Source organism: Pseudomonas sp. LBUM1653 (assembly GCF_059716115.1).
Genome location: NZ_CP166803.1, coordinates 6,741,917 through 6,855,343 on the forward strand (window position 1 = coordinate 6,741,917; position 113,427 = coordinate 6,855,343).

Annotated in this window: 106 protein-coding genes, 1 other RNA gene and 1 pseudogene (2 of these 108 only partly in view); 33 read left to right on the forward strand and 75 right to left on the reverse strand. The window is 60.3% G+C overall.

Features of this window, described 5'->3' with window-relative positions; genetic code table 11:
• From ACA054_RS30550 to ACA054_RS30575, 6 genes are all read right to left on the reverse strand, one after another.
• Positions 1-793: the 5' portion of a TIGR03364 family FAD-dependent oxidoreductase gene (locus ACA054_RS30550; RefSeq protein WP_497687447.1), read on the reverse strand. It extends 341 nt beyond the left edge of the window; 793 of the gene's 1,134 nt are visible here — the first part of the coding sequence; it begins with the start codon at positions 791-793; its stop codon lies off the left edge, out of view.
• 123 nt (positions 794-916) lie between these two features.
• Positions 917-1,942 carry a putative 2-aminoethylphosphonate ABC transporter substrate-binding protein gene (locus ACA054_RS30555; RefSeq protein ID WP_497687448.1) on the reverse strand — a complete coding sequence of 342 codons (1,026 nt, stop codon included), beginning with the start codon at positions 1,940-1,942 and terminating at the stop codon, positions 917-919.
• A gap of 33 nt (positions 1,943-1,975) precedes the next feature.
• Positions 1,976-3,700, reverse strand: coding sequence for a putative 2-aminoethylphosphonate ABC transporter permease subunit (locus ACA054_RS30560; protein WP_497687449.1), 1,725 nt, complete (start codon positions 3,698-3,700; stop codon positions 1,976-1,978).
• Entirely contained in the window at positions 3,700-4,776 is a 1,077-nt protein-coding gene (locus ACA054_RS30565; protein ID WP_497687450.1) for a putative 2-aminoethylphosphonate ABC transporter ATP-binding protein, read from the reverse strand. The genes ACA054_RS30560 and ACA054_RS30565 overlap by 1 nt, the downstream gene beginning before the upstream one ends.
• A 219-nt stretch (positions 4,777-4,995) precedes the next feature.
• On the reverse strand, positions 4,996-5,859 hold the full coding sequence (locus tag ACA054_RS30570; RefSeq protein WP_497687451.1) for a LysR family transcriptional regulator: 864 nt from the start codon (positions 5,857-5,859) through the stop codon (positions 4,996-4,998).
• Positions 5,860-5,875: 16 nt separating this feature from the next.
• Positions 5,876-8,167, reverse strand: coding sequence for a heavy metal translocating P-type ATPase (locus ACA054_RS30575; RefSeq protein ID WP_497687452.1), 2,292 nt, complete (start codon positions 8,165-8,167; stop codon positions 5,876-5,878).
• Between the two features lie 85 nt (positions 8,168-8,252).
• On the opposite strand from ACA054_RS30575, the gene cadR reads away from it, so the two are divergent.
• Positions 8,253-8,702 (forward strand): Cd(II)/Pb(II)-responsive transcriptional regulator, encoded by a 450-nt coding sequence (cadR, locus tag ACA054_RS30580; protein ID WP_020797330.1) that lies wholly within the window; start codon positions 8,253-8,255, stop codon positions 8,700-8,702.
• Positions 8,703-8,826: 124 nt separating this feature from the next.
• Here the strand turns inward: cadR and ACA054_RS30585 are convergent, their stop codons facing one another.
• The 3 genes from ACA054_RS30585 to ACA054_RS30595 form a co-directional block, all read right to left on the reverse strand.
• On the reverse strand, positions 8,827-9,798 hold the full coding sequence (locus ACA054_RS30585) for a thymidylate synthase (protein WP_497687453.1): 972 nt from the start codon (positions 9,796-9,798) through the stop codon (positions 8,827-8,829).
• 48 nt (positions 9,799-9,846) lie between these two features.
• The gene (gene lgt / locus ACA054_RS30590) at positions 9,847-10,653 is read right to left on the reverse strand and encodes a prolipoprotein diacylglyceryl transferase (protein ID WP_154860941.1); all 807 of its coding nucleotides are present in this window, start codon (positions 10,651-10,653) and stop codon (positions 9,847-9,849) included.
• 90 nt (positions 10,654-10,743) lie between these two features.
• Entirely contained in the window at positions 10,744-11,526 is a 783-nt protein-coding gene (locus ACA054_RS30595; RefSeq protein ID WP_497687454.1) for a sulfite exporter TauE/SafE family protein, read from the reverse strand.
• 132 nt (positions 11,527-11,658) lie between these two features.
• Here ACA054_RS30595 and ACA054_RS30600 point away from each other — a divergent pair, with 132 nt between their 5' ends.
• Positions 11,659-12,405 (forward strand): NRDE family protein, encoded by a 747-nt coding sequence (locus tag ACA054_RS30600; protein WP_497687455.1) that lies wholly within the window; start codon positions 11,659-11,661, stop codon positions 12,403-12,405.
• A gap of 114 nt (positions 12,406-12,519) precedes the next feature.
• Here the strand turns inward: ACA054_RS30600 and ptsP are convergent, their stop codons facing one another.
• Together ptsP and ACA054_RS30610 are read right to left on the reverse strand one after the other, a co-directional pair.
• The gene (gene ptsP / locus ACA054_RS30605) at positions 12,520-14,799 is read right to left on the reverse strand and encodes a phosphoenolpyruvate--protein phosphotransferase (RefSeq protein ID WP_497687456.1); all 2,280 of its coding nucleotides are present in this window, start codon (positions 14,797-14,799) and stop codon (positions 12,520-12,522) included.
• Between the two features lie 22 nt (positions 14,800-14,821).
• On the reverse strand, positions 14,822-15,301 hold the full coding sequence (locus tag ACA054_RS30610) for an RNA pyrophosphohydrolase (protein WP_007897732.1): 480 nt from the start codon (positions 15,299-15,301) through the stop codon (positions 14,822-14,824).
• A gap of 143 nt (positions 15,302-15,444) precedes the next feature.
• On the opposite strand from ACA054_RS30610, the gene ACA054_RS30615 reads away from it, so the two are divergent.
• Positions 15,445-16,101, forward strand: coding sequence for a histidinol-phosphatase (locus ACA054_RS30615; RefSeq protein WP_497687457.1), 657 nt, complete (start codon positions 15,445-15,447; stop codon positions 16,099-16,101).
• A 105-nt stretch (positions 16,102-16,206) separates the two neighbouring features.
• Here the strand turns inward: ACA054_RS30615 and ACA054_RS30620 are convergent, their stop codons facing one another.
• Together ACA054_RS30620 and ilvA are read right to left on the reverse strand one after the other, a co-directional pair.
• Positions 16,207-16,632 carry a DUF2269 family protein gene (locus ACA054_RS30620; protein WP_497687458.1) on the reverse strand — a complete coding sequence of 142 codons (426 nt, stop codon included), beginning with the start codon at positions 16,630-16,632 and terminating at the stop codon, positions 16,207-16,209.
• Positions 16,633-16,671: 39 nt separating this feature from the next.
• The gene (gene ilvA / locus ACA054_RS30625) at positions 16,672-18,186 is read right to left on the reverse strand and encodes a threonine ammonia-lyase, biosynthetic (RefSeq protein ID WP_497687459.1); all 1,515 of its coding nucleotides are present in this window, start codon (positions 18,184-18,186) and stop codon (positions 16,672-16,674) included.
• A gap of 267 nt (positions 18,187-18,453) precedes the next feature.
• On the opposite strand from ilvA, the gene rpiA reads away from it, so the two are divergent.
• Positions 18,454-19,128, forward strand: coding sequence for a ribose-5-phosphate isomerase RpiA (gene rpiA, locus ACA054_RS30630; protein WP_180202254.1), 675 nt, complete (start codon positions 18,454-18,456; stop codon positions 19,126-19,128).
• A gap of 125 nt (positions 19,129-19,253) precedes the next feature.
• On the opposite strand, the gene ACA054_RS30635 is transcribed toward rpiA, so the two are convergent.
• From ACA054_RS30635 to ACA054_RS30650, 4 genes are all read right to left on the reverse strand, one after another.
• On the reverse strand, positions 19,254-20,171 hold the full coding sequence (locus tag ACA054_RS30635) for an SdiA-regulated domain-containing protein (RefSeq protein ID WP_497687460.1): 918 nt from the start codon (positions 20,169-20,171) through the stop codon (positions 19,254-19,256).
• Between the two features lie 166 nt (positions 20,172-20,337).
• Positions 20,338-21,261, reverse strand: a complete 924-nt coding sequence (locus ACA054_RS30640; RefSeq protein WP_497687461.1) for an SdiA-regulated domain-containing protein — start codon at positions 21,259-21,261, stop codon at positions 20,338-20,340.
• A 256-nt stretch (positions 21,262-21,517) separates the two neighbouring features.
• Complete coding sequence (locus ACA054_RS30645; protein WP_497687462.1) at positions 21,518-22,183, reverse strand: fumarylacetoacetate hydrolase family protein; 666 nt, start codon at positions 22,181-22,183, stop codon at positions 21,518-21,520.
• Between the two features lie 36 nt (positions 22,184-22,219).
• Positions 22,220-23,614 carry a D-2-hydroxyglutarate dehydrogenase gene (locus ACA054_RS30650; RefSeq protein WP_060543975.1) on the reverse strand — a complete coding sequence of 465 codons (1,395 nt, stop codon included), beginning with the start codon at positions 23,612-23,614 and terminating at the stop codon, positions 22,220-22,222.
• Positions 23,615-23,818: 204 nt separating this feature from the next.
• Between ACA054_RS30650 and serA the strand changes: the two genes are divergently transcribed.
• The gene (serA, locus tag ACA054_RS30655) at positions 23,819-25,048 is read left to right on the forward strand and encodes a phosphoglycerate dehydrogenase (protein ID WP_020797315.1); all 1,230 of its coding nucleotides are present in this window, start codon (positions 23,819-23,821) and stop codon (positions 25,046-25,048) included.
• A gap of 52 nt (positions 25,049-25,100) precedes the next feature.
• Here serA and ACA054_RS30660 read toward each other — a convergent pair whose 3' ends face one another.
• Positions 25,101-25,526, reverse strand: a complete 426-nt coding sequence (locus ACA054_RS30660) for a DUF4399 domain-containing protein (protein ID WP_497687463.1) — start codon at positions 25,524-25,526, stop codon at positions 25,101-25,103.
• A gap of 135 nt (positions 25,527-25,661) precedes the next feature.
• Between ACA054_RS30660 and ACA054_RS30665 the strand changes: the two genes are divergently transcribed.
• The gene (locus ACA054_RS30665; protein WP_497637048.1) at positions 25,662-26,246 is read left to right on the forward strand and encodes a transporter substrate-binding domain-containing protein; all 585 of its coding nucleotides are present in this window, start codon (positions 25,662-25,664) and stop codon (positions 26,244-26,246) included.
• A gap of 123 nt (positions 26,247-26,369) precedes the next feature.
• On the opposite strand, the gene ACA054_RS30670 is transcribed toward ACA054_RS30665, so the two are convergent.
• Together ACA054_RS30670 and ACA054_RS30675 are read right to left on the reverse strand one after the other, a co-directional pair.
• Positions 26,370-26,855: a 2-thiouracil desulfurase family protein gene (locus ACA054_RS30670; RefSeq protein WP_497687464.1), complete on the reverse strand. Its 486-nt coding sequence runs from the start codon at positions 26,853-26,855 to the stop codon at positions 26,370-26,372.
• A gap of 2 nt (positions 26,856-26,857) precedes the next feature.
• Positions 26,858-27,490, reverse strand: a complete 633-nt coding sequence (locus ACA054_RS30675; protein ID WP_497687465.1) for a 2OG-Fe(II) oxygenase — start codon at positions 27,488-27,490, stop codon at positions 26,858-26,860.
• A gap of 108 nt (positions 27,491-27,598) precedes the next feature.
• On the opposite strand from ACA054_RS30675, the gene ACA054_RS30680 reads away from it, so the two are divergent.
• Complete coding sequence (locus ACA054_RS30680) at positions 27,599-28,351, forward strand: DUF2059 domain-containing protein (protein WP_497687466.1); 753 nt, start codon at positions 27,599-27,601, stop codon at positions 28,349-28,351.
• A gap of 118 nt (positions 28,352-28,469) precedes the next feature.
• On the opposite strand, the gene bipL is transcribed toward ACA054_RS30680, so the two are convergent.
• Entirely contained in the window at positions 28,470-29,420 is a 951-nt protein-coding gene (bipL, locus tag ACA054_RS30685) for a phospholipase BipL (protein WP_497687467.1), read from the reverse strand.
• Positions 29,421-29,515: 95 nt separating this feature from the next.
• Between bipL and ACA054_RS30690 the strand changes: the two genes are divergently transcribed.
• Both ACA054_RS30690 and ACA054_RS30695 read left to right on the forward strand, forming a co-directional pair.
• Complete coding sequence (locus tag ACA054_RS30690; RefSeq protein WP_497687468.1) at positions 29,516-30,097, forward strand: DUF6436 domain-containing protein; 582 nt, start codon at positions 29,516-29,518, stop codon at positions 30,095-30,097.
• Between the two features lie 109 nt (positions 30,098-30,206).
• A complete protein-coding gene (locus tag ACA054_RS30695) occupies positions 30,207-32,618 on the forward strand; it encodes a penicillin acylase family protein (RefSeq protein ID WP_497687469.1) in 2,412 nt (803 codons plus the stop codon).
• A 135-nt stretch (positions 32,619-32,753) separates the two neighbouring features.
• Here the strand turns inward: ACA054_RS30695 and ACA054_RS30700 are convergent, their stop codons facing one another.
• Positions 32,754-33,719: a GlxA family transcriptional regulator gene (locus ACA054_RS30700; RefSeq protein ID WP_497687470.1), complete on the reverse strand. Its 966-nt coding sequence runs from the start codon at positions 33,717-33,719 to the stop codon at positions 32,754-32,756.
• Positions 33,720-34,034: 315 nt separating this feature from the next.
• On the opposite strand from ACA054_RS30700, the gene ACA054_RS30705 reads away from it, so the two are divergent.
• Positions 34,035-34,676, forward strand: coding sequence for an HD domain-containing protein (locus ACA054_RS30705; protein ID WP_497687471.1), 642 nt, complete (start codon positions 34,035-34,037; stop codon positions 34,674-34,676).
• A 123-nt stretch (positions 34,677-34,799) separates the two neighbouring features.
• Here the strand turns inward: ACA054_RS30705 and ACA054_RS30710 are convergent, their stop codons facing one another.
• From ACA054_RS30710 to ACA054_RS30745, 8 genes and pseudogenes are all read right to left on the reverse strand, one after another.
• On the reverse strand, positions 34,800-35,687 hold the full coding sequence (locus ACA054_RS30710) for an ABC transporter permease subunit (protein WP_497637055.1): 888 nt from the start codon (positions 35,685-35,687) through the stop codon (positions 34,800-34,802).
• Complete coding sequence (locus ACA054_RS30715) at positions 35,684-36,604, reverse strand: ABC transporter permease subunit (protein WP_497687472.1); 921 nt, start codon at positions 36,602-36,604, stop codon at positions 35,684-35,686. The genes ACA054_RS30710 and ACA054_RS30715 overlap by 4 nt, the downstream gene beginning before the upstream one ends.
• Positions 36,601-37,743: an ABC transporter ATP-binding protein gene (locus tag ACA054_RS30720; RefSeq protein WP_497687473.1), complete on the reverse strand. Its 1,143-nt coding sequence runs from the start codon at positions 37,741-37,743 to the stop codon at positions 36,601-36,603. The genes ACA054_RS30715 and ACA054_RS30720 overlap by 4 nt, the downstream gene beginning before the upstream one ends.
• 73 nt (positions 37,744-37,816) lie before the next feature.
• On the reverse strand, positions 37,817-38,914 hold the full coding sequence (locus ACA054_RS30725) for a polyamine ABC transporter substrate-binding protein (protein WP_497687474.1): 1,098 nt from the start codon (positions 38,912-38,914) through the stop codon (positions 37,817-37,819).
• Between the two features lie 187 nt (positions 38,915-39,101).
• Complete coding sequence (locus ACA054_RS30730) at positions 39,102-40,214, reverse strand: polyamine ABC transporter substrate-binding protein (RefSeq protein ID WP_214379622.1); 1,113 nt, start codon at positions 40,212-40,214, stop codon at positions 39,102-39,104.
• 171 nt (positions 40,215-40,385) lie between these two features.
• Positions 40,386-41,750 carry an aspartate aminotransferase family protein gene (locus tag ACA054_RS30735; RefSeq protein ID WP_497687475.1) on the reverse strand — a complete coding sequence of 455 codons (1,365 nt, stop codon included), beginning with the start codon at positions 41,748-41,750 and terminating at the stop codon, positions 40,386-40,388.
• A 59-nt stretch (positions 41,751-41,809) separates the two neighbouring features.
• A complete protein-coding gene (locus ACA054_RS30740; protein ID WP_497687476.1) occupies positions 41,810-43,168 on the reverse strand; it encodes a glutamine synthetase family protein in 1,359 nt (452 codons plus the stop codon).
• Positions 43,169-43,284: 116 nt separating this feature from the next.
• A pseudogene (locus tag ACA054_RS30745) lies at positions 43,285-43,566 on the reverse strand (gamma-glutamyl-gamma-aminobutyrate hydrolase family protein); the annotation flags it as partial.
• A 278-nt stretch (positions 43,567-43,844) separates the two neighbouring features.
• Between ACA054_RS30745 and ACA054_RS30750 the strand changes: the two are divergent.
• A complete protein-coding gene (locus ACA054_RS30750; protein WP_497687477.1) occupies positions 43,845-45,221 on the forward strand; it encodes a glutamine synthetase family protein in 1,377 nt (458 codons plus the stop codon).
• Positions 45,222-45,481: 260 nt separating this feature from the next.
• Positions 45,482-46,120: a TetR/AcrR family transcriptional regulator gene (locus ACA054_RS30755; protein ID WP_497687478.1), complete on the forward strand. Its 639-nt coding sequence runs from the start codon at positions 45,482-45,484 to the stop codon at positions 46,118-46,120.
• Between the two features lie 174 nt (positions 46,121-46,294).
• Here the strand turns inward: ACA054_RS30755 and ACA054_RS30760 are convergent, their stop codons facing one another.
• From ACA054_RS30760 to ACA054_RS30800, 9 genes are all read right to left on the reverse strand, one after another.
• A complete protein-coding gene (locus tag ACA054_RS30760) occupies positions 46,295-46,510 on the reverse strand; it encodes a TOBE domain-containing protein (RefSeq protein ID WP_007967989.1) in 216 nt (71 codons plus the stop codon).
• Between the two features lie 33 nt (positions 46,511-46,543).
• The gene (ssuB, locus tag ACA054_RS30765; protein WP_497687479.1) at positions 46,544-47,350 is read right to left on the reverse strand and encodes an aliphatic sulfonates ABC transporter ATP-binding protein; all 807 of its coding nucleotides are present in this window, start codon (positions 47,348-47,350) and stop codon (positions 46,544-46,546) included.
• On the reverse strand, positions 47,347-48,129 hold the full coding sequence (gene ssuC / locus ACA054_RS30770; protein ID WP_497687480.1) for an aliphatic sulfonate ABC transporter permease SsuC: 783 nt from the start codon (positions 48,127-48,129) through the stop codon (positions 47,347-47,349). The genes ssuB and ssuC overlap by 4 nt, the downstream gene beginning before the upstream one ends.
• An 8-nt stretch (positions 48,130-48,137) precedes the next feature.
• A complete protein-coding gene (ssuD, locus tag ACA054_RS30775; protein WP_497637065.1) occupies positions 48,138-49,286 on the reverse strand; it encodes an FMNH2-dependent alkanesulfonate monooxygenase in 1,149 nt (382 codons plus the stop codon).
• Positions 49,287-49,311: 25 nt separating this feature from the next.
• Positions 49,312-50,277, reverse strand: a complete 966-nt coding sequence (locus ACA054_RS30780; RefSeq protein WP_180202231.1) for a sulfonate ABC transporter substrate-binding protein — start codon at positions 50,275-50,277, stop codon at positions 49,312-49,314.
• Between the two features lie 90 nt (positions 50,278-50,367).
• Complete coding sequence (ssuE, locus tag ACA054_RS30785) at positions 50,368-50,961, reverse strand: NADPH-dependent FMN reductase (RefSeq protein ID WP_497687481.1); 594 nt, start codon at positions 50,959-50,961, stop codon at positions 50,368-50,370.
• 328 nt (positions 50,962-51,289) lie between these two features.
• Positions 51,290-51,928, reverse strand: a complete 639-nt coding sequence (locus ACA054_RS30790; protein ID WP_497687482.1) for a peroxiredoxin — start codon at positions 51,926-51,928, stop codon at positions 51,290-51,292.
• 390 nt (positions 51,929-52,318) lie between these two features.
• On the reverse strand, positions 52,319-53,653 hold the full coding sequence (locus ACA054_RS30795) for an OprD family porin (protein WP_497687483.1): 1,335 nt from the start codon (positions 53,651-53,653) through the stop codon (positions 52,319-52,321).
• 403 nt (positions 53,654-54,056) lie between these two features.
• On the reverse strand, positions 54,057-55,394 hold the full coding sequence (locus ACA054_RS30800) for an OprD family outer membrane porin (protein WP_497687484.1): 1,338 nt from the start codon (positions 55,392-55,394) through the stop codon (positions 54,057-54,059).
• Positions 55,395-55,756: 362 nt separating this feature from the next.
• On the opposite strand from ACA054_RS30800, the gene tauA reads away from it, so the two are divergent.
• On the forward strand, positions 55,757-56,746 hold the full coding sequence (tauA, locus tag ACA054_RS30805) for a taurine ABC transporter substrate-binding protein (protein WP_497687485.1): 990 nt from the start codon (positions 55,757-55,759) through the stop codon (positions 56,744-56,746).
• 150 nt (positions 56,747-56,896) lie between these two features.
• Here the strand turns inward: tauA and argA are convergent, their stop codons facing one another.
• Entirely contained in the window at positions 56,897-58,195 is a 1,299-nt protein-coding gene (argA, locus tag ACA054_RS30810) for an amino-acid N-acetyltransferase (protein ID WP_497687486.1), read from the reverse strand.
• A gap of 231 nt (positions 58,196-58,426) precedes the next feature.
• Complete coding sequence (gene argE / locus ACA054_RS30815; RefSeq protein ID WP_497687487.1) at positions 58,427-59,593, reverse strand: acetylornithine deacetylase; 1,167 nt, start codon at positions 59,591-59,593, stop codon at positions 58,427-58,429.
• Positions 59,594-59,749: 156 nt separating this feature from the next.
• On the opposite strand from argE, the gene ACA054_RS30820 reads away from it, so the two are divergent.
• The gene (locus tag ACA054_RS30820) at positions 59,750-61,117 is read left to right on the forward strand and encodes a CYTH domain-containing protein (RefSeq protein ID WP_497687488.1); all 1,368 of its coding nucleotides are present in this window, start codon (positions 59,750-59,752) and stop codon (positions 61,115-61,117) included.
• Between the two features lie 97 nt (positions 61,118-61,214).
• Here ACA054_RS30820 and ACA054_RS30825 read toward each other — a convergent pair whose 3' ends face one another.
• Positions 61,215-61,679: an Lrp/AsnC family transcriptional regulator gene (locus tag ACA054_RS30825; protein ID WP_497687489.1), complete on the reverse strand. Its 465-nt coding sequence runs from the start codon at positions 61,677-61,679 to the stop codon at positions 61,215-61,217.
• A gap of 126 nt (positions 61,680-61,805) precedes the next feature.
• On the opposite strand from ACA054_RS30825, the gene ACA054_RS30830 reads away from it, so the two are divergent.
• The 3 genes from ACA054_RS30830 to ACA054_RS30840 all read left to right on the forward strand — a co-directional run bounded on the left by ACA054_RS30830 (position 61,806) and on the right by ACA054_RS30840 (position 64,407).
• Positions 61,806-62,144, forward strand: coding sequence for an ACT-like domain-containing protein (locus ACA054_RS30830; RefSeq protein ID WP_497687490.1), 339 nt, complete (start codon positions 61,806-61,808; stop codon positions 62,142-62,144).
• 90 nt (positions 62,145-62,234) lie between these two features.
• Entirely contained in the window at positions 62,235-64,019 is a 1,785-nt protein-coding gene (tfpB, locus tag ACA054_RS30835; RefSeq protein ID WP_497687491.1) for a type IV pilus assembly ATPase TfpB, read from the forward strand.
• 70 nt (positions 64,020-64,089) lie between these two features.
• Complete coding sequence (locus tag ACA054_RS30840) at positions 64,090-64,407, forward strand: DUF2388 domain-containing protein (protein ID WP_497687492.1); 318 nt, start codon at positions 64,090-64,092, stop codon at positions 64,405-64,407.
• 146 nt (positions 64,408-64,553) lie between these two features.
• Here the strand turns inward: ACA054_RS30840 and gcvP are convergent, their stop codons facing one another.
• The 10 genes from gcvP to ACA054_RS30890 form a co-directional block, all read right to left on the reverse strand.
• Complete coding sequence (gene gcvP, locus ACA054_RS30845) at positions 64,554-67,427, reverse strand: aminomethyl-transferring glycine dehydrogenase (RefSeq protein WP_497687493.1); 2,874 nt, start codon at positions 67,425-67,427, stop codon at positions 64,554-64,556.
• A 214-nt stretch (positions 67,428-67,641) separates the two neighbouring features.
• On the reverse strand, positions 67,642-68,025 hold the full coding sequence (gene gcvH, locus ACA054_RS30850; protein WP_497687494.1) for a glycine cleavage system protein GcvH: 384 nt from the start codon (positions 68,023-68,025) through the stop codon (positions 67,642-67,644).
• A 50-nt stretch (positions 68,026-68,075) separates the two neighbouring features.
• On the reverse strand, positions 68,076-69,158 hold the full coding sequence (gcvT, locus tag ACA054_RS30855; RefSeq protein WP_497687495.1) for a glycine cleavage system aminomethyltransferase GcvT: 1,083 nt from the start codon (positions 69,156-69,158) through the stop codon (positions 68,076-68,078).
• Between the two features lie 155 nt (positions 69,159-69,313).
• On the reverse strand, positions 69,314-70,930 hold the full coding sequence (locus tag ACA054_RS30860; protein ID WP_497687496.1) for an ABC transporter permease: 1,617 nt from the start codon (positions 70,928-70,930) through the stop codon (positions 69,314-69,316).
• Positions 70,931-71,088: 158 nt separating this feature from the next.
• Positions 71,089-72,093, reverse strand: a complete 1,005-nt coding sequence (locus ACA054_RS30865) for an extracellular solute-binding protein (RefSeq protein WP_497687497.1) — start codon at positions 72,091-72,093, stop codon at positions 71,089-71,091.
• 220 nt (positions 72,094-72,313) lie between these two features.
• Positions 72,314-73,531 (reverse strand): 2-octaprenyl-3-methyl-6-methoxy-1,4-benzoquinol hydroxylase, encoded by a 1,218-nt coding sequence (locus ACA054_RS30870; RefSeq protein ID WP_497690397.1) that lies wholly within the window; start codon positions 73,529-73,531, stop codon positions 72,314-72,316.
• Between the two features lie 9 nt (positions 73,532-73,540).
• Positions 73,541-74,026, reverse strand: coding sequence for a DUF4442 domain-containing protein (locus ACA054_RS30875; protein ID WP_497687498.1), 486 nt, complete (start codon positions 74,024-74,026; stop codon positions 73,541-73,543).
• Positions 74,019-75,206: a 2-octaprenyl-6-methoxyphenyl hydroxylase gene (gene ubiH, locus ACA054_RS30880; RefSeq protein ID WP_497687499.1), complete on the reverse strand. Its 1,188-nt coding sequence runs from the start codon at positions 75,204-75,206 to the stop codon at positions 74,019-74,021. The genes ACA054_RS30875 and ubiH overlap by 8 nt, the downstream gene beginning before the upstream one ends.
• Positions 75,203-76,537: a Xaa-Pro aminopeptidase gene (gene pepP / locus ACA054_RS30885; RefSeq protein ID WP_497687500.1), complete on the reverse strand. Its 1,335-nt coding sequence runs from the start codon at positions 76,535-76,537 to the stop codon at positions 75,203-75,205. The genes ubiH and pepP overlap by 4 nt, the downstream gene beginning before the upstream one ends.
• A 28-nt stretch (positions 76,538-76,565) precedes the next feature.
• Positions 76,566-77,123, reverse strand: coding sequence for a YecA/YgfB family protein (locus tag ACA054_RS30890; RefSeq protein WP_497687501.1), 558 nt, complete (start codon positions 77,121-77,123; stop codon positions 76,566-76,568).
• A 192-nt stretch (positions 77,124-77,315) separates the two neighbouring features.
• Here ACA054_RS30890 and ACA054_RS30895 point away from each other — a divergent pair, with 192 nt between their 5' ends.
• The 4 genes from ACA054_RS30895 (at position 77,316) to ACA054_RS30910 (ending at position 78,739) form a co-directional block, all read left to right on the forward strand.
• The gene (locus ACA054_RS30895; RefSeq protein WP_007982902.1) at positions 77,316-77,525 is read left to right on the forward strand and encodes a TIGR02449 family protein; all 210 of its coding nucleotides are present in this window, start codon (positions 77,316-77,318) and stop codon (positions 77,523-77,525) included.
• Positions 77,522-77,839, forward strand: coding sequence for a cell division protein ZapA (locus ACA054_RS30900; RefSeq protein ID WP_008055229.1), 318 nt, complete (start codon positions 77,522-77,524; stop codon positions 77,837-77,839). Before ACA054_RS30895 ends, ACA054_RS30900 begins: the two co-directional genes overlap by 4 nt.
• 30 nt (positions 77,840-77,869) lie before the next feature.
• Positions 77,870-78,048, forward strand: a non-coding RNA gene (gene ssrS / locus ACA054_RS30905) — 6S RNA.
• Between the two features lie 85 nt (positions 78,049-78,133).
• Positions 78,134-78,739 (forward strand): 5-formyltetrahydrofolate cyclo-ligase, encoded by a 606-nt coding sequence (locus tag ACA054_RS30910; protein ID WP_497687502.1) that lies wholly within the window; start codon positions 78,134-78,136, stop codon positions 78,737-78,739.
• A 34-nt stretch (positions 78,740-78,773) separates the two neighbouring features.
• Here ACA054_RS30910 and ACA054_RS30915 read toward each other — a convergent pair whose 3' ends face one another.
• The gene (locus ACA054_RS30915; protein WP_497687503.1) at positions 78,774-78,929 is read right to left on the reverse strand and encodes a hypothetical protein; all 156 of its coding nucleotides are present in this window, start codon (positions 78,927-78,929) and stop codon (positions 78,774-78,776) included.
• 196 nt (positions 78,930-79,125) lie between these two features.
• Here ACA054_RS30915 and ACA054_RS30920 point away from each other — a divergent pair, with 196 nt between their 5' ends.
• Positions 79,126-79,578: an EVE domain-containing protein gene (locus ACA054_RS30920; RefSeq protein WP_497687504.1), complete on the forward strand. Its 453-nt coding sequence runs from the start codon at positions 79,126-79,128 to the stop codon at positions 79,576-79,578.
• 126 nt (positions 79,579-79,704) lie between these two features.
• On the opposite strand, the gene ACA054_RS30925 is transcribed toward ACA054_RS30920, so the two are convergent.
• Positions 79,705-80,112, reverse strand: a complete 408-nt coding sequence (locus ACA054_RS30925; protein ID WP_497687505.1) for a flagellar basal body-associated protein FliL — start codon at positions 80,110-80,112, stop codon at positions 79,705-79,707.
• Positions 80,113-80,262: 150 nt separating this feature from the next.
• On the opposite strand from ACA054_RS30925, the gene ACA054_RS30930 reads away from it, so the two are divergent.
• Positions 80,263-81,240, forward strand: coding sequence for an NADPH:quinone oxidoreductase family protein (locus tag ACA054_RS30930; RefSeq protein ID WP_497687506.1), 978 nt, complete (start codon positions 80,263-80,265; stop codon positions 81,238-81,240).
• Positions 81,241-81,292: 52 nt separating this feature from the next.
• On the opposite strand, the gene ACA054_RS30935 is transcribed toward ACA054_RS30930, so the two are convergent.
• Positions 81,293-81,910: an energy transducer TonB gene (locus ACA054_RS30935; protein ID WP_497687507.1), complete on the reverse strand. Its 618-nt coding sequence runs from the start codon at positions 81,908-81,910 to the stop codon at positions 81,293-81,295.
• A gap of 330 nt (positions 81,911-82,240) precedes the next feature.
• Between ACA054_RS30935 and glpT the strand changes: the two genes are divergently transcribed.
• The gene (gene glpT / locus ACA054_RS30940; RefSeq protein WP_497637089.1) at positions 82,241-83,590 is read left to right on the forward strand and encodes a glycerol-3-phosphate transporter; all 1,350 of its coding nucleotides are present in this window, start codon (positions 82,241-82,243) and stop codon (positions 83,588-83,590) included.
• Here glpT and ACA054_RS30945 read toward each other — a convergent pair.
• The 6 genes from ACA054_RS30945 to ACA054_RS30970 all read right to left on the reverse strand — a co-directional run bounded on the left by ACA054_RS30945 (position 83,566) and on the right by ACA054_RS30970 (position 89,719).
• Positions 83,566-84,234, reverse strand: a complete 669-nt coding sequence (locus tag ACA054_RS30945; protein WP_497687508.1) for a gamma-glutamylcyclotransferase — start codon at positions 84,232-84,234, stop codon at positions 83,566-83,568. The two genes, glpT and ACA054_RS30945, sit on opposite strands and share 25 nt — an antisense overlap.
• A 244-nt stretch (positions 84,235-84,478) precedes the next feature.
• Positions 84,479-85,447 (reverse strand): CDP-6-deoxy-delta-3,4-glucoseen reductase, encoded by a 969-nt coding sequence (locus ACA054_RS30950; RefSeq protein WP_497687509.1) that lies wholly within the window; start codon positions 85,445-85,447, stop codon positions 84,479-84,481.
• Complete coding sequence (gene ubiD, locus ACA054_RS30955) at positions 85,447-86,913, reverse strand: 4-hydroxy-3-polyprenylbenzoate decarboxylase (protein WP_497687510.1); 1,467 nt, start codon at positions 86,911-86,913, stop codon at positions 85,447-85,449. Before ubiD ends, ACA054_RS30950 begins: the two co-directional genes overlap by 1 nt.
• A gap of 141 nt (positions 86,914-87,054) precedes the next feature.
• Positions 87,055-88,314, reverse strand: coding sequence for a transcription termination factor Rho (gene rho / locus ACA054_RS30960; protein ID WP_057712815.1), 1,260 nt, complete (start codon positions 88,312-88,314; stop codon positions 87,055-87,057).
• 246 nt (positions 88,315-88,560) lie between these two features.
• Positions 88,561-88,890 carry a thioredoxin TrxA gene (gene trxA, locus ACA054_RS30965; RefSeq protein WP_003206727.1) on the reverse strand — a complete coding sequence of 110 codons (330 nt, stop codon included), beginning with the start codon at positions 88,888-88,890 and terminating at the stop codon, positions 88,561-88,563.
• A gap of 121 nt (positions 88,891-89,011) precedes the next feature.
• Positions 89,012-89,719: a FadR/GntR family transcriptional regulator gene (locus ACA054_RS30970; RefSeq protein ID WP_497687511.1), complete on the reverse strand. Its 708-nt coding sequence runs from the start codon at positions 89,717-89,719 to the stop codon at positions 89,012-89,014.
• 256 nt (positions 89,720-89,975) lie between these two features.
• Between ACA054_RS30970 and ACA054_RS30975 the strand changes: the two genes are divergently transcribed.
• The 5 genes from ACA054_RS30975 (at position 89,976) to ppx (ending at position 94,543) form a co-directional block, all read left to right on the forward strand.
• Positions 89,976-90,761 carry a transporter substrate-binding domain-containing protein gene (locus ACA054_RS30975; RefSeq protein ID WP_497687512.1) on the forward strand — a complete coding sequence of 262 codons (786 nt, stop codon included), beginning with the start codon at positions 89,976-89,978 and terminating at the stop codon, positions 90,759-90,761.
• Between the two features lie 22 nt (positions 90,762-90,783).
• On the forward strand, positions 90,784-91,452 hold the full coding sequence (locus tag ACA054_RS30980) for an amino acid ABC transporter permease (protein ID WP_497687513.1): 669 nt from the start codon (positions 90,784-90,786) through the stop codon (positions 91,450-91,452).
• Positions 91,449-92,099, forward strand: a complete 651-nt coding sequence (locus ACA054_RS30985; protein ID WP_497687514.1) for an amino acid ABC transporter permease — start codon at positions 91,449-91,451, stop codon at positions 92,097-92,099. The genes ACA054_RS30980 and ACA054_RS30985 overlap by 4 nt, the downstream gene beginning before the upstream one ends.
• The gene (locus tag ACA054_RS30990; protein ID WP_497687515.1) at positions 92,086-92,823 is read left to right on the forward strand and encodes an amino acid ABC transporter ATP-binding protein; all 738 of its coding nucleotides are present in this window, start codon (positions 92,086-92,088) and stop codon (positions 92,821-92,823) included. Before ACA054_RS30985 ends, ACA054_RS30990 begins: the two co-directional genes overlap by 14 nt.
• Positions 92,824-93,040: 217 nt before the next feature.
• Entirely contained in the window at positions 93,041-94,543 is a 1,503-nt protein-coding gene (gene ppx, locus ACA054_RS30995; protein WP_497687516.1) for an exopolyphosphatase, read from the forward strand.
• Positions 94,544-94,787: 244 nt separating this feature from the next.
• Here the strand turns inward: ppx and ppk1 are convergent, their stop codons facing one another.
• Together ppk1 and hemB are read right to left on the reverse strand one after the other, a co-directional pair.
• The gene (ppk1, locus tag ACA054_RS31000; protein WP_497687517.1) at positions 94,788-97,010 is read right to left on the reverse strand and encodes a polyphosphate kinase 1; all 2,223 of its coding nucleotides are present in this window, start codon (positions 97,008-97,010) and stop codon (positions 94,788-94,790) included.
• An 18-nt stretch (positions 97,011-97,028) separates the two neighbouring features.
• Complete coding sequence (gene hemB, locus ACA054_RS31005; RefSeq protein WP_008015467.1) at positions 97,029-98,042, reverse strand: porphobilinogen synthase; 1,014 nt, start codon at positions 98,040-98,042, stop codon at positions 97,029-97,031.
• Positions 98,043-98,249: 207 nt separating this feature from the next.
• On the opposite strand from hemB, the gene ACA054_RS31010 reads away from it, so the two are divergent.
• Entirely contained in the window at positions 98,250-98,882 is a 633-nt protein-coding gene (locus ACA054_RS31010) for a DedA family protein (protein WP_497687518.1), read from the forward strand.
• On the opposite strand, the gene ACA054_RS31015 is transcribed toward ACA054_RS31010, so the two are convergent.
• Positions 98,863-100,098, reverse strand: coding sequence for a sterol desaturase family protein (locus tag ACA054_RS31015; RefSeq protein ID WP_497687519.1), 1,236 nt, complete (start codon positions 100,096-100,098; stop codon positions 98,863-98,865). The genes ACA054_RS31010 and ACA054_RS31015 overlap by 20 nt on opposite strands.
• A gap of 115 nt (positions 100,099-100,213) precedes the next feature.
• Here ACA054_RS31015 and elbB point away from each other — a divergent pair, with 115 nt between their 5' ends.
• Positions 100,214-100,882, forward strand: a complete 669-nt coding sequence (elbB, locus tag ACA054_RS31020) for an isoprenoid biosynthesis glyoxalase ElbB (RefSeq protein ID WP_497687520.1) — start codon at positions 100,214-100,216, stop codon at positions 100,880-100,882.
• Between the two features lie 109 nt (positions 100,883-100,991).
• On the opposite strand, the gene ACA054_RS31025 is transcribed toward elbB, so the two are convergent.
• The 5 genes from ACA054_RS31025 to ACA054_RS31045 form a co-directional block, all read right to left on the reverse strand.
• Positions 100,992-101,447: a YaiI/YqxD family protein gene (locus ACA054_RS31025; RefSeq protein ID WP_497687521.1), complete on the reverse strand. Its 456-nt coding sequence runs from the start codon at positions 101,445-101,447 to the stop codon at positions 100,992-100,994.
• 90 nt (positions 101,448-101,537) lie between these two features.
• Entirely contained in the window at positions 101,538-103,433 is a 1,896-nt protein-coding gene (locus tag ACA054_RS31030; RefSeq protein WP_497687522.1) for an FTR1 family protein, read from the reverse strand.
• Positions 103,434-103,572: 139 nt separating this feature from the next.
• On the reverse strand, positions 103,573-104,205 hold the full coding sequence (locus ACA054_RS31035; protein ID WP_497687523.1) for a LysE family transporter: 633 nt from the start codon (positions 104,203-104,205) through the stop codon (positions 103,573-103,575).
• Positions 104,206-104,432: 227 nt separating this feature from the next.
• Positions 104,433-105,014: a mechanosensitive ion channel domain-containing protein gene (locus ACA054_RS31040; protein ID WP_497687524.1), complete on the reverse strand. Its 582-nt coding sequence runs from the start codon at positions 105,012-105,014 to the stop codon at positions 104,433-104,435.
• Positions 105,014-106,924 (reverse strand): ATP-binding cassette domain-containing protein, encoded by a 1,911-nt coding sequence (locus tag ACA054_RS31045; RefSeq protein ID WP_497687525.1) that lies wholly within the window; start codon positions 106,922-106,924, stop codon positions 105,014-105,016. The genes ACA054_RS31040 and ACA054_RS31045 overlap by 1 nt, the downstream gene beginning before the upstream one ends.
• A 50-nt stretch (positions 106,925-106,974) precedes the next feature.
• On the opposite strand from ACA054_RS31045, the gene ACA054_RS31050 reads away from it, so the two are divergent.
• Positions 106,975-107,439: a TIGR02444 family protein gene (locus ACA054_RS31050; protein WP_497687526.1), complete on the forward strand. Its 465-nt coding sequence runs from the start codon at positions 106,975-106,977 to the stop codon at positions 107,437-107,439.
• Here the strand turns inward: ACA054_RS31050 and ACA054_RS31055 are convergent.
• A complete protein-coding gene (locus ACA054_RS31055; protein WP_497687527.1) occupies positions 107,436-108,575 on the reverse strand; it encodes an AlgP family protein in 1,140 nt (379 codons plus the stop codon). The genes ACA054_RS31050 and ACA054_RS31055 overlap by 4 nt on opposite strands.
• 192 nt (positions 108,576-108,767) lie before the next feature.
• On the opposite strand from ACA054_RS31055, the gene ACA054_RS31060 reads away from it, so the two are divergent.
• Entirely contained in the window at positions 108,768-109,433 is a 666-nt protein-coding gene (locus ACA054_RS31060; RefSeq protein ID WP_497687528.1) for an FKBP-type peptidyl-prolyl cis-trans isomerase, read from the forward strand.
• 60 nt (positions 109,434-109,493) lie between these two features.
• Here the strand turns inward: ACA054_RS31060 and rsd are convergent, their stop codons facing one another.
• From rsd to ACA054_RS31085, 5 genes are all read right to left on the reverse strand, one after another.
• Positions 109,494-109,952 carry a sigma D regulator gene (gene rsd / locus ACA054_RS31065; protein ID WP_497690398.1) on the reverse strand — a complete coding sequence of 153 codons (459 nt, stop codon included), beginning with the start codon at positions 109,950-109,952 and terminating at the stop codon, positions 109,494-109,496.
• A gap of 177 nt (positions 109,953-110,129) precedes the next feature.
• On the reverse strand, positions 110,130-110,681 hold the full coding sequence (locus ACA054_RS31070) for a disulfide bond formation protein B (protein WP_497687529.1): 552 nt from the start codon (positions 110,679-110,681) through the stop codon (positions 110,130-110,132).
• A gap of 231 nt (positions 110,682-110,912) precedes the next feature.
• Positions 110,913-112,151, reverse strand: a complete 1,239-nt coding sequence (locus tag ACA054_RS31075; RefSeq protein ID WP_497687530.1) for a heme biosynthesis protein HemY — start codon at positions 112,149-112,151, stop codon at positions 110,913-110,915.
• Entirely contained in the window at positions 112,148-113,308 is a 1,161-nt protein-coding gene (locus ACA054_RS31080; protein WP_497687531.1) for a uroporphyrinogen-III C-methyltransferase, read from the reverse strand. Before ACA054_RS31080 ends, ACA054_RS31075 begins: the two co-directional genes overlap by 4 nt.
• Positions 113,309-113,325: 17 nt before the next feature.
• Positions 113,326-113,427 carry the end of a uroporphyrinogen-III synthase gene (locus ACA054_RS31085; RefSeq protein WP_497687532.1) on the reverse strand. Its footprint extends 666 nt past the window's final position, so the window shows 102 of its 768 coding nt (coding positions 667-768); its start codon lies off the right edge, out of view; it ends in the stop codon at positions 113,326-113,328.

A 113,427-nucleotide genomic window follows, 5' to 3' on the forward strand; every position in this document is an offset into this window, starting at 1 on the left:
CGTGTCGCAGAATCTCGGCCTGCACCGCTGCGGCTTCGGGCAAATCGGCGAAGGCGCCGTAATGCACGCAGCTCAAGCCGGTAAGCAATGCGTGTTGCAGGTTGAGGTCGATCTGCGGTCGGGCGCGAAGCATTTGCAGGCGACAGATCTGCGGGTCGAGTTCGGCGATCTGCTCGGCCAGCAACGTCTGATAATCGTGACCGGAGCAGAGGATAATCTGCTCGGCGCTGAAACAGCCGGCGGTGCTGTGCAGGCGGCCCGGTTCGATGTCGCGCACCAGGGTGGAGAAGTGAAACTCGACGCCCAGGTCGCGCCGCAGGAAGTCGATCAGCGCCGGAATCGCTTCGCGTGAATACAGTTGCTGATCGTCCATGCCGTGCAACGCCGCACGGTGATGGCGGAATTGGCCGCTGTACAAATCACTCAACTGGGCGCCACGCAGCAGGTCGACGCGGTAGCCGTGTTCCACGGCGCGACCGGCGCAGAAGGATTCCAGCAACTGTTCTTCTGCTTCGGTGCGGGCGAACAGGTACGAGCCATTGCGTTTGAGTTGCAAGCCAGCCAGTTGCGCCCAGTCGCCCCAGATTTCGCGACTGGCCCGGGCCAGTTCCAGCATCCGTCCCGGTGGTTGGCCGGTGACCAGCGCCTGGCCGAAGTTACGTACCGACGCGCCGAGGGGCGTTGCACTGCGTTCGAAAACCGTGACCTTGAGACCGCGTTTGGCGGCGGCATAAGCGTGGGACAAACCCAGGATGCCGGCGCCGACGATCAGCATGTCGTTGTGTTGTGTCATCTAGAGGTGCTCTGAATGCGAGACCGCCATCGCGAGCAAGCTCGCTCCCACAGGGTCCGTGGCGTTCACAAAACCTGTGGGAGCGAGCTTGCTCGCGATGAGGCCTTATCAGTCTACGAAGATTTACTTGGCCGCCACTTTCTCTGACTTGCCGTCATAGCGCTTGCGCCATTCGGTCAGGATCTCGTCGCGGTTTTTCGACGCCCAGGCGAAGTCGTTCTTAATCAACCGCTGCTCGTAGTCGGCTGGCAATTCAGTCTGCGGCTTGGCAATGCCCGGCTGCGCGAGGACGGCGAAGTTTTCTTTGTAGAGCTCCATCGCCTCGGGGCTGGCCGAGAAGTCCGCCAGTTTCTTCGCGGCTTCCTCGTGGGCAGTGCCCTTGATCACCGCCGTGGCTTCGATCTCCCAGCCCAGGCCTTCCTTCGGCAGGATGATGTCCAGCGGCGCACCCTGGCGCTTGAGCTGGACAGCCGGGTATTCAAAGGAAATGCCGATCGGGAACTCACCGGCCGCCGCCAGTTTGCATGGTTTGGAACCGGAGTGAACGTACTGGCCGATGTTCTGGTGCAGGCCGTCCATGTACGCCCAGCCCTGCTTCTCGCCGAAGGTTTGCAGCCAGGCGCTGACGTCGAGGAAACCGGTGCCGGACGACGCCGGGTTGGGCATGACGATCTTGCCTTTGTACTCGGGCTTGGTCAGGTCTTGCCAGCTCACGGGCTTGGTCAGGCCCTGCTTTTCGGCTTCGACGGTGTTGAAGCAAATGGTCGCAGCCCACACGTCCATGCCGACCCAGGCTGGCGGGTTGGCGGCGTCGCGGTAGTTGCCGCCGATCTTGCCGAGGTCTTTCGGCGCGTAGCTTTGCAACATGCCTTGCTGGTCGAGGATTGCCAGGCTTGAAGCGGCCAAGCCCCACACGGCGTCAGCCTGCGGGCGGTCTTTTTCGGCGAGCAATTTGGCGGTGATGATCCCGGTGGAGTCACGCACCCATTTGATCTCGACGTCCGGGTTGGCCTTTTCGAACGCTTGCTTGTAGGTCTTAAGCTGTTCGGCTTCGAGGGCGGTGTACACCGTCAACTCGGTTTTCGCCGCAAAGGCGTTCAGGCTGAAAGCGGTGAGGACAGCAGCGGCCAGGGCCATAGGCTTGAACATGATCTTTTCCTGTAGTTGAGTTGAGGGTGTGTATCAGTGACCAGGCGCGGTCTGCCGCCAGGCTTGCGAGCGGCGCAGCAAACCACGCGAGGCCCAGGCCAGCAGCAGGGACACGCCCGCCGAGGTGAAGAGAATCAGGGTCGACATCGCCGCCGCACCGCCGACGTTGCCGGCGTCGTCCATGTTCAGCACCGCCACCGCCGCGAGGATGGTGTCGGGGCTGTAGAGGAAGATCGCCGCCGAGACGGTGGTCATGGCCGAGACGAACAGGTAGCGCACGATGTCCAGCAACGCCGGCAGGCAAATCGGCACGGTGACCCGCAGGTAATGCCGATACAGCGGCGCCTTGAGTGACAGTGCGGCGGCTTCGAACTCGGCATCGAGTTGGCGCAGCGCGGTGGTGGCGGTCATTTGCGCGGTGGTCAAATAATGCGCAATGGTGCAGACCACCAGCAGGATCATGGTCCCGTAGAGCACGTGCAGCGGGTTGCCGGTGAGGTTGAAGAAGAAGACGTAACCCAGGCCCAGCACCAGACCCGGCACCGCCATCGGTACGAAACTGAGCATGCGCAGGGTCAGGTTCAGGCCGCGTTGCCCCTTGGTTTTTTCCATCAGGTAGGCGCCGGTGAAGATCAGCAGGCTGCCGATCAGCGCCGTGCACAACGCCATCTTCACGCTGTTGCCGTAGGCCAGCCAGCCGCCACCCGCGGTGTCGTTGAACTGGTAGTGGTTGAGCGACAGCGACAGGTTGTACGGCCAGAACTTCACCAGCGACGAGAACACCGCCATGCCGAACACCAGCAGCAATGCGGCGCAGATCAGCAGGACCACGGCCAGGTAGCAGCCGTCGCGCAGGGTCGACGGCGCAGGCTTGAATACTTGCGCACGACCGCTCATGGCGTCGCCGTGGCGCCGACGCAACCAGGCATCGACCCCGAAGCTGAACAGCGCCGGCAGCAACAGGACCATACCGATCAATGCGCCGCGACCGAACTGTTGCTGGCCGACCACCGCCTTATAGGCTTCCAGCGCCAGCACTTGATAGTCGCCACCGACCACTACGGGTACGCCGAAGTCAGTGATGGTCAGGGTGAACACCAGGCAGAACGCGGCGAACACCGCCTGACGGGTCGCCGGCCAGGTGATGCTGCGAAAGGCTTTTGCGGGACTGGCGCCCATGCTGGAGGCGGCATCGAACAGGCGCGCATCCGCCAAGGACAGCGCTGACAGCAAAATCATCAAGGCGTGTGGGAAGGTGTAGATGACCTCACCCAGAACGATGCCCCAGAAGCCGTAGATATTGTCCGAGAGCAAGCCGCGCAACAGGCCCTGGTTGCCGAACAGATAAACCAGGGCAATCCCCGGCAGCATCGAAGGCGCCATCAGCGGCAACAATGAAATCCCCCGCCAGATGCCCTTGCCGGGAATCAGGGTGCGTTGCAGGGCGTAGGCAAACAGGTAGGCCAGTGGCACGACAATAGCCGCCACGCTGAGGGACACTTTCAGACTGTTGCCCAGCAACCAGTGGAAATTGGCACTGCTGATCAATTCTTGAGCGGCCAGCCAGCCTCCGCCCTGCCCGGCCTCGGAACTGAAGCCTCGCCAGAAGATTGCCAGCAAGGGCATCAATACCGCTACGCCAAGCAGCACCAGCAGGAGGACTTTGCCGCCTACCACGAACAGCCGGTCACCGAGTTCGGCACGGGAAATCTGCCGCACCTGCTTGTGCGGCAGCGGCAGCGCGATGTTCGCACTCATCAGGCAAACACCTGCAGGCTGCGTGGCGGCAAGGCAACCATGATCTGCTGCGCGCCAAGACGCGGCAGGGCTTCGGGTGCCAGTTCGGCCAGCAGTGCGTGGCCAGGCAACTGGTCGAGCTCGAAGCTCATCCGGCAGCGGTTGCCGAGGAAGGTGATTTCGCGAACCTTGGCCGGGAACAGGTTTTCTTCATGTACCGGCGGATTGACGTTGATCGCTTCCGGGCGGCAGAACAAACGACCTGAGGCGGTTTTCGCGCTGCCATCGGCCAGACGCAGGTTCATCCCGCCGACCTGGGCATGGCTGTCGCTGTTGCGGCTGAACGGCAACCAGTTGCCCTGGCCGACGAACTCCGCCACGAACGGCGTGGCCGGACGATTGTAGATTTCCTGCGGCGTGGCGTACTGCTCGACCCTGCCGTTGTTCATCACGGCAATGCGGTCGGCCATCAGCATGGCCTCGTCCTGATTGTGGGTGACCATCAGGGTGGTGATGCCGAGGTTGCGTTGCAGCTGGCGCAGCTCGGTGCACAGATGCTCGCGCACCCGGGCATCGAGGGCCGACATCGGTTCGTCGAGCAGCAACAGCGAAGGTGCCGGAGCCAGAGCGCGAGCCAGGGCCACGCGTTGTTGCTGGCCGCCGGACAACTGGCCCGGGTACTTTTTCTCGCTGCCGGTCAGGCCGACCAGTTCCAGCATCTGACCGACACGCTTGCGCACTTCATCGCGACCACTGCCGGCCAGGCCGTAGGCAATGTTCGCTTCGACGGTGAGATTGGGAAACAGCGCGTAGGACTGAAACAGAATGCCGTAGTCTCGAGCCTGGGGCGCCAGGTGGGAAACGTCGCGGTCGCCCAGATACAGCTCGCCGCTGTCCTGGTTCTCCAGCCCGGCGATGCAACGCAGCAAGGTGGTTTTGCCGCAACCCGACGGGCCCAACAGGCACACCAGTTCCCCGGCCGCCACGTCGAGGGAAACGTTGTCCAGCGCGGTAAACGCGCCAAAGCGCTTCTGTACGCCGCGCACCTTCATCGGTGCGCCGGGGTTGGTCAGGGCAGTTGCGATCGAGTTGTTCATGGACGGCCTCATCTAGCAGATGGGGCCATCCTAGAGTTGTAATGCGTCCGTCATGTGGCAGTAAGGCAAAAACCGCCGATAGTGGTATTCAAGGATTTGGGTTCACCGCCGATCGTTCCCACGCGCAGCAAAGGAATGCCTCAACGGACGCTCCGCGTTCGGCTCTTGGGACGCAGAGCGTCCCGGGCTGCATTCCCACGCAGAGCGTGGGAACGATCATTACGCGGGGGACATTTCCTGCGCCAAGCCCAGAAACGCCGCCGGCAATCGTGCGTTTTTTCGCTCTTTGAGGCAGTACAGGTACTCAGGAATCTGCGGCGCATTCTCGATGGTCAGCACCCGCAATTGCGGATCATGCGGCACTTCCTGTCGGGCAATGATGCTGATGCCGATGTTGCGCAGTACCGCCTCACGGATCGACTCACGGCTGCCAATTTCCAACAAAGGCCCGAAACTCACACCGGCGCTAGCCAGCAATTCTTCAGTCAACCGCCGAGTGGTCGAACCCGGTTCGCGCATCAATAAGGTATGCCCGGCCAACGCGCCCAGTGGCACGTGATCGTGAACGGCCAGCGGATGATTGCGATGCACCGCCAGCACTAGCGGATCGCTGCCGAGCACCCGCCGAATCAGCCGCGCATCCTCCAGCAACTGCGAGGATGCCGCGACATCGACCCGATATTCTTCAAGTGCCTCCAGAACTTGCTGGGAGTTGCCGATTTCCACGGAGACCTCCACCTGCGGCAAGCGCTCGCGAAAAGTCTTTACCAGATCGAGAATGTAATACGGCGCCGTCGCGGCGATCCGCAACGTGCCCTGGACCTGCCCGCTGTTGCGCAGGAAAAACTCGATGTCGGCTTCCTGCTGCAGCAGCGCCTTGACCATCGGCAACAGCCGCGCACCTTCATCGCTGACGCTGAGACGGCGGCCGCCACGGTAGAACAATTCAACCGAATACTGGCTTTCCAGGTTGCGAATCTGGGTGGTCACCGTGGGTTGGCTCAAGCCGAGCTTTTTCGCTGCCAGGGTGATGCTGCCCAGGCGGGCAACCATATAAAACGCCTTCAGCTCGGCACTCAGCACAACCGTCCCTCATCATCTATTTGCGCAACAGGCGCAATCCATTGAACACCACCAACAGGCTCACGCCCATGTCAGCGAACACCGCCATCCACATGGTAGCGAGCCCGGCGAAGGTTACCCCAAGAAAGATCGCCTTGATGACTAATGCCAGGGCGATGTTCTGCTTGAGGATGCTCGAGGTTTGACGCGACAGGCGAATGAACGCCGGGATTTTGCGCAGATCGTCGTCCATCAGGGCGACATCGGCGGTCTCAATGGCGGTATCGGTGCCGGCGGCTGCCATGGCGAAACCAATCTCTGCACGGGCCAGCGCTGGCGCATCGTTGATGCCGTCACCGACCATGCCGACGTTATGGCCCTGTGCATAAAGTGCTTCGATGGCTTGCAGTTTGTCGGTGGGCAGCAGATCCCCTTGTGCCTGATCGATGCCAACCTGCGCGGCAATCGCCTGGGCGGTGTGGACGTTGTCGCCGGTCAGCATCAGGGTCTTGATGCCCAAGTCATGTAGCTGCCGGATCGCTTCGCGACTTGAGTCTTTCACCGTGTCGGCCACGGCGAACAGCGCCAATGGGCCGGATGCGTCGAGTAGCAGCACTACGGATTTACCCTGTTTTTCCAGTGCGAACAGCTTTTCTTCCAACTCAGGCGAGCACAGGCTCAGCTCTTCCACCAGCCGATGGTTGCCCAAGTGATAGGTCTGACCGTTGATGTCACCGCGCACCCCGCGCCCGGCCAGTGCCTCGAAGTTATCCACAATCAACGGCGCGGGTTGTTTATCCACAGCCGCATTGGCGATGGCCAGCGACACCGGGTGATCCGAACGACCGGCCAGTGCTGCCGCAAGCGCCGGGGCGGAGGCATCGGCCGTGGGATCAAGCGACAGATAGTCAGTCTGCACCGGCTTGCCGTGGGTAATCGTGCCGGTCTTGTCCAGCGCCAGATAGTCGAGTTTGTAACCACCTTCCAGATAAACGCCGCCCTTCACCAGAATGCCTTTGCGCGCCGCCGCCGCGAGGCCGCTGACGATGGTCACCGGGGTGGAAATCACCAGTGCACAGGGGCACGCGACCACCAGCAATACCAGCGCGCGATAGATCCAGTCGAACCACAACGCGCCCATGAACAGCGGGGGAATCACCGCCACCGCGAGGGCGAAGATGAACACGGCCGGCGTATAGATTTTCGAAAACTGGTCAACGAATCGCTGGGTCGGTGCCCGCGCACCTTGAGCCTGTTCGACGGCGTGAATGATCCGCGCCAGAGTCGAATGGTTCGCTTCAGCGGTTACCACATATTCCAGGGAACCGGCCTGATTGATGGTGCCCGCGAACACCTTGTCGCCAACGGCTTTCTCCACTGGCAGGCTTTCACCGGTGATTGGTGCTTGATCGATGGTCGAACTGCCCGACACCACTTCACCGTCCAGACCAACTCGCTCACCGGGGCGTACCCGTACCCGCGCGCCGAGTTCGATGGATTTAACGTTTTGCGCCATCCAACTGCCATCGGCCTGCAACACCGTGGCCTGCTCGGGTGCCATCTGCATCAGGCCGCTGATTGCGTTGCGCGCCCGGTCCAGCGACTTGGCTTCGATCAGCTCTGCCACGGTAAACAGGAACATCACCATCGCCGCTTCCGGCCACTGCCCGATCAGGATCGCACCGGTCACTGCAATGCTCATCAGCGCGTTGATGTTCAGGTTTAGGTTTTTAAGCGCGATCCAGCCTTTTTTATAGGTACTGAGGCCGCCGCAGAGGATCGAGATCAACGCGATGACCGCTACAACCCAGTTCGGCGCAGCGTTGGTGAAGTGGATTACTTCGGCGGCCAGCGCGCCAATACCGGAGAGCGCCAAGGGCCACCAGGGTTTTTTCTCTGGAGCCGGCGGTGGTGGTTCAACGCCCTGCTCCAGCGGCTCGGCCTGCATGCCGAGGGACTTGATCGCGTCGATGATCGGCGCGGTGCTCGGCAAGTCATGAGTGACGCCCAGCACACGGTTGATCAGATTGAATTCCAGCTGCTGCACACCCGCCAGTTTGCCGAGTTTGTTCTGGATCAGCGTCTGCTCGGTCGGGCAATCCATGGCCTCGATGCGGAAACTGCTCAGCCGTGCGCCGGCTGTTGGCGTTTCGCTCAACTTGATCAGCGATGGTGCCGCCACTTTGGCGGAACAACAGGAATCACCGTGGCTGCCATGCGCATGCTTCTGTACAGGTTGCAGCTTGCGGCTGTGATCGTGATCGTGATCGTGATCGTGATCGTGATCGTGATCAGCCTTGGGGGTGTGGGTGTGTTGGGAATCGCTCATCGGGTCGCGTCCATGAAAGTGCCTGTTGCCAAGTAAAGACCCTGTAGCCACTATAGGGTCAAGCACCCATTTGGAGATTGCCGTCATGAAGATCGGAGAGCTTGCGAAACTGACAGATTGCGCCGTAGAAACCATCCGCTACTACGAGCGCGAAAATCTGCTGCCGGAACCGGCCCGCAGCGACGGCAACTACCGGGTCTACACCCAGGCCCATGCCGAACGCCTAACTTTTATCCGCAACTGCCGCACCCTCGACATGACGCTAGAAGAAATCCGCAGCCTGCTGGCGTTTCGCGACAGTCCGCAGGATCAGTGCGAAAGTGTGAATGCGTTGATCGACGAACACATTCATCACGTCAAAGCGCGGATCGATGGTTTGCTGGCGTTGCAGACACAACTGCTCGACCTGCGCCAACGCTGTGGCGAAGGGCCGGATGTCGATCAGTGCGGGATTTTGCAGCGGTTGGAAGTGAGTGGCGGGGTGGTGGCGACGGAGGTGGAGCATTCCCACGTAGGCCGTAGCCACGGCCATTAATATCGCCACAAAACCAAATGTGGGAGCGAGCTTGCTCGCGATGGCGGTATGTCAGTCACATCAATTTTGGATGTGCCGCCGTCATCGCGAGCAAGCTCGCTCCCACAGGTTTTGCACCTGGCCTTCAGACCGCCATTGGCGCGGTCATCGGCGCATGGTGCTCGTAGCCTTCCAGCGAGAAATCACTCGGCTCAATCAGTTCCAGCCACTCCGGCTGATACACACCGGTCTTGGCAAACTCCGGTACGCGGTCGGAAATCACCAGTTTCGGCATCGGGAACGGCTCGCGCTTGAGCTGTTCGTTGAGCATGTCCAGGTGATTTTCGTAGACGTGGGCGTCGCCGATGAAATAGGTGAACCAGCGCGGCGTGTAGCCGGTCAGGCGCCCGATCAGGCTCAGCAGCGCGGCGCCTTCGGTGAGGTTGAACGGCGTACCCAGGCCCAGATCATTCGAACGGATGTAGAGGGTCAAGGAAATCTCCTTGGTCTCGACATTCGGGTGGAACTGGTACAGCAGGTGGCACGGCGGCAGGGCCATTTCATCGAGCTGTGCGACGTTCCAGCCGTGGAACAGGATGCGGCGGCTGCCCGGGTCCTTGATGATGGTGTCGACGCACTGGCGAACCTGGTCAATCGCCTTGTACAGCACCACATAGGCTTGGCCGTCCTCTTCGCCTTCAGCGATCTGGCGATAACCTTGGGTCAGGGTCTGTTCGATGGCAGCCGGGTTGCTGACCGGGATCTGTTTGTACGCCGGCCATTTGCGCCATTGCACGCCGTAGATCTCACCGAGGTCGTCTTCACCCTGGCGAAACGGGTTGGCCAGCCACTGGGCGTTTTCGTTGGCGTTCTGGTCCCAGACCTTGCAGCCCAACGCGCGGAATTCGGCGGCATTGTTCACGCCACGCAGAAACCCGCACATTTCACCGATGGCCGATTTGAAGGCCATCTTGCGCGTGGTGATCGCCGGGAAACCTTCCTTCAGGTCGTAGCGCAGCATCGCGCCCGGAAAGCTGATGGTGTTCACGCCAGTGCGGTTGGCCTGTTTGGTGCCGTTCTTGATGACGTGGGCGACCAGTTCGAGATATTGCTTCATGAGTTACCTGTGTCCTTGAACCCGCAGCCATCGCTGCGGGGTTCGAATTTATACGGCCGCCGCTGGAGTCGCCGGGGCGCGGTGATACGCCAGCCAGATCAGGAACAGCCCGCCGACGATCATCGGCACGCAGAGCACTTGACCCATGGTCAGCCAGTTCCAGGCCAGATAGCCCAGTTGTGCATCCGGTACGCGGACGAATTCGACGATGAAACGGAAGATGCCATAGAACAGCGCGAACATCCCCGATACCGCCATGGTCGGCCGCGGTTTGCGCGAGAACAGCCACAGGATCAGGAACAGCGCCACGCCTTCTAGCGCGAACTGATACAGCTGCGAGGGATGACGCGCCAGTTGCGCAGGATCGGTCGGGAAGACCATCGCCCACGGCACATCGGTTGCCTTGCCCCACAACTCGGCGTTGATGAAGTTGCCGATACGTCCTGCGCCCAGGCCGATCGGCACCATCGGCGCGACGAAGTCCATCAGCTGGAAAAACGACTTGTTGTTCTTTTTACCGAACCACAACGCGGCCAACATCACGCCGATGAACCCACCGTGGAACGACATGCCGCCCTTCCACACTTCAAAGATCAACAGCGGGTTGGCGAGATAAGCACTCAGATCGTAGAACAGCACATAGCCCAGGCGACCACCGACAATCACCCCCATCGACATCCAGAACACCATGTCGGAGAGCTTCTCCTTGGTCCAGGTCGGGTCGAAGCGGTTCAATCGGCGCGACGCCAGCAGCCAGGCGCCGCCGATGCCGATCAGGTACATCAACCCGTACCAGTGGATTTTCAGCGGACCGATGGCCAGGGCCACCGGGTCGATCTGCGGGTAAGGCAGCATTGCGACTCCTCATGAGTTCAAATCAATTCCCGGGCGACGCTGCCACCTCAGGATTAAGCCAGGATTGTGCCGTGCGTCAGAGCAGATGCTTCAGACTAGAAAGTTCAGACCAACGCAGAACAGCAAAGCGGCAAACAGTCTTTTCAGCAACTTCGGCGACAGATTGTGTGCCAGCCGCGCGCCGAAGCGGGCGAAGACCATGCTGGTCAGGACAATGCCCAACAACGCCGGTAAATAGATGAAACCGAGACTATGGGCTGGCAGCAACGGATCGTGCCAGCCCAGAATCATGAAACTTAATGTACTTGCCAAGGCGATCGGCAGGCCGCAGGCCGACGATGTCGCCACCGCTTGCTGCATCGGCACGCTGCGCCAAGTCAAAAACGGCACGGTCAGCGAACCGCCGCCAATGCCAAAAATCGCCGAGGCCCAGCCAATGAAACTGCCGGCCACAGTCAGTCCGACTTTGCCCGGCACGGTTCGACTGGCCTTGGGCTTGACGTCCAGCGCCAGCTGCGCGGCGATCACCAGGGCGAACACACCGATGATCTTCTGCAGGTTCGGCCCGGAAATCGCCTCGGCGGTCAGCGCGCCGAAACCGGCACCGATCAAGATGCCGACGGTCATCCACAGGAAGATTGGCCAGCGTACCGCGCCGCGACGGTGATGCTCGCGTACGGCGTTGACCGAAGTGAAGATGATCGTCGCCAGGGACGTACCGACGGCGAGGTGGGTCAGGATCGATGCATCGAAACCTTGCAGGGTAAAACTGAACACCAGCACCGGGACGATAATGATCCCGCCACCCACGCCGAACAGCCCGGCCAGCACCCCGGCGCAAGCGCCGAGCGCCAGATAGAGCAGAAATTCCATGCTGTTTTCCTACCCAACCCCAAAACCGGAGCGGCATGGTAACGGATGCATGGCCTTGGGCTCCACTGGATGGCGATGGATACCCGCACGATGACTGCGTAGAGTGGGCAAAAAACACACAAGGATCACCTTATGTGCCTGATTGTTTTCGCTTGGCGACCGGGCCACGCCCAACCGCTGATCGTGGCGGCCAACCGCGACGAATTCTATGCCCGCCCCAGCCTGCCGCTGGCGCAATGGCCCGAAGAACCGCAGGTGCACGCCGGGCGCGACCTGGAGGCGGGTGGCACCTGGCTCGGTGTCGGTGCCAACGGGCGCTTTGCCGCGCTGACCAACATCCGCGATCCGCATAGACCGCCGGGGCGCCGGTCTCGCGGTGAATTAGTGGCAGGGTTCCTCACCAAAGACATGCCAATTGATGACTATTTAGACGACGTTGTCGCCCGTGCGCCCGAATATGGCGGCTTTAACTTGCTGATCGGCAACGCCAACGAGTTGTGGCATTTCAATGCCCGGGAATCGGAAGCGGTGATGCTGCCACCGGGGGTCTACGGCCTGTCGAACGCCGGACTGGATACGCCGTGGCCGAAACTGCTCAAGGCCAAGGCGGCGCTGAGCGAGGTGCTGGATGATCCGCAACCGCAAGCGCTGCTGGCTTTGCTGAACGACCCGCAAACCGCACCGTTCGCCGAGTTGCCGGATACTGGGGTGGGGTTGGCTACCGAGACGTTGTTGTCGAGTGTGTTTATTGCCAGTCAGAGTTATGGAACCCGGGCGAGTACGGCGTTGATTGTGCAGGCGGATGGGACGCGGCGTTTGGTCGAAAGGAGTTTCGGGCCGTATGGCGGGCATCTTGGGGAAGTGGAGATCAGGCTTTAGTCATGTGTTGCCTGACCTGGCCCTTTCGCGAGCAGGCTCGCTCCCACAAGGGATTTGCGTGGATCACAAATCTAATGTGGGAGCGAGCCTGCTCGCGAAGGGGGCGCTGCAGGTTCAGAGAGGCTTGATCGCCGCCGGATTGATCATCCGCGCCAACCCCAGGTTCTTCAGCGCCAATTGCAGCGAGCTGTGGATAACCTGCGGGTTGTCGATGGTCATCAGCTCGGCGAGCAGCTCCTTGGCCTTGCTCAGGTTGATCTGGCGCAGCATCCACTTCACCTTTGGCAGGTTGGTGGCGTTCATCGACAGGCTGTCGAAGCCCATCGCCATCAGCAGCACTGCCGCAGCCGGATCACCGGCCATCTCGCCGCAGATACTCACCGGCTTGCCTTCGGCATGGGCGTCACGCACCACGTTCTGCAGGGCCTGAAGTACTGCCGGGTGCAAGTAGTCGTAGAGGTCGGCCACCCGCGGGTTGTTGCGGTCTACGGCCAGCAGGTATTGGGTCAGGTCGTTGGAGCCGACCGACAGGAAGTCCACTTGCCGAGCCAGTTCTTTGGTCTGATAAACCGCCGCCGGAATCTCGATCATCACGCCGACCGGCGGCATAGGGACGTCGCAACCTTCGTCGCGGACCTCGCCCCAGGCCCGGTGAATCAAGTGCAGGGCTTCTTCCAGTTCGTGAGTGCCGGAGATCATCGGCAGCAGAATCCGCAGGTTGTTCAAGCCTTCGCTGGCCTTGAGCATGGCGCGGGTCTGCACCAGGAAAATTTCCGGGTGGTCGAGGGTGACGCGAATGCCGCGCCAGCCGAGGAACGGGTTGTCTTCCTTGATCGGGAAATACGACAGCGACTTGTCGCCGCCGATGTCCAGGCTACGCATGGTCACCGGTTGCGGGTGGAATGCGGCGAGTTGCTCGCGATAGATCGCCAGTTGTTCCTTTTCGCTCGGGAACCGCTGGTTGATCATGAACGGCACTTCGGTGCGATACAGGCCGACACCTTCGGCGCCGCGTTTCTGGGCGCGCGCCACATCCGCCAACAGACCGGTGTTGACCCACAGCGGCATGCGGTGGCCATCGACCGTGACACACGGCAGATCACGCAGTGCATCGAGGCCCAGGGCCAGTTGTTTCTCTTCCTCCACCATCTCGGCGAACTGCTTGCGCAGCACGTCGCTGGGGTTGGTATAGACCTCGCCACGATGACCGTCGACGATCATGCCGATGCCATCGACCTTGGAATACGGCAGGTCAACCAGGCCCATCACTGTCGGAATGCCCATGGCCCGTGCCAGAATCGCGACGTGGGAGTTGCCCGAACCGAGTACCGATACCAGGCCCACCAGCTTGTTTTCCGGCACCTCGCCGAGCATGGCCGGCGTCAGTTCCTCGCTGACCAGGATGGTGTTGTCGGGGTAGACCAGGGTTTGCTGACGCTCTTCCTGCAAGTAGGCGAGCAGGCGACGACCGAGGTCCTTGACGTCCGAGGCGCGCTCACGCAGGTAGGCGTCGTCCATCAGTTCAAAACGGTTGACGTGATCGGTGACCACCTGGCGCAACGCGCCCTGGGCCCACTGGCCGGTCTTGATCACGGTGGTCACTTCATTGCCCAGCGCCGCGTCATCGAGCATCATCAAATAGACGTCGAACAACGCCCGTTCTTCCGGGCGCAACTGCGTGGCGAGCTTGGCCGACAAGGTGCGCATGTCGGCCCGAACGCCTTCGATGGCGGTCTTGAACAGCCCAAGTTCAGCAGTGATGTCGGTAATGGTCTTGTCGGGAACCACGTCCAGGTCGGCCGGTGGCAGCATGACCACCGCCGTGCCCACTGCCGCGCCGGGCGAGCCCGGCACACCGACGAACTTTGCTTCCTGGATACCCTTGCCCTGCCGGCCCAGGCCACGGATCGAACCGGTGGCCTCGGCGTGGGCAATTACCCCGGCAAGCTGCGCACTCATGGTCACCAGGAAGGCTTCTTCACCCTCATCGAACTGGCGGCGTTCTTTTTGCTGGATGACCAACACGCCGACGACGCGGCGGTGGTGAATGATCGGCGCCCCAAGGAACGAGGCGTAGCGCTCTTCACCGGTTTCGGCGAAGTAGCGGTACCGCGGGTGATCCGCGGCGTTTTCGAGGTTCAGGGGTTCTTCACGCGTGCCGACCAGGCCGACCAGACCTTCATTGGGCGCCATGCTGACCTTGCCGATCGAGCGCTTGTTCAAGCCCTCGGTGGCCATCAGCACGAAACGGTTGGTCTCGGGATCAAGCAGATAGACCGAGCAGACCTGGCTGCCCATGGCCTCTTTGACGCGCAACACAATAATCCCCAACGCCGCCTTGAGATCCTTGGCGGAGTTAACTTCCTGGACGATCTTGCGCAGCGTATTGAGCATGGCTCGGGGTCGAACTCCGTCGTCAGTCGCGCGCTAAAAGGCGCGGGGCAAGCTCTTTGAGGGCGCGTCGATACACCTCGCGCTTGAATGTCACCACCTGGCCCAACGGATACCAATAGCTGACCCAGCGCCAGCCATCGAATTCCGGTTTACCGGTCAAATCCATCCGCACCCGCTGCTCATTGGAGATCAGGCGCAGGAGAAACCATTTCTGTTTCTGGCCGATGCACAGCGGCTGGCTGTGCGTCCTGACCAGACGTTGCGGCAAACGATAGCGCAACCAGCCCCGCGTGCAGGCGAGTATTTCAACATCTTCGCGCTCCAGGCCCACTTCTTCGTTCAGCTCGCGGTACAAGGCGTCTTCCGGCGTCTCCTGGGGGTTGATCCCACCTTGAGGAAACTGCCAGGCATCTTGATTGATACGGCGAGCCCATAGCACCTGGCCGGCATCATTCGTGAGAATGATCCCGACATTGGGACGGAAACCATCGGGGTCGATCACGGCAACAACCTCGCAAACGCATGTCGTCGCATTGTTCCACAAAGGTCGTGAAGGCAGCAACGCGCCGGCCTACCTTATGTGCACTCTTGTGAAAAGTCCGTATTCTGGACGCCTTTCTACAGACTTTTCAGCGAGTAACTGCAATGCGGCTGGCTTTATTCGACTTGGACAACACACTTCTGGGCGGCGACAGCGACCATGCCTGGGGCGATTACCTGTGTGAGCGCGGCTTCCTCGACGCCGTCGCCTACAAGAGACGCAACGACGAGTTCTATCAGGACTACCTGGCCGGCAAGCTGGATAACGACGCCTACCTGAACTTCTGCCTGGAAGTACTCGGCCGCACCGAAATGGCCACGCTGGATCTATGGCACAGCGACTACATGCGCGACTGCATCGAACCGATCGTGCTGCCCAAGGCAATCGAGTTGCTGGCCAAGCACCGCGATGCCGGTGACAAACTGGTGATCATCACCGCCACCAACCGCTTCGTGACCGGCCCCATTGCCGCGCGCCTGGGCGTCGAGACCCTGATCGCCACCGAGTGCGAAATGCTGGATGGCCGTTATACCGGGCGCAGCACCGACGTGCCTTGCTTCCGTGAGGGCAAGGTGACGAGATTGAATCGCTGGCTGGAAGAGACCGGTTACAACCTGGAAGGCAGCTACTTCTATAGTGACTCGATGAATGACTTCCCGTTGCTGGAGCAGGTGGCGAATCCGGTGGCGGTCGATCCGGATCCTAACTTGCGTGCCGAGGCCGAGAAGCGCGGCTGGCCGGTGATTTCGTTACGCGATTGAAATCGCCTTCGCGAGCAGGCTCGCTCCCACAGTGGATTTGTGAACGACACAGATTCCCTTGTGGGAGCGAGCCTGCTCGCGAATGGGGCGACTCGGTTTAAATGGTTAAACTGGTTTGGCGCCCATCAAGCCGGCAATCGCGACAAAACACACAAAACTGAACAACGCCAAGGCAAAGGTAAATTTACCCACGCCACCCGGCGTCTTGCGCACCTTGTTCAGCCGCACCAGCAGCCAGAACCACGCCAACGCCGCCACGGTGTACAACACGCTCGACGCCAGCAGCCACGTCTGCCCCAACGGCCAACCCACCAGATGCACCATCCCCCAGCCAGTAAACGGCATGCTCAGCAGCGCCACGCCCATCAACAGCCAGATAAACACACGTGGCCTTTGCAGGGTGCGACTTCCCGCCGTCGCATCACCGTTACGCCGGGTCCGCCAGACCCAGATCCCCAGAGCCAATGCGCCCAGTAGCAACACCACCGTCGCCACCATGTGCGCCGCTTTCAGGGCCGTTAACGTTTCCATGGTTCGATTTCCTTAGAGCCTGCCCATCAGCGTAGCCGCTCAGCCAAGAAACAGCTGATAGGCCGGGTTGTCGCTTTCATCCCAGTACGGGTAGCCGATTTCTTCCAGTGCCGCAGGCACCAGGTGACGTTCTTCGTGGGGTACTTGCAGGCCCGCGACCACACGGCCATCGGCCGCACCATGGTTACGATAGTGAAACATCGAGATGTTCCAGCGCCCGCCAAGTTTGTTGAGGAAGTTGAACAGCGCACCCGGACGCTCCGGGAATTCGAAGCGCAGGATCACTTCATCGACCACATGCGCCGCGCGACCGCCGACCATGTGACGGATGTGCAACTTGGCCAGTTCGTTGTCGGTCAGGTCGACGACCGGAAAGCCCTGCTCGGTCAGGCTGGCGATCAGCGCGCGACGAGGGTCGGTTTCCGGATGAGTCTGTACGCCGACAAAGATGTGCGCTTCGCTGCCGGTGTTATAGCGGTAGTTGAATTCGGTGATCTGGCGCTTGCCGATGGCTTCGCAGAACGCCTTGAAGCTCCCCGGCTTCTCGGGGATGGTCACGGCGATGATGGCTTCACGACCCTCGCCCAGTTCGGCGCGCTCGGCGACATGGCGCAGGCGGTCGAAATTGACGTTGGCCCCGGAGTCGATGGCCACGAAGGTCTGACCGGTTACGCCACGGGACTCGACGTACTTCTTGATCCCGGCCACACCCAGGGCGCCGGCAGGTTCGGTGATCGAACGGGTATCGTCGTAGATGTCCTTGATCGCCGCACAGATTTCGTCGGTGCTGACGGTGATGACTTCGTCGACGTAGTCTTTGCAGATATCAAAGGTGTACTGGCCGATCTGGGCCACCGCGACGCCGTCGGCGAAGATGCCCACGGTCGGCAACACCACGCGCTCACCCGCTGCCATGGCGGCTTGCAGGCAATTGGAGTCATCCGGCTCGACACCGATGATCTTGATGTCCGGCCGCAGGTACTTCACGTACGCCGCGATACCGGCGATCAGGCCGCCGCCGCCGACCGGAACGAAGATCGCATCCAGGGGCGCCGGGTGCTGGCGCAAGATCTCCATGGCCACCGTGCCCTGCCCGGCAATGGTGTGGGGATCGTCGTAGGGGTGAATGTAGACGTAGCCTTTTTCGTCGACCAGTTTCAGCGAGTAGGCCAGAGCCTCCGGAAACGAATCGCCGTGCAGCACCACTTTGCCACCGCGCGAACGCACGCCTTCGACCTTGATCTCGGGAGTGGTCTTGGGCATGACGATGGTGGCTTTCACACCCAGCACCTTGGCGGCCAGGGCCAGGCCTTGCGCATGATTGCCCGCGGAAGCTGTGACCACGCCGCGAGCGCGTTCTTCATCGCTCAGCTGAGTCAGCTTGTTGTAGGCTCCGCGAATCTTGAACGAGAACACGGGCTGCAAGTCTTCACGCTTGAGCAAAATCTCGTTGCCCAGCCGCTCGGAGAGCTGACGGGCAGTCTGCAATGGGGTTTCTACGGCAACGTCATAAACGCGCGAGGTGAGGATCTTTTTGACGTACTCTTCAAGCATCGGAAAGCATCACTGAGCGGGTTGGGCAGGATCAAGGAGTCTAACCCGGCTTTTGGCCGCACGACCACCCTGTAGGAGCGAGCATGCTCGCGATGGTCGTGAACGATAACGCGTAAAACCAGACACCCAGCGGCGCCCTCGGGTTTTTCGCGAGCATGCTCGCTCCTACAGGGAACAGTCATGAACCGTCAATCGGGCAATGACCTTCCCCGCCCCGAAGCCTATAATGCCGGCCTTTCGTTCTCTCTTCGGCACCTCGGAGCCCGCATGACCCAGGATCAACTCAAACAGGCAGTGGCCCAGGCCGCCGTCGACTTCATCCTCCCGAAACTCGACGACAAGAGCATCGTCGGGGTCGGCACCGGCTCCACCGCCAACTGCTTCATCGATGCCCTGGCCAAGCACAAGGGCGCGTTCGATGGCGCGGTCGCCAGCTCCGAAGCCACCGCTGCACGCCTCAAGGGCCACGGGATCCCGGTCTATGAGCTCAATACCGTCAGCGACCTGGAGTTCTACGTCGACGGCGCCGACGAAAGCGACGAGCACCTGAATCTGATCAAGGGCGGCGGCGCGGCCCTGACCCGTGAGAAAATCGTCGCGGCCGTGGCCAAGACCTTCATCTGCATCGCCGACGCGAGCAAACTGGTGCCCGTCCTCGGCGCATTCCCACTGCCAGTGGAAGTGATCCCGATGGCCCGCAGCCACGTGGCCCGCCAACTGGTGAAACTCGGCGGCGACCCGGTCTACCGTGAAGGCGTGCTGACCGACAACGGCAACATCATCCTCGACGTGTTCAACCTGCAGATCACCAACCCGGTGGAACTGGAGTCGCAGATCAATGCGATCGTCGGCGTGGTCACCAACGGCTTGTTCGCGGCGCGTCCGGCAGATCTGCTGTTGCTGGGCACCAGCGAAGGTGTGAAAACCCTGCGCGCCCAGTAAAAAAAACGCAAACCCCATTGTGGGAGCGGGCTTGCTCGCGAAAGCGGTGTGTCAGTGACATCTGTGTTGACTGACCCACCGCTTTCGCGAGCAAGCCCGCTCCCACATTTTGTTTGTGGTGTTGGTTAGAGCTGTGCAGGTTTTTTGAAGACGTAAAACAGGTTCGGCTCACTCACCAGGTACATCGTACCGTCGTCGTCCATCGCAATCCCTTCCGCTTGCGGTACGGTCTTTTGCAGTCCCTGCCGCCCCTTGTTCAGTGACATGGTGCTCAGCGGACGCCCGTCCACATCCAGCTCCAGGATGAGCCTCGACTCATCAGACAGCGCCAGCAAGTGCCCGCTGCGCTCGTCGTATTGCAGACTCGACAGATCTCGCACAAACATCCCGGCGTCACGCTTGGGGTTGTTGATCACATGCACTGCGTAGGATTTTTCCGGGTTGAAATGCGGAAACCCGTGCACTTCGTAGATCAGCATCGGGTCGCGCTCCTTGGCCACAAACAGCCGCTTGCCCACCGAATCATAGGCCAGACCCTCAAAACCCTTGTTGCCGCTCATGTGCACGCCGAGGGTCATCTGCTCGGCGTCCGCCGCATCGAGGAAGGAGGTGTCGTGCTCCAGATGAATCTTGATCAGGCGCTGCTGGCGCTCGTCCGTGATGACGTAGGTGTCGGCGCTGATGAATTCAACAGCTTCAGGATCACCAAACCCGACCAGCGCAATTCGGCGCAGGATCTTGCCGTCGAGGGACAACTCGATCAATTCGGAGTTTTGATTGGTGACGGTAAACAGGCTTTTGCGCACCGGGTCGTAGGTCAAGGCTGAAACATCGTCGTCCAGCCCTTCGATGACCTGCCCCTCCAACACCACCCGATACTGGTCCAGGCCGATGGACTGGGTGTTCATCGGCTGCCAGAGCGTGTACAGGTTGAACCACGCGCGCTCGAACAGGCGCAGGTGCTGACCCATTGCGATCAATACGCTCAGAGCAATCACCGACAGGAACAAAAGCAGAGGTTTGGGGCGGGCTAATCGACGCATTCAGGCGGGCTCGGATTCAGAACAGGCGGATGAAATATCACGCCTGCCTGAATTGAAGCTTAATGGCCATTGGCCGTGAAGGACAATGTAAGAGCTGCCGCAGGCTGCGATCTTTTGACTTTGCCTTTAAAGAACAAGATCAAAAGATCGCAGCCTGCGGCAGCTCCTACCGTTTTTCGAAACGGTAAAACAGGTTTGGCTCACTCACGACGTAAATCGTACCGGCCTCGTCCATGGTCACGCCTTCGGCCCGCGGGATGGTCTTTTTCAAGCCGTTGAAGCCACCCAGCAAGGTCATGAAGCTGACTTGTTCGCCTTTTTCGTCCAGCTCCAGTAAGAGGTGGGAGTCGGCGGACAACACCAGAGTGTGGCCAGTCCGCGGATCGATGGCCAGGGCAGACAGGTTGCGGATGTCCAGCTCATCACTGGCAAGCTTTTGCTTGTCGCCGGTGAGCGTCTTGCCATCGCCTTTCCAGGTGAACAACGCGGGGGGACGCTCTTCGCCCAGCAGCAATTGCTGATTGCGTGCATCCCATACGACGGCCTCGAAAGCCTTGTTCTGGTCTTTCGAAGGGCCGAGGTCGTACTTCGGAAAATCAGCGATGTTCAGTTCGCGAGTGTCGGCGTCGACCTTGACCAGGGTCACCTGGTGGTCACGCTCATCGACAATGGCCAGCATACCGTTGCCCAGCGCCGTCACCCCTTCAGGATTGCTCCAGCCTACCAAGGGCATTTTGCGCAGCACATCGCCTTGCAGCGACAACTCGGCCAGGAACGGGTTTTTGCCCATCACCGAAAACAGGGTTTTGGTCTGTGCATCGTAGGTGACGTCCGACGCTTCGTCCTTTTCCATGCCCGGCAGTGGCTTGGCGTCGATCACCGCGTGATAGTCCGGCAGCCAGACGCTGCCCTGACGCTCGGCGGGGCTTTCAAAACGCTCCAGCACCCAGAGCACGCCACGGTCATCCCAATGCATGGCAAAGGCCAGGCCATAGGCGGCGGCGAACACCAGCAACAACCAGGAATACCAACGCAGGGCAAAGCGCGAGCGACGGACAGGTTTAAGCGACGAGAGCGGTTGAGTGGCCATCAGGGCATGCGTTCCAGAAATTCAGGCTTGGGGTAATAGCACAATTGGGGCCGGCGCAGACGCCGAAAGCCGTGGAATTATCCAGACAGTATGTGAAAAAAACGGGAAATGGCGGGATGGCCCTTTTGGGAGCCATCACAAAAACCACTGTGGGAGCGAGCCTGCTCGCGAATAGGCCGGCACATTCAACATCGATGTTGAATGACAGACCGATTCGCGAGCAGGCTCGCTCCCACAGGGTTCAGCAGGGTTCGATCTAGCGAACGCTGCTGGTGAAGCTGCTGGCGCCTGGCAGCTCAAGGACGAGCTCGTCGCCGACATTCAACGGGCCCACGCCCACGGGCGTGCCGGTGAGGATCACGTCACCGGCCTGCAGCGAGAAGCAACCGGCCATGTGCTGGATCATCGGCACGATCGGGTTGAGCATCGCACTGCTGTTGCCATCCTGGCGCACTTCGCCGTTGATGGTCAGGCGAATGCCAATGTCGGTCAGGTCGGCGAAGGTGCTGCCGGAGACGAACGGTGCAATCACCGCCGCGCCGTCGAAGGACTTGGCGATTTCCCAGGGCAGGCCCTTGGATTTCAGCTCGGCCTGCTTGTCGCGCAGGGTCAGATCCAGGGCCGGGGCGAAGCCGGAGATGGCGTCCAGCACTTCTTCAACGCCTGGTTTGGTCGACAAAGGCTTGCCAATCAGTACCGCGATTTCCGCTTCGTAATGCACCGAGCCACGCTCGGTGGGAATGCTGAACCCGCCCTCCAGCGGCACCACACAACTACCCGGCTTGATGAACAGCAGCGGTTCGGTCGGTACCGGGTTGTCCAGTTCCTTGGCGTGTTCGGCGTAGTTACGGCCGATGCACACCACTTTCCCCAGCGGGAAGTGAATACGCGTACCGTCGACATACTGGTGCTGATAGCTCATTACCGCCTCCTGCTTCGTTGCATTTGAGTTCGAAAATCAAACAGCGAAAATCTTGCCCGGGTTCATGATGCCATTCGGGTCGAACACCGCCTTGACCGCTTTCATGTACTCGATCTCGACCGGGGAACGGCTGTAGGTCAAGTAATCACGCTTGGTCATGCCCACGCCGTGTTCGGCGGAAATCGAGCCGTTGTACTTCTCGACGGTTTCGAACACCCACTTGTTGACGGTGGCGCACTTGGCGAAGAACTCGTCCTTGCTCAGGTTATCCGGCTTGAGGATGTTCAAGTGCAGGTTGCCGTCGCCGATGTGGCCAAACCAGACGATTTCGAAGTCCGGATAATGTTCACCGACGATCGCGTCGATTTCCTTGAGGAACGCCGGGACTTTCGACACGGTCACCGAAATGTCGTTCTTGTACGGCGTCCAGTGGGAAATGGTTTCGGAAATGTATTCGCGCAGTTTCCACAGGTTCTGCAACTGGGTTTCGCTCTGGCTCATCACACCGTCCAGGACCCAGCCCTGCTCGACACAGTGCTCGAAAGTTTCCAGGGCGTGGTTGGCCACTTCTTCGGTGGTCGCTTCGAATTCCAGCAGCGCGTAGAACGGGCAATCGGTTTCGAACGGCGCCGGCACGTCACCACGGCCCATGACCTTGGCCAGGGCTTTGTCGGAGAAGAACTCGAAAGCGGTCAGGTCGAGCTTGCTCTGGAAGGCATGCAGCACCGGCATGATCGAGTCGAAATCGGCGGTGCCGAGGACCATCGCAGTCAGGTTTTTCGGCGCGCGATCCAGGCGCATGGTCGCTTCGACCACGAAACCGAGGGTGCCTTCAGCGCCGATGAACAGTTGACGCATGTCGTAGCCGGTGGCGTTCTTGATCAGGTCACGGTTCAATTCCAGCACGTCGCCCTTGCCGGTGACGACTTTCATGCCGGCGACCCAGTTACGGGTCATGCCGTAGCGAATCACCTTGATCCCGCCGGCATTGGTGCCGATATTGCCGCCAATCTGGCTCGAACCTGCCGAAGCGAAATCCACCGGGTAGTACAGGCCCTTTTCTTCGGCCACGTTCTGCAGATGCTCGGTGACCACGCCTGGCTGGCAAACGGCGGTGCGGTCGGTCAGGTTCACGTCGAGGATCTGGTTCATGTAGTCGAAGGACACGACCACTTCGCCATTGGCTGCCACCGCTGCGGCGGAAAGGCCGGTGCGGCCACCGGAAGGCACCAGCGCCACCTTGTGTTTATTGGCCCACAGGACAATGGCCTGGACCTGCTCGGTGGTCTTGGGGAACACGATGGCGGTCGGGGCCGGTGCGAAATGCTTGGTCCAATCCTTACCGTAAGCATTCAGGGAGTCGGCATCGGTCAGCACCTTGCCAGGCTCAACCAGGGTCTTCAGCTCATCAATCAGGGCAGGATTGGTCATCGACAGAACTCTCGAACAATTCATGGTCATCCTGAGAACGCTTCACGTCGCAGGAATGAGTGTTTAGCGGGGTGCATATGCTAGCATACCGACCCCGCAGCATAGTGCCCAACGGCTGTTCTGCGGTGACGGCATTCTTGTCGTCCGGGTCAGCGTCTGCTGGCTACTTCCTGCCATTTTTCTCCGGGATACAGGTTTACGCAGATGAGCAAGACTTCTCTCGATAAGAGCAAGATCAAGTTCCTTCTTCTCGAAGGCGTCCACCAATCGGCTGTCGACGTCCTCAAGGCGGCGGGCTACACCAGCATCGAGTACCTCACAGGTTCTCTGCCGGAAGCCCAGCTCAAGGAAAAGATCGCTGATGCTCACTTCATCGGCATCCGCTCGCGCACTCAACTGACCGAAGAGATCTTCGATCACGCGAAGAAGCTCGTGGCTGTAGGGTGTTTCTGCATCGGCACCAACCAGGTCGACCTGAGTGCCGCCCGCGAACGCGGTATCGCCGTGTTCAACGCGCCGTACTCCAACACCCGCTCCGTTGCCGAGCTGGTGCTGGCCGAAGCGATCCTGTTGCTGCGCGGTATCCCTGAGAAGAACGCTTCCTGCCACCGTGGCGGCTGGATCAAGAGCGCAGCCAACTCCTTCGAGATCCGCGGCAAGAAGCTGGGCATCGTCGGTTACGGCTCGATCGGTACTCAACTGTCGGTCCTGGCGGAAGGCCTGGGCATGCAGGTGTACTTCTATGACACTGTGACCAAGCTGCCACTGGGTAACGCCACCCAGGTCGGCAACCTGCACGAACTGCTGGGCATGTCCGACATCGTGACCCTGCACGTACCGGAAACCGCTGCCACCCAGTGGATGATCGGCGAGAAGGAAATCCGCGCCATCAAGAAGGGCGGCATCCTGATCAACGCCGCGCGCGGCACCGTGGTCGAACTGGACGCCCTGGCGGATGCGATCAAGGACAAGCACCTGATCGGCGCGGCTATTGACGTGTTCCCGGTGGAGCCACGCTCCAACGACGAAGAGTTCGAAAGCCCGCTGCGTGGCCTGGACAACGTGATCCTGACGCCGCACATCGGTGGTTCCACCGCCGAGGCGCAGGCCAACATCGGTCTGGAAGTGGCTGAAAAGCTGGTCAAGTACAGCGACAACGGTACTTCGGTATCGTCCGTGAACTTCCCGGAAGTGGCCCTGCCGGCTCACCCTGGCAAGCACCGTCTGCTGCACATCCACGAGAACATCCCGGGTGTGATGAGCGAGATCAACAAGGTCTTCGCCGAAAACGGCATCAACATTTCCGGTCAGTTCCTGCAGACCAACGAGAAAGTCGGCTACGTGGTGATCGACGTAGACGCCGAGTACTCGGACCTGGCGCAACAGAAGCTGCAACACGTCAATGGCACCATCCGTAGCCGGGTGTTGTTCTAACAGCAGCTTGCGGCGTTAAAAAAGGGAGCCCCTGCGCAGGGGCTCCCTTTTTTTATTTCACATTGACGGTAATCTTCTCCGATACGATGGGTGGATCGAACGGCATGTGGCCGCTGTCGCCCAACTCCAGCTGCAAGGTATGCTTGCCCGGCGTCAGCGTTACTTCAGCCTGGGTCTGCGCTTTGCCGAAGTGCAGGTGGTTGGCATCGTTCGGGATTGGCTGACCGGCCGCCGGCAGTTCATCGACATCGATCAGCAGGTGGTGGTGACCGGTGTTCTTGGTGACATCGCCCGCTGGCGCCAGCGCGATGTTCTCGACTGCGAACTTGACCACGACAGTCTGTGGGACTGTCGCACCGTCTGTAGGAGTTACGATGTGCACTTCAGCACCTTCCGGGGCCGGCGTTGCTGCACTGGCCAGTGCCGAAACACCCATCAACAGGCCAGCCAAAGCAGCACGTGACATAAAGGTTTTCATTCTCTTCTCCAGTTTTTCCGTAAAATTCGCGTGACCATCACAACTTCATGGTCAATCGTTGTCGAAGGCACTCGACAACCATAGCAAAGCGAGCCTGATCCAGAGCGTCGCGATAATGATTTCAAAGGAGTGACCATGCGTTTTCTGCCTGGCCTGATCTGCCTGCTACCCCTTTTGAGCCCGCTGGCTCATGCCGAACTGATTGACGACGTGAACGATCGCGGTGAGTTGCGCATTGCCCTCGAGGCTAATACACCCCCCTTCAGTTTCAAGGAGGACGGCAGGCTCGCGGGCTTCGAAGTCGAGTTGGGTCAATTGCTGGCCAACGAACTGGATGTGCGCGCCGACTTTGTCGTTACCGATTCCAGTGATCTGCTGACCGGCGTGGAAAGCGGCAAATACGACATCGCCATCAACCACATTGCAGAGACCCCGGCGCTCACGGATCGTTTCGACTTCAGCGAACCTTACCTGCAAACCAAAGCGCAATTGATCGCGCAGAAAGAAGAGCCGCGCTCGATACTGCTGGTGCAATCGTTGACAGAGGAAAAGCCGAAAGCCGTCCAGGCCGTCAGCCTGGCGATTCCGTTCCAGAAGGGAAACCCGGCATTTCACGCCAGCCTGGAAAGCGCGTTGCAGCGGATCAAGGCGGATGGCCGGTTGGAGGCGCTGGAGCAGAAGTGGCTTGGGGCGGATGCCGGTGTGGCACCGAAACCCTGAGTCGCAAGCTAAACCTGTGGGAGCGAGCCTGCTCGCGAATGCGTAGTGTCAGTCGACACTAGCGTTGTTTGACACACCGCTTTCGCGAGCAGGCTCGCTCCCACAGTGGTTTTGTGTGGGTCGTTAATTGAGTGCTGCCAGTGCCTGAGCCGCCTCAGCGAGTTCCAGTTCACTGAAGACCTGAACATCATGGCGCCGGAGCAGCGCCGCCGTCACGCCTTCGCCACTGACTTTCACCCCACTGAACGTCCCGTCATAGGTCAGCAGGTTGCCGCACGACGGGCTGTTGGCCTTGAGCACGGCAATGCGGATGTCGTGCTGCTGCACCAGCTCCAGGGCCTGATAAGCCCCCGACAGAAACTGGGCGCTAACATCCTCACCTTCGGTGGTGATCACCAAGGCCTGCCCATCAAGCACTTCACCGCCCTGCCCGCCGGGAATTTCCGCCGCCGGCCGTGGCGTCGGCAGGCCACCGGCAACTTCCGGACACAACGGCACGACCCGACCTTCATCAAGCCACCGCTGCAACTGATCGAAAGGCCCGCTGGCCCCGCCGTCATAACGTACGCGGTGACCCAGCAGGCAGCGGCTTACCAGTATTTTGTGCATGATCAGAACGGCTCGTTGCCTCGGCGCCGGAACCAGCCGGTCAACGACAGGCGTTCACGGGTCGCGGGTAAAACTTCATGGGGGACTTCCCCCGACAGAAACACCACCAGGCATCCACCGGTCGGCACCACATCGTATTGCACGCCTTCATCCAGGTACATGCGCAACTGTCCGCCATGTTCAGGCAGCCAGGCGTCATTGAGGTAAACCACCGCCGACACCATGCGACGGTCGTCGTCGCGGAACCGGTCGACGTGCTTAAGGTAGAACGCACCGGGCGGGTACAGCGCGAAATGGCTTTCGAAGTCTTCGAGACCCAGGAACAACCCGCGATTCATCGCCTCGCGCAGACTGTCCATCAGCTCTAGATAGATGTTGCAGGCCAACGAATCACCCGGCTCGATCCATTGAATGTGGTCGCCACGGATCCCTTCGCGAATCTCCGATGTCGGTCCACGACCCACGGCGGCCGGGGCCAATTCACCCTCGGCGGCACGTTTATGGCACTCAGCCGCCAGTTCCCGGGTCAGACCCAGAGGCAGGAAAATATTCTGCTGCGACCAACCGCTGGCGGCCAGGTCGTCGACGATTCGTAACAGCAGCGGGTGATCAGAAGGTATTTGCATGGCGCGCATAGTATTCCTGCGCCTGAAAATCCGACAGAGCCACGCAGCGGGTTGATACGAATTCTCGACAAGACTGTATGCCACACGGAGAATAGTCGCCTGCTGACAGGAGTCCCTATGCGCCGTTTGCTTTTCTCCCTGCTGATGCTCTGTGTTATGCCCGCCTGGGCAGACGGCCACGACCAACTGTACAAGGTCGCCGGCTGGCCAGAACAACGCGCGCATTTCAACGACGCCCTCTCGGCCGCTCAACAGCGCTACCAAAACAGCCTGCCACCGGCGGTTTTCCAGGCGTTGGTCGACAACAGCAATCAGCGTTTCGCCCCCAAGGCCGTGGACCAGCGTGCCGAAGCGCAGCTGCGCAAGACCCTCGCCGATCCAAAACCGGCGCTGGCGTTTTTTCAATCGCCGCTGGGCAAGAAAATCGTCGCCGCCGAATTGCTCGCGACCCGCCGCGATCAACTGGCGAAAAACGCCAAGGGCTTGCCCAAGATGCAGGCCAGCGACAGCCGCCTGTTGATCATCGGCCACTTGGCCCAGGCCCTGCCTGCTCGCGAGGCCGGCGCGGAAGTCAGCCTGGCGATTGCCGGTGTCGCGGCCGACAGCCTCAGTTCGATGATCCCCGGACTGCTTGGCGCCGGCCAGACCCAAAGCATGCTGAACGGGCAGCGTCAGCGCTTGATGGACCAGATCGGCAGCGACCTGAACAACACGCTGCTGTACGTCTATCGCGACCTGTCGGATGAGGAACTGGAAGAATTCGCCACGTTTGCCGAGTCGGCTGAAGGCAAGGCCTATTACCAGGCGGCGCTGGCGGCGATTCGGGCGGGGTTGGCGGTGGGGCAAAGCACGTCGAACCTCACCCAGTAATTTCTGGTCGCCTGATAAATCGCTATCGCGAGCAAGCTCGCTCCCACAGTGGACCGAGTTTTTCAGATAGACGCGGTCTAATGTGGGAGCGAGCTTGCTCGCGATGGGGCCCGAATGGTCACTGAGCATTCCGCCCCTTGATCCGCTTGCTTAAAAACCCGAAATACTCCCCGCGCAACACCAGCGTTTCATTTGCCAGATGATGCCGTGCCTCAGGCAGCATCAATACCTGAGGCCGATCAAACTTACCCCGCAGGACTTCAAGGTTGTGCTGCCAATCCACGGTCATGTCCGCCTGCCCCTGCACAATCAGTGGTCTGCGAGTGCTGGCGGGCGCAGCTTCGACGCGCTTGATCCAGCGCGCCAGCGCCCCCACCCATGCCGTTGGCAGGCGTAGCGGCTGCAACGGGTCGGCTTGCAGGAACGGCAAAAAATCCGGGTCGCTGGAGTTCTCGCTGAAGCGACGGGCGATGGCCTTGACGAAAGGCCTGAGCAGGTAATAGCTCATTTGCGACCAGCCCCACGCCCGTGGCCGCACCAGCGGCGCCAGCAGAATCACCTGGCCCTGGGCCGGACTGCCCGCCCCCGCATTGAGCACATGATCGATCACGATTGCGCCACCGGTACTCTGCCCGCAGAGGTGCCAGGGTTGTGGCAAGTCGAGCGATTGCGCCTCGGCAAACAACCCTTGCAGGGTGTCCTGATACTCGGCGAAGTCCTTGATGCTCGCCCGCTCGCCACTGGAAAGCCCATGACCCGGCAAGTCGCAGGCAATCACGGCGAAGCCTTGCTCCAGCGCCCACTCGATCACATGCCGGTAGAGACCTGTGTGGTCGTAAAAACCGTGAAAGACAAACAGCGTCGCCTTCACCTGCTCTGGCCACCAGACCTGGCTGACCACCTCATAACCATCGACCTGGAAACACCCCAGGGCGCTGCGTACATTGCGCGTCGAGAAGTCCAGCCCATAAAACCGTTGATAAGCCTGCGCCTCCGCTGACAACGGCTGCCCATGCGCCAGCGGCCGCAGGCTGGCACGCAGATGATCGGGGTCGAAGGTCACTGACATGGGCATTCCAGAGGACGAAACGGACTTTGTGGACCTGCGATATTCATCTGTCGCGGCAAGCATGGCAAGCTAGCCGACCTTCAAGGAGTGACCTCATGCGCTCGCCCTATCGCGCCACCCTGCTCGCCAGCCTGCTTGCCCTCGTGTGCGCCGGGGTGCTGTGGGCCGCCTACGATTGGTTTCAGGGGCGCTATTTGCGGGCATTCAGCGAGCACACGGCGATGTTCTCCGGTGATCCGCTGCGCCTGCCCGACAGCCTTGCCGGCCCCGGCGCCATCCGTCTCGTGCATTTCTGGGACCCGGCCTGCCCGTGCAATGTCGGCAATCAACAACACCTCGGCGAACTGGTTGAACGCTATGAGCCCCAAGGCGTGGAGTTTTATGCCGTGCAAAAGCCCGGTAGCCACGGTCAGTTGCCAGGCAACCTGAACACGTTGAAGCCCCTGAGCGCCCTGCCCGGCTCCGAACAGATCCCCGCCAGCCCCGCCGTGGCGATATGGGATCGCAACGGCAAACTCGCGTACTTCGGGCCCTACAGCGAAGGCCTGACCTGCAATTCCAGCAACAGCTTTATCGAGCCGATCCTGCAAGCGTTGAACGAAGGCCGCGAAGTGAGTGCCACGCACACACTGGCGGTGGGGTGTTACTGCCCTTGGCCTGTCGTCCCGACGACGTAACGCAGACAGCAGACGAGAATCCCTCCTATGGGCGATGGGCCAAACAGGCTGGTCGTGATAAACAGTCTCGCCAGGGAATTGCTGTCACCGATAACAATAAGGAGTCACCATGAAACGTAGCCTGACCGCGCTCGGTTTGCTGATCGTCGCGCTCGCCGCAGGGGCCGGCTGGTACGTCTACAGCAAGCAACCGTCACGCCAGGGCATGGTGGAACTGCAGCACCTGCAAGGTTCGGTCACCGTGCGCTATGACGAGCGCGGCATCCCGCACATCCGTGCCGACAACGAAACCGACCTGTACCGCGCCCTCGGCTACGTCCACGCCCAGGATCGGCTGTTCCAGATGGAGGTTTTGCGTCGCCTCGCCCGTGGCGAACTGGCCGAGGTGCTCGGGCCGAAACTGCTCGACACCGACAAGCTGATGCGCAGCCTGCGCATTCGCGAACGCGCCGAAACCTACCTGGCGAACATGGACAAGCAATCGCCCGCCTTCCTTGCCCTGCAGGCTTACCTGGAGGGCATCAACCAATACCAGGACAGTCACGCCAAACCCGTAGAGTTCGATGTGCTGGGCATTGCCAAGCGACCGTTCACGGCGCAGGACACCATCAGCATCGCCGGGTACATGGCCTACAGTTTTGCCGCGGCGTTTCGCACCGAACCGCTGCTGACCTACGTGCGCGATCAATTGGGCGCCAACTATCTGAGCGTCTTCGATCTCGACTGGCAGCCCAAGGGCGTGCTGGCGACCCAACCCAGCGCGGCCCCGTCACCCCTCGCCAGCGCCGACTGGAAAGACCTCAACGCCCTTGCCCGCCTGAGCGAACAGGCCCTGGCCGACAATGGCCTGCCGCAGTTCGAGGGCAGCAATGCCTGGGCGGTTGCCGGCAACCGCACCAAAAGCGGCAAGCCACTGCTGGCCGGCGACCCGCACATCCGCTTTTCCGCGCCGTCGGTGTGGTACGAAGCCCAGCTCTCTGCTCCAGGCTTCGAGCTGTATGGTCATTATCAGGCCTTGATGCCGTTCGCTTCGCTGGGCCTGAACCGGGACTTCGGCTGGAGCATCACCATGTTCCAGAACGACGATCTCGACCTGATTGCCGAAAAGGTCAATCCGGACAATCCGAATCAGGTCTGGTATCGCGGCAAGTGGGTGGACATGGTCAGCAGCGAACAACAGATCGCGGTCAAGGGCCAGGCACCGGTGACCCTGACGCTGCGCCAGTCACCCCATGGCCCGATCGTCAACGATGCGCTGGGCAATAGCGTCGGCAAAACCCCGATCGCCATGTGGTGGGGTTTTCTCGAAAGCCAGAACCCGATTATCGAAGGCTTCTACCAGCTCAACCGCGCCGACACCCTGGCCAAGGCCCGCAGCGCTGCCGCCAAGGTCCAGGCTCCTGGCCTGAACATCGTCTGGGCCAACGCCAAGGGCGACATAGGCTGGTGGGCCGCGGCGCAACTGCCCAAGCGCCCAGCCGGGGTGCACCCGTGGTTTATTCTCGATGGCAGCACCAGCGATGCCGACAAGGATGGCTTCTATCCTTTCAGCGCCAACCCGCAGGAAGAGAATCCACCACGGGGCTATATCGTCTCGGCCAACTTCCAGCCACTGTCGTCGACGGGGATGGAGATTCCCGGTTATTACAACCTCGCCGATCGAGGCCAGCAGCTCAATCGCCAGCTCAGCGACAAGAACGTCAAGTGGGATCTGGAAGGCAGCCAGAAGCTGCAACTGGGCACCACCACCGCCTACGGCACGCGTCTGTTGGCGCCCCTGCTGCCGACTCTGCGGGAAGTGGTCAGCGACCCTGCGGAGCTCAAACTGGTGGAGCAACTGGCCCAGTGGAAAGGCGACTACCCGCTCGAGTCCACCAGCGCCACGCTGTTCAACCAGTTCCTGTTCAACCTGGCTGACGCGGCGATGCACGACGACCTGGGCAATGACTTCTTCGAAACGCTGCTCTCGACCCGGGTGATCGATGCCGCTCTGCCGCGTCTGGCGGCGACGCCGGATTCACCGTGGTGGGACAACCGCAATACCCTCGGCAAGGAAACCCGCGCCGATACGGTCAGGATCGCGTGGCAGGCCAGCATCGCCCACCTCAAGGCCACGCTGGGTGCCGATTTCGCGCAATGGCAATGGGGCAAGGCGCACACGCTGACCCATGGCCATCCGCTGGGGCAGCAAAAGCCGCTAGACCGGATCTTCAATGTCGGTCCGTTCGCGGCCCCCGGCACCCATGAAGTGCCGAACAACCTGTCGGCAAAGATCGGGCCGGCACCGTGGCCGGTGACGTACGGCCCGTCGACCCGGCGCCTGATCGACTTCGCCGACCCGGCCCACAGCCTGACGGTCAACCCTGTCGGCCAGAGCGGCGTGCCGTTCGACAGTCACTTTGACGATCAGGCCGAGGCGTATATCGAGGGGATTTACTTCCAGGCCCATCTCAATGATGAAGAGGTGACGGCCAATACGCGGAGTACGTTGAAGCTGATGCCAGCGCGTAGCGCCCAGTAAATTTGTATTGGCTGGACTGGCCTCTTCGCGAGCAAGCTCGCTCCCACATTAGACCGTGTCTGTCTGGACAACTCGGTCACCTGTGGGAGCGAGCTTGCTCGCGATGGGGCCCTGTGAGGCGACAAAAAACCTGGCTCAAACCATCGCCGCAAAGTTCTGCCTGAACTGCTGCGGCGTCACCCCCAGCCTGCGGTTGAACACGCTGCGCATGTGCTGAGCATCGCGGAATCCGCACTGATAGGCCACGGTCTTGAGCGGCGCGAGGGTGCTTTCCAGCAGCACCCGCGCCGCATCCACCCGCGCCCGCTCGACAAACTCGGCCGGGGTGACTTTCGCTTCCTTGGCAAACACTCGGGAAAAGTTGCGTGCACTCATATTGGCGGCGTTGGCCAGGTCGGCGATGCTCAGGTCACCCGTCAAATTCGCCAACACGTAATGCTGAACCATCGCCACGGCGGAGGTCGGCTGCGCGTGAGGCGTGAGAAACGGGCTGAATTGTGACTGCCCGCCCGAGCGCTGGGTGAACACCACCAAGCGTTTTGCCACGCTCAAGGCCACGTCCGGCCCGTGATCGCGCCCCAGCAGATACAGCGACAGATCGATCCCGGCCGTTACCCCCGCCGAGGTGAAAAGCTCGCCGTCCTGAACGTAAAGCCGATCGGCTTCGACCTGAGTCGTCGGACACAAATCAGCCAACGCAGCGGCATCGCCCCAATGAGTGGTCACGGTGCGCCCTTCCAGCAATCCCGCCCGGGCGAGCATGAACGCGCCATTGCAGATCGAACCAAAGCGTTGCGCCAGCGCGCAGGCATCGCGCAGCCACGCATCGAACGCAGCGCCGAACGTCATGAATGGCAATTGCGGTCCGCCGGCCACCAGCAGCAGGTCATAAGACTCCAGCGCTTCGCTGAAATGCCGATGGGCGTTCAGCGCCAAACCGTTGGAACACGCCATCGCTCCGCGCTCAACGCCGATCACCTCCAGCCGATAGTGGTCCTCGGGGGCGAGGAAGCGATTGGCTTCGGAAAACACATCCATGGGGCCGGTGACATCCAGCGACTGGACGCCGGCGAAGACCACGATGGCGACGGTTTTGCTCATGGTTCGAAAAGTCTCTAACGATCACGATTACCTGTGGCGAGGGGATTTATCCCCGCTGGGCTGCGTAGCGGCCCCAAAAATCTTGGGAGCGCTACGCACTCCAACGGGGCGGTGCGACGTTTCGCTAAATCCCCTCGCCACAAAAGCCCATTCAATTTGAGCAACCCTAGCCAATTCGAGCGCAACTAGCGAGGTTGGCGCGATATGCATGCTCATTGGCAAGGATCGCAGCCATGGATCGATTGTTCCGTTTGCGGCCGGCGAACAGACTTTAACCCTCAGCGCCGCCTCGGCGTTCACTTTGAGGAAAAGCCCATGAGCACCACCATCGCCGGCATCAAAATCCCCGACAGCGCCTTGGCCAAAGCCACCACCGAATACATCCGCGACATCGAATCCGACCTGCTTTACCACCACTCGCGCCGGGTGTTTCTGTTCGGTGCGCTGAGCGGCGAGCGCAAGCAACTCGCCTACAACCCGGAGCTTCTGTATGTCGGCGCGATGTTCCATGACCTGGGCCTGGTGGAAGGTTATCGCAGCGACAACGAACGCTTTGAAGTCGATGGTGCCAACGCGGCGGCAGCGTTTCTCAAGCCTTACGGGTTTAGCGATGACGACATCGAGCAGGTCTGGTTGTCGATCGCCCTGCACACCACGCCGGGCGTGCCGAAACACCTGCGGCCGACCGTGGCGCTGGTGACCGCCGGCGTTGAAATGGATGTGCTGGGCATGGACTACGCTGCGTTTTCCACCGTGCAGCGTGAAGCGGTGGTGCATGCGCATCCACGGGGTGAAGGGTTCAAGGAGTGCATCATCTGCGCCTTTGCCGACGGCTTGCGCCATCGTCCGCAGACCACGTTCGGCAATGTGAAGACCGATGTATTGAGGGATCAGGAGCCAGGGTTCAAGCCGATGAACTTTGTCGAGATCATCCGCAAATCCCCTTGGACGGTATAGAACCCTGTAGGAGCCGGCTTGCTGGCGATGGTGTGTCAGTCGAAATCAATGTGCCTGACACACCATCGCCAGCAAGCCGGCTCCTACAGAGGTTATGTGTTACTCACACATGGTCGGCAACCCTCAAGCCGCTTCCGGCTGCGCGCGACGCACGTCCGGTTGCTTCCACGAATCGGCTGCGCTTTCATCGATGGCTTGCTGGATCGCACGCTTGCGCGCTTCTTCGGCGCGACGGCTGAAGAACCAGACCAGGAACGTCATCAGCGACACCGCCAGCAGAATCAGGCTGGCCACGGCGTTGATCTCGGGTTTCACGCCCAGGCGCACCGCCGAGAACACTTCCATCGGCAAGGTGGTGGAACCCGGGCCCGACACGAAGCTCGCCAACACCAGGTCATCCAGGGACAAGGCAAACGACATCATGCCGCCGGCGCCCAGGGATGGCGCGATCATCGGGATGGTGATCAGGAAGAACACCTTCCATGGCCGCGCCCCCAGGTCCATGGCTGCCTCTTCGATGGACAGGTCCAGCTCACGCAAGCGCGCCGACACCACCACCGCCACATACGCCGCACAGAACGTGGTGTGGGCGATCCAGATGGTGACGATGCCACGTTCCTGTGGCCAGCCGATCATCTGCGCCATGGCCACGAACAGCAGCAACAGCGACAGACCGGTGATCACTTCGGGCATCACCAGCGGCGCAGTGACCAGGCCACCGAACAGCGTACGACCCTTGAAGTGGGTGATGCGGGTCAGGACGAACGCAGCCAATGTACCCAGCGCCACCGCCGCAATCGCCGTGTAGCAGGCGATTTCCAGCGAGCGCACCACCGAGCCCATCAGTTGGGTGTTGTCCATCAGGCCGACGTACCACTTGATCGACCAGCCGCCCCACACCGTCACCAGTTTCGAGGCGTTGAAGGAGTAGATCACCAGGATCAGCATCGGCAGATAGATGAACAACAGACCCAGTACCAGCATCAGGCTGGAGAAACGGAAGCGTTTCATTCTTTACCCTCCATTTCCTTGGCCTGACTGCGGTTGAACAGAATGATCGGCACAATCAGGATCGCCAGCATCACCACCGCCAGGGCGGATGCCACCGGCCAGTCACGGTTATTGAAGAACTCTTGCCAGAGCACTTTACCGATCATCAGGGTCTCCGGACCTCCGAGCAGTTCCGGGATCACGAACTCACCCACTACCGGAATGAACACCAGCATGCAGCCGGCGATGATGCCGTTTTTCGACAGCGGAATGGTGATCTTCCAGAAGCTGTTGAAGGTGCTCGAACCGAGGTCGGATGCGGCTTCCAGCAGACTGTTGTCGTGCTTCACAAGGTTGGCGTACAGCGGCAGGATCATGAACGGCAGGTAGGAATAAACCACACCAATATAAACCGCCAGATTGGTGTTGAGGATCTGCAGCGGCTCGTCGATCCAGCCCATGCTCATCAAGAAGCCGTTCAGCAGACCGTTGTTGCTGAGGATGCCCATCCACGCATACACGCGGATCAGGATCGCGGTCCAGGTCGGCATCATGATCAGCAGCACCAGCACCGTTTGCATCTCTTTGCGGGCACTGGCAATGGCGTAGGCCATCGGGTAGCCGATCAGCAGGCAGAGGATGGTGCTGATCAGCGCCATCTTCAACGAACCGAGGTAGGCGGCGATGTACAACTCGTCGCCGGCCAGCATCGCGTAGTTGCCCAAGTTGAGCAGCACCTGCAGCTTCTGTTCGGCGTAGCTGTAGATTTCGGTGTACGGCGGAATGGCCACGTCGGCTTCGGCGAAGCTGATCTTCAGGACAATGAAGAACGGCAACATGAAGAACAGGAACAGCCAGATGAAGGGAACCCCGATGACCAGCTGACGGCCACCGGGAATTATTCGATTGAGGCGGCGTTTGAATTTGCGCATGTTCATGAGCGAAGTACCACGCCGCTATCGTCTTCCCAATACACGTACACCTGGTCACCCCAGGTCGGTCGCTGGCCACGGCGCTCGGCGTTGGCGACGAACGACTGGACGATCTTGCCGCTCGGCAGTTCGACGTAGAACACCGAGTGCCCGCCAAGGTAGGCGATGTCGTGCACCTTGCCGCTGGACCAGTTGTATTCACAGGTCGGCATGGTCGGGGTCACGAGCAGTTTTTCCGGACGGATCGCATAGGTCACGGACTTGTCCTGCACCGAGGTGCTGATGCCGTGGCCCACATAGATCTTCCGGTCGAGGTCCTTGCAGGTGATGATCGCGTGGCCCTCGGCGTCGTCGATCACTTCACCGTCGAAGATGTTGACGTTGCCGATGAATTCGCAGACCAGGCGGCTGGTCGGGGTTTCGTAGATGTCGATCGGGCTGCCGATCTGGGCGATCCAGCCCAGGTGCATGATCGCAATGCGCTCGGCCATGGTCATGGCCTCTTCCTGGTCGTGGGTCACCATGACGCAGGTTACGCCGACGCGCTCGATGATCTCCACCAGCTCCAGCTGCATTTGCGAACGCAGTTTTTTATCCAGCGCACCCATCGGCTCGTCGAGCAACAGCAGCTTCGGACGCTTGGCCAGCGAACGCGCCAGCGCCACACGCTGGCGCTGGCCACCGGACAACTGATGCGGCTTGCGCTTGGCGTACTGGCTCATTTGCACCAGCTTGAGCATATCGGCCACGCGGGCATCGACTTCAGCGGCAGGCAGTTTGTCCTGCTTGAGGCCGAAGGCGATGTTCTGCGCCACGGTCATGTGCGGGAACAGGGCGTAGGACTGGAACATCATGTTGATCGGCCGCTCGTACGGCGGCATGTCAGTGATGTCTACGCCATCGAGGAAGATCCGCCCCTCGGTCGGTCGTTCGAAGCCGGCGAGCATGCGCAGCAAGGTGGATTTGCCCGATCCCGAACCGCCGAGCAAGGCGAAAATCTCGCCTTTCTTGATTTCCAGGGACACGTCGTCCACGGCAATCGTCTCGTCGAACTTCTTCGTGACCCGGTCGATTTTGACCAGCACCTGTTTAGGTGACTGGTCGCCCTCGAGGGCTTTCTTATAGGCGCCGGAGGCAACTGCCATTTACGAAACTCCCAAAAAAAAAGAGTGCAGTTCGCTCAAGGTGAGCCAACCTTGGATAGTTTGAGCCTTGAAGCTATTTGCCCGACTTGACCTTGGTCCAGCTGCGGGTCATCAAACGTTGAATGTTCGGCGGTAACTCGATGGACACGTAGGTCTTGTCGAGTACCGATTGCGGTGGATAAACCGCTTCGTCGGTGCGAATGGACTGTTCCATCAGTTTGTCCGACGCCGGGTTAGGGTTGGCGTAGCCGACATAGTCACTGACTTGAGCGATCACCTCAGGTTTCAGCAAATAGTTGATGAACGCGTGGGCTTCCTTGACGTTGGCCGAGTCCTTGGGAATCGCCAGCATGTCGAACCACAGCGCGCCGCCTTCCTTGGGAATCGAGTAAACGATGTCCACGCCTTTCTTGGCTTCGGCCGCACGGTTGCGGGCCTGGAACATGTCGCCGGAGAAACCGATTGCGACGCAGATATCGCCGTTGGCCAGGTCCGCGATGTATTTGGAGGAGTGGAAATAGGTCACGTAAGGCCGCACCGCCAGCAACTTGGCTTCAGCCTTTTTGTAATCTTCGGGGTTGGTGCTGTTGGGGTCCAGGCCCAGGTAGTTGAGGACCGTGGGCATCATTTCATCGGCGGAATCGAGGAACGCCACGCCGCAACTTTGAAGCTTCTTGATGTTCTCCGGCTCGAAGACCGCAGCCCAGGAGTCGATCTTGTCGACGCCCAGTGCTGCCTTGATCTTTTCGGGGTTATAACCGATGCCGTTGGTGCCCCACAGGTACGGCACGGCGTACAGGTTACCCGGATCGTTCTGCTCCAGGCGCTTGAGCAGCACCGGGTCGAGGTTCGAATAATTGGGCAACTGGGACTTGTCGAGTTTCTGGAAAGCACCAGCCTTGATCTGTTTGCCGAGGAAGTGGTTGGACGGCACCACCACGTCATAACCGGTACGCCCGGCCAGCAACTTGCCTTCCAGGGTTTCATTGGAATCGAATACGTCATAAACCGGTTTGATGCCGGTCTCTTTCTGGAAATCGGCCAGGGTGGTCTCGCCGATATAATCCGACCAATTATAAATATGCACTGTGCCGGCAGCCTGAACGTTGACGGCAAGCGTCAACCCGGCAGCGACCAGCATGGCATTGCGCAACAAAGAAAAAATAGGCAAGTGGAGGTCCTCTAAAATGAGTTGGGCTCAAGTTGCCCCGCGTTACATGACAGCCATGGCTGCCTGGCAACAAACCGGCGCGCAACTTACCCTCGAAAAACCGTTCCCGCAAAACTTTCTGTCATTTAATTAATCCTGTTGTCGCCGCCGCGCAGGTGGCAACAACAGGTTGTTGCATCACACCGGCTTATTTACCGGATTTGATCTTGGTCCAGCTGCGAGTCAGGATCCGCTGGGTCGCGGCCGGCAAGTCGGCAATCGCGTACAGCTTGGCCAGCACGTCGGCTGGTGGGTAGATGCCTGGGTCGTCAGTGATTTCTTTTTCCACCAATGGCGTGGCGGCCGCGTTACCGTTCGGGAAGCGTACGGCGTTGGTGATTTCAGCCATGATTTCCGGCTTCTGCAGGAAGGTCATGAACTTGTAGGCGCCCTCGACGTTTTCGGCATCTTTAGGGATGGCGACCATGTCATAGAAGCTGCCGGCACCTTCTTTGGGAATGTTGTAGCTGACTTTCACCTTGTCACCGGCTTCAGCCGCGCGGGACTTGGCCTGGTAGATGTCGCCCGAGTAACCCACGGCCACGCAGATGTTGCCGTTGGCCAGGTCCGAGATGTACTTGGACGAGTGGAAGTAGCCTACCGAAGGACGGATTTTCAGGAACAGCGCTTCGGCTTCGGCCAGTTGTTTCTTGTCCTGGCTGTCAGTTGGATAGCCCAGGTAGTGCAACGCCACCGGAATCATCTCGGTAGGCGAATCGAGGAAACTGATACCGCACGACTTCAACTTGGCGGCGTTTTCAGGTTTGAACAGCAAATCCCAGGAGTTGGTCGGTGCGTCGGCACCCAGTGCTGCCTTGACCTTCTCGGCGTTGAAGCCGATACCGATCGAACCCCACATGTACGGGAAGGCGTGTTCGTTACCCGGGTCGCTGACGGACACTGCCTTGAGCAGGTCAGTGTTCAGGTTTTTCCAGTTAGGCAGTTTGGATTTGTCCAGCTTCTGGTAAACGCCGGCCTTGATCTGCTTGGCCAGGAAGTTGTTCGACGGTACGACGATGTCATAACCGGACTTGCCTGCCAGCAACTTGGCTTCCAGGGTTTCGTTACTGTCGAAGACGTCGTAAACGACTTTGATGCCCGACTCGGTTTCGAATTTCTTGATGGTGTCCGGAGCGATGTAATCGGACCAGTTATAGACGTGCAACACCTTGTCGTCCGCCTGAACCGCACCCGCCATAATGCCCATCAGGGACATGGCGAGGAGTGTCTTGCCAGCAAGCTTTTTTCCTAATGCCTTCATGCGTTTAATGCTCCAAATTTTTCTTTTTTGAACCACTTTGTTCAGCGGCCGAACCCGGACAACTGGAACCGCGGCTAGTCTGGCAAGATCCGAGGCGGTCTTTCAAGAAAAGGCCAACCTTTCTGACGGCTCTGCGCGAAAGTTTCATGACTCTCGCTCAGAGCCTAGCACTTAGGCCTGCAACGCACTCAGGGTCAGGTCCAGGCACTTGCGTGCCTTGGTCACCAACTCATCGATTTCCGCAGGCGTAATCACCAGCGGTGGCGCGATGATCATGGTGTCCCCCACGGCACGCATGATCAGCCCGTTATCGAAGCAGAACTGCCGGCAGATCATGCCGACGCCCTTGCCTTCGTAGCGCTTGCGAGTGGCCTTGTCCTGAACCAGTTCGATCGCCCCCAACAGACCGACCCCACGAACTTCGCCCACCAATGGATGATCGTTCAGTTCCCGCAGACGTTTTTGCAAATATGGTGCCGTTTCTTTGTTCACGCGCTCGACAATTTTTTCGTCGCGCAGGATACGGATGTTTTCCAGACCAACAGCCGCCGCCACCGGGTGCCCGGAGTAGGTGAAGCCGTGGTTGAAATCGCCGCCTTCGTTGAGTACTTCGACGACTTCATCGCGCACGATCAGGCCACCCATAGGGATGTAGCCGGAGGTCAGGCCTTTGGCGATGGTCATCATGTCGGGCTTGAGGTCGTAGAAATCACTACCGAACCACTCGCCGGTACGGCCGAAACCACAGATCACTTCGTCGGCCACGAACAGGATGTCGTACTTGGCGAGGATTTCCTTGATGCGCGGCCAGTAGGTGTCTGGCGGGATGATCACGCCACCGGCACCCTGGATCGGCTCGGCAATAAAGGCACCGACGTTGTCCACGCCCACTTCCAGGATTTTCTCTTCCAGCTGATTGGCAGCCCAGATCCCGAACTCTTCCGGGGTCATGTCGCCGCCTTCGGCGAACCAGTACGGCTGCGCGATGTGGACGATGCCCGGAATCGGCAAGTCGCCTTGTTCGTGCATGTAGGTCATGCCGCCCAGGCTCGCGCCGGCCACGGTGGAACCGTGATAGCCGTTCTTGCGGCTGATGATGACTTTTTTCTTCGGCTGGCCCTTGATCGCCCAATAGTGACGAACCATTCGCAGCATGGTGTCGTTGCCTTCAGAGCCGGAACCGGTGAAGAACACGTGGTTCATGCCTTCTGGCGCGACATCGGCGATGGCCTTGGCCAGTTCCAGCACCGGCGGGTGGGCGGTCTGGAAGAACAGGTTGTAGTACGGCAGCTCGCGCATCTGCTTGCTGGCGGCATCGGCCAGTTCATCGCGACCGTATCCGATGGCCACGCACCACAGACCGGCCATGCCGTCGAGGATCTTGTTGCCTTCGCTGTCCCACAGGTAAACGCCCTTGGCGTTGGTGATGATCCGCGGGCCTTTCTCTTTAAGCTGCTTGAAGTCGCTGAACGGGGCCAGGTGATGATCGTTGCTCAGGGTTTGCCATTCACGGGTTTGCGGGTTGTTGCTGGTCATACGAATCTCCTAAAAAATCCAGGTGAGAGCGCCACCCGACAACGGCGGCGCCCGGCGCATCAGACGGCAAAAAGCAGGAATTCCCGTTCCCACGAACTGATGACGCGCTTGAAGTTTTCATGCTCGGCCCGCTTGACCGCGACGTAGCCAGTGATGAAAGTCTTGCCCAGGTAGCGCTCGATGGTCGCGCTGTTTTCCATGCGCTCGAGCGCGTCTTCGATGGTCAGTGGCAGGCGCAGGTTACGGCGCTCATAACCACGGCCCACCACAGGTGCGCTCGGGTTCAGGCCTTCGACCATGCCGATGTAGCCGCACAGCAGGCTCGCGGCAATGGCCAGGTACGGGTTGGCATCGGCACCCGGGAGGCGGTTTTCCACGCGCCGGTTTTGTGGCCCGGCATCCGGCACCCGCAGGCCCACGGTGCGGTTCTCTTCGCCCCATTCCACGTTCACCGGTGCCGAGGTATCCGGCAGGAAGCGGCGGAACGAGTTGACGTTGGGGGCGAACAGCGGCAGCAGTTCCGGGATGAGTTTCTGCAGCCCACCGATGTGGTTGAGGAACAGCTGGCTCATGGTCCCGTCTTCATTGGAGAAGATGTTCTTGCCGGTCTCTATTTCGATGATGCTCTGGTGCAAGTGCATGGCGCTGCCAGGCTCGCCGGTCATCGGCTTGGCCATGAAGGTCGCGGCCACGTTGTGCTTGAGGGCGGCTTCGCGCATGGTGCGCTTGAACACCAGGATCTGGTCGGCCAGGGACAGGGCGTCGCCGTGACGGAAGTTGATCTCCATCTGCGCCGTGCCGTCCTCGTGGATCAGCGTGTCGAGGTCCAGTTCCTGCAGTTCGCACCAGTCATAGACGTCCTCGAACAACGGATCGAACTCGTTCGCCGCCTCGATGGAGAACGACTGGCGACCGATTTCCGGGCGCCCGGAACGGCCGATCGGCGGCTGCAACGGATAATCCGGGTCGTCACTGCGCTTGGTCAGGTAGAACTCCATTTCCGGCGCCACGATTGGCTGCCAGCCCCTGTCGGAATAGAGTTTCAAGACCTTCTTGAGCACGTTGCGCGGTGACAACTCGATCGGATTGCCCTGCTTGTCGTAGGTGTCGTGGATCACCTGGGCGGTCGGCTCGACGGCCCACGGCACCAGGAACACCGCGTTCTGGTCGGGGCGGCAGATCATGTCGATGTCGGCCGGGTCGAGCAGTTCGTAATAGATGTCGTCTTCGACATAGTCGCCGGTCACGGTCTGCAACAGAACGCTCTCGGGCAGGCGCATGCCCTTTTCGGCGATGAATTTGTTGGTCGGCGAGATCTTGCCCCGGGTGATCCCGGTCAAGTCGGCGATCATGCATTCGACTTCTGTGATCTTGTGGTCTTTCAACCAATCGGTGAGCTGGTCGAGGTTGTGACTCATAAATGCCTCTAGGCTTTGAGTTTCCTGACTCTCGGGAGTCAGGCGATAGTTGACGCATCGGCGTCGCGTTGAAATGCAAGTTTGCGCCAGGCTATCGTGCTTGTGTGTACTTCTGCGGATGCCAGGTGTGCAGAATCACAAGCGGTGCCCTGCACGATGGCCGAGCCGCTATTGTGAATCGGTTCTATATTGAATGGAGTAACCGTAATGGGTGTGCCGTCGAGGCCGTCCAGAATATCGGACAGGGACGGTTGATCCGCCAGGGACGGGAAGATCACCGACAGGCCCGGAGCCGCTGCGGCCACGGCGCTGACGCAGATGTCGCCACTGATGTGATGAGCATTCAGACCGATCTGCGAAGAGCAGGCGGTGACGCCGATTATCGGCAGGCGAGACATGAAACACCCCGGTATTATTGCTGTTATGGGTTTGATTCGAGCTTAGCCTTGTTCATTTTTTTACACAACACCCCCGTAAAAAATACAACACGGCCGGCTCAAGCCTGCGGGCGTCAAACGGCCAAGGGCTATAAAAACGCCCCAAAGAGCCTCAAAAAAGCCACACGAGCGCTTTTTTAGGGCAAAAAAGGCCTCACTTGACTTCGGCATGCCGTTCGGGTTGACTGGAATCCGAAAAGATCAATGATTGATATTTTTAACAACAAAGGTGTTGCATCATGTCGGTACCCCCGCGTGCCGTTCAGCTTAACGAAGCGAACGCGTTCCTTAAGGAACATCCTGAGGTTCTGTACGTTGACCTTCTGATTGCGGATATGAATGGTGTGGTGCGCGGCAAGCGCATCGAACGCACCAGTCTCCACAAGGTTTACGAGAAAGGCATCAACCTGCCGGCCTCTCTATTTGCTCTGGATATCAATGGCTCTACGGTGGAAAGCACCGGCCTGGGCCTGGACATCGGTGATGCTGACCGAATCTGCTATCCAATCCCCGACACCCTGTGCAACGAGCCATGGCAGAAGCGCCCGACCGCGCAACTGTTGATGACCATGCACGAACTGGAAGGCCAGCCATTCTTCGCCGACCCGCGAGAAGTGCTAGCCAATGTGGTGCGCAAGTTCGACGAAATGGGCCTGACCATCTGCGCCGCGTTCGAACTGGAGTTCTACCTGATCGACCAGGAGAACGTGAACGGTCGACCGCAACCACCTCGCTCGCCGGTTTCCGGTAAACGCCCGCACTCGACACAGGTCTACCTGATCGACGACCTCGACGAATACGTCGACTGCCTCCAGGACATTCTGGAAGGTGCGAAAGAGCAAGGCATCCCGGCCGACGCCATCGTCAAGGAAAGTGCCCCGGCGCAGTTCGAAGTGAACCTGCACCACGTGGCCGACCCGATCAAGGCCTGCGACTATGCAGTGCTGCTCAAGCGCCTGATCAAGAACATCGCCTACGACCATGAAATGGACACCACCTTCATGGCCAAGCCTTACCCAGGCCAGGCGGGCAACGGTCTGCACGTGCACATTTCGATTCTCGACAAAGACGGCAAGAATATTTTTGCCAGTGAGGATCCCGAGCAGAACGCCGCGCTGCGTCACGCGATCGGCGGTGTGCTCGAGACCCTACCGGCGCAGATGGCTTTCCTCTGTCCGAACGTCAACTCCTACCGTCGTTTCGGCGCGCAGTTCTATGTGCCGAACTCGCCGTGCTGGGGCCTGGACAACCGCACCGTAGCGATTCGCGTACCGACCGGCGCCGCCGATGCCGTGCGTATCGAACACCGCGTGGCCGGCGCCGACGCCAACCCGTACCTGCTGATGGCTTCGGTCCTGGCAGGCGTGCACCACGGTCTGGTCAACAAGATCGAGCCGGGCGCACCGGTGGAAGGCAACAGCTACGAGCAGAACGAGCAAAGCCTGCCGAACAACCTGCGCGATGCGTTGCGCGAGCTGGACGACAGCGAAGTCATGGCCAAGTACATCGATCCGAAATACATCGATATCTTCGTGGCCTGTAAAGAGAGTGAGCTGGAAGAGTTCGAACACTCCATCTCCGACCTTGAGTACAACTGGTACCTGCATACCGTGTAAGTGGTTGCAGTAAAAAAACGCCGTCGGCTGCAAAGCCTGCGGCGTTTTTTTATGGCCGAACACTGACTTTGTGGCGAGGGGATTTATCCCCGTTCGGCTGCGAAGCAGTCGCAAAACCTATGTACGCGATATTCCTGACACACCGCAGTTGCAAATTTTGGGGCCGCTTCGCGACCCGACGGGGATAAATCCCCTCGCCACAGGGTAATCGTCGCTACATGGATCTGCGTACAATGCCCGCTGCCCCGCAGGAGACTCCAATGACGCGCACCGCCACCCCCCGCAAACCCCGTGCACGCAGCCAGGCCCGGATCGATTCGATACTCGATGCCGCCCGCACGCTGCTGGCCGCCGAGGGCGTGGCCAGTCTGTCGATCTACAGTGTCGCCGAACGCGCGCAGATCCCGCCCTCCTCCGTTTACCATTTCTTCGCCAGCGTCCCGTCCCTGCTCGAAGCGCTGACGGCCGACGTTCACGCGGCCTTCCGCGCCTGTCTGCAGGCGCCCATCGACCATGACGCATTGAGTGGTTGGCGTGACCTGTCGCGACTGGTCGAGAAACGCATGCTTGAGATCTACAGCGAAGACGCCGCCGCCCGGCAACTCATCCTTGCCCAGCACGGCCTGACCGAAGTCACCCAGGCCGACCGCCAGCACGACATCGAACTGGGCGATCTGATGCACAAACTGTTCGACCATCACTTCGAGCTGCCGAAGCTGCCACACGATGTCGATGTGTTTGCGCTGGCCATGGAGCTCGGTGACCGGGTTTATGCACGCTCGGTGCAGCAGCATGGACAGATCACGCCGCGTATGGCTGAGGAAGGAATGCGGGTGTTCGATGCGTATCTGGGGCTCTATTTACCGCCGTACCTGCCCAAGCGCGCTGTCACTGTCTGATTCTTCATTGGCTTCACCGGCCTCTTCGCGAGCAGGCTCGCTCCCACAATTGGAATGCATTTCCCTGTGGGAGCGAGCCTGCTCGCGAAAGCCACGCCGCGACCTGACTGGCTCACACGCATAAAAAAACCCCGAAGGGCTCGCACCCTTCGGGTTTGTTGTTTGCGCACGCCCTTACAACTTGGCGATCGACACCTCGGTCGATTTCACAAACGCGATCACTTCACTACCCACCGCCAGCTCCAGCTCTTTCACCGAACGCGTGGTGATCACCGACGTGACGATCCCGGAAGCCGTCTGCACATCGATTTCCGACAGCACGTCACCCAGGACGATTTCCTTGATGGAGCCTTTGAACTGGTTGCGTACGTTGATGGCCTTGATAGTCATGATGTTGATTCCTGTCGTTGATTGAGGCTTGAGTTATTGAGCCCAACGCAACTGCGTAGGCAATGGTGAAACAGGTTCCGGCTCCGGCGGCTGGCCGGGCAGTGACAGCACATGATTGAGGACTTCGGTTTCCAGCGCCGCCAGCCGATGGGAACCGCGAACCCGAGGGCGCGGCAGTTCCACGTGCAGGTCGAGGCCGACCTCGCCGTCTTCGATCAGGATCACCCGATCGGCAATCGCCACCGCTTCACTGACGTCGTGGGTGACCAGCAACACGGTGAAGCCGTGCTGTTGCCAGAGCCGTTCGATCAGCTGCTGCATTTCAATTCGGGTCAGGGCATCCAGCGCGCCCAACGGCTCGTCGAGCAACAGCAAGCGCGGTTGGTGGATCAATGCGCGAGCCAACGCCACCCGTTGCTTCTGTCCACCGGACAAGGCCGCCGGCCACTCGTTGGCGCGATCCGCCAGGCCCACCGCTTCCAGCGCTTCCAACGCCTTTGGCCGCCAGTTGCCCTTGAGCCCGAGGCCGACGTTGTCGATGATCTTTTTCCACGGCAGCAGACGCGCCTCCTGGAACATCAACCGGGTGTCTTCCCGCGCCTCGCTCAGCGGCGCGGCGCCGGCGAGTAATTCACCCTCCGTGGGCTTGTCGAGGCCCGCGAGCAAACGCAGCAAGGTACTTTTGCCACAGCCACTGCGACCGACCACCGCGACGAACTGACCCGCTGGAATGTGCAGGTCGATCTCACGCAGCACCTGCCGCGAACCAAAGGTTTTTTGCAGCTTGCGCACCGCCAGCGGAATCCCGCGCAGCAGGCGTGGAGGTTGTTGAGCAGTCATGCGGCACCTCCCTTGACGACCTGATAAGCCGGATGCCAACGCAGCCATACGCGCTCAAGTCCACGGGCCGCGAGGTCGGCCAGTTTGCCGAGCACCGCGTACAGCAGAATCGCCAGGACCACCACGTCGGTCTGCAGGAACTCCCGGGCATTCATTGCCAGGTAACCGATGCCGGAGCTGGCGGAGATGGTTTCCGCGACGATCAGGGTCAGCCACATGAAGCCCAGGGCAAAGCGCACACCGACCAGGACTGAAGGCAGCGCTCCCGGCAGAATCACTTGGCGGAACAGGCTGAAACCGGACAGACCGTAACTGCGCGACATCTCCACCAACGCCGGATCGACGTTGCGGATGCCGTGATACGTGTTGAGGTAGATCGGGAACAAGGTGCCCAGGGCCACCAGGAAAATCTTCGCCGACTCGTCGATACCGAACCACAGGATCACCAGTGGAATCAGCGCCAGGTGCGGCACGTTGCGGATCATCTGCACCGAACTGTCGAGCAGGCGTTCGCCCCATTTCGACAGGCCGGTGATAAAGCCCAGGGTCAGGCCGATGCTGCCGCCGATGGCGAAGCCCAGCGCGGCACGCCAGCCGCTGATTGCCAGATGCGTCCAGATTTCGCCGCTGCGCACCAGGCTGACACCGGCTTCGATCACGGCGATTGGCGCCGGCAGAATCCGCGTCGACAACCAGCCCGCCGACACCGACAACTGCCACACCGCCAACAGCAAGACCGGTAAGGCCCAGGGTGCAAGGCTGTGAATGATCTTCTTCATGGCGCGCCTCAGCTCTGGGACGCGGCTTTAGGGAGAATGTCGTTGGCCACCATCTCGCCAAACGGGCTGACGTAACCGGCGCCTTTCGGCAATTCGGGACGCTCGATATCCAGGTGCGGGAACAGCAGCTCAGCGACGCGGTACGACTCTTCCAGGTGTGGATAACCGGAGAAGATGAAGGTGTCGATGCCCAGGTCCGCGTATTCCTTCACGCGAGCGGCCACGGTCGGACCATCACCCACCAGCGCCGTACCGGCACCACCACGCACCAGACCGACACCGGCCCACAGGTTAGGGCTGACTTCCAGATTGTCGCGATTGCCGCCGTGTAGCGCTGCCATGCGTTGCTGGCCAACCGAGTCGAAGCGCGCCAAAGATGCCTGGGCGCGAGCGATAGTTTCGTCGTCCAGATGCGAGATCAGGCGATCCGCCGCTTGCCAGGCTTCGTCGTTGGTTTCACGAACGATCACATGCAGACGAATACCAAAGCGCACGGTGCGACCGAGCTTCGCGGCTTTGGCTCGAACCTGCTCGATTTTTTCCGCCACGGCTGCTGGTGGCTCGCCCCAGGTCAGGACCATTTCGACCTGTTCTGCCGCGAGGTCCTGGGCCGCTTCCGACGAGCCGCCGAAGTACAGCGGCGGACGTGGTTGCTGGATCGGCGGATAGAGCAGCTTGGCGCCCTTCACGCTGATGTGTTGACCGTCGTAATCGACGGTTTCGCCTTCCAGCACCCGACGCCAGATGCGGGTGAATTCCACCGAGGCCTGATAGCGCTCTTCGTGGGTCAGGAACAGACCATCGCCGGCCAATTCTTCTGGATCGCCACCCGTCACCAGATTGAACAGCGCACGCCCGCCGGACAAGCGATCCAGGGTGGCCGCCTGACGCGCCGCTACCGTCGGGGAAATGATCCCTGGGCGCAGGGCGACGAGGAATTTCAAACGCTGGGTCACCGGAATCAGCGACGCAGCCACAAGCCACGAATCTTCGCAGGAGCGCCCGGTGGGAATCAGCACCCCACCGAAGCCCAGGCGATCCGCCGCTTGCGCGACTTGTTGCAGGTAACCGTGGTCGACGGCGCGAGCGCCTTCGGCGGTGCCAAGGTAATGGCCGTCGCCGTGGGTAGGCAGGAACCAGAAGATATTGAGGCTCATTGGAGTGGTCTCCTTAGGGGTCGAATTACTGTGCTTTGGCCACGGCCGCCGGTGGCGTCCAGATCACGTCCTTGATACTCAGCGGCTTGGGAATCAGCTTGAGCTGGTAGAAGCTGTCGGCGATTTTCTGCTGGGCCGCGACCACTTCCGGGGTCAGGAACAGCGCGCCGTAGCCCTGGCGTTTCACCGAAGTCAGGGTGATGTCCGCTGGCAGGCCAAGCAGTGGCGAAACCTGTTTGGTCACATCTTCCGGATTGGCTTTGGACCATTCACCGACCGCACGCACTTCTTCCACGAGGGTCTTGATCACCTCAGGATTTTTCTGCGCATAGGGCTTGGTGGCGAGGTAGAACTGGTGGTTGTCGACGATGCCCTGGCCATCACGCAGAGTGTGCGCTTGCAGCTGCTGTTCGGCGGCGGCCTGGTACGGGTCCCAGATGACCCAGGCATCGACGCTGCCACGCTCGAACGCGGCGCGGGCATCGGCCGGCGGCAGGAACACGGTCTGGATATCGGTGTACTTGAGGCCGGCGTCTTCCAGGGCGCGGACCAGCAGGTAGTGCACGTTGGAGCCTTTATTCAGGACGACTTTCTTGCCCTTGAGGTCCTTCACCGATTTGATCGGCGAATCCTTCGGTACCAGGATCGCTTCACTGTGCGGCGCTGGCGGTTCGTAGGCGACGTAGAGCAGATCAGCGCCGGCTGCCTGGGCAAACACTGGCGGGGTTTCGCCGGTGACGCCGAAGTCGATGGAGCCGACATTCAGGCCTTCAAGCAGTTGCGGGCCACCGGGGAATTCAGTCCATTGCACGTCGACGCCTTGGGCGGCGAGGCGTTTTTCCAGGGTGCCTTTGGCTTTGAGCAGCACCAGGGTGCCGTATTTCTGATAGCCGATTCGAAGTGTCTCGGCCTGAGCTTGAGTAATGGCGCCGAAGGTGACAGCCGCAGCAAACAGAGCGACCAGACCACGACGCAAAATGACAGGGCGCATGGCGCTCTCCTTTTTGCAGTAGGGTTTTTGGCTGCACCTGCTTGCCCGTTGGCGGGCGAGTAAGGCCAGTACATCAATTTGGGGTGGGGCTTAAATGCTCCAGCGAGCACTCAACAAACGATCATTCAACAGCTGCGGATCGAGCGGCTTGGGCCGTCGCGCCATGGCGCTGAAAAACAACTCCAGCGACTCGTTCAATCTTTGCTCCAGCTCCGGCGCCAACTGTGCCTGCGCACTGCCTTCGCCGTAAGCGATCTGGCTGTCCACGGCGAAAATCCCGTGAAGCATTTCCTGGGCTTTCAACGCCGACAACACCGGCTTGAGCGCGTAGTCCACCGCCAGCATGTGAGCGATGCTGCCCCCGGTTGCCATTGGCAAAACCACTTTGTGCGCCAGAGCACGCTCGGGCAGCAGGTCCAGCACAGTTTTCAGTGCCCCGGAAAACGAAGCCTTGTACACCGGCGTGGCGATCAGCAGGCCATCGGCGTTTTCAATCTGTTGCAGCAGATCGACGACCATCGGGCTGTCGAAGCGGGCGTGCAGCAAGTCTTCGGCCGGGAAGTCCCGTACCTGATAACTCACAACCTCCACGCCCCGCTCTTGTAACCAACGTCGGGAGCGATCCAGCAGCACCCCGGAACGGGAGCGCTGGCTGGGACTGCCACCCAGTGAGACGACCAGCATTCAGATACTTCCTTAAACGGTGTTGGCGATTCGCGGTCTGCGATCTCGCTTTGATGGAGTGACCTTAACAGGGGATTTATATATCCATAAATCATATTTATTCATTTGGTTATTCTTTATGGAGATATACGACCATCTTTATCCAATCGAAAAAAAAGGCCGTCGAAACGGCCCGAAATCCCCTGCTTTATGGATTCGTTCAATCTGGATTCTGCGGTGCCCGATCCACCGCTTTCGCGAGCAGGCTCGCTCCCACAGGTAACCGCGTACCACTGTGGGAGCGAGCCTGCTCGCGAAGGCGGCGTCCGCCACACCACAAATGTAGGGACTACCGGTTCGGCTGCGGCGTCAGGCGCAGGTACGGTTTCACCGCGCGATAACCCTTGGGAAAGCGCTGCCTGATTTCATCTTCATCCTTGAGCGACGGCACGATCACCACCTCATCACCGTCCTGCCAGTTGGCCGGGGTGGCCACCTTGTAGTTGTCGGTGAGTTGCAGCGAGTCGATCACCCGCAGGATTTCATGGAAGTTGCGGCCGGTGCTCGCCGGGTAGGTGATGGTCAACCGAACCTTTTTGTTCGGGTCGATCACGAACAGCGAGCGCACCGTCAGGGTGTCGTTGGCGTTGGGATGAATCAGGTCGTACAGGTCCGAGACCTTGCGGTCGGCGTCGTCGAGAATCGGGAAATTGACTACAGTATTCTGGGTTTCATTGATGTCTTCGATCCACTTGTGGTGCGAATCCACTGGGTCGACGGACAGCGCGATGGCCTTGACCCCACGCTTGGCGAATTCATCTTTCAACCGGGCCGTGAAGCCAAGTTCGGTGGTGCACACCGGCGTGAAGTCGGCCGGGTGGGAAAACAGCACACCCCAGCTATCGCCCAGCCACTGGTGAAACCGGATAGTACCGGCGCTGGAATCCTGTTCGAAATCCGGGGCGATATCGCCCAGTCTGATGCTCATGGTGCGGCTCCTGGTGAGTGCTGGTTGAGATCAACTGTGCCTGCATTTCTTACTCATTAAAAAGAATAAATATCGATTTATTTAGATCTTAAAAGAATATTAAACATCTCTTCACTGGACGCGCGAACGCATCGCGCGGAACATCGGCGGCAAGGTTCGAGAAGGCCTTGAGTTGCTGCAAAAGAGGGGACTTTCAAGGCGGGTTTACGGGGGTGAGCCCGCCTCGAAAACACAAAAGCCCCGCCCGGCGTGATGCCGGGCGGGGCTTTTTTTTGCATCGTCCCGCAGTTTTCTGTAGGAGCTGCCGGAGGCTGCGATCTTTTGATCTTGCTCTTAAAAAGATCGCAGCCTCGTTGCACTCGACAGCTCCTACACAGCTCCTACACGCTATTACAACAGCGGGATCGAGTAGCTGACGATCAGGCGGTTCTCGTCCTGGGAGCGAGTGTTCGGCAGATCGGTGCGCCAGGTGGCGTTTTTCCACATCACGCCGAGGTTTTTCAACGCACCGGACTGAACGACGTAACCCACGGTCAGGTCGCGTTCCCACTCGGAAGCGCCGCTTGCCGCTTCACGACCGGCAGCGTTGACGGTATCGATGTCGTCGCCATGCAGGTACACCACACCCGCCGTCAGGCCAGGCACGCCGACCTTGGCGAAGTCAAACGAGTAACGTGCCTGCCAGGTGCGCTCGCCGGCACGGGCGAACTTCTGGATTTGCGAGTCAGTGATGATGTAGGCCGACGAACCGTCGCCCTGGTTCAGCCACGGGAAATCGCTGCTGCCGTTGCTGACCTGGTAACCGCCACCGAAGGTGTGACCGGCAACGGTGTAGAGGAACAGGCCGCTGTACAGGTTGTTGTCGACCTTGCCTTTACCGTTTTGCACGCCACTGTAGTTGCCGTTGCTGAAGTAAGCCGCCGTGTCGCCATTGGCACCATCATCGGAGCTGTTGAAGTAACGCAGGTCGGACTTGAGCACGCCTGGGCCGATTGCCCAGTTGTGCACCAGGCCCAGGAAGTGCTGCTTGTAGAACTCTTCCAGGTTGCCGTAGTAGTACTGGGCCGTCAGGTCCTTGGTGAGTTTGTAGTCACCACCGGCATAGATGAACTTGTTGCTGTTGGCCACGCGCGCGTTGGCGCCACCAATGGACAGTTGCTCATTGTTGCTGGAGTTACGACCTTTGACGTGCTCGATCTGACCGCCGACCAGGGTCAGGTCCTTGATTTCGCCGGAAGTGACTTGGCCACCCTGCCAAGTTTGCGGTAGCAGGCGACCGTCGTTGGTCACGATAACCGGCAGTTTTGGCTGCAGGGTGCCCAGCTTCAATTCTGTCTGGGAAACCTTGGCTTTGGCCGTCAGGCCCAGGCTGGAGAAGTTATCAACCGCCTCGCCGTTGGATTTGCTTGGGAACACAGTACCGCCATAGGACGTCGCAGTGGCGCCGTTCGTACCGCCACCCGAATCCAGACGCACGCCCAGAAGGCCGATCGCATCAACACCAAAACCAACGGTACCTTGGGTGTAACCGGAGGTGAAACGCAGATCGAAGCCTTGGCCCCACTCTTCGTTTTTGTTCGGACCGGTACCGTCACGGTAGTCGGTGTTGATGTAGAAGTTGCGCAGCCCCAACGTTGCCTTGCTGTCTTCGATGAAACCGGCGGCGCTTGCTTGCTGCGCCAAAACCCCTACGGCCACAGCCAGGGCCAAGGTGGACTTGTTCATTGTTTCGCTCCTATCGTTTTCTAATTCTTGGTCCTGTGTCGAATGCCCTGGATCCGCAAGCGCCATTTGCGCCAGACCGTCTGGACCGGTCGTTTTTTTGGGTCGCGCAGAATACTCCTTCATAATCCTAAAAAGAATTGAAAAATAAATTTTAATCGCATTTAGGAATATGCCCCGACAGCGCAGACCCGAGGTATCGGCGACAAGCCGATTCCTGGAAATTTTGGGTGTTCGAGGGATTTAAAACTCGATCCGAGGCTTACGGTGCGTATCGGATGGTCTTACTTTAAGCGTTTAAGAAAAAAGCTAAAAAGAATAAAAAATCATCACAAGCATTGTTTATGGAATATAAAAATGGACGCGAAAAAAAGCCTCGTCCATTGACGAGGCTTTTTGCTACGGCTTACTTGAAGGCGTAGGTGTAGTTGAAGATCAGACGGGTCTGGTCTTCATCAAGCGTACTGGTATTACCACGATACATACCGTGACGCACCGTCGTACCGAACCCTTTAAGCGGACCGGTTTGAATCACGTAATCCACACGCAGGTCGGTCTCGCGCTCGTTCAGGTCATCACCCACGCCATTGGTGGCCTTGATGTCCCGGCCATACAGGTAAGCAGCCGAAGCTTTCAAACCTGGCACGCCCAGCGAAGCGAAGTCATAAGAGTACTGACCGTACGTGGTGTTTTCACCGGCACGGATAAAGCTGCCCACAGTGGCATCGGTGAACGAGTAGAAGCTCGCGCCGCCAGCACCTTGGTTGCGACCGTTGCTATCGACAACGTTGCCCTGGTTCAGGAAGACGAAACCACCGTCATCGTTGACACGCTGATGCCCGAGCAGGAATGCACTGCCACCCAGGGTATAGGTGAACGTGGCGCTCCAGGTCTTGTTATCGACCTCGCCCGGGGTCTTTGCGAAGCCGTTGTTGTTGTTGAACTGGTAGCCGGCCTGGCCGTTCTTGCCGTCGGAGCTGCTGTCGAAATAGCGAATGTCGGTCTTGAACGATTGGTTAGGTGCGATCGGGTAAACGTGCACCAGGCCGAGGAAGTTCTGCTTGTAGTAGTCTTCCAGGTTCGCGTAGTAGTACTGCAGCAACAGGTCCTTGGTGACCTTCCAGTCAGCACCGGCGTAACGGAACTGGTTGCTGTCCTGAGTACCGCCAGCCACGGCCAGGCCAGTGCTGTTGCTGGACGCGCGACCCGTCGCGTGTTCCAGCTGACCTACGTTGAAGGTCACGTTGTCGATTTCCTTCGAGGTGATGGTGCCACCTTCAAAGGTTTGTGGCAGTACGCGACTGTCGTTCGCGATCAGGATCGGCATGTTGGGCTGCAAAGCACCACCGTAGTGGGCCTCGGTCTTGGAGAAGCGTGCCTTGACGTTGCCCGCCAAACGGCTCCACGAACTCTCTGCAGAACCATCGGAATCGCTAGGGGAGAAGGAGTTGTTATCCGGGTGATGGCCCTTGCCACCGTCCAGATGGATCCCGACCAACGCCTGGGCGTCGATACCGAAACCGACAACGCCTTGAGTAAAGCCCGACTGGTAATCGAACTTCAGACCCTCAGCAGCTTCGCGCTGTCGGTTGGCAGGCGTTGCGGCGCCTTCACGCTTATCCGAGTCGAAATAATAGGTGCGCGAACTTACGGAAGCCTTGCTGTCTTCGATGAAACCCGCGGCGCCTGCCTGCTGCGCCATAACCCCTACGGCCACGGCCAGGGCCAAGGTGGACTTGTTCATTGTTAAACTCCTCTCGTCTCTAATTCTTGTATTCCTGGCCCGGAATCGATGCCCCGGATCCTAAGATGCGCGATTAGCGCCAGAGCGTGACCCACAAGTCAATCGTAACCTTATGTGTCTACGACCATAGTCTAATCCCTGGTTTTTTGGTCCATGCAGGGTCATGAGTTCGTCATAAACCTGAAAAGAACGGGTGGATTCTTTTCTCATACCGTTTAGGAATTTGGCTCACCGTTTCACCTGTCTCGAGATAGAGCGGCTGGCTCATAAGCTAATTCCTAAATGGTATTTATTAGGCTGTTTTTAGATCGATTAGGTTTAGTAGCAATTCCGACATAAAACCTATCGAAAAGGCCGATGCCATGACGACCAAGCGCGCACTATCCCGACCATTTGTTACAGTTTGTGTATCGTTGATGGTTTCTTTTTCCGCCCATGCGGCGAACCTCACGGTTGGCTACCAGACCGGCATCGATCCGAGCAAAGTCCCCCAGGCCGATGGCCTTTACGAGAAGACCATTGGCGAGAAAATCGACTGGCGACGCTTCAATAGTGGCCCGGAAGTGGTCACGGCAATTGCCTCCGGTGATGTGCAGATCGGCAACCTCGGCTCCAGCCCACTCGCCGCCGCGGCCTCGCGCAATCTGCCGATTGTCGCGTTCCTCGTTTCCGCGCAAATCAATGCGGCCGAAGCCCTGGTGGTGCGTAACGGCAGTGGTATCGATAAACCGCAAGATCTGATCGGCAAGACCATCGCCACGCCGTTCGTTTCCACTTCCCACTACAGCCTGTTGGGCGCGCTGAAGCACTGGGGCCTGGACGCGTCGAAAGTCAAAGTGGTGAACCTGCAACCGGCGGAAATTGCCGCCGCATGGAAGCGTGGAGACATCGACGGCGCGTTCGTCTGGTCGCCAGCCCTGGGGGAAATTCGCAAGACCGGCAAGACCTTGACCGATGCCGCGCAAGTCGGCCAATGGGGTGCACCGACCTTCGAAGTCTGGGTAGCGCGCAAGGATTACGCCGAGAAGCACCCGGAGGTCGTGGCCAAATTCGCCAAGATCACCCTGGACTCATTTGCCGACTATGCGGCGCATAAGGACAGCTGGACCGCAGATTCGGTACCGGTGCAAAAAATCGCCAAACTGACCGGTGCCAACGCCGACGACGTGCCGGAACTGCTGGCCGGGTCAGCGTTCCCGGATGCCAAGGCGCAACAGACCAGCGCACTGCTGGCCGGCGGTACGGCGAAGGCGATTGGCGAGACGGCGAAGTTCTTGAAGGAACAAGGGAAGGTTGAAACGGTGCTGCCGGATTATTCGCCGTATGTCAGCGCGAAGTTTGTGCAGGAATAACGCAACACCCCCTGTGATGATCGTTCCCACGCTCCGCGTGGGAATGCCTCCACGGACGCTCCGCGTTCGGCTTTTTGGGACGCGGAGCGTCCCGGGCTGCATTCCCACGCAGAGCGTGGGAACGATCAATTGGCCGCAGGGATTTGGGAGTTACAGGGCTTTTTCGAAGATCTTCGAATTACGCTGATAGTTGTACAGCGACGCCCGCGCCGATGGCAGGCGATCGACGCTGCTTGGCACGAAGCCGCGCTCGCGGAACCAGTGAGCCGTGCGCGTGGTGAGGACGAACAAGGTTTTCAGCCCCTGGGCCCGTGCGCGGGTTTCAATGCGCTCGAGCAACTCATCACCACGACCGCCATGCCGGTACTCCGGGTTCACCGCCAGGCACGCCAACTCTCCGGCATCGGAATCGGCGATCTGATACAACGCCGCACAGGCGATGATCATGCCCTCACGCTCGACCACGCTGAACTGCTCGATCTCACGCTCGAGCACTTCGCGGGAGCGGCGTACCAGAATTCCCTGCTCTTCCAGCGGGCTGATCAAGTCCAGCAAGCCGCCGACGTCTTCGATGGCCGCTTCGCGCACCACCTCGAATTGCTCCTGGGCCACCAGCGTGCCGCCGCCGTCACGGGTGAAGAGCTCCGTCAGTAGCGCACCGTCTTCGGCGTAGCTGACGATATGGCTGCGGGCCACGCCGCCACGGCAGGCTTCAGCGGCGGCATCCAGCAGCTCGGCCTGGTAGTTGCTGCCCAGACGTTGCAGGTGCGCCGGCACCTGTTGCGGACGCAGCTCGCGTACCAACCGGCCGTGTTCATCGATCAAGCCAAGGTCGGCGCCAAACAGCAGCAGTTTGTCGGCGCCCAGGTCGATGGCCGCGCGCGTGGCGACATCTTCACAAGCGAGGTTGAAAATTTCACCGGTCGGCGAGTAGCCCAGTGGCGACAAGAGCACGATGGAGCGCTCGTCCAGCAGGCGATTGATGCCCTTGCGGTCAACCCGACGCACTTCACCGGTGTGGTGATAGTCGACACCTTCAAGCACGCCGATCGGCCGCGCGGTCACCAGGTTGCCGCCGGCCACCCGCAGGCGCGAGCCCTGCATCGGCGACGACGCCATGTCCATGGATAGCCGCGCTTCGATGGCGATGCGCAGTTGACCGACCGCATCGATCACGCACTCCAGGGTCGCGGCATCGGTGATGCGCATCCCGTGATGGTAGTGCGGGGTCAGGCCGCGAGCGGCAAGTCGCGCTTCGATTTGCGGACGGGAACCGTGGACCAATACCAACCGCACGCCCAGGCTGTGCAACAGCACCAGGTCGTGGACGATGTTGCCGAAGTTAGGGTGTTCAACGCCATCGCCGGGCAGCATGACGACAAAGGTGCAATCGCGGTGGGCGTTGATGTAGGGCGAAGCGTGACGAAGCCAATTGACGTATTCGGGCATGAACCTGGGCCTGTAATAAATAGCAGCCGAAAAAAGGGCGGAACAGAAAACGCACAGCGGGCTGATGGTTATCGTCGGAACAGGCTTGGCGACACGCGCGCTCTCCTCATGAATACGGGTTGGGACACCGGTAATTTATACATAAACCTGTAGGAGCCGGCTTGCTGGCGATGAACGATGACGCGGTTCATCTGATGAACCGCAGCGCTTGCATCGCCAGCAAGCCGGCTCCTACGGGTTGTGTTGTGTTTGGGCCGGTGTCAGGCAGTAATGTTCAATCAACTGTCGTAATAGATGCACCGTAGGCTGCAAACGTGACATTTCGAGGAATTCCCCCGGTTGGTGGGCGCAGGCGATATCGCCCGGGCCGAGCACCAGTGTTTCGCAGCCAAGTCGCTGAAGATAAGGCGCTTCGGTGCCGAATGCCACTGCTTCGGCGCCATGGCCGGTGAGCTTTTCGGCAATGCGCACCAATTCTGCATCCTCAGCCTGCTCGAAAGGTGGCACTTCGGGGAACAGCGGTGCGTAATCGATCTTTACCTGATGCCGCTCGGCAATCGGCCTGAGCTTCTGCAAAATCTCGGCACGCAGGATCTTGGGATCCATACCCGGCAACGGCCGCAGATCGAATTCCAGCGAACACTGCCCGCAGATACGGTTGGGATTGTCGCCACCATGGATGCAACCGAAGTTCATTGTCGGCATCGGCACGCTGAACTGCGGATTACGGAATTCGCGCTGCCATAACAAGCGCAGGCCGCGCAGTTCACCGATGGCATCGTGCATGGCTTCGAGTGCGCTGTGGCCCAGGCGCGGGTCCGAGGAGTGGCCGCTCTGCCCGAGGATATCGATGCGCTCCATCATGATGCCCTTGTGCATGCGGATCGGCTTGAGCCCGGTCGGCTCGCCGATCACTGCCGCACGCCCCAGCGGCCGCCCCGCCTGGGCGAGCGCCCGGGCACCGGACATCGAGCTTTCTTCATCGCAGGTGGCAAGGATCAGCAGCGGCTGCTTGAACGGTTGGTCGAGCAGCGGCCTGACGGCTTCGATGGCCAGGGCGAAAAAGCCCTTCATGTCGCAACTGCCCAGGCCGACCCAGCGCCCGTCGACCTCAGTCAGCTTCAGTGGGTCGGTCTGCCACAACGCGCCATCGAACGGCACCGTATCACTGTGACCGGCCAGCACGAGCCCGCCGGGGCCACTGCCAAAACTGGCCAGCAAGTTGAATTTGCCGGGGTTGACCTGCTGGATGTCGCAGGCAAAACCCAGGTCACCGAGCCAGGCGGCCAGCAGGTCGATCACCGGACGATTGGATTGATCGAGGCTTGGCTGGGTGCAACTGACGGATGGCGCAGCGATCAGCGCAGCGAACTGATCTTTCATGGACGGCAAAGGCATCGCTGACTCCAACTCCCGGATTGAAGTCCATCATAGAGCCATCCGGTGACAGGAATAAACCGCCGCACGGCGTAGGCAGGTTGAGTCCTGTACACTGCACGACCTTGGCAGCCACCTATTCCCCCGGCTGCGCTCCCGATCCTGGATTTTCCGGCCATGCAGAAAGAAACCGAAATCAAGCTCCGCGTCAGCCGCGAAACCCTCGCCGCCCTGCGCGAGCACCCGTTACTGAAAAAACGCAACAAAAGTGGCTGGGAACGCCGTGAGTTGATGAATCAATACTTCGACACCCCGGAGCGTGACCTGGCACGGGCCAAAGTCGCCCTGCGCCTGCGCAAGGACGGCGAAGAAGTGATTCAGACCCTCAAGACCCGCGGCCAAAGCGTCGCGGGCCTGTCCGTACGTAACGAGTACGACTGGAACCTGCCCAAAGCCAAGCTCGATCTGAAAAAACTGGACGGCGAATGCTGGCCCGAAGAACTGGCTGAACTGGACAAGAAAACCCTGAAAGCCATCTTCACCACCGATTTCGTCCGCGAGCGCGCGGAAATCGCCTGGGGCCGTGGCAAGACCAAAGTGGTCATCGAAGCGGCACTGGACCTGGGCTACGTGGTGGTCGGCAAGCAGAAAGAAGAAATCTGCGAACTGGAACTGGAATTGCGCGAAGGCGAACCCGCCGCGTTGCTGGAACTGGCCGCCGAACTGGCCGAGAAACTGGCCCTGATGCCCTGCGATATCAGCAAGGCCGAACGTGGTTATCGCCTGTACGACGCCCACAGTTACTCGTTGAGCCTGCCGGCACCGCAGATCAGCGCCGAAACGCCACTGGACGACGCATTCGCCGCGCTTAGCTGGCACTTGCTGGGCAGCAGCCAGCGCTTGGCCGAGCAGTATCGTTTCAATGGCCACTGGCGCCTGTTGCAGGACTGGGTGGAGAGCCTGGCTGAAATGCGCGCGCTGATCAGCAGCCTCGGCCAAGCCGCGCCGCGTCAGTCGACCCACGATTTGCGTATCGCGCTCGACGCCCTGCTGGAAGACTGGCGCCCCCTGGTACAGGCCGGCCTGGACGATGAAGACGTTCGCAAAGCCGCGCCGGAGCAGTTCCTCGAAGAGCTCGAGGACCCGCGTTGGGGCCTGTTCTCCCTGAACACCTCGCGCTGGTTGCTGGCCCGCACCTGGACCGCCGAGCGCAACACCCGCGGCAATCGCCAGGGCGCCGCGCAGTTGGGCAGCTGGCTGCCACGCCTGCTGGGCGAAGAAGCCACCTCGCTGCAGTTGCAGCGTTATCAGCAACAGCCGGAAGACCTGGCCGAGCAACTGCCGCGCATCGAACGCATCCAGGTCTGGCTGCATCACGCGCGCAACGTGCTGGAGATCCCGGAAATGGATCGCCTCTACGGCGAGCTGAACAAGCTGGCGCAGCTGGCCAACGAGCCGATCACCGACGAAACCCTGGATGCGCGCAAGCAGCAGGCGATCGCGGTTTATCAGAATCGTGCCTGGAAGATGCTTCTGCGCCTGTAAATCCGTCTTCGCGAGCAGGCTCGCTCCCACAGGATCAGTGCAGTACCTGTGGGAGCGAGCCTGCTCGCGAAGAGGCCGGAAAATTCACCGCAACAATTCAGACCGGCAAACTCGTCGTCGACTTGATCTCCGACAACGCCACAATCGAATTGACCTCCTGAATCCCCGGCACCAGCGACAGCTTCTCAAAGAAAAACCGCTCATACGCCTCGATGTCTGCCGCGACGATCCGCAGCATGAAATCCACCGCCCCCATCAGCACGAAACACTCCAGCACTTCGGGAAAACCTCGAATGGCTTCGGTGAATTCGGTGAAGTTCGAACGGCCATGGGCGTTGAGCTTTACTTGCGCAAAAATCTGCGTGTTCAGGCCGATTTTCTTGCGGTCGAGCAAGGTCACCTGACCGCGAATGATCCCCTCCTCTTTCATCCGCTGAATCCGCCGCCAGCAGGGTGACTGTGACAGCCCTACCTGCTCGGCAATCTGTGCACTGGAAAGGGAAGCGTCCTCTTGCAGCAACGCGAGGATCTTGCGGTCGTAGCTGTCCAGCTCGCTCTGCATAAAAAAACCTTCAACTGCTAATTCTGTGAATTAAACGATTCGGCAAACCCGCAATACGCCCAATCATAGATAAGAAATGCCCGCCGACGAATGTAAAAATTTCTCCAATCAGTTTGGAGACCGACCATGCCCCACCTGGAAGCCGTAAACACCTCGCCCTCCCGCGCCGATGTCTGGAATGCCGGCAACGTCCATTGTCGCGTGCACTACCAATTACTCGCCGAAGCCGAACCGGACCTGCTGTGCCGCGCGCTCAACCTGTTCGCCTTGCAGTTTCTGACCCCGCAACAGGTGCAGGTGCAGCGCCGGGAAGACTTGCTGGCGATCGATATTGTCATCGACGGATTGAGCTGGCATCGCGCCCAAGTGATCGCGGAAAAACTTCGAAACCTGATCAGCATGTGCTCGGTCGATCTGCAAACGGCTGATTCTGCTTGGGTCGAAGCGGCTCTGGCGGCGGGCTGAAAAACCCCGATACGGCTTCGTCGGGTAGTGGCCCAACGGCCTGCAGGGTCACGACTATCCTTTGCGCACTGTTGTTCAAAAGGAGCCCGCATGTCCGTTCAAATCGCCTTTCAGGACCGCTGGCTGGATCTCAATGATGTGCTGCGAGAACTGGTCGCCCAAGGCTTTGTCAGCCAGGACTCGGCCGAACAGGCGCTCAACGCCCGACGCCGTCACGCCGCCAATGGCCAGATGCACCCGCTGGAATTCATCGCCAGCCAACAGCTGGACGACCTCAGCCGTCCCGGCAAGCACCTCGACCTTGAAAGCCTGACCCTGTGGCTGTCCCAGCAGGCCGGCCAGCCTTACCTGCGTATCGATCCGCTGAAAATCAACGTCGCGGCCGTGACTCCGCTGATGTCCTACGCCTTCGCCCAGCGCCACAAAATCCTCGCGGTGTCGGTCGATCGCGATGCAGTGACAGTCGCCAGCGCCCAGCCTTACGTGAACGGTTGGGAAGCAGACCTGACCCACGTGCTGAAGCTGCCGATCAAACGCGTGGTGGCCAACCCGGTGGACATCCAGCGTTTCAGCGTGGAGTTCTTTCGCCTGGCCAAATCGGTCAGTGGCGCGAACAACGCCGATCAACAGGTCAGCACCCTGGGCAACTTCGAACAGTTGCTCAACCTCGGCGCCAGTGATCAGGAGCCCGACGCCAACGATGCGCACATCGTCAATATCGTCGACTGGCTGTTCCAGTACGCCTTCCAGCAGCGCGCCAGCGATATCCACATCGAGCCCCGGCGCGAACAGGGCACGGTGCGCTTTCGCATCGACGGCGTGCTGCACAACGTCTACCAATTCCCGCCACAGGTGACCATGGCCATCGTCAGTCGCCTGAAAAGCCTCGGGCGAATGAACGTCGCAGAGAAACGCAAACCCCAGGACGGCCGGGTGAAAACCAAGACCCCGGAGGGCGGTGAAGTCGAGTTGCGGCTCTCGACCTTGCCCACGGCCTTCGGCGAAAAAATGGTCATGCGGATCTTTGACCCGGAGGTGCTGCTCAAGGATTTCGATCAGCTGGGTTTTTCCGCCGACGACCTGCGGCGCTGGCAGGACATGACCCGTCAGCCCAATGGCATCATCCTGGTCACCGGGCCGACCGGGTCGGGCAAGACCACCACGCTCTACACCACCTTGAAAAAGCTGGCGACGCCGCAGGTCAACCTCTGCACCATCGAGGACCCGATCGAAATGGTCGAGCCGGCGTTCAACCAGATGCAGGTCCAGCACAACATCGACCTGACCTTCGCCGCCGGTGTCCGGGCGCTGATGCGGCAAGATCCGGACATCATCATGATCGGCGAGATCCGGGATCTGGAAACCGCCGAGATGGCAATCCAGGCCGCCCTCACCGGGCACCTGGTGTTGTCGACGCTGCACACCAACGATGCGCCCAGCGCTATCAGCCGCCTGCTGGAACTCGGCGTGCCGCATTACCTGATCAAGGCCACCGTGCTCGGCGTAATGGCCCAACGCCTGGTGCGCACCCTGTGCCCACACTGCAAGGCCCCGCAAACCCTGGGCGAGGAAGACTGGCAAACCCTGACCCGGCCCTGGCAGGCACCGCTGCCTGGCAACGCCCAGCGCGCCATTGGCTGCCTGGAATGCCGCGATACCGGCTACCACGGTCGTGCCGGGGTGTACGAAATCATGCAACTGAGCGACGGCTTGAAGGCGCTGATCAATCCCGACACTGACTTGATGGCCGTGCGGCGACAGGCGTTCAAGGAAGGCATGCGCAGCCTGCGACTGTCGGGTGCGCAGAAAGTGGCGGCGGGTTTGACGACGATTGAGGAGGTGCTGCGGGTAACGCCGCAGAGCGAGCAGAAGTAGGTGGGCCGTTATGGAACTCGATTGGGGGCCGACAATCCAACATCGCAGTTAATCAGTGGAGTCACCCATCATGCGTTTCAAAGTTGCTGTCGCTACCATCGCCTTGTTGTCCCTGCCTGTCGGCTCGGCGATGGCTGATAGCTTTTGGCGTAACGTCCTTACCTCCGGTGCAACCACCGGTTCGACCTACCTGACGTTCAAGGATAACAAGATGATCGTCGCTGCCCAGGACGATGCCGGCAGCTTTGTCGCCAGTGACGGCGGCATTCGCGGCCCGTACCTGGAAGCGGCGATGCAGAAAGTCCGCGCCGACAATCCGGGGCTGCAGGCCACGGATATGGAACTGGCGAATGCGATCCTGGCGAAGAACGCCGTGGCTTCGGAATAAGCCAGGTTGCCGAACAAGAAATGCCGCTCACATGAGCGGCATTTTTTATGGACGTTTAAAAGCAAAGATCGCAGCCTGCGGCAGCTCCTACAGGGGATCGCGTTTCAATGTAGGAGCTGCCGCAGGCTGCGATCTTTTGATCTTGCCTAACGGTATTCATCCAGGGGCACACACGCACAAAACAGATTCCGGTCACCGTAGACATTGTCCACCCGGTTCACCGCCGGCCAATACTTGTGCGCCTTGGTGTGCGCATCGGGCGTAATCGCCTGCTCGATGCTGTAGGGACGCTCCCAGATCCCCGTAACATCGGCCAGCGTATGCGGCGCACGCTTCAACGGGTTGTCCTCGGCCGGCCAGTTGCCGTTTTGCACCTCGGTAATTTCCGCGCGGATGCTCAGCATCGCGCCGATAAAGCGGTCCAGCTCCGCCTTCGATTCACTTTCGGTGGGTTCGACCATCAACGTCCCCGGCACCGGAAACGACATGGTCGGCGCATGGAAGCCATAGTCCATCAGACGTTTGGCAACGTCCTCCTCGCTGATGCCGGTAAGCGCCTTCAAGGGTCGCAGATCGAGAATGCATTCGTGGGCCACCCGCTCGTTGCGCCCGGTGTAGAGCACGGGGAACGCGCCGGACAAGTGCCGCGCCAGATAATTGGCCGCCAGGATCGCCACTTCGCTGGCGTCGGCCAGTTGCGGCCCCATCATGGCGATGTACATCCAGCTGATCGGCAGAATGCTTGCACTGCCCCAGGGCGCCGCACTGACCGCGCCATTCTGTGGCTGCGGTCCATCGATAGGCACTACCGGATGGTTGGCTACAAACGGCGCCAGGTGGGCGCGCACGCCAATCGGCCCCATACCCGGCCCACCGCCGCCATGGGGAATGCAGAAGGTTTTGTGCAGGTTCATGTGTGACACGTCGGCGCCAATGTCCGCCGGGCGCGCCAACCCGACCTGGGCATTGAGGTTGGCGCCGTCCATGTACACCTGGCCGCCGTGGCTGTGGATAACTTCACAGATCTCACTGATGCCTTCCTCGTACACGCCATGGGTCGACGGATAAGTCGCCATTAGACAGGCCAGTTGATCCCCGGCCTGGGCGGCCTTTTCTTTCAGGTCGTCCAGATCGACGTTGCCTGCCTCGTCACACTCGACAATCACCACGCGCATCCCGGCCATTTGCGCCGAGGCGGGGTTGGTGCCGTGAGCCGACGACGGAATCAGGCAGATATCCCGCCCGCCCTGTTGGCGGCTCTCGTGGTATTTGCGGATCGCCAGCAGCCCGGCGTATTCGCCTTGGGCCCCGGAGTTGGGCTGCATGCAGATCGCATCGAAACCGGTGATCGCGCAAAGCCAGCGCTCCAACTCTTCGATCATCAATGTATAACCGAGGGCCTGTTCTCTGGGCGCAAACGGATGCAGGTTGGCGAATTGCGGCCAGGTGATCGGGATCATCTCGCTGGTGGCGTTGAGCTTCATGGTGCACGAGCCCAGTGGGATCATCGATTGATTGAGCGCCAGATCCTTGTTTTCCAGCTGCTTGAGGTAACGCAGCATCTCGGTTTCGCTGTGGTGGGCGTTGAACACCGGGTGGCGAAGATAGGGCGAGGTTCGTGCCAGCGTGTCGGGAATGCCGCCAGCCAGGGTTTCAGCGTCCAGTTCGTCGACGTTGAGCCCATGATCAGCCCCCAGGAACAGGTCGAACAGTTTCGCCACTGTGGTTTCGTCAGAGGTTTCGTCGAGGCTCAGAGCCAGTTGCCCACGCCCTAGAATGCGCAAGTTGATCTGCGCGGCCTGGGCGCTTTCGATGATCGCGGTCTGGGTGCCACCGACTTCCAGGGTCAGGGTGTCGAAGAAGTGTTGGTTGAGACGGGTAATGCCCTTGCGCTCAAGACCAGCGGCAAGGATGCAGGTCAGCCGATGGACGCGCTGGGCAATCCGTTTCAGTCCTTCCGGGCCGTGATAAACCGCGTAGAAACTGGCGATATTGGCCAGCAGTACTTGCGCGGTGCAGATGTTCGAGTTGGCCTTTTCACGACGGATATGCTGCTCGCGGGTTTGCAGCGCCATGCGCAGGGCAACGTTGCTGCGGGCGTCTTTCGAAACGCCGATGATGCGTCCCGGAATCGCCCGTTTGTACTCGTCACGGCTGGCAAAAAACGCCGCGTGAGGGCCGCCGTAGCCCATGGGTACGCCGAAACGCTGGGATGAGCCGAACACCACGTCGGCGCCCAGCTCTCCCGGCGGGGTGAGCAACAGCAGGCTCAGCAGATCGGTGGCGACACACGCCAGCGCCTGCTGGGCATGCAGATGATCGATCAACGGACGCAGGTCACGGATCTCGCCGTGGGTGTCGGGATATTGCAGCAGCGCACCGAACACCTGGTGCTGTTTCAAGTTATCCACAGCGTCGACGATCAGTTCGAAACCGAAACCTTCGGCGCGGGTTTGCACCACGGAAATGGTCTGCGGATGGCAGTTTTCGTCGACAAAGAACAGATTGCTTTTCGACTTGGCGACCCGCTTGGCCAGGGCCATGGCTTCGGCCGCCGCGGTGGCTTCATCCAGCAGCGAGGCGTTGGCCAGTTCAAGGCCCGTGAGGTCGATGGTCAATTGTTGGAAATTCAACAGCGCTTCAAGCCGGCCCTGGGCGATTTCCGGTTGATAGGGAGTGTACGCGGTGTACCAGCCGGGATTTTCCAGGACGTTGCGCAGTATGACGGCCGGCGTCAGCGTGCCGTGATAGCCCATGCCGATCAGGCTGGTCCAGACCTGGTTTTGCTCGGCGTAACCGCGCAGCTTGGCCAGCGCGGCTTCTTCGTCGAGGGCCGGCGGCAGGTCGAGTGGCCGGTTCAGGCGGATTCCCGGCGGTACCGTCTGCTCGATCAGCTCGACCCGGCTGCCGAGGCCGAGGCTGTCGAGCATCGCCTGTTGCTCGGCAGCATCAGGCCCGAGGTGACGGCGAAGAAAGGCATTGGGGTCGCGTAACTGGCTCAAGGACGGCAACTGGGACATGACGGGCTCTCTCTTGACTGGCGCTCAGCGTCGATGCAACACGGTCAAACCAGCATAGCAGCCCGCTGAAGATCAAAAGATCGCAGCCTGCGGCAGCTCCTACAGGGGATCGCATTTCAATGTAGGAGCTGCCGAAGGCTGCGATCTTTTGATCTTGATCTGCCAGACACAAAAAAGCCCCGACAGGTCGGGGCTTTGGGGTAACGCTGAAGGCTTACTCGCCGATGGCGGCCTTGTAAGCCGCTGCATCGAGCAGTTTTTCCAGGTCAGCCGTGTTGCTTGGCTTGATTTTGAAGATCCACGCGCCGTACGGGTCGGAGTTGAGCAGCTCTGGAGAAGCACTCAGATCTTCGTTGATCGCAATCACTTCGCCGCTAATCGGGGCGTAGATGTCGGAAGCGGCCTTGACCGATTCCACCACACCGGATTGATCTCCAGCAGCGAAGATTTTTCCGACTTCGGTCAGCTCAACGAACACCACATCACCCAGCGCTTCCTGCGCGTGATCGCTGATGCCCACGGTGACGGTGCCATCGGCTTCCAGGCGAGCCCATTCGTGACTCTCGGCAAAACGCAGGTCGGCAGGGATATCGCTCATGTTCTGTGTCCTCAGGAAAATTATCGGCGGTCCACGCCCGCCGGAAAAGGTTAGATCAAGGTTTTGCCATGGCGTACGAAGGTCGGCTTGACCACTCGGACCGGGTACCACTTGCCACGGATTTCCACTTCTGCGCGGTCGGCAGTGGCCATCGGCACGCGCGCCAGTGCAATCGACTTGCTTAGCGTAGGAGAGAAACTACCACTGGTGATCTCCCCTTCGCCAACATTGGCGATGCGGACCACTTGATGAGCGCGCAAAACCCCGCGTTCCTCAAGGACCAGACCGACCAGTTTGTGTTGTACGCCGCCGCTGCGCTCGGCTTCCAGAGCCGTGCGGCCGATGAACTGGCGAGCGGCCGGTTCCCAGGCAATGCTCCAGGCCATATTGGAGGCCAGCGGGGAAACGTCCTGGTGTATGTCCTGACCGTACAGGTTCATGCCCGCCTCGACCCGCAGGGTGTCACGCGCGCCCAGGCCAATGGGGGAAATGCCCGCCCCCACCAGATCGTTGAAGAACCCCGGCGCCTGGTCGGCGGGTAGAATGATTTCCAGACCGTCTTCACCGGTGTAGCCGGTGCGTGCGATGAACCAGTCACCGTCGAGCCGGCCTTCGAATGGCTTGAGCTTCTGGATCAATGTGCCGCGCGCCTGGCTCACCAGTTCGGCAATCTTGTGCCGGGCATGGGGGCCCTGAATGGCCAGCATTGCCAGTTCGGAACGCTCGTTGAGCTGCACGTCGAAACCGTCGAGATGCGCCTGCATCCACGCCAGGTCCTGATCGCGGGTAGAGGCGTTGACCACCAGGCGGTAAGCGCTTTCGAGGCGATAGACGATCATGTCATCGACGATACCGCCGCGCTCATTGAGCATGGTGCTGTACAACGCGGTACCGGGTTTGTGCAGGCGTTCGACGTCGTTGGCCAGCAAATGCTGGAGCCATGCCTTGGCCTGGGGGCCGTCGACGTCGATCACGGTCATGTGGGATACATCAAAAACACCGCAATCGCGGCGCACCTGATGGTGCTCCTCGACCTGGGATCCATAATGCAGAGGCATATCCCAACCGCCAAAATCGACCATCTTCGCGCCGAGGGCGAGATGAAGGTCATACAGAGGCGTACGCTGTCCCATGGGTTTCTCCTTCCGGGCGTGGCGAAGGTGCGGGCGAGTGATACTGCGTGCGAGAACCTTGAAATTAAAGGCTTCCAGCCGTTTTCACTACCTTGTCTGTCAGACGGACCGCACCGAATGCCGCGCATTGTAGCCGCAAGGTGTAGGACTGACACCTAGCTGTTTCGATGCGCCGAACGTCGTATCAATCCGATGACCGGTAGCAGCCCGACTAAAACCAAGGTCAAGGCCGGCAAAGATGCCCTCGCCCACTCGCCTTCACTGGTCATTTCGAAGATCCGCACCGCCAGCGTGTCCCAGCCAAACGGGCGCATCAGAAGGGTCGCAGGCATTTCCTTGAGCACATCGACGAACACCAGCAACGCCGCGCTCAACGAACCGGGGAGCAGTAATGGCAGATACACTTTGAAAAACAGTCGCGGCCCACTGACGCCCAGGCTACGTGCCGCTTCAGGCAAAGATGGCCGTATTCGCGCCAGACTGCTTTCCAGCGGACCGTACGCCACGGCGATGAAGCGCACCAGATAGGCCAGCAGCAACGCCAACAGGCTACCCAGCAGCAACGGCTTGCCAGCCCCACCGAGCCAGCTGGAGAGCGGGATCACCAGCTCGCGATCCAGGTAACTGAACGCCAGCATGATCGACACCGCTAATACCGAACCCGGCAAAGCGTAGCCAAGATTGGCCAGGCTGACCCCGGCGCGGATCCCCTGGGTCGGCGCCAGCCGCCGGGCAAACGCCAATACCAGGGCGACACTGACGGTGATCAACGCCGCCATCGTCCCCAGGTACAACGTGTGGATGATCAGGCCGGTGTAACGTTCATCCAGATCCAGGCGCCCGCGCTGCCAGAACCACACCACCAGCTGCAGCATCGGAATGACAAAGGCGCAGGCGAACACCAGAGCGCACCACCCCGTCGCCAACAGCGCCTTGAGGCCGCGCAGGTGATACAACGCCTTGACCCGTGGCCGTTCGTTGCTCGCCCGGTTGGCGCCGCGGGCACGACGCTCGCCGTACAGCACGAGCATCACCACCAGCAGCAACAGGCTGGCCAGTTGCGCGGCGGTGGAGAGGCTGAAAAACCCATACCAGGTCTTGTAGATGGCGGTGGTGAAGGTGTCGAAGTTGAACACCGACACGGCGCCGAAATCCGCCAGGGTTTCCATCAGCGCCAAGGCTACGCCAGCACCGATTGCAGGGCGCGCCATGGGCATTGCCACGCGCCAGAACGCTTGCCATGGGGATTGACCGAGCACCCGCGCCGCTTCCATCAGGCCCTTGCCCTGAGCCAGGAACGCGGTGCGGGCCAGCAGATAAACGTAAGGATAGAAGACCAGCACCAGTACCAAAATCACCCCGCCGGTGGAGCGCACGCGCGGCAAGCGCAGGCTACTGCCGAACCACTCCCGCATCAGGGTTTGCACGGGGCCGGCAAAATCCAGTAGCCCGACAAAGACGAACGCCAGCACATAGGCCGGAATCGCAAAGGGCAGCATCAGTGCCCAGTCCAGCCAACGCCGACCGGGGAATTCGCAGAGGCTGGTGAGCCAGGCCAGGCTCACCCCCAGGACCGTTACGCCAATACCGACACCGAGCAGCAGCGTCAGGGTGTTACCCAACAAGCGCGGCATCTGCGTGTCCCAAAGGTGGGACCAGATCTGCTGGTCGATGACTTGCCAGGACAGCAGCAGGACGCTGAGGGGTAGCAGGACCAGCGCAGCGATGGCGAAGACCAGGGGATACCAGCGGCGTTGGGCGGGGTGGGCCAAGGAAAAGCTCTCGTTTAAATGATTGTGCCCACGCTCTGCGTGGGCACACACCATGTGACGCTCTGCGTCACGCTTCGACGCGGAGCGTCTGTGGATGCATTCCCACGCAGAGCATGGGAACGATCAGTGTCTCGAAGGCGCGCAGTATACCGGTGGTATCAGTTCCAGCCAGCTCGATCCATCATGCGAATCGCTTCGGCCTGGCGCTTGCCGGCAACTTCCACCGGCAGGGTGTCGGCAATGAACTTGCCCCATGCAGCGACTTCGGCCGATGGCTGCACGGTCGGGTTGGCCGGGAATTCCTGGTTCACGTCGGCGAAGATCTTCTGCGCCTCCGGCGTGGTCATCCACTCCACCAGGGCCTTGGCCGCTTCCGGGTGCGGCGCGTGCTTGATCAGGCCGATGCCCGACAGGTTGACGTGCACGCCGCGATCCGCCTGGTTCGGCCAGAACAGTTTCACCGGCAGATCCGGCTTCTGCTTGTGCAGGCGGCCATAGTAGTAGGTGTTGACGATGCCGACGTCGCACTGGCCCGCATTGATGGCCTCGAGCACCGCCACGTCGTCGGAGAACACCTCAGTGGACAGGTTGTTGACCCAGCCTTTGAGGATCTTCTCGGTTTTCTCGGCGCCGTGTACTTCGATCATGGTAGCGGTCAGGGACTGGTTGTAAACCTTCTTCGCCGTGCGCAGGCACAGACGACCTTCCCAGTTCTTGTCGGCCAGCGCTTCGTAGGTGGTCAGTTCGCCCGGTTTCACCCGGTCGGTGGAATAGGCGATGGTCCGCGCCCGCAGGCTCAGGCCGGTCCAGGCATGGGAGGCCGCACGGTATTGCAGCGGAATGTTGGCATCGATGGTTTTCGAGGTGAAGGGCTCTAGGAGGCCCATCTGCTCGGCTTGCCAGAGGTTACCGGCATCGACGGTCAGCAGCAGGTCGGCGGGAGTGTTCTCGCCCTCGGCCTTGATCCGCTGCATCAGCGGCGCTTCCTTGTCGGTGATGAACTTCACCTTGGTGCCGGTTTTCGCGGTGTAGGCATCGAACACTGGCTTGATCAGTTCATCGATGCGCGAGGAGTAGACCACCACCTCGTCAGCGGCCTGGGCGGCGGTGCTGCCGATCAGAGTCAGGGCCAGTGCGGTCAGTAGACGCTTCGGTGCCAACATGGGAGCGGTCTCTCGATTGAAAAAGTGAGGACAAATGATAAGGACTCACATTTGCCTTCTCAATCGAACAGTTCTCGGAGGAGTTACCAGATGTTGCACGGCGGGAATTGATAGTGAATGTGCCGACGCCTTCGCGAGCAGGCTCGCTCCCACGGTTTTAATGCATTCCATTGTGGGAGCGAGCCTGCTCGCGAAGAGGCCATCAGCCGCAGCGAAGATGTCAGGCCTTGGCCAGCGCCGGCAGATCCCCGATCAACCCCAATGCCTCACGCACAAACAGCGCCTTGGCCTCGGGCATCCGGTCGACCATGTTCAACCCGGCATTACGCAACCAGCGCACCGGCAACGGGTCAGCCTGGAACAGCCGTTCAAACCCTTCCATCGCCGCCATCAGCGCCAGGTTATGCGGCATGCGCCGACGTTCGTAACGGCTCAGCACCTTCACATCCGCCAGGCGCTCGCCACGGGTGCTTGCCTGCAACAGGACTTCGGCCAGCACAGCAGCATCGAGGAAACCGAGGTTCACGCCCTGCCCGGCCAACGGGTGAATGGTGTGCGCTGCATCGCCGATCAGGGCCAGGCCCTCAGCCACATAACGCTTGGCATGGCGCTGACGCAGCGGCACGCACAGACGCGGGTCCGCACTGATCACCGTGCCAAGCCGACCTTCGAAGGCCCGCTCCAGCGCACGACAGAAACCCTCGTCATCCAGTGCCATCAAATGTTCGGCTTCGCTCGGAGTGGTCGACCAGACGATCGAACACCAATCCTGCTGACCGTCGCGCTCCAGCGGCAGAAACGCCAAGGGGCCATTGTCGGTAAACCGCTGCCAGGCGGTCGCTTGATGAGGTTTGGAGCTGCGCACGCTGGTGACGATGGCATGGTGCATATAATCCCACTCCCGCGTGGCGACCCCGGTCAGACGCCGCACCGCCGAATTAGCGCCATCCGCCGCGATCACCAGCGGTGCGCGCAAGGTGCGGCCATCGGCGAGGGTCAGCAGCCAGTCGTCACCGGAGCGGCGCATCTGTTCCAGCCGTGCGTTGGCCAGCATTCCCAAATCGCAGTCGTGCAAACGGTCGAGCAAGGCATCCTGAACCACGCGATTTTCAACGATGTGGCCCAGCACATCAGCGTGCACGGTGGTTGCCGAGAAGTGGATTTGCCCGGTGCCGCTGCCGTCCCAGACGTGCATGTCGCTGTAGGGACTGCTGCGCCGGCTGGCAATACCATCCCACACGCCCAGCCGTTCAAGAATTCGTTGGCTGGCGGTGGACAAGGCACTCACCCGCGGTTCGAACGGCGCCTGAGCGTCAAAGGGTTTGACGCTCATTGGGCTGCCGTCCAGCAACAGGACTTCCAGCCCGCTGTCCTGCAACGCCAGCGCCAGGGCGCTGCCGACCATTCCGGCCCCGACAATCAGCAGATCTGCGCGCATTTCCATGCTTTAAGCCTGTCTCGCTTGCGGCTTGAGCCGCACGTAAAGGGTTTTTCCGACACGTGCCACCAGGTTGCCGGCGCCGTCATGAATATCGACCTGCAATTGCGGCAGGTACTTTTTGCCATCCGCCGTCTGCCGACGGATCTCGTCGAGCAAGGTGTCATCGATATTGAAACGGGCGAACACCGGACCTTTTCCCGGCGCGATGAAATCGATGTCGGCGGCCTTGTCCCAGACGATGTAATCGCGACCCAGGTTTTCCATCAACATCAGCATGAAAAACGGGTCGACCATCGAATACAGGCTGCCGCCGAACTGCGTGCCGACGTAGTTACGGTTGTACCAACTCAGGCCCATGGACACCTGGATGTCACGAAAGTCATCGCTGATGTGCCGCACCCGAACCCCGGCGCCAAGGTACGGCGGATAGAAGTTCATGAACCGGCACATCAAACGGGCCTTGCCAAACCTGCGTGTCAGCCACTTAAACATCAGGGCGAGTACCCAGGCCCATGGCTTGCCGGGCAAACCAGCGCTTGGCCGGCGGCAGCAGGTCAAGACCGAGCAGGCCCAGATTGCGCCCCAATGACACCAGAGGCTGAGTACTGCCGAACAGGCGCGTGACCTGGTCGGAGAAACCCACGGTGAGGTTCTGGTCCAGTCGCTGGTGCTCGCGATAATCCTGCAAGGTGGCGAAATCCCCCGGCAGGTGTTCGCTGGCGAGCAGCGCATCGGCCAGCGCCTGGGCATCGCGCAGGGACAGGTTGAACCCTTGGCCGGCAATCGGGTGCAGGCTGTGGGCAGCATTGCCGAGAACCACCAGGTGCGAGCGCACCTGCTCTTCGGCCTCCACCAACGCCAGCGGATACAAGTGCCGCACACCGACTTGCTTCAATGTGCCGAGGCGATAACCGAACACGCCCTGCAATTCGCTAAGAAACGCACGGTCATCAAGAGCCGCCAGACGTTGCGCATCCATGCCCAGACGGGTCCAGACCAGCGCACAACGGTTGTCCGGCAACGGCAGGAACGCCATCGGGCCGTCATCGGTGAAGCGTTCGAAAGCCATGCCGTTATGGGCTTCGCTCGGGGTGATGTTGGCGATCAGCGCGCTCTGGTTGTACGGGCGTTTTTTAATGCCGATGCCCAGTTGCTCGCGCAAGCCGGAACGGCCGCCATCGGCGAGCACCGCGAGATCGCAATCGAGCGTGGTTTCGTCATTCAGGGTCAGGCGATAGCCGTCGGTGAGCGGCTCCATGCGCGTGACTTCCGCCGGGCAACGCCAGTTGATCACGTCCTTGTCCAGGCCTTGCCACAGGCAATGGCCGAGCCAGGCGTTTTCCACCACATAACCCAGCGCCGGAACGCCCTCTTCCATCGCTGACAGTCGCGCCGTGGAAAAACGCCCACGGTCAGAGACGTGAATCTGCTTGATCGGCTCAGCGCGGCGGGAGATTTCCTGCCAGATGCCCAAGCGCTGATAGATTTGCCGCGCACCGAAAGACAACGCTGTGGAACGCGCGTCGTAACTGGGTTGCCAGGTGTCACCGGGGGCAAACGGTTCGATCAGTACGATCTTCCAGCCACGGGCACGGGCACCGGCCTGCAACGCCAACGCCAGACTGGCACCGACCAGGCCGCCACCGATAATCGCCAGATTGACTCGACTCATGCCGCTTGTGTCCGTGCTTGCGCCATCAGGGCCTCGATCTCGGCGACGGTTTTCGGTACGCCTTTAGTCAGGATTTCACAGCCGGTTTTAGTGACCACGACGTCGTCCTCGATGCGCACGCCAATGCCGCGCCATTTCTTTGCCACGCTCTGGTTGTCCGGAGCGATATAGATCCCCGGCTCCACGGTCAGCGCCATGCCCACCTCGAGCACGCGCCATTCGCCGCCGACCTTGTACTCGCCGACGTCATGCACATCCATTCCCAGCCAATGGCCGGCGCGATGCATGTAAAACGCCTTGTAGGCTTCGCTGGCTATCAGTTCTTCGACGTCGCCCTGCAACAGTCCCAACTCGACCAAGCCCGAGGTAATCACGCGGACCGTAGCTTCGTGAGCCTGATTCCAGTGTTTGTTCGGGGCAATCTCGGCAAATGCAGCTTCCTGGGCCGCCAGCACCAACTCGTAGATGGCCTTCTGTTCCGCCGAATACTTGCCGTTGACCGGCCATGTACGGGTGATGTCGCTGGCATAGCAGTCGATCTCACAACCGGCGTCGATCAGCACCAGATCGCCGTCCTTGAGCAGCGCGTCATTCTGCTGGTAGTGCAGGATGCAGCTGTTGCGCCCCGACGCGACGATCGAGCCATAGGCCGGCATCTTCGCCCCGCCCTTGCGGAATTCGTAATCGAGCTCGGCTTCCAGGCTGAATTCATGCAACCCCACACGGCTGGCCTGCATCGCCCGCACGTGCGCCTGGGCGGAAATCCGTGCGGCTTCGCGCATCACCTTCACTTCTGCCGCCGATTTATACAGGCGCATGTCGTGCAGCAGATGATCCAGGGCAACGTATTCGTTCGGCGGCTGGGCCCCAAGGTTGGCCTTGGAGCGGATCACGTTGATCCAGTCCATCAGGTGCCGGTCGAATTCCGGGTTGCTGCCCATCGCCGAATACACCCGATCGCGGCCTTCGATCAGACCGGGCAGGATGTCGTCGATATCGGTGATCGGGAAGGCGTCGTCGGCACCGAAGTCGCGAATCGCGCCCTCTTGCCCGGCGCGCAGGCCATCCCACAACTCGCGCTCGGCGTTGCGTTCACGGCAGAACAGGATGTATTCACCATGCAGACGCCCCGGCATCAGGACCAACACGGCCTGAGGCTCGGGAAAACCGCTGAGGTACTGGAAGTCGCTGTCCTGACGGTAGACGTGCTCGACATCGCGGTTGCGGATGGCCACCGCGGCGGCGGGGAGAATGGCGATGCTGTTGGGTTCCATCTGCGCCATCAGGGCCTTGCGGCGACGGCTGTATTCCGATTTCGGGATATGAATCATGGGCAGATGGCTTTCCCTGGCTTTTTGATCAGTGCAGCGACGGCTTGGCGGCAGCCGCCACGTCTTTCTTGGTTTCGGAGAACAGCAGCAACGGCGCGATGCGCACGTACTCCATGACTTCCATATAGTCGCTTTCGCCGTCGTCGGACTCCTCCAAGGCGTCTTGCACCTGGGAAATGGCCGCCAGATCCTGCAACACTTCGGTGGCCTCGGTGCTCAGCATGCTACTGTCGCGGCAGTTCAAGCCGAAACCACTGAGGAAGCCCTGGCACCATTGGCCCAGAGCCGCGGCACGATCGGCGAGTGGGGCATCGTCGGTTGGCAGCAACAGAACGACGGTTACGTCGTCGCCGGTGAGCTCGCCCTTGACCATCTCTTGCAGGCCGATCAAGGCATTGCGAACGTTGTCCTTCGGCTCGCTTTCGAGCAGTTCGGCGGCGTCGATCAGCCAGCCTTCGGCATCAAAGCCGGCGCCGGCGCAGCTGCGGCCGAGCAGCAGGCCGTGCAGTTCGGCAGGCGAGACGTTATGACCGCTGGAGGTCAGCAGGGTGGCGAAGGCTTGGTACGGAGAATTCTGAATGGGCATGGGCAGCTAGGCGCCAGACGGCGCTATGTCTAGAATGAAGGCCTTGTATCCTACATCGACTACCCCTGTAGGAGCGAGCATGCTCGCGATGAACCTGAGAACGCCGCGGGGTGACAGGTACCCAGCGTTATCGTTGACGACCATCGCGAGCATGCTCGCTCCTGCAGTCCAACCCATCAGACAGTGAAAACAATGGAAGACACCGACCTGCAAGCGCTGATGGCCAGACTCGAACTGCTGATTACCCGAGTCGAGCAACTTAAGAGCCAAAACGGACTCTTACTAGCTCAGGAAAAGACCTGGCGCGAGGAACGCGCGCACCTCATTGAAAAAAACGAAATCGCCCGGCGTAAAGTCGAGTCGATGATTTCGCGCCTCAAGGCCCTGGAGCAAGACTCATGAGTTCAAGCAATAGCGTCACCGTGCAGATCCTCGACAAAGAATATTCGATCATCTGCCCCCAGGAAGAACGCAGCAACCTGGTGAGCGCCGCTCGCTACTTGGACGGCAAGATGCGCGAAATCCGCAGCAGCGGCAAAGTCATCGGCGCCGATCGCATCGCCGTGATGGCCGCGCTGAATATCACGCACGACCTGCTGCACAAGGAAGAGCGGCCGGACATCCAGGCCAGCGGTTCGACCCGCGAACAGGTGCGCGACCTGCTCGATCGTGTCGATCTGGTGCTTGCCACTGATCCGGATGTCACCAAAGGCTGATTCGCGTCATCGCTTGCGGTATACTCTCATCACTCCCTGGGGTGCTTGCCAGTTGGCGATGTCCCTGAGCCGATTTGCTATACCCTGGAGGTCGCACGTTGGGCTGGTGTGCATGTCCGCTAGACGGAAAGCCTTAAAGCCTACTGCGTCTTCCACCTTGAACTTTCGGGTTCAAGGGCTAAGTCGACAGCGGTACATCCGGGGAGCCTGATTCCAGTCCGATGCCGGTTTTAATACCGGCATCGGCGTTTTTACAGTTACGCTTACGTAACCGTATTGCCGAAGCCCCAATCCATGACCGAACCTGCGCTGCTCCCTCGACCTCAACTTCGACGCATGCTGCGCAAGGCCCGCCGCGCACTGACACCCAGTCAGCAGCGCCAGGCCGCTCGCGGGCTGTACAAGCAATTGGCCCAGCAACCGCTGTTCCGCCGCGCCAGACACATCTCTCTTTACCTGCCTACCGACGGTGAAATCGATCCGCGCCTGTTGCTGCGTGCGGCTCAACGCCGGGGCAAGGCCACCTATCTACCGGTGCTCAGTGCCTGGCCGCGAACCAAAATGGTGTTCCAGCGGATTCGCCCCGGCGAAAAGCTCAAGTTCAATCGCTTCCGTATTCTCGAACCCAGGCACAACCTCGCCCGGCAACGCAAAGTCTGGGCGCTGGATCTGGTGCTGCTGCCATTGGTGGGGTTTGACGATGTCGGCGGACGCCTGGGCATGGGCGGCGGCTTCTATGATCGAAGCCTGGCCTACCTGGCGCGCCGCAATGGCTGGCGCAAGCCGACGTTGTTGGGGCTGGCCCATGAATGTCAGAAGGTCGAGCGACTGGCTCAGGCGAGCTGGGATGTGCCGTTGCAAGGAACGGTGACCGACAAGGCCTGGTATTACTCAGGCTAGACGCCACCGGGTCAGCGGCGTCGAAAAGCCAGGATCAGCGCTTGAAGGCTGTCGACTGTTGCTGCAATGGCGAGATTTCGACCGGTGCATCGGTATTGCTGACCCACAGGCTTTGGGCATAGCCAGTGGTCACAACGCCGAGGCCGAACAAAATAACCAAAATCCATAGTAAATCCGGTTTGCGTTTCATCGATTGCCCCCCAAAGGCATATCAACACGATGACAGCAGCGGTTTCCATTTGTAGGCCGTGCAGCAGCGTCAAGCTTGAAAGGCCGGCATTTTGCGACAACGTGAACCTGCACGCAAATGCTGGCGTCAACCGACTGTCGGTTTGTCATAAAATTGCCCGACAACCTCTCCACCCACTTCGCAAGGAGCCAGAACCATGGCCTATTGGCTGATGAAATCCGAGCCCGATGAACTCTCGATCAAAGGCCTGGAGCAGCTTGGCAAAGCGCGCTGGGACGGGGTTCGCAACTATCAGGCGCGTAACTTTTTGCGGGCCATGGCGGTGGGGGACGAGTTCTTTTTTTATCATTCGAGCTGCCCGGAGCCGGGGATTGCCGGGATTGGCAAGATTGTCGAAGCGGCGTACCCGGACCCGACGGCGCTTGAGCCTGAGAGCCATTACTACGACCCCAAGGCAACACCTGAGAAAAACGCCTGGAGCGCGATTGATGTCGCTCATGTGGAGACGTTTTCCAGGGTGCTGAAGCTGGATTATCTGAAACAGCAGGCGGCGCTGGCGGAGATGCCTTTGGTGCAGAAGGGGTCGCGGCTTTCGGTGATGCCGGTGACAGCGGAGCAGTGGGCGGCGGTGATTGCGCTCAAGCCGTAAGACTTGCGGCGACTATCAAATTGCTTTCGCGAGCAGGCTCGCTCCCACAGGGGGATCTTCAGTGAATGCAAATCCAGTGTGGGAGCGAGCCTGCTCGCGAAGAGGCCCGACAGGACAGCGAAAGCCTTACTGGATGATGAGGTTGTTGAACAACAAATCCTCAACCACCGGCTTGCCGGTTTCATCATTCATGATCTGCTGGGTTTGCTTCAGGGCTTCCTGACGCAACTTTTCCTTGGCCTCGACATTGTTCATCGTCTCGGTGGACTGCTGGGCAAACAACGCCACCAGTTGATTGCGAATCAGTGGCTCGTTGGCCTTCACAGCCTTGGTGGCCTCGTCTCCGGTCACACGCAATGCCACATCGGCCTTGTAGACCTTGAGCTTCGGCGTGCCATCCAGCCCGTAATTACCCACGAACGGCGGGCTCAAGGTGACGTAATTGACCTTCGGCGCCACCTCTTCCTTGGCTTCTTCGGCCACCGCTGCCACAGGCAGAGACAGGGCCAGCAACAACATGATCCACGCTTTCACAATTCGCTCCTTATCCGGTTTGCGGCCTAGCATAACCACCCGCCACGCCAGTACAAGCTTATAGCTGACTATCAGGGCCGGGCATGCTCGTTGACCCGTCGACTCACACACCTACACTTATCGGCCATCACTCCCAAAGGAATAGCCCTGATGAAAGCCGTGCTGTGCAAAGCCTTCGGCCCTGCCGAATCGCTGGTGCTGGAAGACGTCGCCAGTCCTGTCGCGAAGAAGAACGAAATCCTGCTGGAGGTGCACGCCGCCGGGGTGAACTTCCCCGACACGCTGATCATCGAGGGCAAGTACCAGTTCAAACCGCCCTTCCCGTTTTCCCCGGGCGGTGAAGCCGCCGGCGTAGTCAGTGCAGTGGGCGAGAAGGTCGGCCACCTGAAAGTCGGCGACCGGGTCATGGCCCTGACCGGTTGGGGCAGTTTTGCCGAACAGGTCGCGGTGCCGGGTTACAACGTGTTGCCGATCCCGCCCTCCATGGACTTCAACACCGCCGCCGCCTTCAGCATGACCTATGGCACCTCGATGCACGCCCTCAAGCAACGCGGCAACCTGCAACCCGGCGAAACCCTGCTGGTACTGGGCGCCTCCGGCGGTGTCGGCCTGGCGGCGGTGGAAATCGGCAAGGCCATGGGCGCCCGGGTGATCGCTGCGGCCAGCAGCGCGGAAAAGCTCGCCGTGGCCAAGGCTGCGGGCGCTGATGAACTGATCAACTACAGCGAAACCAGCCTCAAGGACGAAATCAAACGCCTGACCGAAGGCCAGGGCGCCGACGTGATCTACGACCCGGTGGGCGGCGACCTGTTCGACCAGGCCATCCGCGCCATCGCCTGGAACGGCCGCCTGCTGGTGGTCGGTTTTGCCAGCGGACGCATCCCAGAGCTGCCGGTGAACCTCGCACTACTCAAGGGCGCGGCAGTGCTCGGGGTGTTCTGGGGCTCGTTTGCCCAACGCCAGCCGCAAGACAACGCCGCCAACTTCCAGCAATTGTTTGGCTGGTTTGCCGAAGGCAAGTTGAAGCCGCTGGTGTCACAGGTGTACCCACTGAGCAATGCCGCGCAAGCCATCAATGATCTTGGCCAGCGCAAGGCGGTCGGGAAGGTGGTGGTGCAAGTTCGCTGAGCTGAAAAAGCGGTCTGAACGCGGTTCAGATCGCTCTTTTGCTGGCCGAAAACTAAAGTAACTTGCGAATTTCCACGGGTAGCAAACTCGTGTATTTGCGGGCAGGGCTGATACGGCACTCCCTGACAATAATAGGCACGCGCTTATTCATGTTGGCGATCCACGCCAGACGTTTTTCGTTCGGCAACTGAGTGATGTGGAACACGTTCGAAAGATAAGCCCTGGTGTAACCAAACACTGCTGAATCAACCCAAGCATGCTCCGGAACATCCTTCAGAGCCTCATTGAGGTCACCACACCTCAACGTTTTTAACCACTGGTTGGTGTGGATTGGCGAATCCAGATCCAGCCGGAAGGTCATTGGCGCAACCACTTCCCGTTCGGTGAATGTATCGCTATCCACTGCCCAGGGTTTGAATCGCCATTGCTCGACTGCAACCCTGCTTGCTTCGGCCAGATCAGGATGGTCGCTTTGCAAAATGCTCACCTTGCCGACCGAACCATCGGCATAGGCCGTGAAACGAACCCGGACATCACCGGTTATCCCGGCCCGTAGCAGTGCCGACGGATAAATCGGCTTGGGGTTGTGCTCCGGTATCAGAAACACGTCACCCGCTCTGCTTTGTACAGACAACACCAACAGCAGCACCACGCCCATAGCCCACCGCATAACGCCTCCCCTTCGCACCCTGCATTGCCAGACCTGGCCGCTAGACAAAGGGTAAAGATCGAAGGCTTTGGGCTGAAGGTCATGGCTTCCGGTAAAAGCGCAGGACCTTTCCCAAAGACCTGCCCTATTCCATCCAGATCAGGCGAATAAAAGAGGCGAGCGGTAACGCTTCCTACACCGCCCTTCATTTACGTCTGAGCGACATGTTCATAAAGGAATGCTCGCTTTCCAACATTTCCGCTGTTTAGCCGATGAGATCCGATGCTATTTTCGGTAACGAAACTGTAACATTCGCATCCGCAGTCAAAACAAGAAATTTGGAGCTCTTGAATGTTTGCTTTCTTTCGTCCTGCCACACATCAGGCTCCACTGCCTGAAGAAAAAATAGACAGCACTTACCGACGCCTGCGCTGGCAGATCTTCGCCGGTATCTTTATCGGCTATGCCGGCTACTACCTGCTGCGCAAAAACTTCTCCCTGGCCATGCCTTATCTGATCGAAGAGGGTTACACCCGGGGAGAACTGGGCGTGGCGCTGTCGGCGATTGCCATCGCCTACGGCTTGTCCAAGTTTCTGATGGGCATCGTGTCCGACCGTTCCAACCCGCGCTACTTCCTGCCGTTTGGCCTGATGGTCTCGGCGGCGGTGATGTTCACGTTCGGTTTTGCACATTGGGCGACGTCCAGCGTGACCATCATGTTCGTCCTGCTGTTCATCAATGGCTGGGCGCAGGGCATGGGTTGGCCGCCGAGTGGGCGGACTATGGTGCACTGGTGGTCGCAGAAGGAACGCGGCGGCGTAGTGTCCCTGTGGAACGTGGCGCACAACGTAGGCGGCGGCTTGATCGGCCCTTTGTTCCTGCTGGGCATGGGCCTGTTCAACGACTGGCATGCCGCGTTTTATGTACCGGCGGCGGTGGCCATGGCCGTGGCGGTGTTTGCCTTCATCACCATGCGCGACACCCCGCAATCGGTTGGCCTGCCGCCGATCGAGAAGTACAAGAACGACTACCCGGAAGGGTACGACGCCAGCCACGAAGAGGAATTCAGCGCCAAGGAAATCTTCGTCAAGTACGTACTGCGCAACAAAATGCTGTGGTACATCGCCCTGGCCAACGTCTTTGTCTACCTGCTGCGCTACGGCGTGCTGGACTGGGCGCCGACCTACCTCAAGGAAGCCAAGGGTTTCACCGTGGACAAGACGTCATGGGCGTACTTCTTCTACGAGTGGGCCGGTATTCCGGGCACGCTGCTGTGCGGTTGGATGTCGGACAAGATCTTCCGTGGCAACCGAGGCCTGACCGGCATGGTGTTCATGGCATTGGTGACTGTGGCGACGCTGGTGTACTGGCTCAACCCGGCCGGCAACCCAACGGTCGACATGATTGCGTTGGTCTCCATCGGCTTCCTGATCTACGGCCCGGTGATGCTGATCGGCCTGCAGGCACTGGAGTTGGCACCGAAGAAAGCCGCCGGTACGGCTGCGGGCTTCACCGGTCTGTTCGGTTACCTGGGAGGATCGGTCGCGGCCAGTGCAGCGATGGGCTACACCGTGGACCATTTCGGCTGGGATGGCGGTTTCGTCTTGCTGATCGGTGCCTGCCTGCTGGCGATGGCCTTCCTTGCGCCGACGTTGTGGCACAAGCAGGTCGCCAGTCAGAGCCGCGAAGCACTCGCTTGATCGTCCTTTGATTTACAGCGCTTGAGCCGCGCCTCCAGATTCCGGTCTGGCATGGCGTGGCTACGCAGGGCGTGAGCGGTCTGCTCGACATAATCGCGAGTGGTGCCGTAACGCCCGCAAGCGTTTTCAAACACGTGGCTCAGTACATGATCCGGCAAGTTGCCGGCATAGCTGGGCAAGTGCCGCTCCAGGACAAATCCCAATGCCTGAACCTGAGTGCCATCTTCGAGCCTGCAGTTGAGCCAATGTGGGCGGTAGGATGGGAATGGCATCTCACGCTTCCATAGCGCGTACAACGAAGCGTCCAGCTGTTCTTCCGGCAAACGATAGGCGAAGCCGCTGCAGGAGCCGCCGCGATCCAGACCGAATACCAGCCCGGGCATTTCCGGCGTGCCACGATGTTCGTGGGACCACAGGTACAAACCGCGATGGTAGCCATGCACTCGCCCGCGAACGCGCTCGACCGCTGTGCACTCAGGGCGCCATATCAGCGACCCATACGCAAACAGCCACACCGGCCCACCCTTGTGGCGTGCCATGGTCGATTGCATCGAGCTGAGCAATTGTTCGTGAGTGAGCTGCGGCCCCAGATCGAGCTGCGGAGGGTAAGCCAGGTTCAAAAACGAAGATTCTATGGCGCTCATGGCGAATAGCGTTCAGCTCCCCGCGGGTGATGAATTACTTAATAGAACGCACCGCTGCAACAATAAGGCACATATGTTTTCAAGTAATTGAAGCGCCTTGGCGCAACTCTTAATTAATTACTTGAATGAGATATAACCTACCGACATTTATATGATTTTATAAATACCGATCGGCTATATAGAGAGTTATATGCCCCAACTTTGTAGGAGCGAGCATGCTCGCTCCTACAGAGGGGGGACGACATCAGGAGCGAGGGGCGTAGGCAAATACATCGGCGCGCATCTGGTGGGCGTCCATCCCCGCCTCGACCAGTGCATCCAGGGTGCCGTAGACCATGGCCGGCGAGCCACTGGCGTACACGTGCAGGGCTTTCAGATCGGGAAAATCTTCGCAGACCGCTTCATGCAACATGCCGCAGCGTCCCTGCCAGCCGCATTGATCGCTGACGACTTTATGCAGGAACAGGTTGGGCAGTTTCAGCCACTCATCCCAATGTTCGACCTCATAGAAGTCTTCAGGACGACGCACGCCCCAATACAGATGCACGGGATGCTTGAAGCCTTGCGCACGGCAATGTTCGATCAGGCCATGGACCTGGCCCATGCCAGTGCCTGCGGCGATCAGCACCAGCGGCCCCTCCGGCAACTCGGCCAGGTGGGCATCACCGAACGGCATGTCGACACGCACCATCGTGTTGCGCTGCAGCTGCTCGATCAGGTTGAGCGCACTGGCCTCGCGCGCCAGCACATGGATTTCCAGGTCACGCCCGCCGGAGGGTGCCGAGGCCAGGGAGAAAGACGACTTCTCGCCGTTGTCGCGATGGATCATCAGATACTGGCCCGCGTGATAACGCGGCGGCTTGCCGGCGGGCGCCCGCAGCCGCACCCGCCAGGTATCGCCACCGACCTCGGTGCAACTGGTGACCTGACACGACAGACTGCGCACCGGCAATTCTCCCAGCGCGAGCACGCCATCCCACAGCACAATGCAGTCTTCCAGCGGCTCTGCTATGCAAGTGTAGAACTCGCCATGGTCGCGCACGAGACCTGACTGCTCGACGCGCCCTTCCACCAGCAGTGCAGCGCACACATGGCAATTACCGTTGCGACAGCTTTGCGGGCATTCATAGCCCAGGCGGCGTGCGCCATCGAGAATCCGCTCGCCGGGCAAGATATCCAGCACTGCTCCGGAGGGCTGCAAGGTTACACGCATCAATCTATTCCTAACTGATTCCAGATGGCATCGATCCGCTGGGTCACGGCGTCGTCCTTGACGATCACACGGCCCCACTCGCGCGTGGTTTCACCCGGCCATTTATGCGTGGCATCGAGTCCCATCTTCGAACCCAGGCCGGAAACCGGCGAGGCGAAGTCCAGGTAGTCGATCGGTGTGTTCTCGATCATCACCGTGTCGCGCTTGGGGTCCATGCGCGTGGTGATGGCCCAGATCACATCGTTCCAGTCCCGTGCGTTGATATCGTCGTCGGTGACGATAACGAACTTGGTGTACATGAACTGTCGTAAAAACGACCAGACACCGAGCATTACCCGCTTGGCGTGACCCGGGTACGACTTCTTCATGGTCACAACGGCCATGCGGTACGAGCAACCTTCGGGTGGCAGGTAGAAGTCGGTGATCTCCGGGAACTGCTTCTGCAGGATCGGCACGAACACTTCGTTCAGCGCCACACCCAGGATCGCCGGCTCATCCGGTGGACGGCCCGTGTAGGTGCTGTGGTAGATCGGCTTGATCCGGTGGGTAATCCGCTCGACGGTAAACACCGGGAAGCTGTCGACTTCGTTGTAATAACCGGTGTGGTCGCCGTACGGCCCTTCATCGGCCATCTCGCCCGGATGAATCACGCCTTCGAGGATGATTTCGGCGGTCGCCGGCACTTGCAGGTCGTTGCCACGGCACTTGACCAATTCGGTACGGTTGCCGCGCAGCAGGCCGGCAAAGGCGTACTCGGAAAGGCTGTCTGGCACCGGGGTCACGGCACCGAGGATGGTCGCCGGATCAGCACCCAGCGCCACGGCTACCGGGAACGGCTGGCCAGGATGTTTCTCGCACCATTCACGGTAATCCAGCGCGCCGCCTCGGTGACTCAGCCAGCGCATGATGACCTTGTTGCGGCCAATCACTTGCTGACGGTAGATGCCGAGGTTCTGCCGGTCCTTGTTCGGACCTTTGGTGACCGTCAGGCCCCAGGTGATCAGCGGCGCGACGTCGCCTGGCCAGCAGGTCTGCACGGGCAACGTCGACAGATCGACGTCGTCGCCTTCGACGACCACTTCCTGGCAGATCGCATCTTTGACGACCTTGGGTGCCATCGAGATGATCTTGCGGAAGATCGGCAGCTTGGACCAGGCGTCTTTCAGCCCCTTCGGCGGTTCGGGCTCCTTGAGGAACGCCAGCAACTTGCCGATTTCACGCAGCTCGCTGACCGCTTCGGCGCCCATGCCCAACGCAACGCGCTCGGGAGTGCCGAACAGGTTGCCGAGCACGGGAATGTCAAAACCCACAGGTTTTTCGAATAGCAGGGCCGGGCCCTTGGCGCGCAAGGTGCGGTCGCAGACCTCGGTCATTTCGAGCACTGGGGACACCGGAACCTGGATGCGCTTGAGTTCACCGCGCTTTTCCAGCCCGCTGATAAAGTCGCGCAAGTCGCGATACTGCATGCGTGAGCCTCGTGTTGGCCGTGGCGTTCGGGGGCAGGCAGTTTAGCGCCGAACCTGATGCTTCAGAACCACGAACTACGGGTTGATCAAAAATCAGATAGCAAAAAGCCGGGTTTCCCCGGCTTCTGCTGGTCTATCGACTTACTTGCGCTTCATCGACAGGAAGAACTCATCGTTGGTCTTGGTCGTTTTCAGCTTGTCGACCAGGAACTCGATGGCAGCGATTTCGTCCATCGGATGCAGCAGCTTGCGCAGGATCCACATGCGCTGCAACTCGTCGTCTGCCGTCAGCAACTCTTCGCGGCGGGTGCCGGAGCGGTTGATGTTGATGGCCGGGAACACGCGTTTTTCAGCGATACGGCGATCCAGAGGCAGCTCCATGTTGCCGGTGCCTTTGAATTCCTCGTAGATCACTTCATCCATCTTCGAGCCGGTTTCAACCAGCGCGGTGGCGATGATGGTCAGCGAGCCGCCTTCTTCGATGTTGCGCGCTGCGCCGAAGAAACGCTTTGGTTTCTCCAGGGCGTGGGCATCGACACCACCGGTCAATACCTTGCCGGAGCTCGGGATCACGGTGTTGTAGGCACGTGCCAAACGGGTGATGGAGTCGAGCAGGATCACCACGTCCTTCTTGTGTTCGACCAGGCGCTTGGCCTTCTCGATCACCATTTCGGCAACCTGCACGTGGCGGGTTGGCGGCTCGTCGAACGTCGAGGCAACCACTTCGCCGCGCACTGTACGCTGCATTTCGGTTACTTCTTCCGGACGTTCGTCGATCAACAGCACGATCAGATGAACTTCAGGATTGTTACGAGCGATGTTCGCCGCGATGTTCTGCAGCATGATCGTTTTACCGGCTTTCGGCGGTGCAACGATCAGACCGCGCTGGCCTTTACCGATCGGGGCGCACAGGTCGATGACTCGACCGGTCAAGTCTTCGGTGGAACCGTTACCGGCTTCCATCTTCATGCGCACGGTCGGGAACAGCGGGGTCAGGTTCTCGAAGAGAATCTTGTTTTTCGCGTTTTCCGGACGGTCGAAGTTGATCGTGTCGACCTTGAGCAGCGCGAAATAACGCTCGCCTTCCTTTGGAGGGCGGATCTTGCCAACGATGGTGTCACCGGTGCGCAAGTTGAAGCGACGGATCTGGCTCGGCGAGACGTAGATATCGTCTGGGCCGGCGAGATAGGAAGCGTCAGCAGAGCGAAGGAAGCCGAAGCCGTCCTGGAGAATCTCCAGCACGCCATCACCGGAGATTTCCTCGCCGCTTTTCGCGTGCTTTTTCAGCAGGGAGAAAATCACGTCCTGCTTGCGCGAACGGGCCATATTTTCTATGCCCATCTGTTCGGCCAATTCGAGCAGTTCGGTAATCGGCTTTTGCTTGAGTTCAGTCAGATTCATATAGGAATGACGTAATCATTTATGGAGGGGGGAAATTAAGCTTTTGGCTTAATGAGGCCGCGCCGCGGAGAAGGCGACAGGATCGCGTACTTATTCGAAAGGAGAGCGTCGGCGACGGCTAGCAGGGGGCAATGGAGAAACCAGTGCGGGGCCGAATGTACCACCTGAATTTCGGAGCGTCTAGCCCTTCACAACGAAAAAAGCCCCGCTATTTGCGGGGCCTTTTCTGACACGCTGCAACGACGCTTAGATGTTGGCGTCGAGGAAAGCCGCCAGTTGCGACTTCGACAGTGCGCCGACCTTGGTCGCTTCAACGTTGCCGTTCTTGAACAGCATCAGCGTCGGGATACCACGCACGCCGTGCTTGGCGGGGGTTTCCTGGTTTTCGTCGATGTTCAGCTTGGCAACGGTCAGCTTGCCTTTGTAGGTCTCGGCAATTTCGTCCAGGACAGGAGCGATCATTTTGCAAGGGCCGCACCACTCAGCCCAGTAGTCGACCAGTACAGCGCCTTCAGCCTTGAGTACGTCGGCCTCGAAGCTAGCGTCGCTAACGTGTTTGATAAGATCGCTGCTCATGGAATTCTCCAGGGTTGTAAGCAAAAAAACGTGGCCCATCATAGCCGCCCTTCCCTCGTTCAGGAAGGTGCAGATGATTGAGTCTCGCTATGGTGTTACATGAGTTTGGGTATAGCTCAGGTCACGCCGTGGCGGGAGCGACGAACGCGATTCCGGTGCGCAGCGCCGCGTTACGCACGTGTTCGTGCATGGCCTTTTGCGCAGCCCCCGAGGCCCGGCGCGCCAGCGCGCGAAGGATTTTGCGGTGCTCCTGCCAGGTTTCCATGGCCCGTTCGGCCCGGATGAACGGTAGCTTCTGGCTTTCCAGGAAGATGTCGGCGCTGGCCGTCAGGATGCTCAGCATCGCCTGATTGCCGCTGGCCAGCAAAATGCGTCGATGAAATTCAAAGTCCAGGCGGGCCGCCGCTTCGAAGTCGCCGCACTTGAGCTCGTTGCGCATGGCGGCGACGTTATCTTCCAGTGCATCGAGCTCATCGGTACTCAAGGTCACGGCCGCCAGCCCCGCAGCGAAGCCCTCCAGCGCATAACGCAACTGGAAGATATCCAAGGGCGAAGCCTGTGCCGCGAACGGCCAACCGGGCGCGGCCTCGCCTCGCGGTAGCTCTACAGGCGACTGCACGAACACGCCTTTACCCGGCTGGATACTGATGACACCCAGGGCGCTGAGCGATGACAGAGCCTCGCGCAATGACGCCCGACTGACCCCCAGTTGCACCGCCAGGTCCCGCTGCGAGGGCAAGGCATCCCCCGGCCCGAAACCCTGTTCGGTGATCAGTTTGCGGATGGCTTGCAGCGCCACTTCAGGTACGGCGCGAGAGATCGAATTCATGGTTTTCCAGTCGTACCAGGCCAATGTGCGGTCAGTTGTAAAGCTATTCGAAGCGCCCGGCAAGTCGTGCCCCATGGGGGTTCGGTAACTTTAACGACTGCGCCATCGGGGTGCGAAACGCCACCTGACTGTTCAGACCAGTAAGACCGTGCGACGCCAGCAAAACCGCGGCCTGGCGGGCCGCAAATGCCATGTTGGCATGGCCCATGCTCTGTCGATCCGCAGAAATCACTTCTCGAAGATCCGGAGACTTGCCATGACCCAGCGTTACAGCGCCCTCCTCGCAGCCTTGTTCGCCAGCCTCGTGCTGAGCCAGGCACCCGCCCATGCCGACGCTCTGGAGGATGTGGTCCAGCGCGGAGTCCTCAAGGTCGCCGTACCGCAGGACTTCCCGCCCTTCGGCTCGGTCGGCCCCGACATGAAGCCGCGCGGCCTGGACATCGACACCGCCAGACTGCTGGCCGACCAGCTCAAGGTCAAACTCGAACTGACCCCGGTCAACAGCACCAACCGCATCCCGTTCCTGACCACCGGCAAGGTCGACCTGGTGATCTCCAGCCTCGGTAAAAACCCCGAGCGCGAAAAAGTCATCGATTTCTCCCGCGCCTACGCACCCTTCTACCTCGCGGTGTTCGGTCCTCCAGACGCCGACATCAAAAGCCTGGATGACCTCAAGGGCAAAACCATCAGCGTCACCCGTGGTGCCATCGAAGACATCGAACTGACCAAAGTCGCCCCCGAAGGCGTGACCATCAAGCGTTTCGAAGACAACAACTCGACCATCGCCGCTTATCTGGCCGGGCAAGTGGACCTGATCGCCAGCGGCAACGTGGTGATGGTCGCCATCAGCGAGAAGAGCCTGAAACGTGTGCCGGCGCTGAAAGTGAAGCTCAAGGACTCGCCGGTCTACGTGGGCGTGAACAAGAACGAGCCGGCGCTGCTGGACAAGGTCAACCAGATCCTCGTCACCGCCAAGAGCGACGGCGCGCTGGAGAAAAACGCCCTGGCCTGGCTGAAAGAACCGCTGCCGGCCGACCTCTGATCCGGCGCGCAGGAGACACGCTATGGCTTATCAGTTCGATTTTTTGCCGGTGGTGCACAACACCGATCTGCTGCTGCGCGGTGCGCTGTTCACCCTTGAGCTGACGGCCATCGGCGCGGTGCTGGGGGTGGGCTTGGGCATCGTCGGGGCGCTGGTACGGGCGTGGAACATCCGCCCCTTCGCCGGGATTTTCGCGGTCTACGTCGAGTTGATCCGCAATACGCCGTTCCTGGTGCAGTTGTTTTTCATCTTCTTCGGCCTGCCGTCACTGGGCGTGCAGATTTCCGAATGGCAGGCCGCCGTGCTGGCGATGGTGATCAATCTGGGAGCCTACTCGACCGAGATCATCCGTGCCGGCGTCCAGGCGATCCCTCGAGGCCAGCTGGAGGCCGCGGCGGCACTGGCGATGACGCGCTTCGAAGCCTTCCGCCACGTGGTGCTGCTGCCAGCGCTGGGCAAGGTCTGGCCGGCCCTGAGCAGCCAGATCATCATCGTCATGCTCGGTTCGGCGGTCTGTTCGCAGATCGCCACCGAAGAGCTGAGCTTCGCCGCCAACTTCATCCAGTCGCGCAACTTCCGCGCCTTTGAAACCTATGCCCTGACCACGCTGCTCTATCTGTGCATGGCCTTGTTGATCCGTCAGTTGCTGAACTGGATCGGCCAGCGGTTCATTGCAAGGAGCAGCCGATGAGCGATTTCACTTTTTGGGACATCGTGCGCAACCTACTGACGGGCCTGCAATGGACACTGGCGTTGTCGCTGGTGGCGTTCGTGGGCGGCGGGCTGATCGGCTTGTTGATCATGTTGATGCGCCTCTCGAACAAACCCCTGCCGCGCAGCTTTGCCCGCACCTACATAGAACTGTTCCAGGGCACGCCGCTGTTGATGCAGCTGTTCCTGGTGTTCTTCGGCGTGGCGCTGGCCGGGGTGGAGATTTCGCCATGGGCCGCGGCGGCAATCGCCTTGACGTTGTTCACCAGCGCCTATCTGGCGGAGATCTGGCGTGGCTGCGTCGAATCGATCCCCAACGGCCAGTGGGAAGCCTCGTCGAGCCTGGCGCTGAACCCTCTGGAGCAACTGCGCTACGTAATCCTCCCGCAAGCGTTGCGCATCGCCGTGGCGCCGACCGTGGGCTTCTCGGTGCAAGTGGTCAAGGGCACTGCCGTGACCTCGATCATCGGTTTCACCGAACTGACCAAGACCGGCGGTATGTTGGCCAACGCCACCTTTGAGCCCTTCATGGTCTACGGCCTGGTCGCCCTCGGCTACTTCCTGCTCTGCTACCCCTTGTCCCTCAGTGCGCGCTACCTGGAAAGGAGACTGCATGCCTCTGCTTAGAATTTCCGCCCTGCATAAATACTATGGCGACCACCATGTGCTCAAAGGCATCGACCTGAGTGTCGAGCAAGGCCAGGTGGTGGCGATCATCGGTCGCAGTGGGTCGGGCAAGTCGACCTTGCTACGCACCCTCAACGGCCTGGAGTCGATCAACGATGGCGTCATCGAAGTCGACGGCGAATACCTCGACGCCGCCCGTGCCGACCTGCGCAGCTTGCGGCAGAAGGTCGGGATGGTGTTTCAGCAGTTCAACCTGTTCCCGCACCTGACGGTTGGTGAGAACGTGATGCTCGCGCCGCAGGTGGTGCAGAAAGTACCGAAAAGCAAAGCCGCCGAGCTGGCCCGGGAGATGCTGGAGCGCGTGGGCGTGGGAGAGAAATTCGATGCCTTTCCGGATCGACTGTCCGGCGGACAGCAACAGCGCGTGGCAATCGCCCGAGCTTTGGCGATGTCGCCCAAGGTGTTGCTGTGCGATGAAATCACCTCGGCGCTGGACCCGGAGTTGGTCAACGAAGTGCTGAGCGTGGTTCGGCAACTGGCCAAGGAAGGCATGACGCTGATCATGGTTACCCATGAGATGCGTTTTGCCCGGGAGGTTGGGGACAAGTTGGTGTTCATGCATCAGGGGTTGGTGCATGAAGTGGGGGACCCGAAGGAGTTGTTTGCTAATCCGCGGACGGTGGAGTTGGCGAATTTCATTGGGACGGTTGAGGCGGCGGGCTGACAGATCTGCCGTGCCGGTGATGCCCTCTTCGCGAGCAGGCTCGCTCCCACAGGATCGAGTGAACACCGAAGATCCACTGTGGGAGCGAGCCTGCTCGCGATTGACCGCGTAGCGGTCACCGACTTCCATGCACTGGATCAAGGCTTTGAACACAACGCGTTGGCGGCAGCCTGTGATCGTGGCACGATGTCGAGGTTATCGACCGAGACCCCTGACCATGCCGCAATCCCAAGCCAAGAATCTGTCTCTGATCGCCGCAATCGACCTGGGCTCCAACAGCTTTCACATGGTCGTGGCCAAAGCCCAGAACGGCGAAATCCGTATTCTCGAACGTCTCGGGGAGAAGGTTCAGCTGGCCGCCGGTATCGACGACGAGCGCAAGCTCAGCGAAGAATCCATGCAGCGCGGGCTCGATTGTCTGAAACGCTTCGCCCAACTGATCAACGGTATGCCCCCGGGCGCCGTGCGGATCGTCGGCACCAACGCCCTGCGTGAAGCCCGTAACCGCAACGAATTCATCCACCGCGCCGAAGAAATCCTCGGTCACCCGGTGGAAGTCATCTCCGGTCGTGAAGAAGCGCGCCTGATTTACCTCGGCGTATCACACACCCTTGCCGACACCCCGGGCAAACGCCTGGTGGCCGACATTGGCGGCGGCAGTACCGAATTCATCATCGGGCAGAGATTCGAGCCATTGTTGCGCGAAAGCCTGCAAATGGGTTGCGTCAGCTATACCCAGCGTTATTTCAAGGACGGCAAGATCACCCCGGCCCGCTACGCCCAGGCGTACACGGCGGCGCGGCTGGAGATCATGAGCATCGAACACGCCCTGCACCGCCTGACCTGGGATGAGGCCATCGGCTCCTCGGGCACCATCCGCGCCATCGGCCTGGCGCTGAAGGCGGGTGGCCACGGCAGCGGCGAGGTCAACGCCCCGGGACTGGCCTGGCTCAAGCGCAAGCTGATCAAGCTAGGCGACGTCGACAAGATCGACTTCGAAGGCATCAAGCCGGACCGTCGGGCGATTTTCCCGGCAGGCCTGGCCATCCTCGAAGCCATTTTCGATTCCCTTGAATTGCAACGCATGGACCACTGTGAAGGCGCGCTGCGCGAAGGTGTGCTCTATGACCTGCTGGGACGCCATCATCATGAAGACGTGCGTGAACGCACCCTGACCTCGCTGATGGAGCGCTATCACGTCGATCTGGAACAGGCGGCGCGAGTCGAACGCAAGGCCTTGCATGCCTTCGATCAGGTGGCCAAGGACTGGGACCTGGAAGACGGCGTCTGGCGCGAACTGTTGGGCTGGGCGGCCAAGGTGCATGAAGTGGGCCTGGACATTGCCCACTATCAGTACCACAAGCACGGCGCCTACCTGATCGAACACTCGGACCTGGCCGGCTTCTCCCGCGAGGACCAGCTGATGCTCGCGCTGCTGGTCCGCGGTCACCGTCGCAATATCCCCAAGGACAAATTTGCCGATTTCGGTGATGACGGCATCAAGCTGATTCGCCTGTGCGTGCTGCTGCGTTTCGCGATCCTGTTCCATCACATTCGCGGCACCCAGCAAATGCCCCAGGTAGAACTGAACGCCTTCGGCAACAGCCTGGAAGTGGTGTTCCCGGAGCACTGGCTAGACGAAAACCAGCTGACCCAGGCCGACTTCGAGATTGAAGCGCAATGGCTGACCCGCGTGGATACCGTACTGACCGTGCGCTAGCCCCGTCCCGGCTGCTGGGGGCTTTTGTGGCGAGGGGATTTAGCGAAACGTCGCACCGCCCCGCTCGGCTGCGAAGCAGTCGTAAATCCGGTCTACTCGATGCGTCTGAACGAATGCTGGGGGCCGCTTCGCGACCCAACGGGGATAAATCCCCTCACCACATAAATCCCCTCACCACAGGTGTATAGCCAAATAAAAAAATGGCGATCCGCAGGGATCGCCATTTTTTTACCTCATGCCGGTGTTACCTAACGGCCAGGATCGGGCTACCCAACCGCTCCAGCAAGGTAGCCTGGGCACTGCGCGGGTTCTGGTTACCGGTCGGCGTATTGCGGATGTAACGGCCGTCCGACTGCAGGCTCCAGCTGTGGGTGTTATCGGTGAGGTACAGCTCCAGCTCTTTCTTGACCCGCATGATCAGCTTCTTGCCTTCCACCGGGAAGCAAGTCTCGACGCGCTTGTCGAGGTTGCGCTCCATCCAGTCGGCACTGGACAGGAACATCTGTTCATCGCCGCCATTGAGGAAGTAGAAGACCCGGGTGTGCTCCAGGAAGCGCCCGATGATCGAGCGCACATGGATATTGTGCGAAACCCCGGCGATGCCCGGCCGCAGGCAGCACATGCCACGCACTACCAGATCGATGCGCACGCCCGACTGGCTGGCTTTGTACAGCGCGCGGATGATCTTCGGATCGGTCAGCGAGTTGAACTTGGCGATGATGTGCGCCGGCTTGCCCTCGAGGGCGAACTGGGTTTCGCGGGCAATCATGTCGAGCATGCCCTTTTTCAGGGTGAACGGCGCATGCAGCAGCTTCTTCATGCGCAGCGTCTTGCCCATGCCGATCAACTGGCTGAACAGTTTGCCGACGTCTTCGCACAGGGCGTCGTCGGAGGTCAGCAGGCTGTAGTCGGTGTACAGGCGGGCGTTGCCGGCGTGGTAGTTACCCGTGCCCAAGTGCGCGTAACGCACGATCTCGCCCGCTTCGCGGCGCAGGATCAGCATCATCTTGGCGTGGGTCTTGAAGCCGACCACACCGTAGATCACCACCGCACCTGCCGCTTGTAGACGGCTGGCCAGTTGCAGGTTGGACTCCTCATCGAACCGCGCGCGCAATTCGATCACCGCGGTGACTTCCTTGCCGTTACGCGCCGCGTCCACCAACGCATCGACGATTTCCGAGTTGGCGCCGGAGCGATACAGGGTCTGACGCACCGCCAGCACGTGCGGGTCTTTGGCGGCCTGGCGCAGCAGGTCGACCACCGGCGTAAACGATTCGAACGGGTGCAGCAACAGGATGTCCTGCTTGCTGATCACGCTGAAAATGTTCTCGCTGTTTTGCAGCAGTTTCGGGATCTGCGGGGTAAACGGCAGGTACTGCAGCTCGCGCTGGCTGTCCAGACCAGTGATGCTGAACAGACGCGTCAGGTTCACCGGGCCGTTGACCTGATAAAGCTCGGTCTCGCTCAGGTTGAACTGCTTGAGCAGGTAATCGGACAGCTGTTTCGGGCAGGTATCGGCTACTTCCAGTCGCACCGCGTCGCCATAACGACGGGAGAACAGTTCCCCGCGCAGGGCGCGCGCCAGGTCTTCGACGTCTTCGGAGTCCAGTGCCAGGTCGGCGTTTCGGGTCAGGCGGAACTGGTAGCAGCCCTTGACCTTCATGCCCTGGAACAGGTCATCGGCGTGGGCGTGGATCATCGACGACAGGAACACATAATTGTCGCCAGCGCCGCCGACTTCTTCCGGCACCTTGATGATGCGCGGCAGCAGGCGTGGTGCCGGGATGATCGCCAGACCGGAGTCGCGACCGAAGGCATCGATGCCTTCGAGCTCGACGATGAAGTTCAGGCTCTTGTTGACCAGCAACGGGAACGGGTGTGTCGGGTCGAGGCCGATCGGGGTGATGATCGGGGCGATTTCGTCGCGGAAATAGCGGCGGACCCAGGTCTTGAGCTTGGTCGTCCAGTTACGGCGACGGATGAAGCGGACCTGATGCTTTTCCAGCTCCGGCAGCAGAATGTCGTTGAGGATCGCGTACTGACGGTCAACGTGACCGTGCACCAGTTCACTGATGCGGGCCAGGGCCTGGTGCGGTTGCAGGCCGTCGGCACCTGCCTGTTCACGGGCAAAGGTGATCTGCTTCTTGAGGCCAGCGACGCGAATCTCGAAGAACTCGTCCAGGTTGCTGGAGAAGATCAGCAGAAACTTCAGCCGCTCCAGCAACGGGTAGGACTCGTCCAGTGCCTGCTCCAGCACGCGGATATTGAACTGCAGTTGCGACAGCTCACGGTGGATGTACAGGCTGCTGTCATCCAGGCCGGGAACGGCAATCGCTGGCGCTGCCACTGCGGGCTCGACGACCGCCGCGGGCGGAGCTGGCTCCAGCTCCGGCAGGGTCTCGTCGACTTGCTCCACCACAGGTTGAGCGTCTTTTACGGCAACGTCAGTGAGTACTTCGGTATTCATCGAATGTTCCTGGGAGGGCTATTTTTGCTCTCGTAACAATTGAGCAGCACGAACGGCAAAATACGTGAGGATGCCATCAGCGCCTGCGCGTTTAAAAGCGGTCAGGGATTCGAGGATAACCCCTTCGCTCAACCAGCCATTCTGGATCGCCGCCATGTGCATGGCGTATTCGCCACTGACTTGATAAACAAAGGTCGGCACTTTGAATTCTTCTTTGACCCGGCAGAGGATGTCCAGATATGGCATGCCTGGCTTGACCATGACCATGTCTGCGCCTTCTGACAAGTCAGCCGCCACTTCGTGCAGGGCTTCGTTGCTGTTGGCCGGGTCCATCTGATAGGAGGCCTTGTTGGCCTTGCCCAGGTTCAGCGCTGAACCGACCGCATCGCGGAACGGGCCGTAATAGGCACTGGCGTATTTCGCCGAGTAGGCCATGATCCGCACGTTGACGTGACCGGCCACTTCAAGGGCCTCGCGAATCGCCTGGATGCGACCGTCCATCATGTCCGACGGCGCGACTACCTGGGCGCCAGCTTCGGCATGGGACAGGGCTTGCCTGACCAGTGCGTCGACGGTGATGTCGTTCTGCACATAGCCTTCTTCGTCGAGAATGCCGTCCTGGCCGTGGGTGGTGAACGGGTCCAGCGCGACGTCGGTGATCACCCCCAGTTCAGGGAACTGCGCGCGCAGGGCGCGGGTGGCACGCTGGGCTATGCCTTCCGGGTTCCAGGCTTCGGCGGCGTCCAGCGATTTGAGTTCTGCCGGGGTCACCGGGAACAGCGCCAGCGCCGGAATCCCAAGCTCGACCCACTTGGCCGCTTCTTCCAGCAACAGGTCGATGGTCAAGCGTTCGACGCCCGGCATCGAGGCCACCGCTTCGCGACGGTTTTCACCGTCCAGCACGAACACCGGCAGGATCAGGTCATCGACGGTCAGGACGTTTTCACGGACCAGTCGACGCGAGAAATCGTCACGACGGTTGCGGCGCAGGCGGGTGGCTGGAAACAAACGATTGGCGGGGGTAAAGCTCACGGCAGACTCCTGAGCCCGCGCAGACGGGCGAGCGTGACAGTTATAAGCGGCCATTATGACGAACACATTACAGTTGTGCGCACCCTGTGACAGGTAGCCGCATTCCATTGTCCTTGTAGGAAATGTTCACGTCGAGACACATTTGGACACTTTCATGAATGTGTGCGAAGGGTTAGGCTGCGCGTTCATTTCGCCAGCACCCAGACAATGCTCCAACAATTTCTGCATGACTTCGGCTACTTTGCCCTGTTTCTCGGCACGTTCTTCGAAGGCGAAACCATCCTGGTGCTCGCGGGCTTCCTCGCGTTTCGAGGATACATGGACATCAACCTGGTGGTGGTCGTGGCGTTCTTCGGCAGCTATGCCGGCGATCAGCTGTGGTACTTCCTGGGACGCAAGCACGGGCGCAAGTTGCTGGCACGCAAACCGCGCTGGCAATTGATGGGTGACCGGGCGCTGGAGCACATCCGCAAGCATCCGGACATCTGGGTCCTGAGCTTCCGCTTTGTCTATGGCCTGCGCACCGTGATGCCAGTGGCGATCGGCCTGTCGGGCTATCCACCGGGCCGTTATCTGCTGCTAAACGGGATTGGCGCGGCGATCTGGGCCACCGCACTGGCGGCGGCGGCCTATCACTTTGGCGCGGTACTGGAAGGGATGCTCGGCAGCATCAAGAAGTACGAGCTGTGGGTGCTCGGTGCCCTGCTCGTCCTCGGCCTGGGCCTGTGGCTGCGCCGGCGGTTCAAGAATGCTCGCCTGGCCAAACAGATCTATGCCGACGAACAAGCCCTGAAGGCCGAACAGCACAAGTCCGGCGGCCCTAAGACGCCAGTCGAGTAAAGCGGTTTCTGCAGCAGTAAAGCCCGATACCGCTGATCAGACTGTAACTGAGCAGGCCGACCCAGCCCACCGCGCTGGCCGGCCACAGCCCGACCAGCGGTGCCAGCCATACCAACGGCACATTCGATGCCAGCCGCAACAACTCCAGCTTCAGCGCCCACGGGCGATTCTCCAGGGCCACGCCCAAGACGAACAGGCCCAACGCCACCGCCCCCCAGCCCAACACCAACGCGGACGTCGACAGACTGGGCGCAAGATTCATCAAATAACTGCCCAGTGCGATGTAGGCGCAGAACTGCAACAGGACGTAGAGCTGCTGACGCCCATCAAGCGGCACTTCAAATTTGCGGAACTGGCTCAGGTCCGGTTTGTTCATCGGGTACTTGGCCGCCACATCCGCCGGCCGCCAGCCGGTGCGCATGAACCAGATCCGCAGCTTGTCCCAAGTGCTTTCGGCACGCCGCGCATCCGCCCACAACTGTGCGTAGAACTGCACGTTGGCCCACACCGGGTTCCAGCTCGCCAGCGGCGTGGTCACACCGAAAATCACCGGCTCGTTGTCGTCCTCTTCCTGGAACGAGCCGAATAGACGGTCCCAAATAATGAACACGCCGCCGTAGTTGCGATCCATGTAGAGAGCGTTCTGTGCATGGTGAGCCCGATGATTGGATGGCGTGACGAAAAACCACTCGAACCAGCCGAGCTTGGGAATGTGCCGGGTATGCACCCAGAACTGGTACAGCAGGTTCAACGCCGCGACGCTGACGAACACCAGCAACGGCACACCGACGACGGCCATGGGCAGGTAGAAGATCCAGCTCAGCAGGAACCCGGTACTGGTCTGGCGCAGGGCGGTGGAGAGGTTGTAGTCCTCGCTCTGGTGATGCACCGAATGCGCGGCCCAGAGAATGTTGCGCTCGTGGCCCATGCGGTGCAGCCAGTAGTAGCAGAAGTCATAAAGGACGAAGGCGAAAATCCACACCCAGACGTTGTCGGCCGAGAGCTCGAACAGCGCCAGATACTTGAGGGCAAACGCATAAGTCACCAGCCCCACGCCTTTGGTCAGCAGGCCCGTGGTGGTCGACAGCACCCCGGTGCTGATGCTGTTGATCGCGTCCGCCAGCCGATAGTTGCTGACCCCGCGCCAACGGTCGGCCAGCAGCTCGACAGCGATCAGCACAAAGAAAAACGGCACCGCATACAGAATGAAGTCCATGACGCGCCCTGATCGGAATCTTGAGGACAGATCCTATGTGTAGCCTCGAATTATCCCTATGGCAACGAGTGACAAATTAGTGGACATTTAACGCCATGAATCTGGAGAAAAGCCCATGAGCAAAAAAGTTGCAGTGATCCTTTCCGGTTGTGGCGTATACGACGGCGCCGAAATTTACGAAAGCGTGATTACCTTGCTGCGCCTGGACCAGCGTGGCGCGCAGGTGCAGTGTTTTGCACCCAATATCGCGCAGCTGCACGTGATCAATCACCTGACCGGCGAAGAAATGCCCGAGTCGCGCAATGTATTGGTGGAGTCGGCGCGAATCGCCCGTGGCGAGGTCAAGGATATCCGTGAAGCGAACGCCGAGGAGTTCGACGCGCTGATCGTTCCCGGTGGCTTCGGCTCGGCCAAGAACCTCTCCAACTTCGCCATCGAAGGTACCGGCTGCACTGTTCAACCGGACGTCTTGGCCTTGACCGAAGCCTTTGCCGAGGCCGGCAAACCGGTCGGCCTGATCTGCATCTCGCCCGCCCTGGCGGCGAAAATCTATGGGCCCGGTGTGACGTGCACCATTGGCAACGATGCAGAGACGGCAGCAGCCTTGGACAAGATGGGTGCTACCCATAAGGATTGCGCAGTCAGTGACATCGTCGAAGACAAGGCGCGCAAACTGGTGACGACTCCGGCCTACATGCTGGCGCAGTCGATCAGCGAAGCGGCTTCGGGCATCAATAAACTGGTCGACCGAGTGCTCGAACTGACCCACGAAAACGACGCCTGACACTCTTCAAAAACTGTGGGAGCGAGCCTGCTCGCGAAAAACGTGAGGACGCCGTGTTCATCCAGGCAGCGCTCGTTATCGTTGACGTCCATCGCGAGCAGGCTCGCTCCTACAGTTTGCGGGTCAGCCTTGTAAGAATCCGATCCAGCGCATTGGCAAACGCCTGCTTTTCCCGCTCACCAAACGGTGCCGGCCCGCCGCTCATCTGCCCCTGTTCACGCAAGTCGGTGAACAGGTTACGCACAGCCAACCGATCGCCCATGTTCTGCGCATCGAACTCCTTGCCTCGCGGGTCCAGGGCGGCAACGCCTTTTTTCACCAACCGGTCGGCCAGCGGCACATCGCTGCAGATCACCAGCTCACCGGGGACCGCGTGCTCCACCAGGTAATCATCCGCCGCATCCGGACCGCTGGGTACCACGATCAACTTCACCAGGGCCAGGCCCGGCTTGATCTGCGGCTGACCCGCCACCAGCACCACTTCAAACCGACGCTTGAGGGCGAACTTGACCACCAGATCCTTGGCCGCCCGAGGGCAGGCGTCGGCATCGATCCATACGCGCATGTTTTTTTCCCTCTAAAAAGCTTCGCGAGCAGGCTCGCTCCCACAGGTTATACGCAAATCCTGTGGGAGCGAGCCTGCTCGCGAATGCTGTTAAGCCGTTACCCGCCGCTTCTCGGCCACCCAACTGCGACCATACAGCACAATGATCGCAACGATCGCCACAGCCTGAGCCGTCAGCGAATACGCATCCGCATGAATCCCCAGCCAGTCGAACTCAAAGAACGGCACCGGCCGCGTGCCGAAGATCCCGGCTTCCTGCAACGCTTTCACGCCATGACCGGCGAACACCACCGACAAGGCACAGAGCAGACCGGCGTTGATGCTGAAGAACAGCGTAAGCGGCAGTTTCGCCGAGCCGCGCAGAATCACCCACGCCAGACCGACCAACAACACCAACGCCGTCGCACCACCGGCCAGCACTGCGTCATGGCCCGCTGGCCCGGCCTGCAGCCACAGGGTTTCGTAGAACAGGATCACTTCGAACAGCTCGCGATACACCGAGAAGAACGCCAGGATCGCAAAACCGAAACGCCCACCACCACCCACCAGGCTGCTCTTGATGTAATCCTGCCAGGCCGCGGCATGACGACGGTCGTGCATCCACACACCCAGCCACAACACCATGACGCTGGCGAACAGCGCCGTTGCGCCTTCCAACAGTTCGCGCTGCGAGCCGCTGACATCAATCACATAAGCCGCCAGCGCCCAGGTACCCAGACCGGCCAACAGCGCCAGGCCCCAACCGACGTTGACACTGCGTACCGCCGACTGTTGGCCGGTGTTACGCAGGAAGGCGAGGATCGCCGCCAGCACCAGGATGGCTTCCAGGCCTTCGCGCAGCAGAATCAGCAAACCGGAAATGTAGCTCAGGGACCAACTCAAGCCATCGTTGCCCAACAACCCGGCAGACGCCTTCAGCTTGGCCTTGGCCGCCTCCAGGCGCTGTTCCACCTGCTCCACTGGCAGGCCGTCCTGCAACGACTGACGGTAAGCCATCAGCGACTTTTCAGTGTCTTTGCGCACGTTGGCATCGACGTTGTCGAGGGAGCTTTCGACCAGCTCGAAGCCTTCCAGGTACGCCGCGACCGACAGGTCGTAGGCCTGATCGTGATCGCCTGCGCGGTAAGCCGCGACGCTCTTGTCCAGGGTGGTGGCGGTGTAGTCGAGCAACTGCGCCGGGCCACGCTTGGCCTGCGGCGGCTGAGCCCGTTGCGCGCGGAAAGTCGCGGCGGCCTGCGGGCCGTCGGCGGCCTGCACTTCGGCCGGGGTCTGGCGGGCCAGATCGGCAATGTCATAGGTCTTGTCGCCGCTGGCGGTCGCCGCATCGGCACTGAAGCTGGCGATGTAAGTGGCCAGGTCCCAGCGCTGACGATCATCCAGCTGATCGCCAAAAGCCGGCATATCGGTGCCTTCGACCCCCAAGCCCACCGTGTTGTAGATCGCGTAGAGGCTCAGGTGATCCAGGCGCGCGTTATCACGCAAATTGGCCGGCGGCGGGGTCAGACCGACACCCGCCGGACCATCGCCAGCGCCTGTATCGCCGTGACACACCGAACAATGCTGGGCGTACAGTGGCGAGCCGCGAGTCGGGTCCGGGGTTATGATCGGGGCCTGGCTGACTTCATAGGCTACGGCCAGTTTCGCGCCGAGCTGGCGAGCCTGTCGGGCGACGTCTGCGCCATCCTGACGCGCAGTGAGTGCCTCGCGCAGCTTACTGACGCCCTGCTCCAGCCCGGCCTTTTCCGGTTTGGCCGGCATGGCGCCAATCAAGCCCTGCAACGCCTGAACGAACTCCAGTTGCTCGCGGTATTCGGATTCGTTGACGACCTTGCCGGCCTGCACCGCTTGCGGGTAGTCCGCGCCGATGTAATCAAGTAAATGCAGCGCTTGCGGTGCGCCCTCCACGGTGTTGGCCAGCAGATTAAAACTGCACAGGGCAAGCACCGGCGCTATCAGCCAGGCCAGTAATCGGGACGGGGCAATCATGAATGAATCTCAATTGGAAATACGAAGTAACATATTGTTCCCTCCCAATCACTTTCACTCAAGCTTTGTTATGGATTGCGAGGCAGGGCTTAAACGAAAAAGGCGACCTGAAGAGGTCGCCTTTTTTGTGCCTGATGGTTTAAACCGCGACTTTACGCAGGGTGGCCATGAACGCCGCCGCGCCGATGAACAGTCCGGCAAAGGTACGGTTCATGCGCCTTTGCTGTTTCGGTGTGCGCAACATACGCAGCACCTTGGAAGCCAGCCCGGTGTAACCGGCCATGACGATCAGGTCCACGCAGACCATGGTGACACCGATGATCACGTACTGGATCAGCAGTGGCGCGTGCGGATCAATGAACTGAGGCAACACCGCCAGCATGAACACCAACGCCTTGGGGTTGCTGATATTCACCAGAAAGCCTCGGAACACCAGGGCCATCGGCTTGCCAATCTGCCGGACCGCCGCGTCATCGCTCATGTCGCTGGGCAGTGCTCGCCATTGTTTGATGGCGAGATAAACCAGGTAGGCCACGCCGAACCATTTAATCGCATAGAAGGCCGTGGCCGACGCCGTGAGAATCGCGCCGACACCGGCGCCAACAATCGCAATCTGCACCGCAAGGCCCAACTGCAGGCCCAGGGCGTTCCAGTAACCGCGCCAGAAACCGTACTGCAGACCGCTGGACATCGACGCAATGGCGCCGGCACCGGGAGACAGACTGATCACCCAGCAGGCGGCAAAGAACGCCAGCCATGTTTGAAGCTCCATTGCACACCTCGACTCAGACTTGTGACAGATGTCTAAGCTAATGCGGCTTTGGGTGGATGACTACCGATTTTTTGCAGGATGTTGCGGTTGCCGACCAGCGTTTGCAGCTTGATGGCCCCTTCGCGAGCAGGCTCGCTCCCACACTTGACCGATTTCTTCCGGGAAAAAAGCGATCTAATGTGGGAGCGAGCCTGCTCGCGAAAGCGGTGTTTCAGGCAACAGAAGACCTACTTCTCGAAACCGCTCGAGGGGAATACATCCGTCCCACGCCAACGGCGCACCGAACGCTGGAAGAACAAGCTATTGGGCACTTGCACCATCGCGCTACCAGTGCCGAGCTCTTCCGCCTCGATCAGCGTGGTGTACAGCAAGTTGATCGCAATCACCCGCCCTTTGACGCCGGGCTTGTCGGTGGTGTCCACCAGTTCGACCACATCACCCAAGCGAAACGGCCCAACAGTGAAGATCAGGATCGCGCACAACAGATTGGAGAGCACGCTCCACATGGCGAAAAACGCCACCGCCGCCACCGCGACGAAACCCGACAGCGCTGTCCAGAGCACCGTGGCCGAAACCCCGAGGCGCTCCAGCACGAAGATCAGCGCACTGCCCATGATCAGCCAGCGCAGACCGCCACGCAGCGGCATCAGCAATTGTGGCGGGAACGGGTAACGCTCACCGAGACGGGTCAGGCACTTGGCAACGAAACGCTGGGCGATGTAACCCGCCAGCAGGATCAGCAGGATTTGCACGCCGAGCCAGATCGGCTCGACCCACATCGCCGGCAGCGGCAGCTTGTACGCCTCCATCAGGACAGCGCCTCCAGCTCCGCCTGCATGCTTTCCAGCAGTTCCAGGGCTTCCATCCAGGCTTCTTCCAGCTCCGCTTCACGCACCTTCAGCCTGGCCTGCTCGGCCAGCAGGTCGCGCAATTCATTCTTGCGCAACGGTTCGTAGATGTCGCTGTCGCCAAGGCTGGCATCGATCTTCGCCAGTTTCTCGTGCAGCTTGCCCAACTCGGCTTCGAGCTTGTCAGCCTCACGCTTGTGCGGCGCCAGTTGCTGGCGCAACGCAGCGGCGGCCTGACGCTGGGCTTTCTTGTCGGTCTTGTCCGGATTGACCGGGGTATTGCTGACAGGCGCGTTGCGCTGACGGTACTCCACCAGCCAGCGAGTGTAATCTTCGAGGTCGCCATCGAACTCTTCGACCTTGCCGTCCGCCACCAGGTAGAAATTGTCGGTGGTGCTTTTGAGCAAATGGCGATCGTGGGAGACCACCAGTACCGCACCACTGAATTCCTGCAGGGCCATGGTCAGCGCCAGGCGCATTTCCAGGTCCAGGTGGTTGGTCGGTTCGTCGAGCAGCAACAGGTTCGGCCGGTCCCAGGCAATCAACGCCAGCGCCAGGCGCGCCTTTTCGCCACCGGAGAAATTCAGCACCGGCTCGTCGATCCGCGCGCCGCGGAAGTCGAAACCGCCGAGGAAATCGCGCAGGGTCTGTTCGCGCTCGGTCGGTGCCAGGCGCTGCAAGTGCAGCAACGGGCTGGCCTTGGCATCCAGAGAGTCGAGCTGATGCTGGGCGAAGTAACCGACGACGGTGTTCTCGCCACGGGTCAAGCGGCCGGCCAGCGGCGAGAGCTCACCTGCAAGGTTTTTGATCAGGGTCGATTTACCGGCGCCGTTCGGGCCGAGCAAGCCGATGCGCGCGCCGGGGGTCAGTTGCAGCTTGACTTTCTCCAGCACGGTTTTATCGCCGTAGCCCAGGCGGGCATCGGACAGGTCGATCAGCGGGCTGGAAATCTTCTGCGATTCGCGGAAGACGAAGTCAAACGGCGAATCGACATGCGCCGCGGTCAGCTCTTCCATGCGCTCCAGCGCCTTGATCCGGCTCTGGGCCTGGCGAGCCTTGGTCGCCTGTGCCTTGAAGCGGGCGATGTAGCTTTCCATGTGCGCACGTTGCGCCTGCTGCTTCTCGTAGGCCTGCTGTTGCTGGGCCAGGCGTTCGGCACGGGCACGCTCGAAGGCGCTGTAGCCACCGCGATACAGGGTGATCTTGCGCTGATCGACGTGAGCCACGTGATCGACCACGGCATCGAGGAAGTCCCGGTCGTGGGAAATCAGCATCAAGGTGCCGGGATAGCTTTTGAGCCACTCTTCGAGCCAGATGATGGCGTCGAGGTCCAGGTGGTTGGTCGGTTCGTCGAGCAACAGCAGGTCCGAAGGACACATCAAGGCCTGCGCCAGGTTCAGGCGCATCCGCCAGCCACCGGAGAAATCGCCGACCTGGCGATCCATCTGCTCGTTGGTGAAGCCCAGGCCTGCCAGCAGCTTGCGCGCGCGGGCATCGGCGGTGTAACCGTCGGCGCTGTCCAACTCGGAGTGGTAGCGGGCCTGTGCGGCACCGTCATGGGCCGCTTCGGCTGCCGCCAGGTCACGTTGCACCTGGCGCAGGCGCAGGTCGCCATCGAGCACGTAGTCGACCGCCAGGCGTTCGAGCGTGTCGACCTCCTGGCGCATGTGGGCGATACGCCAGTCGGCCGGCAGGAAGCAATCACCCGAGTCAGGGTGCAGTTCACCCCTGAGCAAGGCGAACAGGCTCGATTTGCCGGCGCCGTTGGCACCGATGAGGCCGGCTTTGTGGCCGGCGTGCAAGGTCAGCTCGGCGTCTTCTAGCAGACGTTGCGGGCCACGCTGTAAAGTCAGGTTCTGAAGTCGAATCATAATGGCGGCGGAGTCTACCAGCTTCGCTCGCAACTAGCGCGAGTAGCACTATGTCCTCTGACCTGTGGAGCTTTTCCCTGACCCTTTATGCCCGTCCGGGCGTTGAACAGGCGTGCCTGCAATTGCAGGCGGCCGGCGTCAGTGTGTGTCTGCTGCTGTGCGCGGCATGGCTGGGACAGCGGGGAATCGCCTGCAATGAACAACGCCTGCAGCACCTTCGCGGTGTGGCACAAGCCTGGGATGCCGATGTCGTGCAACCGTTGCGGGCACTGCGTGTGCAATGGAAAGTTGCCGCCACCCAGGATGCCGAGCTGCACTCGCTACGCGAACAGGTCAAGACACTTGAATTGGAGGCCGAGCGAAATCTGTTATTGCGGCTGGAGCGATCGGCTCAGGATTGGCCGCAAGGTGACGCGACCGATCTGGCGATCTGGCTGGAAGGTGTGACGGCAGGCGCCGCCCACCTGCACCGCGACGCGCTGCATCAGCTGCGCGTCGCGGTAACCGGCACTTAAGAGGCGCTGGTTGGGTTGGTGCTGGAGTTCGACGATGCCACTGGCGTTGGCGCAGTGGAGGTTGTCGAGGTCGTTGCTGTCGGCGCAGGAGCAGCCGAAGCAGATGGCGCTGGCGTTGCTGGCTTGGCAGCAGGAGCCGGAGTCGGCTTGGCAACAGCGGCTGGTTTTTTCACGGCGGGTTTGGCTGCAGGTTTTGCAGTCGACTTGGCAGCGGCAGGCTTGGCTGCTGGTTTCGCTGCGGCAGGTTTTGCGGCAGTGGCTGGCTTGGCAGCAGCAGTTTTAGCAGCCGGTTTTGCTGCAGGTTTGGCTGCAGCTTTCGCTACCGGTTTGGCTGCTGGTTTTGCAGCAGGCTTGGCAGCGGTTTTAGCCGCGACAGGTTTTGCGGCCGACTTGGCAGCAGGTTTTGCAGCGGCAGTTCTAGCCGCTGGTTTGGCGGCTGCGGTTTTCGCCACGGCAGGTTTCGCAGCAGCGGTTTTGGCGACCGGTTTGGCAGCCGGTTTCGCGGCAGCTGTTTTGGCAGCGGTTGTCTTGGCAGCAGGTTTGGCCGCTGCAGTTCGAGCAGCCGGTTTTGCAGCACTGGCCGCAACAGGTTTTTTCGCTGCAGGTTTTGCAGCAGGTTTCGCTGCGGCTTTCACCGGTGCCTTGGTGGCAGGTTTGGCGGCAGGCTTGGCCGGTGCTTTTGCGGCAACCGGTTTGGCAGCGGCTTTCTTGGCAGGAGCCGCAGCAGGCTTGGCCGAACGCAGGGACAACGCCTTGCCGACAGCCTCTTGTACGCGACCAACGCCCTGGGCCAGTTTCAGGCTTTCCTGGGCATCGCGCTTGAGTTGCAGAATGTAGCCGCGAGTTTCCGATTGACGATCCTTGAGTGCATCAAGCAGGTCCTCGAGCTGTTTCACCGCGCCCTTGGCCTTGGTTTGCGCCTTAGCCTTTCCGGCCGCCGCTGCGTCCTGCAATTTGGTACGGGATTTGTGCAATTTCTCTTGCGCTTTTCCGCGCTGCTTTTCCAGTTTGGCGAGCAGTTTTTCAGCATCAGCCAAAGCTTCGGAACAAGCGTTTTCCAGATGCTCGAGCAAGCTGCCCGAGAGTTGTTGGAGTAGGTGCAACGGAGTACTTACAGGCTTCTTGGTGGCCGACATGGTTTACCTCCTGGCTGACGTGAGTGCGGCTCATACTAGACCTCTGCTGCTACCGCCGCTAGGGCATCTTGACAGTATCCAAAGCGCTGTGTTGCAACGAACTGAAAATGTTCTGCGCTGGCGCAAAAGCAGTTCACCGTTTAACGCATTCACACTGGCATAATCGCCCGCATCTCAGGCCGGAGAGTGCCCATGTCGCGCTACCTTTTTTTATCGCTTTGCGTGATTTTTTCCGCGGCCAACGCCGTTGAAAAAAACCAGGAAAAAGACGCTCACGATCTCGCTTACAGCTTGGGCGCAAGTCTCGGTGAACGCTTGCGCCAAGAGGTTCCCGATTTGCAGATTCAGGCACTGGTCGACGGATTGCAGCAAGCCTATCAAGGCAAACCACTGGCGTTGAAGGACGAGCAGATCGAACAGATTCTGGCCGAACACGAAGCCCGGACTGCCATGCAATCGCCTGCGCCTGAAAGCGAAATGGCCGTGGAAAAAGAGCAGCGTTTTCTCAGCGAAGAAAAAGCCAGGCCTGGGGTTCGTGAATTGCCAGATGGCATCCTGCTGACAGAGCTGGCACCAGGGACAGGAACCAAGGCCGGGCCGAACGGCAAGGTGCAGGTTCTGTATGTCGGTCGCCTTCCTGACGGTACGGTGTTCGACCAGAACAGCCAGCCGCAATGGTTCAGTCTCGACAGTGTGATCAGCGGCTGGCGCAGCGCCCTGCAAGACATGCCGGTCGGCGCGAAATGGCGCCTGGTGATTCCATCGGCGCAAGCCTATGGCGCCGACGGTGCCGGTGACTTGATCGCGCCGTACACGCCCCTGGTATTTGAAGTCGAGTTACGCGGCGCTGCCGGCTGAACAGCAGAACGAAAACGGTGCGCATCGCGCACCGTTTTACAGATGTTTCAGGATCACGGCTCAGGCCTGAACCGGAGCCTCTTCCTTGTGAGCGGTATGCAGCACTTCGATCAGGCAGTCTTCCAGTTCGAAGCGCTCGTGCAACAGGCCACCCAGTTCCTTGAACTTTTCGGCGACACATTGACCGGCATCACACAGGTCATTGAACGCGAGCAGCTTCTCGGTGATGACGTCGATGCGCGGGTAGATCGTCTCGGCGAGCTCCAGGCCACGCTTGTCGTTGAAAGCCTTGGCCTCCCCCGTCAACTGTTCGTAGATCTCGAAGTGGCCGGCGGACACGTAATCGACCAGCACGCCACAGAATTCCTGCAAAGGCTTGCGGTTCTCGCCCAACGCCTCAGGCTTCTCGCCAAGAGTGTCATAGGCCCGAACCAGTTCGTGCCGTTCCTGCAACCAACGATCGATCAGCAGATGTACTCCACCCCAACGTTCCTGAGCATTCTGACAACTTTCGAGCATGGCGGTCTCTCTTCCCTTGTGGGTCATGCTGCTCTACACCTGTCGCATACTTGAGAATCAAGATTCGGCCAGGCAGAGCGTCATCGAGCAACATAAATCCAATGACACGTGCGGGCCAGATTATGCCCGCACGACGGTGGCTTCAAGGTACGCAGACGATAAAGTTCATACAAGTGTTTAATCTTTGGCAAGCACCCGGTGCGACGACTCGCCGCCGAGCGGTCGTCGACTGGCGCTCAAGACCAGGCGTATCAGCTGATAAATACCCGGAATCATCACCGCGACGAAGAACAGCAGACTCCATTCCGGAATGCTCAAATCGAACAACGTCCAGGCGATCCGTGGGCAGTCGACGGCACCCTTGAACATCATCTGCGCGACGCTTAGCCACGGTGCGCTGGTGAATACCTCGGCCAAGTCAGGTGAGCAGGCGGAAAATTGATACACCGGATCGGTTTGCAGCATCACCTGACGCCAGGCCGCGAAGGTCCCCAACAGACTGCAGAACAGCCCGAGCAGCCAATACACAAAGGACCCCAGGCGACCGGGTCCATGCACCGAAGCCATCAGGCACAAACCGGTCAACAACGCCAGGCAAGCCCGTTGCAACAGACACAAGCCACATGGCTTGAGGCCGACCGCATATTCCAGGTAATAGGAAACGCCCAGGGCCAGGGCGCCTGCGATGAACACAGTAAAAAACAGGGAGCGTGGGCAGGCCAACGACATGGCGTTTCCGTAACAATCAAGAGTCCGACAGCTACGGTAGTGGAAAGCGCGCAAACCTTACAAGGCGGGCAGATGCAGACATTTCAGCAAATACGTAGGGAATTCCCGACAGACATCTGAGGATCAGATGTAGTGGTCTGTAGGACTTTACTGAAGCAGGATTGCGAAGGGAAAATTCCGACAGGCTCCGGAGCTGCGGATCGCCCATTCGAGCGATCCTTCACTCAGTGATCAAACGTGAGCCAATACCGGCAGCGGTGCCGCCAGCAAGCGCTCATCGAGCAAGCCCAAGCCTTCCTGGAACAGCTGGTTGCTGCGCTCGGTGTCTCCCATCTGTGCCAGCAGGCGTGCCAGTTCGGCGCATGCTTCCGGGTTGCGCTGTACTCGCAGACTGCTTTCCAGATAATCCCGGGCCTTACCCCACAAGCTGCTTTGCAGACACAGGCGACCCAGCGTCAGCAACAGGCCTGGATCGGTCGGATGGTCTTTCAGCCAGCCCTCGGCCAGGTGCAGTTGGCGAGCCGGGTCACTGCCGCGCACCAATCCATAGAGGCGCGCCAGATGGCTGTCGTAGTTTCGTTTCAAGGCCGTGCGCAAGACCTCTTCGGCCTGGACCTGGGCACCCAGTTGCCGCAGTTGCTCGGCATAGGCGAGCACCAATTGCGGCTCCTGGCGCTGCGCCGAGGTAAGCTGCTGCCAGGCGCGATCGAGCGCTTGCAAACCGAGGGTCCCTTCCTCTTCCTGATGCGCCGCCAGGGACAGGTTCTCACCCCAGGCCCGGCGCTCCAGTTCGGCCAGTTCAGCCGCCGGCAGGACTTTATCCTTGCGCAGCTCAGGCAGCAGGCGGATCACTGCCGACCAGTCACCTCGCTGCTGATGCAGGCGCTGCAACTGACGCAGGGTCTGGGCGTTATGAGGGTGGCGCTCGTGCATCGCCTGCAGGGTCGCCAGGGCGCCCTCGGTATCACCGCGATCGGTCTGTAATTGCGCGTGGTTCAAGGCAATCGCCAACTCGGCCTGAGGTTGACGCTCCAGAGCACGCTCCAGCAGATTGTCACTTTCTTCGTAACGACCCTGCTCGTTCGCGGCGCGGGCAGCACCGAGGTAGTAAAGCAGCGGCTGACGCTCGGCTTCTGCGGCCCGATGCAAGTGACGCTGCGCGCTGGCCCAGCGCCCTTCGGCCAGATCCAGTTGCCCGTGTTCGATCGCCACCTGGATCCGGCGACTGCGATTTCGCCGTGACCACGGATTGACCACGCCACCGGAGGTCGTCACCAGTTCGACCGACGCCTTGATGCCCCAGAAAACCAGCCAGAGAACAGCGATCAAGGCCAGCGTTGCCCACAGGCTCGATTCGTAGCGAAAGCTCTTGTAGGCGATCAGGACGTAACCGGAATGCTCGGCGATGGCCAAGCCCAGCGCAGCCGCGGCAGCAATGGCCAGGAACACGATCACATAGAGGCGCTTCATGGGGTGGCCTCCTGCGCGGCATTCGCCGCAGGTTTGGCCAGCGGCTTGATCGAGTCCTCGGCGTTGACGTTACGCCGTTCCAGATATCCCTGGACCGCACTCAGGGTTCCGGTCAGGTCCGGGGTGACCACGGAGACCGGCTGCTTGCTCAGTTCCGCCACCTGTTCGAGCATCACTTTGCTCTGGGGATTGTCCGGGTTGAAGTTGCCCTTGAGCACATCCCGCGCCTCTGCCAGTGCCTGCGAATACACCGCTGCCTGACCGTTGAGCGCGGCCCATTGCGCCTGCTCCAGTGCCAGGCTCAGGGCGAGGCGAACCTGGCTCAGGCTCTGCCCGGCCAGCAAAGGACGGACATTTTTGTCGGCGTTGAAATCGATACGGATGTAGCGCGAGATCTGATCCCACCATTGCGCCCAGCGACTGGCGCCGTCGCCATCGGCGGTCAGCCCCAGCAGGGATTCGCCACGGTCCTTGTACTCGGGCGCGAGCTCGGTGAGGCTGATCACCTGGTCGCGCAACGCGCCCAGCCGCAGGAACAAACCGGTGCGATCCGGCTGCTCGGTGCTGCGCAAGGCCACCAGGGTCTTGGCCACTTGCTCGCGAGCGGCGAAGGAGCCGGGATCATTTTGTTCACGGAGAATTTCATCGGCGCCCTGCACCAGGGCCTGGGCGCTGCTGATGTCCTGCAACGCCGAAAGGCGCAGGCTGGCCAGACGCAGCAAGTGCTCGGCCTCGGCCAGACGCCAGTCCTTGCGGCTGGCGCCGAGGACGGTTTCCAGGCGTTGATTCAAGCGTTGCTGGTCGCCCTGCAACTGAATCACCAGGCGGCTGCGTTCTTCCAGTACATCGGCATTCGGCAGTTGCTCCAGGCGCGCGCTCAGGCGCTGCTCGTTCAATTTCAGGCTCTGCGCCTGATCGTTCAATGCCTGCACCTGACCCAGTTGCTGCTGGGTGTTGGCTTGCAAGTGACGCACCTGCCAGACTCCCCAACCACCCACTGCGACACCGGCGGCACCCAACAGCAGCGCGACGATTGCCAGGCCATTGCCTCGGCGCTGCTGCTCAGCAGGTGGTGGTCGCAGTTCATCAGAAGGTGCATCAACCGGTGCATCGAGCACTGGCCGCGAGTCATCTTTAGGCAAGGCTGTTTCGCTCACGTATCCATCCTTTGCATTTAGAGAACGGGCACGGGATGCTCCCGTAACGCCGTCAGCAAAGCCGCGGCACTGGCGCCACGGCAATCCACAACTGTCAGGGCCCCGGCGGCACGTGCCAG

Excerpts from the sequence above, each read along its gene's own strand:
- ACA054_RS30760 (WP_007967989.1), bottom strand. The coding sequence starts at position 46,510 with ATGACTATCAAGGCCATCAACGTACGCAACCAGTTCAAAGGCTCCATC.
- ACA054_RS31075 (WP_497687530.1), bottom strand. The coding sequence starts at position 112,151 with ATGAAGCGCCTCTATGTGATCGTGTTCCTGGCCATTGCTGCCGCGGCT.
- ACA054_RS31015 (WP_497687519.1), bottom strand. The coding sequence starts at position 100,098 with ATGGACTTCATTCTGTATGCGGTGCCGTTTTTCTTTGTGCTGATCGCT.
- ACA054_RS30840 (WP_497687492.1), top strand. The coding sequence starts at position 64,090 with ATGCGTTTCAAAGTTGCTGTCGCTACCATCGCCTTGTTGTCCCTGCCT.
- ACA054_RS30750 (WP_497687477.1), top strand. The coding sequence starts at position 43,845 with ATGTCGGTACCCCCGCGTGCCGTTCAGCTTAACGAAGCGAACGCGTTC.
- ACA054_RS30560 (WP_497687449.1), bottom strand. The coding sequence starts at position 3,700 with ATGAGTGCGAACATCGCGCTGCCGCTGCCGCACAAGCAGGTGCGGCAG.
- ACA054_RS30825 (WP_497687489.1), bottom strand. The coding sequence starts at position 61,679 with ATGCAGAGCGAGCTGGACAGCTACGACCGCAAGATCCTCGCGTTGCTG.
- ACA054_RS30695 (WP_497687469.1), top strand. The coding sequence starts at position 30,207 with ATGAAACGTAGCCTGACCGCGCTCGGTTTGCTGATCGTCGCGCTCGCC.
- tfpB (WP_497687491.1), top strand. The coding sequence starts at position 62,235 with ATGTCCGTTCAAATCGCCTTTCAGGACCGCTGGCTGGATCTCAATGAT.
- lgt (WP_154860941.1), bottom strand. The coding sequence starts at position 10,653 with ATGCTGCCTTACCCGCAGATCGACCCGGTGGCCCTGGCCATCGGTCCG.
- ssuD (WP_497637065.1), bottom strand. The coding sequence starts at position 49,286 with ATGAGCCTCAATATCTTCTGGTTCCTGCCTACCCACGGCGACGGCCAT.
- gcvH (WP_497687494.1), bottom strand. The coding sequence starts at position 68,025 with ATGAGCGATATCCCTGCCGACCTGCGTTTTGCCGAGAGTCACGAATGG.
- ACA054_RS30680 (WP_497687466.1), top strand. The coding sequence starts at position 27,599 with ATGCGCCGTTTGCTTTTCTCCCTGCTGATGCTCTGTGTTATGCCCGCC.
- ACA054_RS30930 (WP_497687506.1), top strand. The coding sequence starts at position 80,263 with ATGAAAGCCGTGCTGTGCAAAGCCTTCGGCCCTGCCGAATCGCTGGTG.
- ACA054_RS30595 (WP_497687454.1), bottom strand. The coding sequence starts at position 11,526 with ATGGAATTTCTGCTCTATCTGGCGCTCGGCGCTTGCGCCGGGGTGCTG.
- ACA054_RS30875 (WP_497687498.1), bottom strand. The coding sequence starts at position 74,026 with ATGTTTAAGTGGCTGACACGCAGGTTTGGCAAGGCCCGTTTGATGTGC.
- ACA054_RS30585 (WP_497687453.1), bottom strand. The coding sequence starts at position 9,798 with ATGAAGCAATATCTCGAACTGGTCGCCCACGTCATCAAGAACGGCACC.
- ACA054_RS30565 (WP_497687450.1), bottom strand. The coding sequence starts at position 4,776 with ATGAACAACTCGATCGCAACTGCCCTGACCAACCCCGGCGCACCGATG.
- serA (WP_020797315.1), top strand. The coding sequence starts at position 23,819 with ATGAGCAAGACTTCTCTCGATAAGAGCAAGATCAAGTTCCTTCTTCTC.
- ACA054_RS30615 (WP_497687457.1), top strand. The coding sequence starts at position 15,445 with ATGCGGCTGGCTTTATTCGACTTGGACAACACACTTCTGGGCGGCGAC.
- ACA054_RS30980 (WP_497687513.1), top strand. The coding sequence starts at position 90,784 with ATGGCTTATCAGTTCGATTTTTTGCCGGTGGTGCACAACACCGATCTG.
- ACA054_RS30800 (WP_497687484.1), bottom strand. The coding sequence starts at position 55,394 with ATGAACAAGTCCACCTTGGCCCTGGCCGTGGCCGTAGGGGTTATGGCG.
- ACA054_RS30665 (WP_497637048.1), top strand. The coding sequence starts at position 25,662 with ATGCGTTTTCTGCCTGGCCTGATCTGCCTGCTACCCCTTTTGAGCCCG.
- argE (WP_497687487.1), bottom strand. The coding sequence starts at position 59,593 with ATGCCTTTGCCGTCCATGAAAGATCAGTTCGCTGCGCTGATCGCTGCG.
- ACA054_RS31025 (WP_497687521.1), bottom strand. The coding sequence starts at position 101,447 with ATGCGCGTATGGATCGATGCCGACGCCTGCCCTCGGGCGGCCAAGGAT.
- ACA054_RS30780 (WP_180202231.1), bottom strand. The coding sequence starts at position 50,277 with ATGCGCCCTGTCATTTTGCGTCGTGGTCTGGTCGCTCTGTTTGCTGCG.
- ACA054_RS30935 (WP_497687507.1), bottom strand. The coding sequence starts at position 81,910 with ATGCGGTGGGCTATGGGCGTGGTGCTGCTGTTGGTGTTGTCTGTACAA.
- ACA054_RS30890 (WP_497687501.1), bottom strand. The coding sequence starts at position 77,123 with ATGCCCATTCAGAATTCTCCGTACCAAGCCTTCGCCACCCTGCTGACC.
- tauA (WP_497687485.1), top strand. The coding sequence starts at position 55,757 with ATGACGACCAAGCGCGCACTATCCCGACCATTTGTTACAGTTTGTGTA.
- ACA054_RS31035 (WP_497687523.1), bottom strand. The coding sequence starts at position 104,205 with ATGGAGCTTCAAACATGGCTGGCGTTCTTTGCCGCCTGCTGGGTGATC.
- ACA054_RS31045 (WP_497687525.1), bottom strand. The coding sequence starts at position 106,924 with ATGATTCGACTTCAGAACCTGACTTTACAGCGTGGCCCGCAACGTCTG.
- ACA054_RS30970 (WP_497687511.1), bottom strand. The coding sequence starts at position 89,719 with ATGAATTCGATCTCTCGCGCCGTACCTGAAGTGGCGCTGCAAGCCATC.
- ACA054_RS30870 (WP_497690397.1), bottom strand. The coding sequence starts at position 73,531 with ATGCGCGCAGATCTGCTGATTGTCGGGGCCGGAATGGTCGGCAGCGCC.
- ppx (WP_497687516.1), top strand. The coding sequence starts at position 93,041 with ATGCCGCAATCCCAAGCCAAGAATCTGTCTCTGATCGCCGCAATCGAC.
- ACA054_RS30690 (WP_497687468.1), top strand. The coding sequence starts at position 29,516 with ATGCGCTCGCCCTATCGCGCCACCCTGCTCGCCAGCCTGCTTGCCCTC.
- ACA054_RS30645 (WP_497687462.1), bottom strand. The coding sequence starts at position 22,183 with ATGAGCTATCAGCACCAGTATGTCGACGGTACGCGTATTCACTTCCCG.
- bipL (WP_497687467.1), bottom strand. The coding sequence starts at position 29,420 with ATGTCAGTGACCTTCGACCCCGATCATCTGCGTGCCAGCCTGCGGCCG.
- ACA054_RS30795 (WP_497687483.1), bottom strand. The coding sequence starts at position 53,653 with ATGAACAAGTCCACCTTGGCCCTGGCTGTGGCCGTAGGGGTTTTGGCG.
- ACA054_RS30755 (WP_497687478.1), top strand. The coding sequence starts at position 45,482 with ATGACGCGCACCGCCACCCCCCGCAAACCCCGTGCACGCAGCCAGGCC.
- ACA054_RS30910 (WP_497687502.1), top strand. The coding sequence starts at position 78,134 with ATGACCGAACCTGCGCTGCTCCCTCGACCTCAACTTCGACGCATGCTG.
- ACA054_RS30945 (WP_497687508.1), bottom strand. The coding sequence starts at position 84,234 with ATGAGCGCCATAGAATCTTCGTTTTTGAACCTGGCTTACCCTCCGCAG.
- ssuE (WP_497687481.1), bottom strand. The coding sequence starts at position 50,961 with ATGCTGGTCGTCTCACTGGGTGGCAGTCCCAGCCAGCGCTCCCGTTCC.
- rpiA (WP_180202254.1), top strand. The coding sequence starts at position 18,454 with ATGACCCAGGATCAACTCAAACAGGCAGTGGCCCAGGCCGCCGTCGAC.
- ACA054_RS30705 (WP_497687471.1), top strand. The coding sequence starts at position 34,035 with ATGAGCACCACCATCGCCGGCATCAAAATCCCCGACAGCGCCTTGGCC.
- trxA (WP_003206727.1), bottom strand. The coding sequence starts at position 88,890 with ATGAGCAGCGATCTTATCAAACACGTTAGCGACGCTAGCTTCGAGGCC.
- ilvA (WP_497687459.1), bottom strand. The coding sequence starts at position 18,186 with ATGCTTGAAGAGTACGTCAAAAAGATCCTCACCTCGCGCGTTTATGAC.
- ACA054_RS30900 (WP_008055229.1), top strand. The coding sequence starts at position 77,522 with ATGAGTTCAAGCAATAGCGTCACCGTGCAGATCCTCGACAAAGAATAT.
- ACA054_RS30620 (WP_497687458.1), bottom strand. The coding sequence starts at position 16,632 with ATGGAAACGTTAACGGCCCTGAAAGCGGCGCACATGGTGGCGACGGTG.
- ACA054_RS30990 (WP_497687515.1), top strand. The coding sequence starts at position 92,086 with ATGCCTCTGCTTAGAATTTCCGCCCTGCATAAATACTATGGCGACCAC.
- ACA054_RS30650 (WP_060543975.1), bottom strand. The coding sequence starts at position 23,614 with ATGACCAATCCTGCCCTGATTGATGAGCTGAAGACCCTGGTTGAGCCT.
- ACA054_RS30720 (WP_497687473.1), bottom strand. The coding sequence starts at position 37,743 with ATGGCAGTTGCCTCCGGCGCCTATAAGAAAGCCCTCGAGGGCGACCAG.
- ACA054_RS30790 (WP_497687482.1), bottom strand. The coding sequence starts at position 51,928 with ATGAGCATCAGACTGGGCGATATCGCCCCGGATTTCGAACAGGATTCC.
- gcvP (WP_497687493.1), bottom strand. The coding sequence starts at position 67,427 with ATGTCCCAGTTGCCGTCCTTGAGCCAGTTACGCGACCCCAATGCCTTT.
- ACA054_RS31030 (WP_497687522.1), bottom strand. The coding sequence starts at position 103,433 with ATGATTGCCCCGTCCCGATTACTGGCCTGGCTGATAGCGCCGGTGCTT.
- rho (WP_057712815.1), bottom strand. The coding sequence starts at position 88,314 with ATGAATCTGACTGAACTCAAGCAAAAGCCGATTACCGAACTGCTCGAA.
- ubiD (WP_497687510.1), bottom strand. The coding sequence starts at position 86,913 with ATGCAGTATCGCGACTTGCGCGACTTTATCAGCGGGCTGGAAAAGCGC.
- gcvT (WP_497687495.1), bottom strand. The coding sequence starts at position 69,158 with ATGGGACAGCGTACGCCTCTGTATGACCTTCATCTCGCCCTCGGCGCG.
- ACA054_RS30600 (WP_497687455.1), top strand. The coding sequence starts at position 11,659 with ATGTGCCTGATTGTTTTCGCTTGGCGACCGGGCCACGCCCAACCGCTG.
- ACA054_RS31060 (WP_497687528.1), top strand. The coding sequence starts at position 108,768 with ATGTCGCGCTACCTTTTTTTATCGCTTTGCGTGATTTTTTCCGCGGCC.
- ACA054_RS30985 (WP_497687514.1), top strand. The coding sequence starts at position 91,449 with ATGAGCGATTTCACTTTTTGGGACATCGTGCGCAACCTACTGACGGGC.
- ssuC (WP_497687480.1), bottom strand. The coding sequence starts at position 48,129 with ATGAAGAAGATCATTCACAGCCTTGCACCCTGGGCCTTACCGGTCTTG.
- ACA054_RS30730 (WP_214379622.1), bottom strand. The coding sequence starts at position 40,214 with ATGAAGGCATTAGGAAAAAAGCTTGCTGGCAAGACACTCCTCGCCATG.
- ACA054_RS30640 (WP_497687461.1), bottom strand. The coding sequence starts at position 21,261 with ATGGCCACTCAACCGCTCTCGTCGCTTAAACCTGTCCGTCGCTCGCGC.
- ACA054_RS30830 (WP_497687490.1), top strand. The coding sequence starts at position 61,806 with ATGCCCCACCTGGAAGCCGTAAACACCTCGCCCTCCCGCGCCGATGTC.
- ACA054_RS31055 (WP_497687527.1), bottom strand. The coding sequence starts at position 108,575 with ATGTCGGCCACCAAGAAGCCTGTAAGTACTCCGTTGCACCTACTCCAA.
- argA (WP_497687486.1), bottom strand. The coding sequence starts at position 58,195 with ATGCCCGAATACGTCAATTGGCTTCGTCACGCTTCGCCCTACATCAAC.
- ACA054_RS30675 (WP_497687465.1), bottom strand. The coding sequence starts at position 27,490 with ATGCGCGCCATGCAAATACCTTCTGATCACCCGCTGCTGTTACGAATC.
- ACA054_RS30670 (WP_497687464.1), bottom strand. The coding sequence starts at position 26,855 with ATGCACAAAATACTGGTAAGCCGCTGCCTGCTGGGTCACCGCGTACGT.
- ACA054_RS30555 (WP_497687448.1), bottom strand. The coding sequence starts at position 1,942 with ATGTTCAAGCCTATGGCCCTGGCCGCTGCTGTCCTCACCGCTTTCAGC.
- ACA054_RS30710 (WP_497637055.1), bottom strand. The coding sequence starts at position 35,687 with ATGAAACGCTTCCGTTTCTCCAGCCTGATGCTGGTACTGGGTCTGTTG.
- ACA054_RS30920 (WP_497687504.1), top strand. The coding sequence starts at position 79,126 with ATGGCCTATTGGCTGATGAAATCCGAGCCCGATGAACTCTCGATCAAA.
- ACA054_RS30575 (WP_497687452.1), bottom strand. The coding sequence starts at position 8,167 with ATGAGCGATTCCCAACACACCCACACCCCCAAGGCTGATCACGATCAC.
- ACA054_RS30895 (WP_007982902.1), top strand. The coding sequence starts at position 77,316 with ATGGAAGACACCGACCTGCAAGCGCTGATGGCCAGACTCGAACTGCTG.
- glpT (WP_497637089.1), top strand. The coding sequence starts at position 82,241 with ATGTTTGCTTTCTTTCGTCCTGCCACACATCAGGCTCCACTGCCTGAA.
- ACA054_RS30635 (WP_497687460.1), bottom strand. The coding sequence starts at position 20,171 with ATGCGTCGATTAGCCCGCCCCAAACCTCTGCTTTTGTTCCTGTCGGTG.
- elbB (WP_497687520.1), top strand. The coding sequence starts at position 100,214 with ATGAGCAAAAAAGTTGCAGTGATCCTTTCCGGTTGTGGCGTATACGAC.
- ACA054_RS30820 (WP_497687488.1), top strand. The coding sequence starts at position 59,750 with ATGCAGAAAGAAACCGAAATCAAGCTCCGCGTCAGCCGCGAAACCCTC.
- pepP (WP_497687500.1), bottom strand. The coding sequence starts at position 76,537 with ATGATTCATATCCCGAAATCGGAATACAGCCGTCGCCGCAAGGCCCTG.
- ACA054_RS30715 (WP_497687472.1), bottom strand. The coding sequence starts at position 36,604 with ATGAACATGCGCAAATTCAAACGCCGCCTCAATCGAATAATTCCCGGT.
- ssuB (WP_497687479.1), bottom strand. The coding sequence starts at position 47,350 with ATGACTGCTCAACAACCTCCACGCCTGCTGCGCGGGATTCCGCTGGCG.
- ubiH (WP_497687499.1), bottom strand. The coding sequence starts at position 75,206 with ATGAGTCGAGTCAATCTGGCGATTATCGGTGGCGGCCTGGTCGGTGCC.
- ACA054_RS30975 (WP_497687512.1), top strand. The coding sequence starts at position 89,976 with ATGACCCAGCGTTACAGCGCCCTCCTCGCAGCCTTGTTCGCCAGCCTC.
- rsd (WP_497690398.1), bottom strand. The coding sequence starts at position 109,952 with ATGCTCGAAAGTTGTCAGAATGCTCAGGAACGTTGGGGTGGAGTACAT.
- ACA054_RS31010 (WP_497687518.1), top strand. The coding sequence starts at position 98,250 with ATGCTCCAACAATTTCTGCATGACTTCGGCTACTTTGCCCTGTTTCTC.
- ACA054_RS30735 (WP_497687475.1), bottom strand. The coding sequence starts at position 41,750 with ATGACCAGCAACAACCCGCAAACCCGTGAATGGCAAACCCTGAGCAAC.
- ACA054_RS30660 (WP_497687463.1), bottom strand. The coding sequence starts at position 25,526 with ATGAAAACCTTTATGTCACGTGCTGCTTTGGCTGGCCTGTTGATGGGT.
- ACA054_RS30740 (WP_497687476.1), bottom strand. The coding sequence starts at position 43,168 with ATGAGTCACAACCTCGACCAGCTCACCGATTGGTTGAAAGACCACAAG.
- cadR (WP_020797330.1), top strand. The coding sequence starts at position 8,253 with ATGAAGATCGGAGAGCTTGCGAAACTGACAGATTGCGCCGTAGAAACC.
- ACA054_RS30865 (WP_497687497.1), bottom strand. The coding sequence starts at position 72,093 with ATGTTGGCACCGAAGCGTCTACTGACCGCACTGGCCCTGACTCTGATC.
- ACA054_RS30700 (WP_497687470.1), bottom strand. The coding sequence starts at position 33,719 with ATGAGCAAAACCGTCGCCATCGTGGTCTTCGCCGGCGTCCAGTCGCTG.
- ACA054_RS30915 (WP_497687503.1), bottom strand. The coding sequence starts at position 78,929 with ATGAAACGCAAACCGGATTTACTATGGATTTTGGTTATTTTGTTCGGC.
- ACA054_RS31070 (WP_497687529.1), bottom strand. The coding sequence starts at position 110,681 with ATGTCGTTGGCCTGCCCACGCTCCCTGTTTTTTACTGTGTTCATCGCA.
- ppk1 (WP_497687517.1), bottom strand. The coding sequence starts at position 97,010 with ATGAATACCGAAGTACTCACTGACGTTGCCGTAAAAGACGCTCAACCT.
- ACA054_RS31040 (WP_497687524.1), bottom strand. The coding sequence starts at position 105,014 with ATGGAGGCGTACAAGCTGCCGCTGCCGGCGATGTGGGTCGAGCCGATC.
- ptsP (WP_497687456.1), bottom strand. The coding sequence starts at position 14,799 with ATGCTCAATACGCTGCGCAAGATCGTCCAGGAAGTTAACTCCGCCAAG.
- ACA054_RS30950 (WP_497687509.1), bottom strand. The coding sequence starts at position 85,447 with ATGCGTGTAACCTTGCAGCCCTCCGGAGCAGTGCTGGATATCTTGCCC.
- ACA054_RS31050 (WP_497687526.1), top strand. The coding sequence starts at position 106,975 with ATGTCCTCTGACCTGTGGAGCTTTTCCCTGACCCTTTATGCCCGTCCG.